This is a genomic window from Rhodoferax sp. BLA1 (assembly GCF_013416775.1).
GTDB lineage: Bacteria > Pseudomonadota > Gammaproteobacteria > Burkholderiales > Burkholderiaceae_C > Rhodoferax.
This window is the reverse complement of the sequence record NZ_SZVI01000013.1, coordinates 112988-228330: the sequence shown is the minus strand read 5'-3', so window position 1 is coordinate 228330 and position 115343 is coordinate 112988. Positions and strand designations below refer to the sequence as shown.

Below are 115343 nucleotides of genomic sequence, written 5' to 3'. Positions count from 1 at the left end.
GGTGGTGCCGGTGGGGGATGCGCAGCGCCTGCAGGCGGCTGGCAAGCCGGGCCAGGTGACATGGATTGAAATCCCCGGTGGGCACGACCCGAGCGAGGCTGCCCCAGCCTATGTGCCACAACTGATCCGCTTTTTGCAGCAGGCTTTCGCCACCGCTGACAAGCAGCCCAGCGCTGGGGCGGCCAATTAGCCGTGTTTTTGAACCAAAGTCCAGGCTGACAGCGCAATCAGCGCACTCCAGAACCACATGCCCAGGGTCAGCGGCAGCACTGTGCCGTCCATGTGGCCACCGAGCCAGGCGCCCATGGCAAAAGCACACACCATCATCAGGATGCCATTCATCGCCGAGGCCGCACCCGCCGCTTGCGGGAAGGGCCCGACCGAGCCACTCTGCCCACAGGGCTGGTGGATGCCATGGCCCACCATAAAAATCAGCTGCGGCAGCAAAATGCTCCAGAGGCTGACCCAGCCGCTCAGGCTCAACAGCGCCATCAGTGTGCCCCCGGTCAGCGACAAGCCCCCTGCCAGCGCCACCGCTCTGCGAACCCCAAAACGTGGCAGCCAGTGGCGGCATAAAAAGGTGCCGCCGATGTAGGCCAGCGAGTTGACAAACATCACCAGGCCGTACTGCATCTTGCTCAGACCCAGCACCCCGGTGAACACAAAAGACGAGGCTGCCAAAAAGGTAAACAGCCCGCTGTAAGAACAGGCCGTCAAGGCGGAGAACGCCAAAAACGTCGGGTGCCCCAGGATGTGGCGCCAGGTGGCCAGCAGGGTGCCGAACTGCAGCGCCTGCGGGTTCTTTTGCTGCACGGTTTCCTCAAACCGCAGTGCCACCACCACCAGCGTCACTGCCGCAAACACACCGAGGGCCAGCAGCGCAAAACGCCAGTTCAGCCACTGCGTCAGCAGGCCGCCCAGCGGCGCACTCAGGCAGGCAATCACACCCAGGCCACTCAGGCCCTTGCTCATCACCCGTGCGCCCTGTGTGGGGGCGTACAGGTCACGCACGATGGCGCGCGCACACATCACCCCTGCACCCATGGCCGCGCCCTGCAGCGTGCGCCAGACAATCAGCCAGCCCATGCTCGGCGCCAGGCTACTGGCAATGGAGGCCAGCACATAAGCCACCAGGCCAATCAGCAGAATCGGTCGGCGGCCAAAACGGTCGGACAGCGGCCCCCACACCAGCTGCGAGCCTCCAAAAGCCAGCAGCAGCGCAGTGAGTGTCAGCTGCGCCTGCGCCATCGGGGCCGACAACTGAGCGGTCAATTCGGGCAGAGCGGGCAGGTACAAGTCGGTGGTGATGGGCTGCAGGCCCAGCAACAGGGACAGCAGCAAGACGATCAGACCGGGCGGCATGTTGGACGAGTGGGTGGCGTTGGCAGGCATGTTCAAAGGGTATCAGATCAGTACCAACCCAATGTGTCTGGAAAACCGCGTGTGTGCGAAGATGGCCGCTGTTTGAATCTGACATTTTGGAAGGGGTGGTGGCATGGCAATTGGATGGCTCTCGGTGTTAAAAATGGTGCCCTGGGGGGATGTGATCGAGTCCGCACCCAAGGTCGCTCAAGGCGCCAAAAAGCTGTGGGACACGGTCGGCAAGAAGCCCGCCGCCAGCACCAGCGCAACGGTGGCCACCGCCACCCCGGGCCAGCCCGAGCCCACGCTGGCCGCCTTGCAAGCCCAGGTGACCCAGTTGCAAGTGTCGGTGGCTGAGCTGCACCAGCAAATGTTGGCCTCCAGCGCACTGATCGGCTCGCTGGCCGAACAAAACACGCAGCTGATTGCCCGTGTGGAGGTCAACCGCAAACGCGTGTTGGCCCTGGCGGTGGTGGTGGTTGTGCTGGCGGGGGTGGTGGTAAATAAACTATTTTGATAGCTTTCAGCCCTTTATTCATAAGGGCTAGAGGCCAATTTTGCTTGTACCTTAACAGGAGCCTGCTTTGGCGGGCGAACCGTTGACGCCAGTGCGACAGAGCCAACACGCCATGATCCACGCGCGCCAGGCAAGCCAGCGCCAGGCTTCCTTGGCCTGACTGCAGTGTTGCCTTTGAACCTGGTGACACTGGCGAAACGGGTTAGGGCACCGAAGCACCAGCGGCTGCATCACGCAGTTCCCGCCGCAAAAATTTCCCCAGGTTGGTCTTTGGCAGGGGTTCACTGCGGAATTCGATGATCCGGGGCATCTTGTAGCTGGTCAGGTGTTGTCGGCAATGCGCGAGCAAGAGCTGTTCGTTCAGCGCCGGGTCGCTCTTTACCACGACGATCTTGACGACCTCGCCGGATCGGTCGTCTTGCACACCGATGGCCACGACCTCGGCCACACCGGGGTGCAGCGCGACAACGTCTTCGATCTGGTTCGGAAAGACCTTGAAGCCCGACACAATGATCATGTCTTTTTTACGGTCCGTGATCCTGAAATAACCCCGGTGGTCCACAAAACCCATATCGCCGGTGCGCAGCCAGCCCTCAGCGGTGAACACTTTGCTGGTTTCGTCGGGGCAGTTCCAGTACCCCGGCATCACCTGGGGGCCGCGCACGCAGATCTCGCCGACCTCGCCTGTGGCGAGTTGCTTGCCAGCTTCGTCGAGGATCACCGCCTGGGTTGACGGAATCGGGATGCCGATGGTTCCGGTCCACGCCTCAGTGTCGAGCGGGTTGGCGATGACAATGGGCGACGTCTCGGTCATGCCGTAGCCTTCGATGATGTTTACACCGGTGCGTTTTTTCCAGCGCTCTGCCACCACGCTCTGCACCGCCATGCCCCCGGCACTGGTCACTTTCAGGGCGCTGGTGTCCACGCCCGCAAACCCAGGCGCGTCAAGCAGGGCCCGGTACAGGGTGTTCACACCGATGATGATCGTGAAAGGGTATCTCTTCAGGTCTTGGATGTAGGCGCGCATGTCTCTGGGGTTGGTCACCAGAACCGTGCGTGCACCGAGCTTCATGAACACCAGATTGGAGGTCAGCGCGTAGACGTGGTACAGCGGCAGTGGGCAGACGAACACCTCTTTGCCTTCCACCAGATCGCGCGCCATCCACGCCGTCATTTGTTGCACATTGGCCACCAGGTTGCCGTGGGTCAGCGCCGCACCCTTGGCCACGCCCGTTGTGCCGCCGGTGTACTGCAGGAAGGCCAAATCGGTTTGGCAAAGCGCCACCTCTTCCAAATTCTGCTGGCGCCCGGCGCGCAGGGCCGCGTTGAATGGGGTGCTACCGCCAATCGTCCATGGGGGCACCATGTGTTTGATGTGTTTCACCACGAGGTTGGTGAGTAGCTTCTTCACAGGCGCAAACATGTCGCCAACCTCGGTCGTGATGACGGTCGGGGTCAATGTCGGATTCTTGTCCAAGACTTGTTGCAAGGTGTGCGCAAAGTTTTCCAGCACCACGATGGCCACCGCGCCCGAGTCTTTCAGCTGGTGTTCCAGCTCGGCTGCGGTGTACTGCGGGTTGATGTTCACCACCACGAGCCCAGCCCGTAACACGCCGAACAAGGCCACCGGGTACTGGAGCAGATTCGGCATCATCAGGGCGACCCGCTCACCTTGGCGCAGCCCCAGTGATTTCTGCAGATAGCCTGCAAAATCGCGGCTCAAGCGGTCGAGTTGTGCATAGGTGATTGAGACCCCCATGTTGCTGTAGGCGGGCAAATCTCCAAAACGTTGGCAGCTGCGCTGCAACATGTCCCTGAGCGAGGTGAACTCAAACACATCCACCTCGGCCGGTATGCCTGGCGGGTAACTGTTCAACCAAATTGATTCCATCTAGATCTTTCCTTGCCGCATCACTTACATCACGTGGACAGCGGTGAAACACAACCCGCTGTGCAACGGCTGGGTCAAGCCACGGTTGCGCCAGTAGGCCTGCACCATCTCCACGAAGCCACTGGGGCCACACATCCATGTGGTGCGCTCGTTCACATCGGGCACTGCAAGCGTCAGGGCCTCGGCGCAGAACTGACCAACATGGTCGTCGAAATGGACCAGCAGCGAGAGCTCCGGGTAGCTGTCTGCAGCACCTTGCATTGCGCTGGCCTGATGCAATTCGGCCGGGTTGCGGCACACATGCAGCAACACCACGTCACCCTGGTAGTTGCGTGCCTGCAATTCACACAGCATGGACATCGTCGTTGTGATACCACTGTCGGCACTCAGCAGCAGCATCTTGGCGGGCAATGTCGCAGGCAGCACGAGCTGGCTGTCCATCTGGCTGACGCTGTGCACGCCGCCATGCGTGACAGTCTGCGGCGAAGTGGGAATGGCTTGCACCGATGGCACAGCGTCGTTTGCCGCGAGCGGGGGTGCGAGGGGATCATCCCGGGTAGGGTGCAATGCAGCCTTGAGGGGCATGACCAGTGTTTCAAACCAGCGAGTTGATCGGGTTGGGTGGTTGGCAGCAGTCATGATGTGTCCTTGCCGGGTTATTTGGGGTTTTTTCATATTGTGTACGTTCGTACACTGAGTGTCTACAGTGATTTTTGAGTTTGCTGAGGGAAGTCAACTTCTGATGGAATGAATCTTGATTTTTTCTGGATTCATGTGAATTTGATACGATACGCTTGTACACAAATACACATCACCATGGCCGCACCCCCGTCCGCCAGCAAACGCGCAGACTCCCTGACGCGCAGCGAGCGCAAAGACCTCACACGTGCCAGCCTGTTGCAGGCGGCGCTGGCCTTGATTGGGGAGGGGCGCAGTTTCACCAGCCTGGGCATTCGTGAGATTGCGCGTGAGGCGGGTATGGTCCCCAACGCCTTTTACCGGCATTTCCGCAACACCGATGACCTGGGGCTGGCCCTGGTGGAGGAGATGGGCATCACTCTGCGCCGCCTGTTGCGCGAAGCGCGCCAGGTGGGGGTGGCGCCAAACGCGATGGTGCGCCGATCCGTTCAGGTGTATTACGAATACGTCCAACAAAACCGCTTGCAGTTTTTGTTCATCTCCAGCGAACGCTCGGGCGGTAGCCGTATCCTGCGGCTGGCGATCCGCACCGAGGTCAGCCATTTCATCAACGAGATGGCGCAAGACTTTCGGCGCCTGGGCATTTACCCCGACATGTCGACCAGCAGCCTGCAAATGGTGTGTGGCCTGATCGTCACCACCATGCTGGCCGCAGCGCCCGAGATTCTGGACCTGCCCCCTGAGCAAGCCTTGCTGGAAGCCGAGATGAAGGACAATTTTGTCCAGCAATTACAAGTGGTGCTGCTAGGTGCCGGGTGCTGGAAAGAGAAGAGGGTTATCCAATCGACAGCCGCCACCGGTCTGTAGGCCGTACTTGGCTCACAACGGGTCCGAATGCGGGCTTGGGCCACTTTGACACTCCCGCATTGAGGCAGAAAGCTTGCATTCCAGACCTTACGCGTCCACCTCGACCGTACCCACAGACATAAGGGCTAGAGGCTAATTTTTCGCATTTCTCGGGGGTGTTTCACCGACAAGCGTCAATGACCTGGTGGGCCATCAACGAGCTGTCGGTCAGTTCGTCGAATTTCTGCAAGCCCTGGTCAAGTAAGCTGGCAAGAAGCTGTGTCTGATGGTCGACCACCTCAAGGTGGTGACGGGCAACCTCATAACTCACATGGTATTTTTTGACGTCGAATCTCAACAAAAATGGTAAAGGCCTAAGTTCCAACGCATTGCCGTTGTAGTGCACTCGTTTCTGCAGCGGGTTGTGGCCGTACTGGCATAACTTCACCAAGACATTTTCACAAGGCATATTGCAATGAACACATGGAAAATCAGCCAACGTTTGATGGCGGGCTTCGGCCTGGTCATCCTGGCGTTGTTAGGTATGTCGGTCTACAGCATGTTGATTGCGCGGGGTATTGACAACGCCCTGACGACCAATGCCACCCAGAATGCCGTCATCCAGCGTGCGGCTATCAACTTTCGGGGCTCTGCCCATGACCGCTCCATTGCCGTGCGCGATGTGGTGCTGGCACCCAACGACGACGCACGCAAGAAGGAAATCGACTCTATCGCACGTTTGGCAGATTTTTATGCCAAATCTGCCACGCAGCTGGATGCCGTGCTCAAAACCGCCACCGAGGTGCCCGCCGAGGTAGGCCCGATGGTGCAGACGCTCAAGGACATCGAGGCCCGTACCGTGGCCACCACAGGCAAGGTGGTCACACTGATGCAGGCGGGTGACCGCGCTGGTGCCGAAGCGCTGCTTTGGGCCGAGGCCAAACCGCAGTACGAACAATGGCTGGCCGCAGCCAACAAGCTCATCGACTATGAAGAAGCACGCATCAGCAAAAACAGCCAGACGGCCAACCAGGACGCCAGCCAGTTCACCGGCGTGATGTTGGCCATCACCTTGCTGGCGGTGCTGATCAGTGTTGCCGCCACGGTCACCGTGTCGCGCAGCATTGGCCGCGAACTGGGGGCCGAGCCCATCGAAGTGCGCGCCGTGGTGCAGGCCATGCAGCAGGGCGACCTCACGGTGCCCGTGTACGTCAAGGCGGGCGACACCAGCAGCGTGATGGTGGCCGTGCGTGACATGCAGCAGCGTTTTCATGAACTTGTGTCTGCCGTGCGCGACAACATCGGGCAACTGCGAACCACTAGCGATGAGATCAGCAGCGGTAACCGGAACCTGGGCGATCGCACCGAGCAGGCCGCCAGCAGTTTGGAGCAAACCGCCGCCAGCATGGAGGAGCTGACCGCCACCGTGCGCCAAAGCGCCGACTCTGCGCGTCAGGCCAACCAACTGGCGACCACTGCCGCTGGCACCGCCACCAAGGGTGGTGAAGTGATGCAGCAGGTGGTCAACACCATGCAGGACATCCACCAAAGCAGCCAGAAGATTGGCGACATCATTGGTGTGATCGATGGCATCGCCTTCCAGACCAACATCTTGGCGCTCAACGCGGCGGTGGAAGCGGCCCGCGCAGGTGAACAAGGGCGCGGCTTTGCGGTGGTAGCCACCGAAGTGCGCAGCCTGGCACAGCGCAGCGCCGAGGCCGCCAAAGAGATCAAGTCCTTGATCCAGACCAGCGTAGAAAAGGTGGGTTCAGGCACCCAACTGGTGGCCGATGCGGGCGTGACGATGAACGAGATTGTGCAAGGCGTCCAACGCGTCAACGGCATCATTGGTGAGATCAGCACCGCCGCCGCCGAGCAGAGTGATGGCATCTCCCAGGTGAACGTGGCGGTGACACAACTGGACCAGATGACGCAGCAAAACGGCGCACTCGTGGGTGAAAGTGCCTTGGCAGCCGACAACTTGCGGCAACAGGCCCAAGACCTGGCTGAATTGGTCGCCCTGTTCCGTGTCAACGGCAGTGCGGTGATGGGCATGGGCAGTGCATCTCCGCGCACCAAGCTTGAGCAGCGAAGCAACACCTTGCCCTCACCCGAGATGCGTCGCCTCACTCACTGAGCCATGGGATCACCCACAGGCCCTGGTGGGGTGCTCAGCAGCTATCTATTGTGATAGCTATTGGCCCTTTATCCATAAGGGCTAGAGGCATATTTGTTGCTGTTCCTGACTGCCAAGCTGCATGAGGGCTGACAGTCTTCGTTGGCGATCAGGGCAAGGAATTGTCGACGTGTTCCGGTACTCCAGCCAGGCGTGCCCAAGGGCCGCTTCAGGCCGCCAACAAGTGTGGCTTGCGTGGATTGTTTTTCGGGGATCAATCCTCTAACATGGGGCAACCTTGAAGGCGGGCTGTCATCACGCTGGATAGCTACAAAAAAAGTGTGAGTTTCCCCACACCATCTGAGGTTGACGCTGCGCTGTGGGTAGCCCTTCAGGCATGGACTGGGTGGAAATAGGCGGGTCATTGGCCAGGTGGGTTGTTCACCATGGCACCGTGTTATTTCCTTGATCTCTAGGGAGCAGGTGGATGCAGGCAATCAGCGAATCACGCTCGGTAACCCGGTTCTTCTCATCATGGAAGGGGCTGGCGCTGGTGCTCGCTTTGGCCGGACTGGTCACCGCTGCCGTCATTCGCCAGGATTTCGAAGAACTGCTGGCCACGGAGTATCAGGTGCTCGAACGCCAGGCACGTCTGGCCGAGTACCAGGTGGGTGGTGTTCTGCGCGGACTGAATGTGGGCCTGCGTAGTCTGGCAGCAGACAAGGAAGCCCAGCCGCCGCTGCCCGCACAAGCCATTTCGCAACATCAGCTCGCTTTCCTCAAAGAGTTTCCCGAAGTCCGCACGATCACCGCCACCGACAAGACAGGCCGCGTTCTGGCCGCAGAGAGCCTGCAAACGCCGCAAGATGTGGCGACCATACGCGCTTTCAACAATTCCCAGCGCGAGTACTTCCAGTTCCACCAGAATGCCCAGCCCAAAGACTTTGACCGGATGTACATCTCGCGGCCCTTCGTCGGGGTCTCCAAACGACAGATCATCGTGGCGTCGCGGGCCATTCGTGGCCCACAGGGTGAGTTTCAGGGTGCGGTGGTTGCAACCTTGATCCCCGACTTCTTCGCCCCGATATTTCAGGATGTGCTGAGCAACGATGTGGTCGACACGGTGGCCGTGCATACGCTGCAAGGCGACATCCTCTACCGCCTGCCTAACCCCGAAAAGCACATTGGCAAGAACATCGCCCATGGCGAGGCTTTTCAGCGCTATCTGCGATCCAACAGCCCGACCACGCGTTATGTCGGCGTCGCTGTCACAGACAACGTCAAACGCGTCGCGGTGTTTCGCAAGGTCGGTGGCAGCAGCCTGGACATTGTCATCACGGCCCGATACGACAGCCTGTTGGCGAAGTGGTACCCAGTCGTGGCCACCAAAGTGGTTCTCTATGTCCTTTTTGTGGTGCTGGCCCTGGCCTTTGGCAAAGAGTTCAGGCGGCGCTTGGCCGCCAGCATGGCTTTGTCACAGAGTGAGTTGCGCTTTCGTGCCCTGTTTGAGGACTCTCCAAACGCCATCCTGCTGGTCGACCCGCAAGCGCTGCGGCTCACCGATGTCAACCCGGTTGCGTCGACTTTGCTGGGTTACAGCCGCGGTGTGTTGCTTGAAAAAGGGGTGGCGGACCTTTTTCGCCCCGAAGACCAGGCGTATGCCATGGCGCAGTTTGCGCTGGCCGTTGAGCGTCAAAAAGACTTTGTGCGTGACTTGCCAGTGCTGCATCAAGATGGTCACCTGGTTCACGTCGACATGGCTTTGACCCACCTGCAAGTGGATGGGCACCACACTTTGGCCGTTACCTTCATCGACCTGACCGAGCGTCAGCTTGCTGAGAGTGCGCTGGCTGAACGCGAAGCTCTGCTCAATGCCACCAGTCGCATGTCGCACACCGGCGGCTGGGCTTTTGACCCGGCAACAGGGCAGGGCAACTGGACGCCAGAGACCGCCCGCATCCACGATCTGCCCGAAGATGACCCAGTGGATGTGGCCAAAGGCCTCAGCTACTACGGCGATCAGGACCGCGAACGGATCCAGGCGGCCATCCGCAAGCTCATCGACAAAGCCGAACCCTACGACCTGGAGCTGGAGCTTCTCACCGCCAAAGGCCGTCGCAAATGGGTCCGCACCATCGGTGAACCGGTGGTGGACAACGGCAAGGTGGTCTGGGTACACGGCGCCATTCAGGACATCACCGATCAAAAAGCTGCTGAAGCGGCTCTGCGGGCGAGTGAGTCGCGCTACCAGAGTGTGTTGGACCATGCCGCCGACGCCATCTTCATCTCCAACGCGCAGGGTCAGTTCCTCTACGTCAACGAACAAGCCCGCCAGCTGCTGGGGTATACCAACGACGAACTGCTCCACATGTCGGTGGCCGACATCACACCAGCGGAGGAGACCGAACACTCGGCGAACACCTTCGTGGCGCTCAAAAATACCGGGCGTGTGACCACCGAACTCCTGCTCAAACGACAGGATGGCAGCCTGGTGCCGGTTGAGATCAATGCCATTTTGTTGCCCGATGGCACAAGTTATGGCGCCTACCGCGACATCACCCAGCGCAAGCTCAACAACGCCGAACTGGAGCGCTACCGCCACCATCTGGAAGAGCTGGTGGCCACCCGCACCGCCGACCTGGACCAGGCCAACCAGTCGCTGGTGCTGGCCAGGGATGCCGCGCAAGCGGCCAACCTCGCCAAGAGCACCTTCCTGGCCAATATGAGCCACGAGATCCGCACCCCGATGAACGCCATTCTGGGCATGGCCAACCTGCTGCGCCGGGGCGGCCTGACAGCCGAACAGGCGGACCGGCTTGACAAGATCGACATCGCCAGCGAGCACCTGTTACATGTCATCAACGATATTCTCGACCTCTCCAAAATTGATGCGGGCAGTTTTGTCCTCGAAAACGTCCCGCTCACCATCCCCAGCCTGTTGTCGAATGTGGTGTCGATCACGCATACATCGGCACAGCTCAAGCGACTTAAGCTGGAGGTCAGCGCCGATGTGTTCCCGGCAGATTTACACGGCGACCCAACGCGCTTGCAGCAGGCAGTGCTCAACTACGTCAGCAATGCCATCAAGTTTTCAGACAACGGCACAGTCACCATCCGGGCCATCAAGCTCGAAGAAACCGCCCAATGGGTGTGTGTGCGTTTTGAGGTCACGGACACTGGGATTGGTATTGCACCCGAAGCACTGCCCCGGCTGTTCAACTCTTTTGAGCAGGCAGACAACTCGACCACCCGCAAATACGGTGGCACCGGGCTCGGGCTGGTCATCACCAGACGGCTGGCTGAACTGATGGGGGGGGAGGCGGGGGTGCAGAGTGTGCCCGGCGCTGGCAGCAGCTTCTGGTTCACCGCCCGCCTGCACCGCCAGGAGCGCCTCCAGACCCTGGCTGCACCGGCCGCTGTTGGTGACCCCGAATCTTTGATCCGCGAGCACTTCCAGGGCGCCCGTATCCTGATCGTTGACGACGAGCCGATCAACCTCGAGTTGGCGCGTTACCTGCTGGAGTCTGCGGGCCTGCTCGTGGACACCGCCGAAGACGGGATGCAGGCCATCGAGCGGGCCACGGTCTCGACCTACGCCCTGGTGCTGATGGACATGCAGATGCCCATCCTTGACGGCCTGGAGGCCACGCGCCAGATCCGTATGCTGCCCAACTACCAGCACACCCCCATCCTGGCGATGACCGCCAACGCCTTCACCGAGGACCGTGCGCGCTGCCTGGAGGCCGGCATGGACGACGTTCTGATCAAACCGGTGGCCCCGGGGCTGCTGTTTTCGTCATTGCTGACCTACCTGGAGAGGTGAGGCTGATGGGTGGTTTTTGACCTCCTCGCTGTTTGATTTCGTCAGGTACAAACATCCATGTTCAACTCACTTTTTGCGCAACTGTGGTGGATATTTCCTCTGCTGATTGCGAGCGCTGTTGTTAAAACGCCGTGGTTCAAGGGGATCTTTGGCGAATGGCTGGTCAGGGTGTCTGCAAAGCTCCTTCTTGACTCAAAGGAGTACAGACCAGTTCACAACGTCACGCTCAAAACACCTGATGGAACAACGCAAATTGATCACGTCTTCGTGTCACGATTTGGTTTGTTCGTTGTTGAAACAAAAAACTACAGCGGCTGGATTTTTGGTGATGAACATCAGCCCATGTGGACACAGAAAATTTTCAAGACGACCAACAGATTTCAAAACCCGCTTCGTCAAAACTACAAGCATGTCAAAGCACTGGCAGCCCTGCTAAATCTTTCGCCGGAGAAAATCCACTCAGTTGTTGTTTTTGTCGGCGGCAGCGATTTCAAGACGGAGATGCCGGCAAACGTCACTTACGCGGGTGGATATATTTCTTACATCAAGTCAAAGACCGAAGTTCTTCTATCGCGATCCGAAGTTGAGGCAGCGATCACTGCAATTGGTACCGGCAGAATGGCTCCGTCGTTCGCCACAAATCGTGAGCATGTGCAGAATGTTCAACGCCGCTTAGATGCCGATGCACCAAGGTTATGTCCAAAATGTGGGGAAAAAATGGTTGTGCGCACAACAAAAAGCGGCGACTTCGCTGGTAGCAAATTCTGGGGGTGCTCTGCTTTTCCAAAATGTCGAACGATCCAAAAAGTCACCTGATGTAGCGGTCCATATCGCTCACTTCGGTGCCACGCGAATCCACTGCCCCCCGCGTCCCAATCCACTCATTTACCTTGTATGACTACAGAAAAGCAACTTGACCAATTGCTGGAAGCGCATCTACGCGACGACGAGAGCTTCAGGTTTTGGTTTCTTTCCAAGACACAGAAGGGTAGCTCGTACACGCGCTTGGTCTTGCTGCGTTCAAACCACCCCTGGGGCAAAGTGCGAACCATCCTTCCGAACCAGAATACCGGCGCACTAGAAGCTGTTGTTCGTGAAGCCGAGACAGATGTGCTCGCCGTACTTGAGAACCCCGGCGGTAGGCGCTTGGCGCTGCATATCGAAAACAAACTGGCAGGCGGCAAGTTCACGCGGTACCAACCCGAGATGTACGCAGCCAGAGCGGAAGCTTGGAGAAAGAACGAGCAATATGAAAACTACGATGATTGGGAAACAGTGCTGATTGCGCCGCGCAGTTTCTTGGCGCGCAACGGAGACGACGCACGGAAGTTCATGTCCTTCATAGCACATGAAGACATTGCTGCTCATGTGCCTGAATTTGTTGCAGTAGGCGACACCTGTTAAATCTTCGTTTTCGATCAGTTGGATCGAAAACTGTATGCCCGTTTCTAATCTGACCTACCTCACACCACCTCCCAACCCACAGAAGGCGGGTGGTGGGCTTGCCGGGCGCAGAACCCATTCGCGTGATGAGACTGGCGGCGCACCAGCATCAGGCGCGTCACCTCAGCAATAAGCCCACCTAGACCGTCTCCCGCGAGGGGGCCGGAGAACGGCAAGCCCGCCGCCCGCCTGGCACCACGCGAATCACGGGCGCCATCAACCCACGCGAACCAACGGCCTAAACACAGAAACTCACGCCCCAAGGAGCGTGAACCAGCGGCCCACCTCACTACACTCGTTGTCGCCACCCGCCCGTATCGCCAACATGTTGAAACCTGATGTGAACCCTCCCGCCAACCCAGCCACTGACCCCAGCAGCCCACGTGGCTTCATGGTTTTGCACGGCAACCGGCTGGAAGACCTGCGCGATTTGCTTGTGAGTTATGTGGCAGCGCACCCGCTCAGTCCCCTGGAGCCCGAGGTCATCCTGCTGCAAAGCAACGGCATGAAACACTGGCTGGAGCTGGCGCTGGCCCAGGATGGCGCCCTGGGCATTTGTGCCGCCACCCGCATGGAGCTGCCCAGCAGCTACCTGTGGCAGATGTACCGCGCGGTGCTGGGGGCGGACGCGGTGCCCGAACACATGCCGTTTGACAAAAGCGCGTTGCTCTGGCGCCTGGTGCGCCTGCTGCCCGCGCTGTGCACGGCTAACCCGGTGTACGCCCCGTTGCAGCGTTATCTGTCGGGCGACAACCCGGCGCGCAAGCTGTATCAGTTGGCCGAGCAACTGGCCGACGTGCTGGACGCCTACCAAAGTTACCGCGCCGACTGGCTGGGTGACTGGGCCGATGGGCTGGACCAGTTGCGCGGGCCTTTGGGTTCGCCGCAACCGCTGCCGCCAGAACATACCTGGCAGGCGCAACTGTGGCGCGACATCCGTGCCGATGTGGGCCCTGAGTTGATGGAAGCCTCTCGCGCCAGTGTGCACGAACGTTTTCTGGCGAGACTGACGCAGTGGGTCAGCAGCGGGAACAGCGGCCAGCGCCCGCCCGGTGTGCCGCGCCGTTTGATGGTGTTTGGTATTTCCTCCCTGCCGATGCAGGCGGTGCAGGCCATGGCGGCGCTGGGGCAGGTGTGCCAGGTGATGCTGCTGGTGCAAAACCCGTGTCAGTATTTCTGGGGTGATGTGGTCGAGGGCCACGCGGCCCTGCGCGCCCAGGTGCGCCGCAGGCAGTTGGGCAAGCCGCAACAGGCTGCCAGCCTGGCATTGCCCGCCACCACCGTCCAGCCGCTGCTGGCGTCCTGGGGTAAACAGGGGCGTGACTATTTGCATTTGCTTGACGGCTTTGATGAGCCCGAGTCTTACCGCGCGCACTGGAACCGGGTCGATGTGTTTATGGACCCGGCAGCGGCAGATGCTTCGGCCACACAACTGGCGCAACTGCAGTCGGCCATCTTCAACCTGACACCACCACCCGCCGCGACGCAGGCCCAGCCGGACGACGGCTCGCTGCTGTTTGTCACCAGCCACAGCGCCCAGCGTGAGCTTGAAGTCTTGCACGACCAGCTGCTGGCCTGGCTGGAGGCTGACCCCGCCCTGCAGCCGCGTGAGGTGATGGTGATGGTGCCCGACATGGCGACTTTTGCGCCGCACATCCACGCGGTGTTTGGCCGCTTCACACCGGGCCAGCCGCGTTACATCCCGTATTCGGTGGCCGACACCACGCCGCGCCAAAGCCCGCTGGTGCAGGCGCTGGAGCAGTTGCTGAATTTGCCCACTAGCCGCCTCTCCTTGGCCGACTGGCTGGGCCTGTTTGAGGTGGCGGCGGTGCGCGAACGGTTTGGCCTGGACGAAGCCGCGGTGCGCCAGGTGCAGCAGTGGCTGGCCGCCGCCGGTGTGCGCTGGGGGTTGGATGCCAATCACCGCCTGGCCTGGGGCCTGCCTGCGGGCGCGCAGGGCCTGGCGCAAAACACCTGGGCCTTTGGCCTGCGTCGCCTGCTGCTGGGCTACGCGCTGGGCAGCAGTGGGGCACTGCCAGAGCAGGACAGCACCAGTGGCGCCATCTGGTGCGACACACTCGCGCAGCCTGCACTGAGCGGGCTGGATGCACCGCTGGCAGCCGGTCTGCTGGACTGGCTCGATGCCGTCGAACAAACCTTGCCCCTGCTGCAGCTGGAACACACGCCCACGCAGTGGGGTGAACTCTTGCAAGCCCTGGTCGAGCGCTTTTTTGCCCCGGCCGATGACGCGGATGAGCGCGCCATCGAGCGGCTGTTGACACCGTTGGCCGACTGGCAACAAGCCTGTGAGGACGCGGCGCTGGACACAGCCCTGCCGCTGGAGGTGGTGCGTGAACACTGGCTGGCCAACATCACCGAGGCCGGGTTGCAGCAGCGCTTTTTTGGTGGCGGTGTGCAGTTTGGCACCCTGATGCCGATGCGCGCCATCCCGTTCAAGGTGATTGGCCTGTTGGGCATGAACGACGGCTCCTACCCGCGTGTGCAGGCGGCGCGCGATTTCGATTTGATGGCCAGCAGCTGGCGCGCCGGTGACCGTTCGCGCCGCGAGGACGACCGCTACCTGTTTCTGGAGGCGCTGCTCTCAGCTCGCCACCGGCTCTACATCAGCTGGCAAGGCCACAGCGCGGCCGACAACAGCAGTCGCCCGCCCTCGGTGCTGGTGGCGCAGCTGCTCGATGTGGTCAATGCCAGCTGGGCACCCGAACGGGTGCCGCAGGCGCAACCGCTGCAACCGTTTTCTGAGGCCTATTTTGAGCAGGGGTCGGGCTTTGAGACCTTTGATGCCGATTGGGAGAAGATTCGGCCTCTAGCCCAGATAAATCGGCGGCTGGTAGCTATGAATAGTGAAGTAACTGAAGCAGCCGCGGTCAGTGCGGTACCCAGCGCATTGACGCTGGCCGACCTACAACGCCTGCTGCGCCAGCCGGTCGAGGTATTTTTCCGCCAGCGGCTGCAGGTGGAGTTTGATGAACTGGACGAGCTGGAGCAAGAAGACGAACCTTTTGCCCTGAACCACCTGCAGCAGTACCAGGCTGGTGCCGCGCTGTTACAAGCCGATGGCAGCGCTGTGGCCCTGCGCAGCCTGCACGCCGCTGGCCAGTTGCCGCTGGCAGGGTTTGGCGCCCGTGTGGCCAATGACTTGATGGACAAGGCACAGACGGTGTTGATGTCACGCGCGACCTGGTTGCAGGCCTACCCGGTGGTGCTGGACGCTGTGCCGATTGAGCTGAACTTGCCTTTGGGCCAGACCCTAACCGGCACGCTCAGTGGCCTGTGGACACAAGGGCAGGGCGATGGCTTGCCCTGCCTGCAACTGGCCGAGCGCACCGGCGCGGTGTTGCAAGGCCGGGGTGCCAATCTGGCCGCGCGCCACCATGTGCTGGTGGGCCTGTGGCTACGGCACTTGGTGGCTTGTGCCAGCGGGCTCCACATCACCAGTGTGCAGCTCGGGGTCGACGGCCAGGTGGTGTTTCGCCCGCTGGCAGCCGACGCCGCCTTGGCCACACTGAGCGACCTGGGGCAAGCCTATGCCCAGGCCTGGGTGCAGCCGCTGCCAGTCGCCTGCAAAACCGCCTGGGCCTACCTGCTGGCCGAGCGCCAAAACCAGGCGCTGGTAGCGGCAGGCAAAGCGGCCAAAGACCAGCACGAAGCCACCCGCGATGCCTTTGAAGGCGGCCAGCGCGGGGGTGAACGCGCTGAGTCGGCCTACCTGCAGCGCGCTTTTGCGAGTTACGACGAGCTCGCAGACGCCCTGCCACACTTGGCGCAGCAGCTGTATGGTGAATTGTTGGCCCAGGCCGAAGTGAGCACGGGGGTGGCAGCATGAGCAGCATCCCCAACACAAGGTCGCCGGTGACACACACACTCAACCCGCTGACCCTGCCGCTGCATGGCCTGCAGCTGATCGAGGCCTCAGCCGGCACCGGCAAAACCTGGACGCTGGCCGCGTTGTATGTGCGCCTGGTGCTGGGCCACACCGCCGAGTCCGACCAGCCCGATGTCGGCCTGTATCCGCCGCAAATTCTGGTGATGACCTTCACCGAAGCCGCCACCGCCGAGCTGCGTGAACGCATCCGCGAGCGCCTGGCGCTGTCAGCTCGGTTTTTCCAGACCGGTGATGAGACCAAGGTGGACGGCTTTTTGCAAGATCTGCGCAGCAGCATCGCGCCCGAACACTGGCCAGTCTGTGCCCAGCGGCTGGACATGGCGGCGCAGTGGATGGACGACGCGGCCATCTTCACCATCCACGGCTGGAGCAGCCGTATGCTCAAAACCCATGCGTTTGACAGCGCCAGCCTGTTCACCCAAAACCGCGTCGAAGACGGTGAACGCCTGCAACTCGTGGCCACCCAAGACTACTGGCGCCGCTGGTTTTACGCGTTGGACACCCAGACCCTGGCCGCGCTCAAAGCCGTGGGTGACACCCCGCAGGCGCTGCTCGACAAACTCAAGGCGCTGTGGCGCGAGTTCGACCGCGCCCCACAAACGTTGGCGACGGCACCCACCCCGCCCGATGTGCTGCTGGCCCGCTGGGCGGCCTGGCAACAACGCCGACAAGAACTCGAAAGCCCGGCGCAGCTTGGCTGGACAGCTGAGGTGATTCAGGCCGTGCAGGATGTGGCGGCAGCGAAGATCTTGAAGAACTATCGCCCGGACTGGCTAAGCGGCTGGCTGGCCCAAATGGCCGACTGGGTCCAGGGTGGCGAGATCGACCCAACCACGCTAGAGCGTTTCACCACCCGCACCCTGGTGGCCAAAGGCTGGGCAACCTCTGACCAATGGCCAGTGTTTGTCCAACTGGAAGCCCTGGCCGACCATCTGAGCGCCGAGCCTGATGTGGTGGCCGACTTGCTGGCCCATGCGGCACAAGAGGTGCAACGGAGTTACCAACGCGCCAAGGCGCAGGCCGCACAGTTTGACTTTTCTGATCTGCTGCAAAACCTGTACCGCGCCTTGCAGGCGCCCGACGGGCGGCTGGCGGCAGCGATTCGCGCCCAGTACCCGGTGGCGCTGGTCGACGAGTTTCAGGACACCGACCCCTGGCAGTTTGGCAGCTTGCGCAAAATTTATAGCGATGTGCCCAATGAAGACCAGGGCTACAGCCCGATTTCTTCAACAGGCACCGGCCTGATCATGATTGGTGACCCCAAACAGGCGATCTACAGCTTTCGCGGTGCCGACCTGGCCACCTACCTGCTCGCGCGTGAGCAGGCCCAGGGCATCTACAACCTGCCGGGCAATTTCCGCTCGACGTCTGGTGTGGTGGCGGCGGTGAACCGGGTGTTTGGCCAGGCGCACCAGCCCTTTGGCAGCGTGCCTTTTGTGCCGGTGGCCGCCCGCAACCCCAGCATTCAGCCGCTGCAGGTGGCCGGGCAGCCGCAGGTGGCGATGACGGTATGGCACCAGCCGTTTGCCAAGACCCCGACCAAGGACGATTTTCTGGATCAGATGGCTGCGGTGTTTGCCAGCCAGATGGTGGTGCTGTTGCAAGGTGGCGCGGCGCAAAGTGGTGACATGGCGGTGCTGGTGCGCAACTGGAACGAGGCGGCAGCGATCCGCCAGGCGCTGACGCAGCGTGGCGTACGCAGTGTTTACCTGTCCGAGCGCAACAGCGTGTTTGACAGCCAGCAGGCCAAGGACTTGTGGCGAATGCTGCGTGCGGTGGCCAGCCCGGGTTCCAACCGATTGGTACGCGCTGCCTTGGCCACCCCCACCTGGTCGCTGGGTTGGGGCGCACTCGACACGCTGCTGGCCGATGAGGCGGCCTGGGACACCCTGGTCGAGCAGTTTCTGCAGTGGCAACGTGTCTGGCGCGCCCAGGGTTTTCTGCCGATGTTGTACCGCCTGTTGCACGACCAGGGCCTGGCCCAACGCCTGTTACAAGACCCAAGTCAGGGTGAACGTGCCCTGACCAACCTGCTGCATCTGGGTGAGCTGTTGCAAGCGGCCAGCCTGCAGGTGCAAGGTGAGGGCGCTTTGATCCGTTACCTCGAAGAACAGTTGCACCGCCCGCAGGCCAGTGGTGAGGCCGCGCAGCTGCGGCTGGAGAGTGACGCCAACCTGGTGCAGGTGGTCACGCTGCACAAATCCAAGGGGCTGGAGTACCCGCTGGTGTTTTTGCCCTTCATCTCGCTCTATCGCGCCGAGGACAAGGACAGTGGCCGCGATGATGCCGAGCGCCTCAGTGAAGACATCCGCCTGCTCTATGTGGCGCTGACGCGCGCCAAACAGGCGCTGTGGCTCGGTGTGGCCCAGGTCAAAGGGGACGTGGATGGCAAAACTCCCCAGGTCAAAAGTGCTATCTCCAGCCTGCTGGGACGAAGTACGCCAGACGATCTGTGGGACAAATTGCAAGCCTGGGCGGGTGAACATATCGCGGTGTTGACTGCACCCGAACCTGAAAACAGCGTGTACCAGCCGGTGGTCGAGGTCAAAGCGCCGCAGAGTGCACGGGTGCCGCAGCGGCTGATCTACAACCGCTGGTGGACTGCCAGTTTCAGCGCACTCACGCGCGATTTGGCGCACGGCGCGTCTGCAGCGCTGCCCAGTGAGCGGGATGAACGCCTGCTGGACGCCCAGACCGACAGTCTGCTGCTTGACGAGGACCAGGGTATCGCCAACCCGGCAGGGCCCGACTTGCTGAGTGAGGTTCCCCGCTTCAACGACTTCCCGGCGGGCAGCCGTTACGGCACCTTGTTGCACGACCTGCTGGAGTGGCAGGCGGTGCACGGCTGGCCTGCTGGCACAGCCACAGACGCTGACCCGTCCCCGCTGGCCCAGCTCTGGCACACCCTGCTGGCGCGCTTAAGCCAGCGCCACCACCTGAGCCCCACACATAGCGCGTTGTTGGAGACTTGGGTCGATTTGATTGCGAAGTCAAATCTGCCTCTAGCCCTCATAAATCAAGGGCAGACAGCTATCAATTTAAGTGACATCAAGGTTCAGGACATGTGGCCCGAAATGGGCTTTAACCTGCCGGTACACCACTTAGCCAGCGAAGACCTGGATGCCTTGATCACCCGCCAGATCTGGCCCGATCAGTCCCGCGCGCCCTTGCAACGCCGCCAGTTACAAGGCATGTTGACCGGCTTCATGGATCTGGTGCTGTTGCACCAGGAGCGCTACTACGTGCTGGATTACAAGTCCAATCGGTTGGCGGCTTACCTGCCTGAGCAACTACAACAAGCCATGCTGCATCACCGCTACGACGTGCAGGCCGCGCTGTACCTGCTGGCGCTGCACCGGCTGCTCAAAAGCCGTTTGCCCGACTACGACCCTGCCCAACACCTGGGCGGCGCCCTGTACCTGTTCCTACGCGGCATCGACCAGCCAGGCTGCGGCCTGCTGCATGTGAGCCCGCCCGTGGCCTTGATCGAGGCGCTGGATGCCGTGTTTGCCCAGGTGGAGGTGGCGCTTTGAACGAGGCCATCGTGATGGACCTATTTGGCGTTGTCGAGCCGGAGCTGCCGCTTACCGCGCTCGACCTCGCTTTTGCGCGTTACCTGCATCAGGCCCAACCCAGTGAGGATGTGCGCCACGCCTGGCTGGCCGCGCTGACCAGCCACCAGTTTGGTCGTGGCCATGCTTGCCTGGACTTGGACCTGTTGCGCCAGAGCGGCGTCTTGGCCCTGGGCTTGGAAGCCCGCTGGCAAGCGACTCTGCCGAGTGATTTGGCCGATGCCGCCAGCAGCCTGCCCTGGTGCCAAGGTGAAGCCAGCCCTTTGGTGCTGGACGGCACACGCCTGTATTTGCGACGCAACTGGGTGGCCGAACAAGCCATTCGCAGCTCGATCCTGGCGCGGCTGGCCCAGCCTTGTGTGGTGCCCGAGGGGCTGGCGCAGGCGCTCGACAGCCTGTTTGAGCGTGGACCCGCAGCCAACGCCGATATCAGCGTGGCGCCGGATTGGCAAAAGGTGGCTTGCGCTCTCGCAGCACGTGGGCGTTTCACCCTGATCACTGGCGGCCCGGGCACCGGCAAAACCACCACCGTGGTGCGGCTGTTGGCGCTGCTGCAGTCGCAGGCCAGTCGGCCCTTACGTATTGCGCTGGCGGCGCCCACCGGCAAGGCGGCTGCGCGCCTGGGTGAGTCCATTTCACAAGCTATCCAGCGCCTGCCGCTGGCCATGCAGGCCCATATCCCGACCCAGGCGCAGACCCTGCACAAGCTGCTGCAGGTGCGCGCGGCGGTGCTGGCCAGCGCCGCACCGCAGCTGGCATTGGATGTGGTGGTGGTGGACGAGGCCTCGATGATTGACCTTGAACTCATGGCGCGGCTGATGGCCGCCGTGCCCTTGAGCGCCAGCCTGATCCTGCTCGGTGACAAGGACCAGCTGGCCTCGGTCGAGGCTGGTGCGGTGATGGGCCAGCTCTGTGCCGGTGCCCAGGCCGGTGGCTACAGCGCAGAGACGGTGCAATGGTTGCAGCGCCACACCGGCCAGGATGTGCGTCTCTGGGCTGGCGCGGGCTCGGTACTGGCGCAACAGACGGTGATGCTGCGCCACAGCCATCGTTTTGCGGCCAACAGCTTGATTGGCCAGTGGGCCAGTGCGGTGAATGCGGGTGACCGGCAGGTCGTGGCGGCGTTGTGGGAGGCCACGCCGCGCTGGTCCAACACACAAGAGACCAGTGTGACGCGGCTGCAACCCGACCTTGGCAGTGATGCGGGTCTGGCGGCGCTGGTCTTGGCCGCCTGGCAGCCCACGCTAGCCAGCCTGTTGGCGCTGCAAGCCGAATCAAAGGTGTGTGACGATGAACAAGCCTTGCTGCTGCTCAAGGCACTGGGGCGTTTTCAGGTCTTGTGTGCCCTGCGCGAGGGCCCGGCCGGTGTGCTGGCGCTCAACCGCAGCCTGGCGCGCGCGCTGGGCTTTCCGCTGGAGGGTTGGTACCCGGGCCGCCCGGTGATGGTGACGCGCAACGACTACAACCTGGGCCTCATGAACGGTGACGTGGGCCTGTGCCTGCCCAGCACCCGTGGCCTGCGCGTGGCTTTTGCGGCTGCTGGCCCGGATGGGGTGATGGGTGTGCGCTGGGTGCTGCCAAGCCGCCTGGACGCTATCGAAACCGTGTTGGCCATGACGGTGCACAAGTCGCAGGGCTCCGAGTTTGACCAGGTGGCACTCGTTTTGCCCGAGCGTATGACCCCGGTGTTGACCCGTGAGCTGCTCTACACCGGCATCACCCGCGCCAAAAGCCAGCTGACCCTGGTCGTGCCACAGGCCGGGGTGTTACGCCAGGCGGTGGCGGCCAAAATTCTGCGCAGTGGTGGTTTGAGCATGGAGGCCAAGACATGAAACGGAACCGATCCTGTGTACATCACGTTGCCGCAGCTGTGGGCATGTTGCTGCTGTTGTGTTGCGGTTTGACGCTTGCCCAGACCCCATCTCCGGCGCAGGCGCCTGTGGTGGCGCCCAGCGGCCCGATCCTAGACAGTGGCGACGGTTTTGCCTTTGACGTCAAGGCCAAAAAGCTGCAGAAAATCCGGCAGTCGGCCAGTGGCATCGCCTGCACCGTGAATGCCAGCCAGCAGCGGGTTTGCCTGGTGGCTTTTGACGAGGGCACGCAGGCGGGGTTTGCCACGGTGAAAGAGGGCAGTCTGGTGCCAGACCCACAAGCCTTCAATTTCAAGGGCTTGCAGGGTGAACTTGACGCCGAGGGCGCCGCCACCGATGGCCAGTATGTGTACATCACCGGCTCACACTCGGCCAAACGTGCTGACTGTGCCAGCAACCCCGACAGCCGCTTTGTGTTGCGCTTGCGACTGGACCCGGCCACGGGCCGTGCTGTGCCCGCCAGCCAGGTGCAGACCGGGCGGCTCTGGTCGCTGATGCAAGCCCAGCCCGAGTTGGCAGCCTATGTGGGTGAGCGCAAATGCCTGGGCACCGAGCCGTCACCGAAAGCGCCCGGTCTGAGTGGGCAGCAGGGCATCAACATCGAAGGCTTGGCGATGCGGGATGGGCGGCTGATGTTTGGTTTTCGTGGACCGGTGATCAATGGCGCCGCATTCATCTTTACGGTGGACGTAAAAGCGCTGTTTGAGGGAGGTGACGCCCGGCCGCAGGTGACCCGGCTGGCCCTGGGGCCACACCGCGGCATCCGTGACATGGTGGCGGTGTCCGACGGTGTTTTGATTCTTGCCGGGCCCGACGATGACGGTGACAGTGAGGCCGTTGGCTGGGCCATTTTTCACTGGGACGGCAAAACCAGACCGGGTCTGGTGCAGCCCCAGCTGCTGGCCAGGCTGGACCTGGGGGCGGTCAAACTGCGCCGCTGTGATGCCGAGATCAAACCCGAGGCGCTCACGGTGTTGCAGGAAACCTCAGGCCGCTACCAGCTGTTGATGCTGTCAGATGGCCTGTGTGATGGAGGTCCATTGGCTTTAACCCTACTGAAATGATGGAAAATATCTGTTGCACGTCGATGACATTTGAACATCAGGCTCGGCGTACCGTTGGATGAACCCAAGGGTTTTACAGTAGCACCACCATGAACACATCGCTAGAACAGGCCGAAGCGCTTTTTGCACAAAGCAGCTCCGCCCTCAAGTCAGACCAATACGACACTGCCGAGGCGCTTCTGATGAACGCGCTGGACCTGGCCCCTGGGCTGGCCGAGGCCCATGCCAATCTGGCCTGGCTGCTGGATCGGCGTGGCAGCATGAGTGAGGCTGTGCGCCACTACGAGCTGGCCATTGAGCTGCAGCCCGACAACGCCCGTATCCACCTGAACTTTGGCGCCTTGTTGGCCGAGCTTAAGCTCTTCCATGCCGCCGAGGCCGCTTACCGCCGGGCGCTGGAGGTGGACCCGTCTTTGCCGGGCACCTGGTGCAACCTGGGTGCTTTGTTGGCCCAGAGCCACCGCGACGACGAGGCCGAAAAATGCCTGCACACCGCGCTGCAGCTTGACCCGCAGCATGCCAGTGCCCATTTCAACCTGGCCTGCCTGCTGCTGCGCAAAGGCCGCTACACCGAGGGCTGGTTCCACCTGGAATTCCGCGACTGGTACCAGCCGATTGAGATGCGCCTGCGCTGCCGCCGCTGGAAAGGCCAGTCACTGGCCAACCGTGCGGTGCTGGTGGTGTACGAGGCTGGTTTTGGCGACATGATCCAGTTTTGCCGGTATGTTGCGGAGCTGCGGCGCCTGGGCGCCGACCATGTCGACATGTTGTGCCACCCCGAGCTCAAGGAGCTGCTGCAGACGCTGGACGGGGTGGGTGAGGTATTTGGTTTCAACGACGATGTGTCGGCCAGCGATTGGGACTATTGGGTACCGGTGATGAGCCTGCCGCACTACGTGGGCACCCAGCTCGACACCATTCCTGCCAAGCTGCCCTATCTGGCGGTGCCGCCCGCCAAAGCCGAGCGTTGGAGTCAGCAGGTCAAGCGCCTGAATCTGCCACCTGCCTTGCGGGTGGGGCTGGTCTGGCAGGGCAACCCGGCTTTTGGCAACGACAGCCAGCGCTCGTTGCCGGGTCTGCAGACACTGGCACCCCTGTGGGAGGTGCCCGGCGTGCAGTTTTTCAGCCTGCAAAAAGGCTTGGGTGAACAAGAGGTGCGTCGGCTGCAGTCGGCCCAGCCGCTGATCAACCTGGCCCCTGAGCTGGGCAACTTTGCCGACACCGCCGCCATCATCACGCAGCTGGATTTGGTGATCAGTGTGGACACCGCGGTGGCGCATCTGGCCGGTGCGCTGGGCAAACCCTGCTGGGTGCTGTTGCCTGCCTTCATGACCGACTGGCGTTGGCTTGAGCAACGCAGCGATTCACCCTGGTACCCCGGCGCCTTGCAGCTGTTTCGCCAGTCGCTGGAAGGCGGTTGGGCGCCGGTGATTCAGGCGGTGCGTGAGGCTTTGCAAAACACCGCGGGTCAGCGGGCTTGCTGAGGCTGTTGCGCCCCGCTTTTCACCGGTGTGTGCCATGAGCACCGGTGTGCAAGAGCCGGGCGTGGCGCAGGCCACCACCAAACGTTACCTGCCCTGGGTGGTGGCCACCGCGCTGTTCATGGAGCAGCTCGACGCCACCATCGTCAACACCGGTATTCCCGCGATGGCGGCCAGCCTGGGCGTGACCCCGCTGAGCCTCAAGGCGGTGGTGACCAGTTACATCCTGAGTCTGGCGGTGAGTATCCCGGTGAGTGGCTGGCTGGCCGAGCGTTATGGCAGCCGCCGGGTGTTCATGTCGGCTTTGATGCTGTTCATCCTGTCGTCGGTGGCCTGCGGTCTGGCGGTGAACGCGCCAATGCTGGTGGCCGCGCGCGTGCCGCAGGGCATTGCGGCGGCGATGATGATGCCGGTCGGGCGTTTGGCCGTTGTGCGCACCTTCTCCAAGGGGGAATTGTTGCGGGCAATGAACTTTGTCATCATTCCGGCCCTGCTCGGGCCTTTACTGGGCCCCACGGTGGGTGGGCTGATCGTGCACTGGCTGAGCTGGCGCGACATCTTTTTTGTCAATGTGCCGGTGGGGCTGGCCGCTCTGTGGTTTGGCCACCGCTACATGCCCGACTACCGCAGTGACACCCGCACCCCACTCGATGTGCGCGGGCTGCTGCTGTTTGGCAGTGGTGTGGCGCTGCTGTCGTGGCTGCTGGAGGTGTTTGGTGAACACACCCTGAGCACCACCGAGGCGCTGGGGGTGCTGCTGCTGTCCCTGAGCCTGCTGGGCGCCTACGTCTGGCACGCGCTGGGCTGGCCACACCCGCTGCTGCGCCTCTCCTTGCTGTTGGTACGCACCTTTCGGGTGTCGGTGCTGGGTGGTTTTGTGACCCGGCTCGGTGTGGGTGGCATGCCGTTTTTGCTGCCGCTGTTGTATCAGGTGGGTTTGGGCTTGCCGGCCTGGCAGTCGGGTCTGCTGATGATGCCCGCCGCCGCTGCGGCCATGGGCATGAAGATGGTTGCCGCCTGGATGCTGCGGCGTTTTGGTTACCGCCAGGTGCTGATCGTCAACACCGTGCTGGTGGGCTGCACCATTGCCTGCTACAGCCTGGTGGGGGTGGGCACACCGATCGCTTTGATTGTGTTGCTGGGCTTGCTGATGGGGCTGTTCAACTCCTTGCAGTTTTCCAGCATGAACACCATGGCCTATGCTGACATTGAGGACAAGGACACCGCCATGGCCAGCACGCTGGCCAGCACCTTGCAGCAGATGTCCTTGAGTTTTGGCCTGGCCTGTGGTTCGCTGGTGACCGGTTTTTACCTGGCGGGCCTGCCCCAGACCAATGCCCCGGCGGTGACCAGCGCCATCCACCACGCGTTTCTCACCCTGGGTGGCTTGACCTTGCTCTCGTCCCTGTTGTTCTGGACCCTGCGCCCCAACGACGGCGACAGCGTGAGCCGGGGTGAGTCTTAAAAAAAATAGCTGTATCGCCTTGTTTGGTAAGGGCTAAGACGGGTTTTGAGCCATCAACACCAGCCTGTTCTGTAGCCCGGCGGCCAGCGCCTGGGCGGTGTCGGGTGTGATGCGCGCTGCGTCATAGCCAATGTTCAGGATCAGCTGGCCCTGGTAACAACTGGCGGCGGTGAACAGCGTCTGGTACGGCATCGGGCACAGCGCAAACGAGATGGCTTGCACCGCCGGGTCATCTGCCACCGCTTCGACCACCCCGATGTTGCTGACCATGGTGTTGGGAAGTGAGGCCATGCTTTTTTTGCGAAAACTCTCCAATGCCTGCGGCGGCAGCGGCGAGCCGTCCAGCCCATACAGGTGGTAGAGCAGGTGGCCTTCACCCCGCGCGATTTGTTTGCGAGTCTGGGCCACGATCTCACGCGCCAGCGCCCAGGCCTGTGTGTCTGGCCCGGTCAAAAAGCTGCCCGAGATCAGCGATGTGAAAAAGCCCGTGGGTGAGGTGGCAGGTGTGCCCTCCAGGTGCGGGCGCAAGTCCACCGGGCAACATAAAAAAGACGCCACCGGCTCAGCGGTGGGCTGCAGCTGCCACTGCGCCAGCAACTGGGTGGCACACAAGGCGCCATGCACGGTGCAGCCTTGGGCGCGTGCCTGTTCGATCAGGTGGGAGGTGGTGGCGGTATCGAGCAACACACGCATCAGCCGGGGCTCGCGGTGCTTGGCCTCTGCAGCCAGCCAGGGAATGCTTGGCAGCAGGCCATGGCGGCGGTAGTCGGCCACCAGGGTGTTGCGCAATTGTTTGGCGGCGTCGGGCTGTTCGGCCCAGCGGTAGGGCGCGGGCATCAGCTCGGCCATGGGGGGCAGGTGTGTAGCACCGGTATCTGCCTCTGGGGTTGTGTCCTGGACCATCAGGCTGAGCATTCGGCGCAGGATGGCGGTGCCAGAGCGGCCATCGGCCACCGAGTGGTGAAAAGTCAGCGCCAGCACACAGGCGTTCGTGGCAGGCAGTGCGATGTAGTGGCAGCGCATCAGCGGTGCGCTGTCTGGTGCAAAGGTGTGTGAGAGTTCCTGCTCGATCAGGCGCTGCCAGTGTTGGCCCCTGGCCCTGTGGCACACCAAATCAATCTTTTGGCCGGGCTCCGGCTCAAAACGCAGGCCGTTGGCCTCTGTCCAGCTGATGCGGGTTTGCAGCAGCGCGTGTTCGTGTTGCACGGTGTCGAGTGCGCGGTGGATCGCCGCAGGTGCCAGGGTGCCGCTGCGCTCGGCCAACACGACAAAGTTCATACACGAGAGCTGGTCAGACAGGAAAAAGAACGCTTCACCGGGGTCGAGGGCGCGCGAGATCACGGTTCATGCTCCTGTCTGAGTGGGTTGGGCAACGGGGTGGCATAGGCTTGCAGGGCGCTGCTTAGCGGGGCATGTTAGCTGGTCAGTGGGTGGCTTGGCTGACGTTTTCCTGTTTTGCAAAAAAATAGCCTCTAGCCCTTATGAATCAAGGGCTGATAGCTATCGAAAAAGATATGTTTACCTGTGGAATCGCAGACTGTGGGTGGCAGTGGGCGGGGTATTGGGGCCCACCTCATACGCGCTGCGCTTTGCGAAATCGGTGGTCCCCAACACCCCACCCACTGCAAGATGCGTCACAAGTTCGCCCGCATCTAACCTCCGGGCTCCAGAAGGCCTCGATTGCTGACATCGTCTCAGGCGGTGTGGGCCAAAGCGGTGGGCCGATTTCGCAAAGCGCAGCGCGTATGAGGCCTGCCGCTTTGGCCCACATGGCCCCCCAACGCGCCAGGACATCCGTGGATGTGTCGGCTGTTTAGCCCCGACGCAAGTCCAGCGTGAACGGAAACTCACGGCTGCCGGGCTGGTTGATGGTGGCGGCGGGCACCTGCACAACCCCCGGCGTGTGGCCCATGGCGGTGAAGCGTGACAGGCGTCGGCTTTCTGCCTCGTTGGCGTTGACCGGCAGGCTCTGGTAACTCAGGCCACCCGGGTGCGCCACATGGTATTGGCAACCACCGAGTGAGCGTTTTATCCAGGTGTCGATAACGTCAAACACCAGCGGCGCGTGCACACCAATGCTCGGGTGCAGGCTGCTTGGCGGGTTCCAGGCCTTGTAACGCACACCGCCGACATATTCCCCTTGCACACCGGTCGGTTGTAAGGCCATCGCGCGGCCGTTGCAGGTGACCACATAACGGCTCTCGTTGAGGCCAGTAACCCGCACTTCAATACGTTCCAGCGACGAATCGACATAACGTGCGGTGCCGCCCGGTGCACCTTCTTCCCCCATCACATGCCAGGGCTCCAGCGCGTTGCGCAGCGTGAGCTGGATGCCTGCGGTGCAGATCGAGCCGATCAGCGGGAAGCGGAACTCCACATGCGGCGCAAACCAACTGTCGTCAAAGGCGTAACCGGCCTCGCGCATTTCGCTCATCACGTCCAGGAAATCCATCTCGATGAACTTGGGCAACATGAAGCGGTCGTGCAACTCGGTGCCCCAGCGGGTGGCCGGGGCTTTGTACGGTGTTTTCCAGAAACGAGCGATCAAGGCGCGCAACAGCAGCTGCTGCACACTGCTCATGTGTGGGTGCGGCGGCATCTCAAACGCGCGCAGCTCCAGCAGGCCCAGGCGGCCGGTGGCCGAGTCGGGCGAGTACATCTTGTCGATCGAGATCTCGCTGCGGTGGGTGTTGCCGGTGGCGTCGATCAGGATGTTGCGCAGCGTGCGGTCAATCAGCCAGGGCGGCATCGACTGGCCGTGGATCTCGCGGTTTTTGTAGATTTGTTCGATGGCAATCTCCAGCTCGTAGAGCTGGTCGTTGCGAGCCTCGTCCACACGCGGTGCCTGGCTGGTGGGCCCGACAAACATGCCGCTGAACAGGTAGCTCAGACTCGGGTGGTTGTGCCAGTACAGCAGCAGGCTGGCCAACAACTCGGGTTTGCGCAAAAACGGGCTGTCGGCCGGTGTGGCGCCACCCATCACAAAGTGGTTGCCACCACCGGTGCCGGTGTGGCGGCCATCGGTCATGAACTTCTCTGCGCTCAGGCGCGACTCAAACGCTGCGTTGTAGAGGAATTCGGTGTTGTAGACCAGCTCTTTCCAGCTGTTGGCTGGGTGGATGTTGACCTCGATCACACCGGGGTCGGGGGTGACGCTGAGCAGTTTGAGGCGTGGGTCGCGCGGTGGTGGGTAACCCTCGATGACGATCTGTACACCCAGCTCTAGCGCGGTGGCTTCCACAGCGGCCAACAGGTCCAGGTAGTGTTCCAGCCGCTCCAGCGGCGGCATGAAGATGTAGAGCACGCTAGAGGCCGTGCCCACCGCCTCGGCTTTGGGGCCATTGGCGCGGCGCGGATCGCGTACTTCCACACACAGCGCGGTGCGGGTGATCCAGTGGGCGGATTCCTGACGATCCGGCACACGGGCAAAGTTGGCGGGCTCGGGCTGGAAGTTGCTTTGCGCGTGGCTGGCAGTGCTGCTGGCCGGGCCGGTGGGGCTTTGCATCAGGCGGCTGGCCTCCGACTGCGGGCCGGTGCCGGCCAGATAAGCGGCAGCCGCGCTGGTGTTGCCGGTCATGGCCGAAGCCACCGCGGCAGCGGCACGGCGCGCCGCACCAAGTGCCAGACCGGCCTTGCCTGGGGCGTGGCTGCTGGCCCCATCGGGCGCGCCAGGGCTCACGCTGCTGCGTGCGGTGGCAGTGTCAGACGCCGCATTGGCGTAACGCGCAGCCACGCTGGCATGTAATGGCAGCTCACCACGCAAGGTGGACGGGTCCTGCTCGATCAGGTACGGGAAGTCGGCCTCGCTGACCCAGGGCAGGGAGTCCAGCGGCAGGCGCAGGCCCATGGGTGAGTCGCCCGGCATCAGGTACATGCGTTCATCACGCAAGAACCACGGGCCGGTGGTCCAGGCCGCGCCATAGGTGTCGTCATAACCCGCCACCTTGATCGGCAGCACATAACCGACAGGGGTGTCGAGTTTTTGGGTGAACACGCGGCGCAGGCGGGCACGTTCCATCTCGTCGTCCAACTTTGAATTGAACGGGTCCACATTGACCGGCAGGCGGCGTTCGCGCCACAGGTAGTACCAGCTGTCTTCATACGCGGTCTGGGCAAACTTGTCGGTGATGCCCAGTTTGGCCGCCAGCGTGTGGGTAAAGCGTTGCGCGTCCTGGCTGGTGTAGTGGGTGGGCACGCGTTCGTCGGCAAACAGGGCGGGGTTGGCCCAGACGGGCTGGCCGTCCGCGCGCCAGTAGATGCTCAAGGCCCAGCGCGGCAGTTGTTCACCGGGGTACCACTTGCCCTGGCCGTAGTGCAAAAAGCCGCCTTCGCCGTATTCCTTGCGCAACTTGTGCACCAATTCGGTGGCGAAGCCGCGCTTGGTCGGGCCCAGCGCGTCGGTATTCCATTCCGGTGCGTCACGGTCACTGACCGCCACAAAGGTCGGCTCACCGCCCATGGTCAGCCGCACGTCGCTGGTCTGCAGATCGGCGTCCACCGCGTGGCCCAAGGCCATGATGTTGTCCCATTGTTCCTCGGTGTAGGGTTTGGTGACACGCGGTGATTCGTAAATGCGCGTCACCTGCATGTGGTGGGCAAAGGTCACTTCGGACTCATCCACGCCACCTTCGATCGGTGCGGCACCGGACGGCTGCGGTGTGCAAGCCAGCGGAATGTGGCCTTCACCGGCCAGCAGGCCAGAGGTGGCATCGAGCCCGACCCAACCCGCGCCAGGTAAATACACCTCACACCAGGCGTGTAAGTCGGTGAAATCGACCTCGGTGCCGCTTGGGCCGTCGAGCGATTTGACGTCGGGTTTGAGCTGGATCAGGTAACCCGAGACAAAGCGTGCGGCCAAACCACAATTGCGCAGCAGCTGCACCATCAGCCAAGCCGAGTCACGGCACGAGCCGGAACCCAGCGTGAGGGTTTCTTCGGGCGTTTGCACCCCCGGCTCCATACGAATGGTGTAGTTGACGGCGTGTTGCACCGACTGGTTCAGGTCCACCAGAAACAACACGCTGCGGCGTTTGGTGCGGTCGATTTTGTCGAGGTAAGCCTGCACCAGCGGCGTCATCGGGTCAGGTGTCAGGTAGGGCGCCAGTTCCTCTTTGAGATCCGGTTTGTAGCTGAACGGGAACTCTTCGGCCTCGGGCTCCAGGAAGAAGTCAAACGGGTTGTAGACCGCCATGTCCATGACCACATCAACGGTGACCTTGAACTCTTTGGTCTTGTCCGGAAACACCAAGCGCGCCTGGTAGTTGGCGAACGGGTCTTGCTGCCAGTTGATGAAATGGCCTTCGGGCTCGATCTTGAGCGAGTACGAGATGATCTTGCTGCGGCAATGCGGTGCAGGGCGCAGGCGGACCACCTGGGGCCCCAGGGCGACCAGCCGGTCATACGAGTAGTGGGTAACGTGGTTCAGCGCGGCGTGGATGGACATGCGTGGGTCTCAAGTTGGCTGAGGAATCGGGCAGCGATCAGGCGCGGCAATGGGTGCGTTCATACCGCGTTGAACAAGCAATCTTGGTGCCAGACGCGGTGTGCGCTCGGGCCGATCTTCCCATGAATAACCTACGCAACCATGACAGGGGTGATGGTGGCCTGCATCTGTTCACCGGCAGGTTGAGCGGATCTTTGGCGCCACCTACAGAAATCTTCAGTACTTGGGTGTAGATCTAAGGTTGGCGCATGGTGCCGTTGTCTCCGCGCCACCGAAAAAAAACCGAACTCTACAAAGGTAAGACCTTTGGGTTTGGCGGCTATAGTGAACGCGCTCGCGGAGTTGGTCAAGCAACCGAACAGAGTGCAAAACGGGAGAGGCGACTTTGGCAAAATCAATTTGTTTGTACATAAATACAGTATTGTTTTGTAAGTCTATGAAAAAAATAGATGTTTTTCAGAAGTTGAAACATGCTATCTGACTGGCTACCTTGTTATCCCGCAAAACTCCGGGATACAACAAAGTTGGGCTTTAGATGAACTCCCCCCAAGTCCTGACAGCTCTTGAGATTGCAGAGCACCAACTTTTACGTGCACTTCAGATGTGGTCTGAAGAGGATTACATCAGTTGCATCACACTCGCGGGGGCTGCTGAAGAGATCCTCGGGAAAAGAATGCGCAAGCTAGGACTCGAGCCATCCTTTGACAATCTCAAAAGTACGATTGTTCTTCTTGCTCGACACTGTGGCGACACTTCGGAAAACATCGATAAGCTCGTCGCCGAAATGATGAACCAGACTCGAAACGAACTAAAGCACTATGCGGGCGATGAGGCTATTGAGTTTGACTTCAAGTCAGATGCGGAGGAGTTGCTTGAGCGCGCAGTCTCCAACTACACAAGCCTAACCGGCAATTTTCCAGATCAAGTGATGAACTTTTGGTCAACTACCTTCCATCAAAGACGGAAGTTCCAGGGCGGTGTTTAGCTTTTGTGGCCCCAATCGGCAGCGCTTGCGTGACATTCGCTGGCGCTCGAACCAATTCCAGTCATGTTCAACTCAAACAACTGTTCATCAACCACCCGCCTAACCAGCACGTTGAACGCGGACGCCAACCACGGGCATACCTACGGCCTTTTCATGCCCGCTGTTGGTACCCTTCGCCCCTTCGGGGCTCCGGCGCCGGTTAACTTGTGAAAGCTAGCCCTTTTGCACTCAAGGAGTGACATGTCTGCACAGGAATTTTGGGGACCCTTCGAAGAACAGATCACGTCCTTCGAAGGCCTTGTCGAGATCATTGAGCGCACGATGGAAAAAGCTGTCGCTCATGGAATTCAGTTTGCGTGGCGAGGACAGGTAGATGCATCCTGGGCGCTGCACAGTTCTCTATATCGGCGTATCTGCCTCACTAATGCTGCAACAGCAAAAGAGGGCGATTTGTTCAAGCAAGAGTCCCAAATTCTGACCGAACTCCACCGCTGGGGCCTTCACAACCCACCATTGCATGGGCGGCTATCAGTGCTGCACCAATTGGCTATGCTGCAGCACTACGGAGCACCTACCAGACTCATAGATATAACCTTCAATGCTTGGGTTGCTGTGTGGTTTGCCGTAGAAAAGAAGTGGAGCAATGGCCAGGTTGTTCATGAAGACAAAGATGCGCGCCTATTTGCCATCGATGTCACGGACAGACTCATAAATGAAAACCAAGCTTATCGAGGTTGGGAGGATGAACTTAGTCGTCCGTGGAAGCCTGATGTCTTCGATTTCCGAGAATGGACTACATCATTTTTTGCGTGGAAGCCGCCAGCAATAGATGCTCGGATCTTTGCGCAAAATGGGGGGTTCTTGCTTGGTGGAGTTCCTGCATCTCTCCGCCCCAATGGGAATAGATTTCAATTTCCGAAATCACCTCAAAATCAGGACGGATGGTGGGGAATTGAGGATGGGCGCAAAGCATGCTGCCTCGCAGTTCGACCGCATGCGTTCGATCCCTTGCACGGCGGAGTACAAACTGGCGCCCTGTACACATTCCGTATTGGCGCTGAAGCAAAGGCGCCGATTCGAGATAGGCTAGAAAAAATGTTTGGCTATAAGCATTCAACCATCTACCCGGACTACACAGGATTTTCCAGTTTCGGAACACCACACTTAAAAAGCTATTAACCTTCGCAGCAAAGCGTAAATGCTCCGTGCCTATGCGCGCCAGCCCAACTTCGTTTAAGTGGCAAATGATGCTCCGCATCAATTCCCCTTAACTCTGGCGTCAAGACTGCAATTCATGTGATTGCTTCGGAGCAAAGCGGCTGTCAGCTTCCAGCCTGTTACAGCCGGTTAGACACACTGTCCCATGGGTCAGATACTTAGTTGAGGTATCACTGCACATTCGGCATGGTTGACATGCTGCATATTGCATAGCTTTATGCCCAGATAGGACCTGAGCTAGAGACATGTTTTGTTCAGACCAGCCATGACACTCTGACTGGCCCGAGGGCTGCGCCACCCAGCGAGTTCACCAGGCGGCACGGCAAGTCGTGTTGCCCTTGCCGCGTGCTTGTCACCCATTCACCAGCACCGCCCCCGCAGTGCGGTGGGTGGCGGTGTCCACCAGCACCAGGGAACCCAGCACACGCGACTGGGCAAACGGCAGGGCGGCTAGTGGCTCTTGCAGCAGCAGCTCGATGTGGCCGATGCTGTTGGCGGGTAGGGTGTCGGCGTTTTCTTCGGCCAGGGTGTTGATGTCCAGGCGGTGCACCACGCGTTTGACACGCGCCTTGACCCAGCGGTGGCCGTGCAACGCCCAGTAGACGCGGCCCGCGACCAGCGGTTCGTCGTCCATCCAGGCCACGGTGGCGCTGATTTCGCGGCTGGGTGGCAGGCTGGTGGCAACGGGTGTGTCACCAAAGTCGTCATCAGAAACAATAGCGGCAGGTGCAGGTGGGACGAGGGCTAGCAGCCAATCGCCGCGTGACACGTCCACTTCGCGGTCAAGCACCACACCGGCGCTGTGGCCAGCCTGGACGGTGCCGGGCTTGCGTGTGGTGCCGAGCACCTGCGCTACCGTGGCGGTCTGGCCGCTGGGCAGCACTTTGACCTGCTGGCCAATTTGGGCCACACCGTTGGCAACCCGGCCCCAGAAAATGCGGCGGCCTTGGGAGGTGTCGGACGAGCTGCTGAACTTTTCGACCCACTGCACCGGGAAGGCAAAGGGCAGCGCGGTGTCGGCGGGTGTCACCGGCAGCAGTTCCAGAATGTCGAGCAGGCTGGGGCCGGTGTAGCCGCACCAGCCGTCTGCGGCGTCCACCACGTTGTGGCCTTTGAGGGCGGAAATCGGCACGATGGTGGTCACTTCAATGCCAGCAGCCTGCGCAAACTTTTCCAGTGCGCCGCGAATGTGGGTGAACGCCAGCGTGGCCTGGCCGGCGGTTTCGGGCTTGGCTGCGTCTTCGAGGGCGTCGAGTTTGTTGACGGCAAAAACGATACTGGGCACACGCAGCAGTTGGCACAGCAGGCTGTGGCGGCGGGTTTGTGGCAGCAGGTTCAGGGCTGGGTCTTGCCACTGGAGTTTGGTGGCGTCAACCAGCACCACGGCGGCGTCGGCGCTGCTGGCGGCGGTGACCATGTTGCGGGTGTATTGCTCGTGGCCGGGGGCGTCGCCGATGATGAATTTTCGGTTGGCGGTGTTGAAGTAGCGGTAGGCCACGTCGATGGTGATGCCTTGTTCACGCTCCGCACTCAGGCCATCGGTGAACTGCGCCAAGTCGGCCTCGCCGCTTTTGGAGACGTTGGCGAGTTGGTCTTGCAGCACACTTTTGCTGTCGAGCAGCAGGCGGCCAATCAAGGTGCTTTTGCCGTCATCGACGCTGCCGCAGGTGATGAATTTGAGGGCGGATTGTTGGTCAAATGGGCCTGTAGCCCTGGTATCTTCTGGGCTGGTAGCTACTGAGTTTGTAGTGTTCATGTTCGTTTCCGTGGTGTGGGTGACGGATGGTTTATCTACTTGAAATTTGGCTGAGGCTTTGACCCGCGGCGCGCATGGGGTATCCGACTCCGCGGATGTCCCCCGGCCCTTTGGGCCTCCTCCTTAATTCCGCTGCGTCAGATACCCCACGCACGCCGCTAGGCGTTGCTGGAGTTTGAATGGGCGTCGGATTCGTGGTCATTTCATCGTTGGCGCTAGGCGGGGTGATTGGGGTATGTGACCGGGCTTTGGGGTGAAAGGCGCGCGTCCGCGGTGGTGGTGTGCTGCATCGTCTGTTTCGCGTGTGTTTTCACCCCAAAACCGCATGCACATGCCCCAGTCGCCGCGCCGGGTAGAACCCCCAAAGCCATGGTCATCAGAAGTAACCGTCCTTCTTACGCTTTTCCATCGACGCCTCAGACGTTTTGTCGTCCATGCGTGTCGCGCCGCGTTCACTCACGTCGGCGGCCAGGGTTTCGAGCACGATCTGCTCGGGTGTGGCGGCCAGGCTCTCCACCGGGCAGGTGCAGGTGATGTCACCCACGGTGCGAAAGCGCACATCGCGCAGCTCGGCCACTTCGCCGGGTTTCAAGGGCGTGAGTTCGGTCACTGGCACCAACAGGCCTTTGCGTTCGACCACTTCACGCTTGTGGGTGTAGTAGAGCGAGGGCAGGGCGATCTGTTCGCGTTCGATGTACTGCCACACATCCAGCTCGGTCCAGTTGCTGATCGGGAACACGCGGAAGTGTTCGCCGGGTTGCAACTTGGTGTTGAACAGCGTCCACAACTCGGGGCGCTGGTCTTTGGGTTGCCATTGGCCAAAGCTGTCGCGGTGGCTGAAGATGCGTTCTTTGGCGCGGGCTTTTTCCTCGTCGCGACGGGCGCCGCCAATGAGTGCGTCAAAGCGGAACTCTTCAATGGCTTCGAGCAGCGTGACCGACTGGTGCACGTTGCGGCTCTCGCCTGGGTGCGCCAGGCGCACGGTGCCGCGTGCCATCGAGTCCTCGACACTGCGCACGATCAGGTCGGCGCCGAGTTCCTTGGCGCGAAAGTCGCGGAAATCGGTGACTTCATGGAAGTTGTGGCCGGTGTCGATCATCAGCAGCGGGTAGGGAATCTTGCCGCCGGTGGCCGGGGTGCCAAAGGCTTTTTCGGCGCACTTGAGCATCACCAGCGAGTCTTTACCGCCCGAGAACAGCAGCGTGGGGCGCTCGAAGGCGGCGGCCACTTCGCGCAGGACAAAAATGGTCTCTTCTTCCAGCGCGTCCAGGTGGGCGTTGCTCAGGTGGTCGGGGCGGTGGTGTGTCGTCATGGCTTGCAATTGTTCGGGTGGGGTGCGGTTGTTCATGCGGCGGCCTTGTCTTTGACGTGTAAGCCGCATTCCTTGGCAGTTTCATCCTCCCACCACCAGCGTCCGGCGCGGAAGTCTTCACCCAGGCTGATGGCACGGGTGCAGGGTGCGCAGCCGATGCTGGGGTAAAACTGGTCGTGCAAGGGGTTGTAGTCGACCTGGTTCTGGGCGATGTAGAACCAGACGTCGCCCCAGGTCCAGTTGGCCAGCGGGTTGAGTTTGGTGATCTTGGCATCGCTGTTGTCGACGAGCGGCACCTCGGCGCGGGCGCCGGACTGTTCGCGGCGCAGGCCTGTGATCCAGGCAGCTTTGCCGGCTAGCGCACGGCCCAGCGGCTCCATCTTGCGGATGTGGCAGCAGGCTTTGCGCAATTCGATGCTTTTGTACATCGCGTCTTTGCCTTCACGATCCACAAACTGCACCACCGACTCGTTCACAGGTGTCAACACTTCCACCGGTGCACGCGATGTGGCCTTGAGGCGGTCCAGCAAAGCCAGGGTTTCGGGGTGCAACTGGCCGGTTTCCAGCACAAAAATGCCGATGTTCAGCTGCAACTGGTTGATCAGATGCGCCAGCACCATGTCTTCAGCGCCCAGGCTGCAGGCCAGGGTGATGCGGGGTGCGCCACCGGGGGCGCTGGCCGCGTGGTCGCGTGCTGCCTGTTGCAGCAGGGCCGTGGTCTCGGCCAGTTTGTCGGCGTAGGTGCTGGAGGCGCGGGCGTTGAGGTCGATGGCGCTCATGCTGCGGCTCCGCTGGCGGTGAAATGCGGCTGCGGGTGGGCCGCGTCACCTTGGTAAAAGTCGGCAAACAGGGCCAGCGCGCGTTCGGCGGCGGCCATGCTTTGGTCGGCACGCAACACCGCAGCATCAAAGCCGCTGCGCTGCATCAGCTGCAATTGGTCCACCAACACATCGCCCGTGGCGCGCAACTCACCTTTGAAACCGAGCCGACGGCGCAACAAAAACGCCTGGCTGTAGGCCCGGCCATCGGTGAACTTGGGGAAGTGCAGGTCGATGCGCTCAACACCGTCCAAGCTGACCTCGGCCGGGTTGGCGTCGTTCGCCAGTTGTAAGACATTCTGGCCTGTAGCCCTTGCCTGGTCTGCGTCAGCAGCTATCAATTTAATGGATTTGTTCATGGCGTGTGGGAGCAGCTGCTCAGTCGGTCAAGGCGTCGGCGCTGTTGAGGTGCACGTTAAGCACCTGGCCGGCGTCGCGGGTTTCGTGGCGGGCGGCATTGGCGGCCAGCTTGAAGGGGTCGAGCCCGAGGCGGCGCACGCAGCTGATGAAGCTCTCACCAGGGGTGCGTGTCGTGCGGTAGGTGTCGAGCAGGGCCTCGACCACATCAGCCACCTCACTGGCGGCAAACGAGGGGCCAATCACCTTGCCCGGTGTGGCTGTGCCACTCAGCGTGCTGCCGTCCGCACCGCCCAGTGACACCTGGTACCACTCGCGGCCGTCTTTGTCGACACCCAGCACACCAATGTGGCCGCTGTGGTGGTGGCCACAGGAGTTGATGCAACCGCTGATGTGCAGGTCGATCTCGCCCAGGTCAAACAATTCGTCAAGGTCCTGGAAGCGTTCGGTGATGGCCTCGGCAATTGGGATGGAGCGGGCATTGGCCAGGGCGCAGAAGTCACCACCCGGGCAGGCAATGATGTCGGTCAGCAGGCCGATGTTGGGGCGTGCCAGACCCAGCGCACGTGCGGCTTGCCACAGCGCGGGCAGGTCGCTGGCACGCACCCAGGGCAAGAGCAGGTTTTGCTCGTGGCTGACACGCACCTCACCGGCGCTGAAACGGTCGGCCAGATCGGCGGCAGCATCCAATTGGTCGGCCGAGGCATCGCCCGGGGCCAGGCCCAGGCGTTTGAACGACAAGGTCACCGCGCGCAAGGCCGGGTTTTTGTGAGCCTTGACGTTTTGTTGTAACCAGCGCTGGTATTCGGCCTGTTCTTTGGGCGACAGCGTGGCAAGACTCGCGTCGGCGGCAGCGCTTGTGTCGTCGAGCGTGATGCTTGGCGCCTTGAAGCAAGCGGTGACGCGGTCGAGCTCGGCCTGCGGGATGGCGTGTTGGCCACCGTCGTGCGCCAGGATGGCCTGGTACTCGGCTTCGACCTCGTCAAAATAACGCTGGCCTTCGGCCTTGACCAGAATCTTGATGCGGGCCTTGTACAGGTTGTCGCGGCGGCCAAAACGGTTGTAGACGCGCACCACGGCTTCGAGGAAGTTGAGAATTTGGTTCCACGGCACAAACTCGCGGATGGTGCGGCCAATGATCGGTGTGCGGCCCATGCCACCACCCACCAGCACCTTGAAACCGACTTCGCCCTGCTCGTTGTGGATCAGGTGCAGGCCGACGTCATGCCAGGCGGTGGCGGCACGGTCTTCCGCCGCGCCCGAGACGGCGATCTTGAACTTGCGCGGCAGAAAGGCAAATTCGGGGTGCAGCGTGCTCCACTGGCGCATGATTTCGCAGTAGGGGCGCGGGTCGATGTGTTCGTCGGGCGCAATACCGGCCAGCGCGTCGCCGGTGATGTTGCGGATGCAATTGCCACTGGTCTGGATGCCGTGCATGTCCACACTGGCCAGCAGCTCCATCACGTCGGCACTCTTGTCCAATGGAATCCAGTTGAACTGCACGTTTTGCCGTGTGGTGAAGTGGCCATAACCCACCGCCAGGCTGTGGGTGCCGAGTTCGGCCTGTTTGCTCAGCGCGGTGCCCAGCACCTCGGCGCTGGGCTGGTCGTAGTCGCGGGCGATCTTGGCCAGCACACGCAACTGGCGGCTGGCGAGCTCGCCATAAGGCACGGCCACGCGCAGCATCGGTGCGTAGCGTTGCACATACCAGCCGTTTTGCAGGCGCAGCGGGCGAAAGTCCTCGTCTTTGAGTTCCCCTGCAAGGTGGCGTTGCAGCTGGTCGCGGTACTGCGCGGCGCGCTGCTGGACGAATTGGCGGTCAAAGTCGGTGTAGTGGTACATGGTAAGAGTGAAATCCGGCTTGAGCCCTTGTATGGATTGAGCAGTTAGCTATAAAGAAATGAGTAAAAGGGGGTCAGATGGTGATCAGTTTGGCACCGGCATAGGCCAGCAGCAGCGACAACAGGGAGCGGATCAAACGCTCCGGCACCCGCACCATGAAGTGGGAGCCCAGCCAGATACCCGGCAAGGAACCCGCCAGCAGCAGACCGAGCATGCGCCAGTCTACCGAACCCAGCGAGGCGTGCCCCAGCCCGGCCACCAGCGTGAGTGGCACCGCGTAGGCAATGTCAGCGGCCACAATGCGCGACAGTGGCAGCATCGGGTACAGCAGCATCAATACGGTGACCCCAATCGCACCGGCGCCCACCGAGGTGAGCGATACCAGCGTGCCAATCAGCGCACCAAACAGCAACGGCAGGCTCCAGTGGCGGGCGGTGGTGGCCTGGGTTTCCTGCCCGGCGCTGATCTTCTGCGGCGCGGTTTTGCCACGCAGCGCTTTGTAGAGTGTGGCAGCGGCCGTGAGCAGCAGGGCGACACCCAGGGTGGTGGTCATCCAATGCTGCACCTGCGGGTTGGCCGGGCCGATGTTTTTGAGCACCCAGAGGGTGGCCAGCGCCGCCGGGATGCTGCCCGCCGACAGGTGTACCACCACACGCCAGGGCACCAGGCCGGAACGCGCCGTCTTGACTGTGCCGCCCATCTTGGTGAACGCGGCAAACAGCAGGTCGGTGCCCACCGCCATGTAGGGCTTGACACCAAAGGCAAAAATCAGGATCGGCGTCATCAAAGAGCCACCGCCCACCCCGGTCAAACCGACCACGGTGCCTACCAAAAAACCCGCCAAAATAAACGCGATGTCGTGCATAGGCGCGTACTGTACGGGTGAACCGATATGTATCAAACGACATTGTGGTGATGTGCTTATATGGATATGTGTCTAAGCTGGTGTTGGCGAGGTGGTGGTTGGCTTCCCTGGCCATCACCGTACCACGCCAGGCGGCCCACCAACACCTTGCCACTTTGGCAGGACAATCGCGCCCCATTGCTTTGCTACGCGCCTGATTCCATGCCCCACCACCACCGAAATCCCCGCAGTTTGCTGACCCCCACCATGCATGGTGTGCTGGACCGCATGGCCCGCGCCAGCAAGTTGCCCTTGCATGCGCTGAGCCCGGCCCAGGCGCGTCTGGCTTATGAAGTGGGTGCCAACGTGTTGGAGATCAGCCCGGTCAAGCTGCCCCGTGTGGAGAGCTTCACGGTGCCCACGCGTGATGGGTATGAGCTGCCCGTGCGTTTGTACGCGCCCGCTCAGGCTGAAGGCGCGCCGCTGCCGGTGCTGGTGTTTTTTCATGGCGGTGGTTTTGTGGTGGGCAGCATCGCCACCCACGACAGCCTGTGCCGTAGCTTGAGCCATTTGGCGCAGTGTGCGGTGTTGTCGGTGGGGTATCGGCTGGCGCCCGAGTTTCTTTTTCCGGTCGCCTTTGATGACGCCTGGGACGCGGTGCAATGGGTGTTTCAGCAGGGCGCGGAGGTCGGCCTGGACACCTGGCGCATCGCCGTGGGCGGTGACAGTGCCGGTGGCACGCTGGCTGCGGTGTGTGCGCTGCAGGCGCGGGATGCGGGTTTGCCGCTGGCGCTGCAGTTGCTGATTTACCCGGGCTGTTCGGCGCGGCAGGAGATGCCCTCACACAAGACTTTTGGCCAGGGTTTCCTGCTGGAGAAGGCCCATATCGACTACTTTTTCAAACTGTTCCTGCGTAGCGCGGCCGACCGCGACGACTGGCGTTTTGCGCCGCTGCTGGCCGACGATGTGGCGGGTGTGGCGCCAGCCTGGGTGTGTCTGGCCGAATGTGATCCGCTGGTGGATGAGGGCCTGCTCTACGCCGACCGCCTGCGCGCTGCCGGTGTGGCGGTGGACCTGGAGCTGTACCGCGGTGTGGTGCACGAGTTCGTGAAAATGGGTCGCGCCATTCCCGAGGCACGCCAAGCCCATCAAGCGGCCGCACGTGCGCTCAAACAGGTCTTTGGGGCAAGCTAAATCCGGTCGCTGACCGCTTGTTTGGCGCAGGAGGAAGGCCGCAGCGGCACTGAGCAGGCTCAAGCCTCTGCGTCATTTGCGCAACAGTCGCAACCCGTTGCCCACCACCAGCAGGCTGGCACCCACATCGGCAAACACCGCCATCCACATGCTGCCGTTGCCACTCAGCGTCAGCACCAGAAACACCAGCTTGATGCCCAGCGCCAGCACGATGTTCTGCACCAGCAGGTTGTGGGTGTCGCGCGACAGGCGCACAAAACGCGGCAGTTTGCGCAGGTCGTCGTCCATCAGGGCCACGTCGGCGGTCTCGATCGCGGTGCCGGTGCCCGCCGCACCCATGGCAAAACCAATGTCGGCGCGTGCCAGCGCCGGTGCATCGTTGATGCCATCCCCCACCATACCGACCAGACCACCCTGGCCGATCAGTTGTTCAATGGCCTGGCGTTTGTCCTCGGGCAGCAGGTCACCGCGTGCCTCAGTGATGCCAGCTTGCGCCGCAATGGCCCGTGCGGTGTGGGCGTTGTCACCGGTCAGCATCAGGGTTTGGATGCCCAGCGCATGCAACTCGGCAATAGCCTCGCGGCTGCTGTCCTTGAGGCTGTCGGCCACCGCAAACAGGCCATGCACCTGCTGCTCATCGGTGAGCAGGATGACGGTTTTGCCCTGTTCTTCCAGAGCCGACAGCCGGGCCTCCAGCGCGTCAGAGCAGCGCCCCTGTTCGTGGATCAGTCGGTGGTTGCCCAGGTGGTAGAGCTTGCCGTTGATGACACCTTGGGTGCCGCGTCCCGGCAGGGCTTCGAAGTGGCTCACCTCGCGCAGGGCCACACCGTCACGCTGCGCCGCCTCCCACAAGGCGCGTGACACTGGGTGGTCAGAGCGTTGGGCCAGGCTGGCGGCCAGGCTGCGCACATGGGTCTCGTCATACCCGTTGAGCACCACAAAATCGGTCTGTATTGGCTTGCCATGGGTCAGGGTGCCGGTTTTGTCGAGGGCTAGCCAGGTCAGCTTGCGCCCCTGTTCCAGGTACACACCGCCTTTGACCAGGATGCCCTTGCGTGCCGCCGCTGCCAGACCACTGACGATGGTCACCGGGGTGGAGATCACCAGCGCACAGGGGCAGGCGATCACCAGCAAGACCAGCGCCTTGTAGACCCAGTCCAGCCAGTCTGCGCCGGTTAGCAAAGGTGGTAAGACGGCCACCAGCAGTGCCAAGGCAAACACCACCGGGGTGTAAATGCGGGCGAACTGGTCCACAAAACGCTGGGTCGGCGCCCGGGCGCCTTGGGCGGCTTCCACCGCATGGATGATGCGGGCCAAGGTGCTGTCATTGGCGGCGGCGGTCACGCTGTAGTCAAACGAACCCGAGGTGTTGAGCGTGCCGGCAAACACCTCGTCCCCCACCGTTTTGTCTACCGGCAGGCTCTCGCCGGTGATCGGTGCCTGGTTGATGCTGGAGCGCCCGCTGAGGATGCGCCCGTCCAGTGCAATGTGTTCACCGGGTTTGATGCGCACCTGGGCGCCCACGGGCACCGACTTGGCCTCGACCTCCAGCCAGTTGCCGTCAGCTTGCAACACCGTGGCGCGCTCAGGCGTGAGCTGCATTAGGCCACGGATGGCGTGGCGTGCCCGGTCCAGCGACTTGGCTTCGATCAGCTCGGCGAAGGTGAAGAGCACCATCACCATCGCGGCCTCGGGCCACTGGCCAATCAGCAGCGCGCCGGTGACAGCGATGCTCATCAGGGCGTTGATGTTGAGGTTGCCATTGCGCACCGCAATCCAGCCCTTCTTGTACGTGCTGAGACCACTGGCCAACACTGCCACCAGGGCCAGCGTCGCCACCAGCCAGGGGGGTGCGCCTGACCAATGCAGGGCTTCGGAGCCCAAAGCGGCCAAGCCACCCAGGGCCAGCGGCCACCAGGGTTTACTCGGCTCTGGTGCGGGTTCCTCCTGCGCTGTTGCGCTACTGGCCAGATCGGGTGTGAAGCCCAGGGAGCGCACCGCGTCCAGAATGGGTTCGATGGCGGAAGGTGCGTGGGTGACGGTCAAGACACGCTGCATCAGGTTGAAGTCCAGGTGGCTGACCCCGGCGAGTCCACCGAGTTTTTTCTGCAGCAGGGCTTCTTCGGTGGGGCAGTCCATTTGCAGGATACGGATGGGCGTCTGCACCAGTTGGCCATCTGCCAATGTTTGGCTGGCGGCAATCGGTATCAAAGGTGTTTGGCTGGCGTGCGCACCACCACAACAGGCCCCGCCGCTGCCGCATCCATGGTCATTGGATTCGCCATGGTGATGATGTCCTTGATCATGGGTGTGATCGTGACCATGTTTGTGGTTGTGTGAATGGGGTGTGTCCAGCGGCGGCATACAGGCTTTCAAGAGTGTTGTCCTGTATTAGGCAAGCTGAAGTTACTATAGAGTCAAGTGATTCTTTGGAGTGCCCATCATGAAAATAGGTGAATTGGCGCAGGTGGCGCAATGCACGGTCGAGACCGTGCGTTATTACGAGAAAGAAGGGCTGTTGCCCGAGCCAGGCCGCACCTCGGGCAATTTCCGGGTCTACGGGCCACAGCATCTGGAGCGCCTGCGTTTTATCCGCAACTGCCGTGCCCTGAGCATGAGCCACGAGGAAATCCATGCCTTGCTGAGCCTGGTGGACCACCCGGCGCAAGACTGTGGTGCGGTCAACGCGGTGTTTGACGAGCACATGGCCCATGTGGAAGAGCGCATCCGTGAACTCTGCCAGCTCAAACAACAACTCACCGATTTGCGCCAGCGCTGCCAGTCGGAGCAGGCGGTGGCGAGTTGCGGCATCCTGCACGGCTTGGCAGCGATGGAAACCGAGCCAAAATCAGAGCGGCATACCCATTTGGGATAGGGCCGGCAGCCGGTTTTAACAAACCGATGAACCATCCGCTGGCCAAGTCCGTTCAACCCGTCCGTCCCCCATCAACAGGAGTATTTGTGGCAATTGTTTGGTCTGAGTCCCTCGCCGCCCTGGACTGGCAGGAACTGGAAAACCTGTACCGCGTGGCCCCGCTGGGCAATAAAAACGCCAGGGATCTGGAAATCGTTTTTACCAACAGCCGTTACCACTGTTTCGCTTATGAGGATGGCAAGCTGGTGGCGGCCGGGCGGGCCTTGGCCGACGGTGTGGACACCAGCTACATCTGTGATGTGGCACTGTTACCCTCGCACCAGGGTTTGGGCCTGGGCAAAGAGGTGGTCCAGCGCCTGATGGGCCTCTCAGCTGGCCACAAGAAGATCCTGCTGTACGCGGTGCCCGGCAAAGAGGGGTTTTATCAAAAATTCGGATTTCTTCGTATGCGCACCGCCATGGCGGTGTTTGAGAACCCGGCGCAGGCCATTGAGCGCGGGCATGTTTTTCCTGACTGACGGTTTGTTATGCCTTTGCCCACCAGCCAACAAGAACTTCTGAGCCGTTTTGACACGGCGTACAACAAGCTGCGCGAAGAGATCACCCGCGTGCCCGATGAACTGAGCCGTGCGCCGCAACTCGAAGGCGGGATGAGCCTGTGTGAGCTCATCGCCTACCAGATTGGTTGGGGTCGGCTTGTGTTGCAGTGGGAGGCGCTTGAGCAGGCGGGCCAACCGGTCGAGATGCCCGCGCCAGGTTTTAAGTGGAACCAGTTGGGGGCTCTGGCCCAGTCCTTTTACCTGCGGTCGCGGGATGTTTCTGCGGCGCAGTTGTTGGCGCAATTCGATGCCCTGGCATCGGACTTGCGTGCCTTCATCGCTGCCAGCAGTGACACTTTTTTGTTCAGTGTCGGGCAACGCCAGTGGGCGGGTGCCAAGTGGCCGGTGGTGAAATGGCTTCAGGTCAACACCATCGCCCCCTATGACAGCGCCCGCGCCAAGCTCAGAAAGTGGCAAAAAACACGGCTGGCAACACCCACCCTGTGACCAGACACCGGTGCTTTGGGCACTGGGCCAAGGGCTTTTTTCTCAATCCTCTTTTTGTTTTGCCATGTATTCGATCCGCAAGCTGCAAACCAGCGATTCGCTGCTGGAACTCACCGAGCTGTTACACGCCGCCTACGCCCGTTTGGGTGCGATGGGCCTGAACTACACATCGGTGGACCAGAGCCCTGAAGTGACCGCCGAGCGCATCGCAGGCGGCCAGTGTTATGTGGCCGAGCTGGATGGCCAACTGGTGGGCACGGTGGTGGTCAAGCCAACCTATGCCACCAACGAGTGTGACTATTTCACCCGGCCGGGCGTAGCGGCCGTGCACCAGTTTGCGGTGGCCCCCGGCCTGCAGGGGCAGGGCATTGGGCGGGCCTTGTTGCAAGTCTGTGAACAGTGGGCCACCGAGCAGGGTTTTTGCGAACTGGCGATGGACACCGCTGAGCAGGCCACCCACCTGATCAAGCTTTACACCAGCCTGGGTTATCTGCCGGTGAGTTCGGTCCAGTGGACGGGCAAGGTGTACCGCAGCGTGGTGCTCAGCAAAGTGTTGTCTGAACAAGCGGCTTCGCTTGTGTTGTCTTAGGGCTGAATCGGGCTACAGCATGGCCCAGTGGATTGCCACTGGCGTGCCAAATTGGCACCTTCGGCTGCTTCTGAATTGCCGACACTACGGTGCCACGCACAAGGCGCTTGTTTCTGCCTGAGATCCGCCAGAAATTTTTTGTTGCAAGGACCCACCCATGACTGCTATCCGTTTTGCCTACGCGGCCCAGACCAGCCGTTTTCTCGCGGCCCCCGAACTGGCGGCGCAGCCTTTTGCGCTGGTGGGTGTGCCTTTTGACGGCGCGGTGACCAACCGGCCCGGTGCTCGTTTTGGCCCGCAAGCGATTCGCAGCGCCAGCCTGATGTTGTGTGACGGCATCCACCCGTACTTCAATGTGACACCGCTGGGGTTCCTGGGGGACGGCTACGACATGGCCCTGCCCAACGCCTCACCGCTGGTGGAGGTGCGCCAGCAGATCCAGGCGCAGGCGGCCGCGCTGATGGCGCAGCACCACTGCGTGTTTCTGGGCGGTGACCATTCGGTGACTTTGCCGCTGTTGCGCGCCGCGCACGCCCAGTTTGGTGCGCTGGCGCTGGTGCATTTTGATGCCCACTGCGACACCTGGGTTGACCACTTTGGTGAACCCTCGGGCCACGGCACTTGGACCTATGAGGCGATCCAGGAAGGCCTGGTCAGCCCGCAACACACGGTCCAGATTGGCCTGCGCTCCAGTGGTGAACGTGCAGCGCGTGAGTATGTGCAAGACCAGGGCGGGCTGATTTTTGACGCACGCAGCCTGCGCGGGTTGGACGGTGCGGGGCTTGCGCCAGTGGTGGCGCAGATCCGCGAGCGCATCGGGAATCGCCCGTGTTACCTGACACTCGACATCGACTGCCTGGACCCGGCGTTTGCGCCCGGCACTGGCACGCCGGAGCCCGGTGGAATGACCAGCTCGCAGGTGCTGACGCTGCTCGAAGAACTCAGCACGCTCAGCATGGTGGGCATGGACTGTGTGGAGGTGGCTCCGGCCTACGACCACGCCGAACTCACCAGCACCGCAGCGGCCAGCTTCGTCTGGACCTATCTGTGTGGCCAGGTGGCCAAACGTGTTGTATAGGAGGACGACATGGCGTTGCTCAATTCGGATACCCAGCTGAACCAGAACAGTTATTACGAAGCCAGCGTCACGCGGCCCGCAGTCCAGCCTGCGCTCAATGAGAGTCTGTCGGTGGATGTGCTGGTGGTGGGGGCAGGGTTTGCCGGTCTGTCGGCCGCCATCGAGTTCGCGCGCCGGGGGTATTCGGTGGTGGTACTGGAGGCTGACCGGATCTGCAGCGGTGCCTCCGGGCGCAACGGCGGGCAGGTGATTGTGGGTTACGCCAGTGGGCAGGAGGTGTTCGAACAACAGCTCGGCCCCGATCTGGCGCGCCGGGCCTGGGACATGTCGCTGGACGCGGTGCGCCTGGTGGACGAGCGGGTGCGCGACTTTGGCATCGACTGTGATTTGGTCAAAGGCTATTTGCATGTGGCGGACTGCCCGCGCAAGGCCCGCGCGCTTGAAGCGGACGCCGCTGCCATGGCCACAGACTATGGTTTTGCCAGCGAGGTGGCCACTGGCGCCGATGTGCAGCGTTTTATCCAGAGCCCACGTTATGCGGCCTGCGCGTTCGAGTCGGTGTCGGGCCATGTACACCCGCTCAAATACGGCCTGGGTCTGGCACAAGCCGCCCAAAGCCTGGGGGTGCGGATCTGTGAACACAGCGCGGTGCTGCGCTTGCAGCGTGGCAAGACACTCACGGCACACACAGCCCAGGGCAGCGTCACGGCACGTTTTGGTGTGCTGGCGGGCAACTATGCCTTGCCCGAATTTGGCCCGGAGGTGGCGCCGGAGTTGAACGCACGCATCATGCCGGTGGGCACCTACATCATTGGCACAGCCCCATTGGGCGCGGATCTGTGCCGCCAGCTGATTCCGAGCGACGCCGCGGTGTGTGACAACAATTTCATTTTGGACTACTACCGCTTCAGCGCCGACCACCGCATGTTGTTTGGTGGGCGCGTGAGCTACACCACGCGCACGCCTGCCAACCTGAATGAGACCATGACGCAGCGCCTGGGGCAGATTTTTCCGCAGCTCAAAACCGCGCCCATTGAGTATGTCTGGGGCGGGTTTGTGGACATCAGCATGAACCGCGCGCCTGACTTTGGCCGCCTCGGTGACAACCTGTATTACCTGCAGGGTTTCAGCGGCCACGGTGTGGCGCTGACCGGTCTGGCCGGACAACTGGTGGCGCAGACCGTGGCCGGACAGGCCGAGTCCTTTGATGTGTTTGCCAAGCTGCGTCACCTGCCGTTCCCGGGTGGCCCGCTGTTGCGCACCCCCAGCCTGGTGCTGGGCACGCTGTACCACCGCTTGCGCGACGCTTTCTGATGTTTTTGTGCTCTGGCCTTTGTTTGATAAGGGCTGATAGCTATCAAAAATAAAGTGATCTTACAGGCAGCGCAGGCACTCAAGCTGTGAGCCGGTGGGCCAGAGCATGCTGTACGACCTGCGCCAGCACCGGCCCAAACCGTTGGATCTGCGCCAGCGGTGCGTAGCCATAACCAATCACCAGTCCCCGCAGGTCGCGGCGTTTGAGGCAGTAGGCCGACAGGGGTCGCACCACCAGACCGAGCTTGCCAAGTTGCCGGGCCAGCGCCTGGTCATCCAGGTGGTCGGGCAGGCGCACACACAGGTGCAAGCCCTGTTCGGCTCCGGTGATGCGCGCGTTGGGGCCCAGGCAGGGCTGCAAGGCTTCGAGCAGGCAGTGGCGGCGCTGGGCGTAACTCTGGCGTGCTTTGCGCAGGCAAGCTGCAAAGTGGCCCATGTCGATGAACTCGGCCAATGCCGCCTGCACCGGCATCTGGCCCGGGCGGTTCAGGTCGTAGTGGGCAGCCTTGAACGCCGCCGCCAGCCCCTTGGGCACCACCACATACGCCAGCTTGAGGCCCGGGTACAGCACCTTGGAAAACGAGCCCAGGTACAGCACCCGGCCCTGGGTGTCGAGCCCGGCCAGCGAGGCAATAGGTGGCCCGCTGAAACGGAACTCGCTGTCGTAGTCGTCCTCCAGCACCCAGGCCTGGTGTTCATTGGCCAGCGACAGGATCTGGTGGCGCCGCTCCAGCGACATCACCGCACCGGTCGGGTACTGGTGTGAGGGGGTCACGTACATCAGTCTGGGGGGGGCGTGGCGGTCGCTTGCCTGGGGCGCAATGCCTTGTTCGTCGACCGGCACCGGGTGAATTTTGAGCCCGGTGGCCATGAAGGCTTTGCCCGCGCCCCAGTAGGCCGGGTCTTCCAGCCAGACGGTGTCACCCTGGTCAGCCAGCAGTTGCGCGCACAGCTCCAGCGACTCCTGGGTGCCGCTGGTGATGATGACCTGGTCCAGATCGAGCGCCACACTGCGAAACATGTGCAGATAGTCGGCCACCGCACGGCGCAGCGGGGCGTAACCACCGCTGCTGCTGTAGTCCAGCATGTCGGGGTAGGTCATGCGCCAGTGTTTGTTCTGCAGGCGCTGCCACAGCGCCACCGGGAACGCGCTGAAGTCGGCAATGCCCGGGGTGAAGGGCTGGATCTCCAGCTCGCTGGCGCAAAAGTGTTTGCCCAGCGCCTGGCCGCGGTGTGACAGCTGTTGTGCCGGGTGGCTGCTCTGGCGCAGGGGCCGACGCTGGCGCTGCGGCACCTTGGCGCTGACAAAGGTGCCACTGCCCACGCGGCTGACCAGATACCCCTCGACCGTGAGCTGGTTCAGGGCCGCGACCACGGTGTTGCGCGACAGGCCCAGGTCCTGCACCAGGTTGCGGCTGGAGGGTAGGCGCTCCTCCGGGCTGAGCTTGTTCTCCAGAATGGCGCGGCGCAGCGCCTCGTACAACTGCCGGTGTAATGGCAGCCGGTCTTGCGGGTTCAGGCGGCTGAGTTCGCTCAGCAGGAATTCGGACAACATGGGGCGTTGGCGGGTCAAAGCCGGGTTACAGTGGGTTAGGGGTCGTGGGTACCACTTTAGCAAGTGGTACCTTTGATTTGAATCAAATGGCCCTGATTTTGAGCCAATTCAGCCCCCACAATGTGCCAGAAGACTGTGTTCAACCGAGTACAGACTGATTCAGGAGAGTTCCATGACTGACAAAAAATCGATGAATTTCAATGATTTGGAGCAATGGCTGAACGAACGTCGGGTGACCGAGGTGGAATGCCTGGTGCCTGACTTGACCGGTGTCGCGCGTGGCAAGATCCTGCCGCGTGGCAAGTTCACCGAAGACCGTGGCATGCGCCTGCCGCAGTCGGTGGTGGCGATGGGGGTGACCGGCGAGTTCCCTGAGAGCGGCCCGTATTACGACGTGATCGACCCCACCGACAAAGACATGCAGCTGCGCCCCGACCCGAGCACCGTGCGCATCGTGCCCTGGGCGACCGACCCGACCGCGCAGGTCATCCACGACTGTTTTGACAACCATGGCAACCTGGTGCCGTTTGCGCCACGCAGCGTGTTGCGCCGGGTGTGTGATCTGTTTGCGGCAGAAGGCCTGCAGCCGATCGTGGCGCCCGAACTCGAGTTCTACCTGACCGCCCGCAACACCGACCCCAACACCTTGCTGCGCCCGCCGATTGGCCGCAGTGGCCGCGCCGAGACCTCGCGCCAGGCCTACAGCATCGACGCAGTCAACGAGTTCGACCCTCTGTTCGAAGAAATCTACGACTACTCCGACAAGATGGAGCTCAATGTGGACACCTTGATCCACGAAATTGGCGCGGGCCAGATGGAGATCAACTTCTTCCATGCCGAGCCGCTGGGCCTGGCCGACGAGGTGTTTTTGTTCAAACGCACGGTGCGTGAGTCGGCCCTGCGCCATGACATGTACGCCACCTTCATGGCCAAGCCGATTGCCGGTGAGCCCGGCAGCGCGATGCATGTGCACCAGAGCATTCTGAACAAGGACACTGGTAAAAACATCTTCAGCAATCCCGACGGCACACCGTCGGAGGCCTTCATGCATTACATCGGCGGGCTGCAGCGCTACATCCCGGCGGCGATGGTGTTGGTGGCACCGTATGTCAACAGCTACCGCCGCCTGTCGCGCAACACTGCGGCTCCGATCAACATCGAGTGGGGGTATGACAACCGCACCGTGGGTATCCGCTCCCCGATCTCGTCGCCCGCCGCGCGTCGCGTTGAAAACCGGGTGATTGGTGCCGACGCCAATCCCTATGTGGCGCTGGCGATGACCCTGGCCTGCGGTTACCTGGGCCTCAAGAACAAGATCAAACCCAAGGCTGAGATGAGAGGTGACGCCTATTTGTCACCCTATGCCTTGCCGCGCAGTTTGGGCGAAGCGTTGGACTGGTTGCGCCGCGAGTCCGACCTGCACGAGGTGCTGGGCAAGGAGTTCATCACCGTCTACTCCGAGATCAAAGAGTTGGAGTTTGAGGAGTTCATGAAAGTGATCTCACCCTGGGAGCGTGAACATTTGCTATTGCATGTATAGCTGTATGCCCTTGATATAAAAGGGCTAGAACCCATTTTTTCATAAGGATGTGAACCATGAACACAAGCCACACCGCTGAGCAGTTGGGCACCCGCGAGATCCAGGCGCTCGACAGCGCCCACTTCATCCACCCGTTCACCGACCATGGTGATCTGGCCACCCGTGGTGCGCGTGTGATCACCCGCAGCGACGGCATTTACATCTGGGATTCCGAAGGTGAGAAACTGCTGGATGCCATGAGTGGTCTGTGGTGTGTCAACGTCGGTTATGGCCGCAAGGCACTGGCCGAGGCCGCTTATGAGCAGATGATGACCCTGCCGTTTTACAACAGCTTTTTCCAAACCACCAATGTGCCGGCGGTCAAGCTCGCCACCCGGCTCGCCGCGCTGGCGCCCAAGGTGGGCGACCGCAGTTTTGAACATGTGTTTTTCTCAAGCAGCGGCTCTGAGAGCAATGACTCCAATGTGCGCATGGTGCGCCGTTATTGGGATTTGTTGGATCAGCCGCAGCGCAAGGTCATCATCAGCCGCCACAACGCCTACCACGGCAGCACCATGGCCGGGGCTTCACTCGGTGGCATGAGTGGCATGCACGCGCAGGGTGACTTGCCGATCCCGAACATCACCCACATTGGTCAGCCTTACTTTTTTGAAGACGGCCAGCCTGGTGAAAGTGCTGACGCGTTTGGTGTGCGGGCTGCGGGTTGGCTTGAAGACAAGATTCTGGAAGTGGGCCCCGACAAGGTGGCGGCTTTTATTGCCGAGCCGATCCAGGGCGCCGGTGGGGTGATCATCCCGCCTGCCACCTATTGGCCCGAAATCCAGCGCATCGTCGACAAATACGGCATCTTGCTGATCAGCGACGAGGTGATCTGCGCCTTTGGCCGTTTGGGTCACTGGTTTGCCTACGAGCGTTTTGGCTACAAGCCTGATCTGGTGACCTTTGCCAAGGCGGTGACCAGCGGTTACATCCCGCTGGGTGGGGTGATGGTGGGGAACCGTGTGGCCAAGGTGCTGATTGAGCAGGGCGGTGAGTTCAACCACGGCTACACCTACAGCGGCCACCCGGTGGCTTGTGCGGTGGCTCTGGCCAACCTGGACATCATGGAGGCAGAGCAGCTGCCGCAACGGGTGCGTGGTGAGATGGGGGACTACTTTGCCAAGCGATTCCTGGCGCTCAAGGATCACCTGCTGGTGGGAGATGCCGAAACCTGCGGTTTTGTGGCCGGCCTGGTGCTGGTCAAGAACAAACAGACCAAGGCGCGTTTTAACCCCGATGACGCGGTCGGCATGATTTGCCGTGGCCATTGTTTCCGCAACGGGCTGATCATGCGTGCCGTGGGTGACCGCATGATCATTGCACCGCCTTTGACCATGACCCACGCCGACATCGACGAACTGCTGCGCCTGATCCAGCAGGCGCTGGACCTGACCCAGCAGGACTTGCACCAAAAAGGATTAATTTGAGTGTTTTTGGTGCATTGGGTGTTGGTGTGCTTTTTGCTAGCTATAAACTCACGCTTCCCTTAACTTCCTTCTTCTCTTTGGAGTGTTGTTCATGATGAAAAAGTACCTGGTGACCTTCGCGCTGTCGGCGCTGGTGTTGGCCGCTTGTGGCAAAAAAGAGGAGCCGCCGGCACCCGTGACGACGCCTGCGCCTGTGGCCAGTGCACCCGCCCCGGAGCCCGCTGAGGAAAAGGTGCTCAACATCTACAACTGGCCAGACTACATCCCTGAAGGTATGTTGGCAGCTTTTGAGAAAGAAACCGGCATCAAGGTCAACTACGACACCTTTGAGACCAATGAAGCCTTGCACGCCAAGCTGGTGGCTGGCAACACCGGTTACGACATCGTGGTGCCTGGCTCGGTGTTTGCCAAACCCCAAATTGAAGGTGGTTTGTTACAGCCGCTGGACAAGGCCAAGATCCCGAATCTGGCCAACCTGGACCCGGCTGTGATGTCGGTGTTGACCAAGGCTGACCCCGACAACAAACACCTGGTGCCCTGGGCCTGGAGCTTCACCACCGTGGGTATCAACAAAACCAAGGTGGAAAAAGCCCTGGGCAAGACCCCGATGCCTGAAAACACCTGGGACCTGGTGTTTAAACCCGAGTACAGCAGCAAGCTCAAGTCTTGCGGCATTGCATACTTGGATTCACCCACCGAGATCATTCCGGTGGCTCTGCACTACATTGGCAAAGACCCGTATTCCAACGACCCGTCTGACTACAAGCTGGCCGCCGAGATGCTGGCCAAGGTGCGCAAGGATGTGCGCCTGTTCAGCTCGACCATGATCGACGACATCTCCGGTGGCAAGGCTTGCGTCGTGATTGGCTGGGGTGGTGACATCAACATCGCTGCGGCACGTGCCAAGGAAAACGGCTCCAAGGATGAAATTGTTGCTTTGTTGCCCAGCATGGGTGCGTTGATGTTTGCTGACACCATGGCCATCACCAAAGATGCCAAACATCCCCAGAACGCGATGGCCTTCATTGACTTCTTCCTGCGCCCTGAAAACGGCGCGGCCATGGCCAATGAGATGACCTACAACAGTGGCAATTTGGCGGCCAAAGACAAAATCAAGCCTGAAATTGCAGGCAACCCGTCGATATTTGTGGCGGCTGACTATATGCCCAAGATGATTCCGCCCAGCAGCTTCACCAACGAAGCCCGCGAAGCCATGTCCACGGTGTACAACAGCTTCAAAAAAGGCAAATAAACACCTGTTTCTTGCGAGTCTCTCGGGGCTGTTTGTACTGTTGGGTATAGGCAGCCCTTTTTAATGGCCGCAAGGCAGGCATCACAAAGGTTTAAACATGGCAACTGGCGGGTCCAAAGACAATTACCTGGTGACCGAGCAACTGGTCAAGCGTTTTGATGAGGCGCTGGCGGTGGACGAGGTCAACCTCTCCATCAAACAGGGCGAGATTTTTGCGCTGTTGGGCAGCTCGGGCTGCGGCAAGTCCACCTTGCTGCGTATGCTGGCGGGTTTTGAGAAACCCACCTCCGGCCGGATTCTGCTCGGTGGCAAAGATGTGGCGTCGCTGGCGCCGTATGAACGACCGTTCAACATGATGTTCCAGTCGTATGCGCTGTTTCCGCATCTGGACATCTGGGAAAACATCGCGTTTGGCCTCAAACGCGAGGGCCTGGCCAAAGAGGACATCAAACAACGTGTGGGTGAAATGCTGGACCTGGTGCAGCTCGCGCCCTATGCCAAGCGCAAGCCACACCAGCTCTCGGGCGGGCAGCAGCAGCGGGTGGCGCTGGCACGCAGCCTGGCCAAAAAGCCCAAGGTCTTGCTGCTCGACGAACCACTGGGTGCCTTAGACAAGAAACTGCGCGAACAGACCCAGTTTGAATTGGTCAACATCATCGAGAAGGTCGGTGTGACCTGTGTCATGGTGACCCACGACCAGGAAGAGGCGATGACCATGGCCGGCCGAATTGCTGTCATGAGCAAAGGCCGGGTGCTGCAGGTCGGCTCACCGCAGGAGATTTACGAGTACCCGCGCAACCGTTTTGTGGCGGACTTCATCGGCAGCGTGAACCTGCTGGACGGCAAGCTCAGTGTGGATGAGACCGACCACTGCGCGGCCGAAACCCCCATTGGTGAAATCCACGTGGGTCACAGCATCAGCGGCACCGTGGGCATGCCGGTGGCGGTGGCGGTGCGGCCCGAGAAGGTCAGCATTGGCAAACAAGCGCCTGCGGGGCTGAGCCGTAACCTGTTTCGGGGGCGGGTCAAGGAAATTGCCTATTTTGGTGCCTACAACACCTACATCGTGGTCACGCCCCAGGGGCACAAGATCAAGATCACCGAGCCCAATGGCTCCCACCTGGAGCTGCTGGACATCACCTGGGAAGACGATGTGTTTTTCTGGTGGGATGACACCGACGCCCTGATCTTGCGCAACTGAAGGGAGGTTGTCATGGCTCTCACGATTCCGATGCCCGGCCGCCGTTTTGTCATCAGCGTGCCCTATGTCTGGCTGCTGGTGTTTTTTATGCTGCCGTTCCTGATCCTGCTCTACATCAGTTTTGTGGACATGGGCAACGACATCTCGCCGTTCAAACCGATCTGGGACCAGGAATCTGGTCTGCTGCATCTCAAATATGAGAACTATTGGTCGATTTTTCGCTCGGCTGACGGTGGGCAGGTGTTCCAGACGATTTATATCGAGGCCTATCTGCGCTCGATCTGGTATGCCTTGTGTACGGCCGTGTTGTGCCTGGTGATTGGTTACCCGTTTTCCTATTTCATCGCCAGATCAGACGCCAAGCTGCGCCCGGCCTTGCTGATGATGGTGATGCTGCCGTTCTGGACCTCGTTTTTGTTGCGGGTTTACGCCTGGAAAGGGATTTTGGCGGACCAGGGTGTGCTCAACCAACTGCTGATGGCGTTGGGGATCATCTCCGAGCCGATCCAGATGCTCTACACCAATGTCTCGATGCTGGTCGGCATGACCTATGTCTACCTGCCATTCATGGTGCTGCCGCTGTATGCCAACCTGGTGAAGATGGACTTCCGGCTGCTGGAGGCTGCCCACGATCTGGGGGCGTCGCCTTTCAAGGCCTTCTGGCTGGTGACCGTGCCGCTCTCCAAGGCGGGCATCATTGCCGGGTTCATGCTGGTGTTTATTCCTTGTGTGGGTGAGTTTGTGATCCCGTCGCTGCTGGGTGGGCCGGAGAACATCATGATTGGCCGGGTGGTGTGGGACGAGATGTTCACCAGCAACAACTGGCCCCGCGCCTCGGCGCTGGCGGTGGTGATGATTGGCCTGATCGTGATTCCCTTGGCCATCTATTACCACTACACCGGGGACGAGAAGTGACACCCTTCCTGAGCCGTTTTGTCTCTTCAGTTTTAACCCGCTACGTGCGCTGTGTGCCTAACTCCGCGAATGTCCCCCGGCTTGGGGTTCCCCCAAGCCTCCTCCTTTATTTCGCTACGTCAGGCACCCAACACACGCCGCTAGTCGCTGCTGATGCCTGTTTCTCGAATGGGATGGCAGGGGGCTATGGTCGTCAGTGCATGGATGCAGTTGCCATTTTGAGGGCTTCCAAATGAATCAGTTTCTTGCAAAGTACATCGGCAAGTTTTGGATGGCGCTGGTCTTCCTGTTTTTGTACCTGCCCTTGATGTTCATGGTGGTGTTTTCCTTCAACAGCACCCGCCAGGACGCCAATTTCACAGGTTTCTCGCTGCGCTGGTACCAGGCGCTGACCGAAGACACCAAGATTGTGGAAGGCTTCTGGTTGTCGGTTCAGGTGGCGACCGCCTCCGGGCTGGCATCTGCGGTGATGGCCACTTTTGCCGCTTTTGTGCTGGTGCGTTACCGCCGTTTCCGGGGTCGCACCCTGTTTTCCGGCATGGTGAATGCGCCGTTGGTGATGCCCGAGGTGGTGATTGGCCTGTCCTTGTTGCTGCTGATGGTAGGCATCCAGAACGCCTTTGGCTGGCCACAGCGTGGCATGTTGACGATTGTGCTGGGCCACACGCTGCTGGGCATGGCCTATGGCATGGTGGTGATCCAGTCGCGCCTGCTCGAGATGAACCGCTCGATTGAAGAGGCCGCCATGGACCTGGGTGCCAAGCCGTTCCAGGTGTTTTTTCTGGTCACCATGCCCAACATCCTGCAGGCCATTTTGGCTGCGTTCCTGCTGGCCTTTACCTTGTCGTTTGACGATGTGGTGATTTCAGAGTTCTTGTCCGGCCCGGGGGTCAACACCTTGCCGCAGGTGATTTTTGGCTACGCCCGGCGCGGCATCAACCCGACCATTTACGCAGCAGCCACCTTGCTGATTGTGTCGGTGACGGTGGTGGTGATCGCCTACAGTGTCTGGGTGGCGCGCCAGACGCGCAAACGTGAACGCGAAATTGCCGCCGCCACGCGGGCTGAGCTGGTGGCCCTGCAGGGTCAGTAGTTTTTGGCCTCTAGCCCTTTTCCAAATTGGGCTGAATGCTATTTATTTTGAGGTATCAAAATGTCAATCAGCTCTTATGACGGCCGCGCTTTGATCAACGGCAAACGGGTCGAGGCACTGGATGGCCAGACCTTTGACTGCCTGTCACCCGTGGACGGCCGTCGCCTCACGACAGTGGCACGTTGTGGCCAGGCTGATGTGGATGCGGCGGTCGCCGCAGCACGCGCCGCGTTTGAGGACAAACGCTGGTGTGGCTTGGCACCCGCAGCGCGCAAACGCGTGATGATCAAGTTTGCCGACCAGTTGCTGGCCCATGCCGAAGAACTGGCCTTGATGGAAACCCTGGACATGGGCAAACCCATCAAATACGCCCGTGCGGTCGACGTCAACAGCGCGGCCAACTGCCTTCGCTGGTATGGCGAGGCGGTCGACAAGATCTATGACGAGATTGCGCCCACCGCCAGTTGCGCGCTGGCGCTGATCCAGCGCGAACCGATGGGGGTGGTGGGGGTGATCGTGCCCTGGAACTACCCGATGATCATGGCCGCCTGGAAGATCGCTCCGGCGTTGGCGGCAGGCAACTCGGTGGTGCTCAAACCCAGTGAAAAATCACCGCTGACCGCGTTGCGCTTGGCCGAACTCGCGCTCGAAGCCGGCATTCCGCCCGGTGTGTTCAACGTGGTCCCCGGTTATGGCCCAGAGGCCGGGTCGCCATTGGCTTTGCACATGGAAGTGGACTGCATCGGTTTCACCGGTTCGACCCGCGTGGGTAAACAGATCCATGTGATGGCCGGGCAAAGCAACCTCAAACGCGCTTGGACCGAGCTCGGCGGCAAGTCGCCCAACATCGTGTTTGCCGACTGCCCGGATTTGGACAAAGCGGTGGAAGCGGCAGTGGGCAGCATCTTCTTCAACCAGGGTGAAAGCTGCAACGCACCCTCGCGCCTGTTTGTGGAAGCCAGCATCCAGGACAAGTTCCTTGAAAAAGCGTTGGCGCTGGCACCCAAGTATTTGCCGGCGAACCCTCTGAACCCCGACACCATCATGGGCGCCATCGTTGACAAAACCCAGATGGAGACCGTGCTGCGTTATGTGGACAGTGGCAAAAAGGAAGGTGCTAGCTTGTTGTTCGGCGGTGAACAGGCGCTGAGCGAGACCGGCGGCTGTTATGTGCAGCCCACGATCTTTGCCGGGGTCAATCCGGGTATGACCATTTGCCGCGAAGAGATTTTTGGCCCGGTGCTCTCGGTGTTGTCCTTCACCGACGCGGCCGAGGTGGTGCGCCAAGCCAACGCCAGCGTGTATGGTTTGCAGGCGGCTGTCTGGACGCGCGACATCAACAAGGCGCATGGTGTGGCGCGCGCGCTCAAGGCGGGCACCGTACACGTCAACCAGTATGACGAGGACGACATCACCGTGCCATTTGGTGGTTTCAAACAAAGTGGTGTCGGGCGCGACAAATCACTGCACGCGTTTGATAAATACACCGAACTCAAGACCACCTGGATTCGCATCGACAGCCCGGTGTGACTGGCAGCCTGCCAGTGTATTGCTACATTTAGCGTAGCTCTTAGCCCTTTTTAAATAAGGGCTTGAAGGCGAAAAGACCATGAACAACTACGAGACACTCATCGCCGATCTGCAAGCACGCGGCATCCACTCCATCCTGACCCAGTTCTGTGACATCCACGGTGTGGCCAAGGGCAAACTGGTGCCACTGCACAACCTGCGCGAGTGGGTCGAGACGGGCGCTGGTTTTGCCGGGCCCAGCATCTGGGGCACCGGTCTCGGGCGCTATGGCGCGCGCAGCGAGTATTACGGCCGCGTTCAGCCCGAGAGCCTGCGCCCCTTGTCGTTCATGCCGGGGGTAGCTCATGCGGTGTGTGACGGTTATGCGGGCGGTTTACCCTTGGACACCGATTCTCGCCAGCTGCTCAAAAGCCAATTGGCACGATTGAAAGAACGTGGCTGGACCTTGTGGGTGGGGATCGAACCCGAATTTTTCCTGCTGAAAAAGGGCGCTGACGGGCGCTGGTTGCCAGCGGACGGAAACGACAGGCTCGACAAACCCTCGTATGACTTGAAGTCGATCCACCGCAACCAGGGTTTTCTGGACGACATGCGTGTGGCGCTGATCCAGCTCGGGTTCGAGCTGCAGCAGATCGACCATGAAGACGCTTGCGGCCAGTATGAGATCAATTACAGCTTTGATGACGCGCTGGCCGCGGCGGATCGTTTTATGCTGTTCAAGCTGACGGCCCATGCCATCGCCGAGCAACATGGCTGCATCTTCAGCTGTATGCCCAAGCCCTTTGCTGGTGCGCCGGGCAGTGGGCTGCACTTTCACCTGAGCATCACCGACGAACAGGGCAGGGCGGTGTTCACGGACAGCACCGACGCGTTGCAGCTCAGCGCCCAGGGTTATGGTTTTGTGGCGGGCTTGCTGCAACATGCGGATGCCTTGACGGCCCTCTGTGCACCCACGGTCAACAGCTACAAACGTCTGGCCTTGAGCCACAGCGTCTCGGGCACGACCTGGTCACCGGTCTGGAAAGCGTTTGGGGACAACAACCGCACTTGCCTGGTCCGTACCGTGGCCGGTCGACTGGAGTGGCGTCTGCCCGACCCCTCGTGCAACGTTTACGCCGCCATTGCGGCCACACTGGCGGCCGGGTTGGATGGCATCGACAGTGCCCTGCCGGTGCCGACCGCCTGCAATGAAGATCTTTACGAGCGTTTTGCCTCGGGCGCTGTGATGCCCGAGCGCTTGCCTGTGGATCTGGGAGCGGCCTTGCAGGCACTGGCACGGGACACCACGCTGACCCAGGCGCTGGGAGAGGCCTTTTGCCAGCAGTTCCTCACCCTCAAGACCGAGGAATGGTTAGCCTATGCGGCCAGCGTGAGCGACTGGGAGCTGCAACAGTACGTCGATCAGTTCTAATTTCATAATACAGAAAATTGCTTTTGCATTGTGAGATATCACGGGGTCGGTTGATCCAAAAAAATCACTCCGGTTGAAAAATTTCATTTTGCATTGAGAAATATCTCTGCAACTCATTGATTTGTATTGTAAAAATAAATGTCTTATATAAGACATAAGATTAAACACAAGTCTTATACAAGACCTAAAATTCACTCCATGCCAGGCACCTGATCCACATGTGTGATGGCCCCAGTTTTCACAACTCAGGAGTGTTTTTATGTCTCAATCCACCTCGGCCCCCAGCCGTGCAGAGCAAATCGCCGCCCTCGAAAAAGACTGGGCAACCAACCCCCGCTGGAAAGGTGTCAAACGTGGCTACAGCGCTGCAGACGTGGTCCGCCTGCGCGGCAGCCTGCAACCCGAGTACACATTGGCCAAACATGGCGCCGAGAAATTGTGGGCCAAGGTCAATGGTGGCGCCAAAAAGGGTTATGTGAACGCCTTTGGCGCGATCACCGCCGGCCAGGCCATGCAACAGGCCAAGGCGGGTCTGGAAGCGGTGTATCTGTCGGGCTGGCAGGTGGCCGCCGACGGCAATACCTCCGAGACCATGTACCCCGACCAGTCGCTCTACGCCTACGACTCGGTGCCAACCATGGTGCGCCGGATCAACAACACCTTCAAACGTGCCGACGAAATCCAGTGGAGCCGTGGCATCGAGCCGGGCTCTCCCGAGTTCATCGACTACTTCCTGCCGATCGTGGCCGATGCCGAGGCCGGTTTTGGTGGTGTGCTCAATGCGTTTGAGCTGATGAAGAACATGATTGCCTCCGGCGCCGCCGGTGTTCACTTTGAAGACCAGTTGGCCGCCGTCAAGAAGTGTGGCCACATGGGTGGCAAGGTGCTGGTGCCCACGCAGGAAGCCTGCGAAAAACTGATTGCAGCCCGTTTTGCCGCTGACGTGATGGGGGTCTCGACCATCGTGCTGGCCCGCACCGATGCCGAAGCCGCCAACTTGATCACCAGCGACCACGATGCCAATGACAAACCCTTCCTGACCGGTGAACGCACGCCAGAAGGTTTCTACCGCGTCAAAAACGGTCTGGAGCAGGCCATCAGCCGTGGTATCGCTTATGCACCCTATGCCGATTTGGTGTGGTGCGAAACCGGTGTGCCAGACATTGGTTTTGCCCGCGAATTTGCCCAGGCGGTGCAGGGCGCCTGCCCCGGCAAACTGCTGTCGTACAACTGCTCACCGTCTTTCAACTGGAAGAAAAACCTGGACGACAAACAGATTGCCTCGTTCCAGGAAGACCTGGCGGCGCTGGGTTACAAGTACCAGTTCATCACGCTGGCCGGTATCCACATCAACTGGTTCAACACTTTCCAGTTTGCCCACGCTTACGCCCGTGGCGAAGGCATGAAGCATTACACCGAGATGGTGCAGGAGCAGGAATTTGCCGCACGCGACAAGGGTTACACCTTTGTTTCGCACCAGCAGGAAGTCGGCGCTGGTTACTTCGATGACGTGACCACCGTGATCCAGGGCGGCTCCAGCAGCGTCAAGGCCTTGTCCGGTTCCACCGAAGAAGCACAGTTTCACTGAACAACCTAGAAGAACCCGAGGAGGGGTGAAAAGGCTGGTGGCCCGCAAGAGCCACCAGCCCTTTTTTATGAGGTGTTCGACTGCGGCTAAAATGTGCGCATCACACATTGACAAGAGCGAGAAAGGCATCTGGTTATGACACCGCGAACGACAACGGCAAAGGTATTCAAAGAATAAGGCCGTAGCCCGCGTGCCTTATGCACGGTGTGCTCTCAAGATAATAGTAAAACGCGGACTGATCCGCGTTTTTTTTTGTTCATTTCAAACCCCTCAATCATCATGGTTCAAATTACGCTTCCTGACGGTTCACAACGTGACTACCCCGCCGCAGTGACCGTGGCCGATGTCGCTGCCTCCATCGGCGCTGGCTTGGCCAAAGCGGCACTGGCTGGCAAGGTCAACGGCAAGGTCGTTGACACCAGCTACCTGATCGACGCCGATGCCAAGCTGGCAATCATCACCGCCAAAGACGCCGATGGCCTGGAGGTGATCCGCCACTCCACCGCGCACTTGCTGGCCTATGCCGTCAAACAGTTGTTCCCGCAAGCCCAGGTCACGATTGGCCCGGTGATTGAAAACGGCTTTTTCTACGATTTCTCGTTTGAGCGGCCCTTCACGCCTGACGACCTGGCCTTGATCGAGAAACGCATGACCGAGCTCGCCAGCAAGGACGAACCGGTGACCCGCCGTGTGTTGCCACGTGATGAGGCGGTGGCCTACTTCAAGGGCCTGGGTGAGCATTACAAGGCCGAAATCATCGCCAGCATTCCGTCCAACGAAGACGTGAGCCTGTACCGCGAAGGTACGTTTGAAGACCTGTGCCGCGGCCCGCACGTGCCCAGCACCGGCAAGCTCAAACACTTCAAACTCATGAAAGTGGCCGGTGCCTACTGGCGTGGTGACCACAAGAACGAGATGCTGCAGCGCATCTACGGCACCGCCTGGGCCAGCAAGGAAGACCTGGCCGCACACCTGACCATGCTCGAAGAAGCCGAAAAGCGCGACCACCGCAAACTCGGTCAGCAGCTTGATCTGTTCCATATCGACGACCACGCACCCGGCGTGGTGTTCTGGCACCCCAATGGCTGGGCGGTGTGGCAGGTGGTGGAGCAGTACATGCGCCAGGTCTATCGCGACAACGGCTACAAGGAAGTCAAAGGTCCGCAGCTGCTGGACAAGTCGTTGTGGGAAAAAACCGGGCACTGGGACAAGTACCGTGACAACATGTTCACCACCGAGAGTGAAAAGCGCGAGTACGCCCTCAAGCCGATGAACTGCCCGGGCCACATCCTGATTTTCAAACAAGGCATCAAGAGTTACCGCGACCTGCCGCTGCGCTACGGCGAATTCGGTCAGTGCCACCGCAACGAACCCACTGGTGGTCTGCACGGCATCATGCGTGTGCGCGGCTTCACCCAGGACGATGGCCACATCTTCTGCACCGAAGACCAGATCCTCAAAGAATGCTCGGACTACACCGCGCTGTTGCAGAAGGTGTATGCGGACTTTGGCTTCAAGAACATCATCTACAAGATCGCCACCCGGCCTGAGAAACGCATTGGCTCGGATGAGAGCTGGGACAAGGCAGAACACGCCTTGATGGAGAGTCTGCGTGCCTCGGGCTGTGAATTTGAAATCACACCCGGAGAAGGGGCGTTTTACGGTCCCAAGATCGAGTACACCCTCAAGGACGCCATTGGTCGCCAATGGCAATGTGGCACGATCCAGGTTGACTTCTTCATGACCGAGCGTCTGGATGCGGAGTATGTTGGTGAAGACGGTGCCCGCCATCGCCCGGTGATGCTGCATCGCGCCATCGTCGGCAGTCTGGAGCGTTTCATTGGCATCATGATCGAAGAAACCGCCGGCGCCTTGCCAACCTGGCTGGCGCCGACCCAGGTGATGGTGCTCAACATCACCGATGCGCAGGCAGAATACGCCCAAAACGTGGTCAAAACGCTGCAAAATCAAGGGTTTAGGGTCCAGTCAGACCTCCGCAACGAGAAAATCACGTATAAAATACGGGAGCATTCGATGCAAAAAGTGCCGTATCTGGTCGTTATTGGCGACAAAGAGATGGCGTCTGGTGCCGTCGCGGTGCGCGCCCGAGGTGGTCAAGACCTTGGAGTGATGTCTCTGGAAGATTTCTCTCAGAAATTGTCAGCTGACATCGCTCATAAATCGAACGCTTAAGCGAACACTTAAGTTGCAGGCCATAAAAGCCAGTTCATCGGCGTGTGTTGTGCGGTTATCGCTACTGATGTAGTAGCAGTTATTGTGAAGGATTAAGCCATCGCTACCGAATTTCGTGATCGCCGTCAACGCGAAGAACGCAAACACCGATTGAATCGGGAAATCATGGTGCCAGAAGTTCGCCTTTCTGGTGTGGACAACGAGCCGCTTGGTGTCGTCAGCCTGATGGAGGCGTTGCGCATGGCCGGCGATCTGGACGTGGATTTGGTGGAGATTGCGGCCACGGCCACACCGCCGGTCTGCCGTCTGATGGATTACGGCAAGTTCAAGTACCAGGAGCAGAAGAAGGCTGCTGAGGCCAAGGCCAAGCAGACAGTGATCGAAATCAAAGAGATCAAGTTTCGCCCCGGTACCGATGATGGTGACTACAACATCAAGATGCGCAACATCAAGCGTTTCTTGGCCGAAGGTGACAAATGCAAGATCACGTTGCGTTTTCGTGGTCGTGAAATCACCCACCAAGAGTTGGGCATGGCTTTGTTGAATCGGATTCGCGACGAGTTGGGTGACTTGATTTTGGTGGAGCAGTTCCCCAAACTTGAAGGCCGCCAGATGATCATGATGATTGCGCCGGGTCGCAAAAAGCAGGTTGCTAAGCCGGTGGCTGCTGACAGTGCTGCAGTTGCAGTTTGAAGAGGTTCGGTGTCTCTAGTGGGTGCCAAGCAGGATTTAAAACAGGGTCAAGTCGTCATGCAAGTGATGTTTTGAGTTTGTTTTGAAGGCAGTGAGCTCAGGTTCATTGTCAAAACAGTGGTTGATGCAAGTCGACTGCTGAACCAAGTGGCTCGGGGCCAACAAGGCTGCACAGAGTGTGCAGACGCCTCACGAGCACAATGTAAAAAGGAGCATGAAAATGCCCAAGATGAAGACCAAGAGCGCGGCGAAGAAACGCTTCCGCGTCCGTCCAGGTGGCACCGTCAAGCGCGGTCAAGCCTTCAAACGTCACATTCTGACCAAGAAGACCACCAAAAATAAACGCCATTTGCGTGGTGCAACTGCTGTTCATGAGACCGATATGGGTCGCATGGCACAGATGCTGCCCTGCCGTGGTCTTTGATTAACGACGAACAAGGAGTAATTCAATGCCTCGCGTCAAACGTGGTGTAACGGCTCACGCCCGCCACAAAAAAGTTCTGGCCCTTGCAAAAGGCTTCCGCGGTCGTCGTGGTAATGTGTTCCGGGTCGCCAAAGAAGCGGTCATGAAAGCTGGGCAATATGCCTACCGTGACCGTCGTACCAAAAAACGTGTCTTCCGTCAGTTGTGGATTGCCCGTATCAATGCCGCTGCTCGTCAGTGTGGCATGACCTACAGCCAGTTCGCCAACGGTCTGAAGAAGGCTTCTATCGAGATCGACCGCAAGGTGCTGAGCGATATCGCCGTCCATGACATGGCAGCGTTTGCTGGTATCGTGGCCCAAGTCAAGGCCAAGCTGGCAGCCTGAGTGCCGACTGTTTGCTATTTAAAGAATAGCTAACTAAGTAACAGAGATAAGGGCTAGAGCTTGAAAAAGCACTAGCCCTTTTTCCTTGATCACAGAATTTGACCTCTTATGAACGACTTGACTACCGTTGTCGAAGCGGCCCGCGCTGCTTTCGAACTGGCCCACACCCCGGCCGATCTGGAAAACACCAAGGCCCAGTACCTGGGCAAATCCGGGCGCATCACCGAGATGATGAAGGGCATGGCAACGTTGTCCGTTGATGAGAAAAAGACCCAGGGTGCGGCCATCAATCTGGCCAAACAGGCCATCGAAGCGGCTTTGAACGCCCGCCGTCAGGCGTTGGCCGATGCCGAGTTGCAGGCCCAGTTGCAAGCCGAGGCGCTGGATGTGAGCCTGCCCGGCCGCCAACGCGGGCAGGGTGGTTTGCACCCCGTGTCGCTCACGCTGGAGCGCATCGAAGCGATCTTTGGTTCCATGGGTTTTGAAGTGGCGCAAGGTCCCGAGATTGAATCCGACTGGTTCAATTTCACCGCGCTCAACACGCCCGAAGACCACCCCGCACGTTCGATGCACGACACCTTTTATGTCGAAGGTGGTTCGGAGACGGCCCCCAATCTGCTGCGCACCCATACCAGTCCGATGCAGATCCGTCACGCGGTACAACACGTCAAAAAACACCGTCTGGCTGCTGAGGGGGGTAACCCGACACCCGGGCTTTTTTCAGGCGCGATGCCTGAGATTCGTGTCATCGCCCCGGGCCGCACCTACCGTGTCGACAGTGATGCCACCCATTCACCGATGTTCCACCAGTGTGAAGGCCTGTGGGTGGGTGAGGCGGTGAGCTTCAAGGATTTGAAGTACGTGTTCACCGACTTCTGCCGCACCTTTTTCGAGAACAAGGACCTGGTGCTGCGCTTCCGTCCGAGTTTTTTCCCGTTCACCGAACCCAGCGCCGAGATCGACATCCAGTTCCCCAGCGGCCCGTTGGCCGGGCGCTGGCTCGAAGTGGCTGGCAGTGGCCAAGTGCACCCCAATGTGATCCGCAACATGGGGCTAGACCCCGAGCGTTACATCGGATTTGCCTTTGGCATGGGGCCGGACCGGCTGACCATGCTGCGTTACGGTGTGAACGATTTGCGCCTGTTTTTTGACGGTGACATCCGCTTTTTGTCGCAATTCCGATAAGCCCTGATCTGTTCGATCTGTCTCCGTCCCATGTGTCTGACCCGATAAAACGACTATGCAATTTCCTGAATCCTGGCTGCGCGAATTCTGCAACCCACCTCTGACCACCGAGCAACTGGCCAACACGCTGACGATGGCGGGGCTGGAAGTGGAAGAGCTCAGCCCTGTGGCACCCCCGTTTCAACACATTGTGGTCGGTGAGATCAAGGCTGCGGCACAGCACCCCAATGCGGACCGTCTGCGCGTCTGCCAGGTGGATGTGGGCCAGCCGGAGCTGCTGACCATTGTCTGTGGTGCGCCCAATGCCCGAGTGGGCATCAAGGTGCCCTGTGCTCTGGTCGGTGCCGAGTTGCCGCCCGGCGAGGATGGCAAGCCGTTCCTGATCAAGGTGGGCAAGCTGCGCGGGGTTGAGAGTTTTGGCATGTTGTGCTCGGCGCGTGAACTGAAGCTGTCCGAAGACCACGGTGGCCTGCTGGAGCTGTCCGCTGATGCACCCGTGGGGCAGAACATCCGTGAACACCTGAATCTGGACGACACGCTGTTCACCCTCAAGCTCACACCGAACCTAGCACATTGCCTCAGCGTCTACGGTGTGGCACGTGAACTGTCGGCCTTGACCGGCACGCCCTTGAAGACGCCCGTGTTTCCGGTCGCCCCAGTGACGGCCAGCGATTTGTTGCCGGTCAAGGTCAGTGCGCCGGATTTGTGTGGCCGTTTTTCGGGTCGCATCATCCGCGGTGTCAACCCCAAGGCGAGCACCCCAGCCTGGATGGTGGACCGTCTGGCACGCTGCGGTCAGCGCAGTGTGACGGCCTTGGTCGACATCTCCAACTATGTGATGTTTGAGTTGGGTCGGCCCTCGCATATTTTTGACCTGGACAAGATCCACGGTGGGTTGGAGGTGCGCTGGGGTCAGCCCGGTGAACAGCTCAAGCTGCTCAATGGCAACACCGTGACCGTCGACGCCCATGTGGGTGTCATTGCCGATGCCCAGCAGGTGGAGTCGCTGGCTGGCATCATGGGTGGTGACGCCACCGCCGTCTCAGACGACACCCAAAACGTCTACGTGGAAGCCGCTTTCTGGTGGCCTCGGGCGATTGCCGGGCGTTCGCGCCACTTCAACTTTTCCACCGATGCTGGTCACCGTTTTGAGCGGGGAGTGGACCCCGAGCTGACGGTAGAGCATATCGAACGCATCACACAGTTGATCGTCGAGATCTGCGGCACACCCGATACCCGTTGCGGTCCGATGGATGACCAACGTGTGGCCATGCCGCAGCCCTCTGTGGTGACGCTGCGTGTGGCGCGTGCGATCAAGGTGCTGGGTATGCCTTTGAGTCAGGCGCAATGCGCCAAGGCGCTCGCAGGACTGGGTTTGCCGGTGGTGGAGGGCGACGGCGTGTTGTCGGTGACCGCACCGTCCTACCGGTTCGACATCCAGATCGAGGAAGACCTGATCGAGGAAGTCGCGCGTGTGGTGGGTTATGACAACCTGCCGGCCACACCACCACAGGCACCGATCACCGCCAAAGTCCGCACCGAGGCCCGGCGTGGTGACTTTGCAGTGCGCCGAGCGGTGGCGGCACTGGGTTACCAGGAAACCATCAACTTCAGCTTTGTCGAAGAGCGCTGGGAACACGAGCTGGCGGGCAACCCGAATCCGATCAAGTTGCTCAACCCGATTGCAAGCCAAATGAGTGTCATGCGCTCGTCCTTGCTGGGTTCTTTGCTACAGGTTTTGAAGTTCAACCAGGACCGCAAGGCGCAGCGTGTGCGTGTTTTTGAGATCGGTCGCGTGTTTTTGCGTGATGCCTCGGTGACCAGCTCTGACACCACAGTGCAGGGTTTTGACCAGCCGATGCGGCTGGCCGGTCTGGCCGTGGGCGCTTGTGACGCACCCGAGTGGGGTGTCAAAGAGCGTGCCGTGGACTTCTTTGACGTTAAGGGTGATCTGGAGGCTTTGCTGGCTCCGGCGTGTGCCACGTTTGTGGCGGCCGAGCATCCGGCACTGCACCCGGGGCGTTGCGCCAAGGTGGTGCTCAACGGCATGGATGTGGGTTTTGTGGGTGAACTGCATCCCAAATGGCGCCAGGCGTATGACCTGAACCAGGCCCCCATATTGTTCGAGGTGGACCTGGCGGCGGTGTTGTCCCGCGAGGTGCCTCGCTTCAAGGCAGTGCCGAAGTTCCAGGCGGTCGAGCGTGATATTGCGGTGCTGGTTAGCGAATGTGTCACTCACGACGCGCTGATGGCAGCCATCTGGGCCGCGCCTGTGGGTGGGGTGTTGCGTGATGCCTTACTGTTTGACATCTACCGTCCCAAGACCTCGGGTGCCAATGACATGTCCAGTGCCGAGAAAAGCATGGCGGTGCGCCTGACCCTCAACACCACGGACGAAGTTGCGTTGACCGAGGCGCAGATCGAGACCGCCGTGGCGGCGGTGGTTGCGACCCTGGCGGAGCGCCTGGGTGCCCGTCAACGCACCTGAGTGGATGCAAAATAGCGCCTTACAAAAGAAAAGAACCTCATGGACATCACCGTTGAATCTCTGGAAACGCCTGCTTTGACCAAAGCCCAGTTGGCGGAGTTGCTGTTTGAGCAAATCGGCCTGAACAAGCGCGAATCCAAGGACATGATCGACGCGTTTTTTGACCTGGTGGCACAAAGCCTGGTGGACGGTGATGACGTCAAGATCACCGGTTTTGGCAATTTCCAGATCCGCACCAAGGCGCCTCGGCCCGGGCGCAACCCGCGCACGGGTGAGGCGATTCCGATTGAGGCGCGGCGTGTGGTCACCTTCCATGCCAGCCACAAGCTCAAGGAACAGATCCAGGAGCAAGGTTTTTCGTCGTCACGTTTTGTGCCCTGAGCCAACAGTCTCACAAATTGATACACAGCCTGCTTTACAGGCACCATTGACTTAGAGTAACCTGCAAGCTTTTGCAGCTATTTCATTGATTTCAATGGAGAATTCTCTCCCAGCCATCCCCGCCAAGCGCTACTTCACCATCGGTGAAGTAGGCGATTTGTGCGGCGTCAAACCGCATGTGCTTCGCTATTGGGAGCAGGAGTTCACGCAGTTGCGCCCGATGAAGCGCCGTGGCAATCGGCGCTACTACCAGCACCACGAGGTGCTGATGATCCGTCGCATCCGTGACTTGCTCTATGACCAGGGTTTCACCATCAGTGGTGCACGCAACAAAATGCAGGAGCTGCTCCAGCATGAGCGCGATAAGTCGCGCCATGGCGAGGTCTTGCTGGACGGTGTGGAAGTCATTGAGGTCAGCAACTCACAATTTGGGGACTTTGAAGATACGGCGCTTCTTCAAGAAGATGAGCCTGTCTCGGGAGCTTGGCAACACTTGCGCAGGGAACTTGGTGAAATTCGAGAGCTTCTGTCTCTCGATTTCCAAGAATAGGCCAGACAAGCGTTATAATTATTGGCTTCGGTGTGTGGCGCAGCCTGGTAGCGCACTTGCATGGGGTGCAAGGGGTCGAAGGTTCGAATCCTTTCACACCGACCAATAAAATCAAGGACTTAGCTTAGAAATGAGCTAAGTCCTTTTTCTTTGTGGGTCGCATCACTTCAATCCTGCAGGTCGGCAGTTTCCTGTCAAAGAACCGCTTACACCCAGCTTCTTATACCTATCCTTAGTGGCCATGGTTCACCCGCTGTCCGTGGGGGGGGAGAGATAGATATCAAAAAAATAGCGCCTTACGCCCGTCATATGAGGGTCTGAGGCGCTTTTCTTATGTAACTGCTGGCAATTCATAGGTCTGTCTCGCAAGGTATGGTGCATGCGGCTATCCTTAAGATCACGGCGGCGCGTGTGGATGAGTGGCGGCATGTCCTGCTGGGCTGAGTTGCCCGACTTTCTTGTGTACCAGAAGGAGTCTTGCCGATGAGTACGACCTTGCCCGCAGACGATGGTCAAGCGCGCTGCCGCTGGTGTTTGGCAACGCCAGAGTACCAGCACTACCACGACACCGAGTGGGGCTTCCCGGTGGCCGATGACCGGCATCTGTTCGAGAAACTGAGCCTGGAAGCCTTCCAGTCGGGTCTGAGTTGGCGCACTATCCTTGCCAAGCGCGAAAATTTTCGTGCTGCGTTTAAGCGTTTTGACATTGATGCGGTGGCGCGCTTTGATGAGAAAGATGTCGAGCGCCTGCTGGCTGATGCAGGCATCGTGCGCCATCGTGGCAAGATCGAGGCGGTGATCTACAACGCGCGCTGCGCCCAGGCGCTGATCGCGCAGGAAGGTTCGCTGGCCACCTATGTGTGGTCTTATGAGGCACCGCACGCCGCACCGTTCCAATCGGCATCCTCCTCAGTGGCTTCGGTCGCCCTGTCCAAAGATCTGAAAAAACGCGGCTGGAAATTCGTCGGGCCAACGACCGTGTATGCCTTCATGCAGGCCGTGGGCTTGATCAACGACCATGCACAGGCGTGTGTCATTCGCGCTCAGGTCGATCTGGCCCGGACGAAGTTCCAGCGTCCCTCGGTTTGTTAGGTATCAAAAAAATAGCGCCTCACGCCGGTTTTATAAGGGCTTGAGGCGCTTTTTGCATGTAAACGCTGGGTCGGTGTTTACAGGTTGTCAGTGAAGCTGCGCAGCTTGTCGGAGCGGCTCGGGTGTTTGAGTTTGCGCAAGGCCTTGGCTTCGATCTGGCGGATGCGTTCACGGGTCACGTCAAACTGCTTGCCCACTTCTTCGAGGGTGTGGTCGTTGGTCATTTCGATACCAAAACGCATGCGCAGCACCTTGGCTTCGCGCGGGGTCAGGCTGTCGAGGATGTCCTTGACCACGTCGCGCAGGCCGGCCTGCATGGCGGCTTCCATCGGGGCGGTGTTAGCGCCGTCCTCGATGAAGTCACCCAGGTGGCTGTCGTCATCGTCACCGATGGGCGTTTCCATGGAAATCGGCTCTTTAGCGATTTTCATGATCTTGCGGATCTTGTCTTCCGGGATCTCCATGCGCTCGGCCAACACGGATGCGTCGGGCTCGTAACCAAACTCCTGCAGATGCTGGCGGCTGATACGGTTCATCTTGTTGATGGTTTCGATCATGTGCACCGGAATCCGGATGGTGCGCGCCTGGTCCGCAATGCTGCGGGTGATGGCCTGGCGAATCCACCAGGTGGCGTAGGTCGAGAACTTGTAGCCGCGACGGTATTCGAACTTGTCGACCGCCTTCATCAGACCGATGTTGCCTTCCTGGATCAGGTCGAGGAACTGCAGGCCGCGATTGGTGTACTTCTTGGCAATCGAGATCACCAGGCGCAAGTTGGCCTCGATCATCTCTTTCTTGGCCGCACGGGAGGCGTATTCGCCTTCGTTCATGCGTTTGTTGATGTCTTTGAGCTGGTCCAGTGGCACCACCACTTTGGATTGCAGGTCGATCAGGCGTTGTTGCAACTCCTGCACCGGCGGGATGTTGCGGCCCATGGTGGCGCTCCAGGGCTTGCCCGCAGCCGCTTGTTTTTCGATCCATTTCAGGTCAAGCAAATGGCTGGCCACCTTGTTGTGGTGTTTGTCACGGCCACTGAATTCGGCAATGAACTGGGGCTGCGGGTAACCACATTTGTCGACGATGATGCGGCGCAGTTCGCGCTCTTTCTTGCGCACGTCGTCGACCTGGCCGCGCACCATGTCGCAGAGTTTTTCGATGGTCTTGGCGGTGAAGCGGATCGACATCAACTCGTCGGACAGGGCGCGCTGGGTTTTTTGGTAGTTGGCGCTGCCGTAACCTTCTTTGTCGTAGATCACGTGGATCTGCTCGAAGTGGGCACGCATCCGGTCGAAGCGGCTCATGGCTTCTTTTTTCAGCTCTTCGAGTTTTTTGGTCAACGCCTTGGAGCCACCTTTGCCGTCGTCATCATCGTCGGCGTCGAACTCGTCAAAGTCTTCTTCGGCCACATAGTCGTCGGCCTCGTTCGGGTTGGTGAAACCATCGACGATGGTGGTGATGACCACCTTGTCGCTGCGAATGTCTTCACCCAGTTGCAAGATCACGTCGATGGTGGCGGGGGAGGCGGAAATCGCCTCCATCATTGCCATCAAGCCACCTTCGATGCGTTTGGCGATTTCGATTTCGCCTTCGCGGGTCAGCAACTCGACCGTGCCCATTTCGCGCATGTACATGCGCACCGGGTCGGTGGTGCGGCCAAATTCGCTGTCCACCGTGCTCAAAGCGGCTTCGGCTTCTTCCTCTGCTTCTTCTTCGGTGGCGGCGGTTGGGCCGTTCTGGTTCAAGAGCAGGGTTTCTGCATCAGGTGTGTGTTCGTACACCGCGACACCCATGTCGTTGAGCATCGAGATCACAACTTCAAGCGTTTCGGCATCGACCAGCTTGTCGGGCAAGTGGTCGGAAATTTCGCCGTGGGTCAAATAACCACGGGTCTTGCCGAGTTTGATCAGGGCTTTCAAACGCAAGCGGCGTTTGGCCAGGTCTTCCTCGGACAACACGGTTTCGTCCAGACCGAACTCTTTCATCAAGGCACGTTCTTTGGCCTTGCTGATTTTCATGCGCAGTGGTTTGACCTTTTCGGTGGTCTCGGTGGCCTCGGTGGTTTCGGCCACGGGCTCACCGGCCAGATCGTCCTCGATGTCGGACATGTCCAGGTCATCAACATCGCCCGCTTCTTTGCCGGCCTTGGGCTTGCGCCCGCGTTTGGCGCCGGTACCGGCGTCTGCGGACTTCTTGACCGTTTTTGCGGCCTTTTTCTTCACAACAGGCTCAGCAACGGCTTCGACCTGGACTTCTTCAACAGCGGCTTTGACTTTGGATTTGGATGCGGGCACGAGGGGCACTTTCGGTTCAGTAGGTTTGCTGGCTGTTTTTTTGACAGCGCTGGTCTTGGCTGCGGGGGCGGCGGAAGTCTTTGACTTGGAAGCAGGCATGTATGAACCTCAAAACGACGACAAACGAAGCATGTGGAGCGCTGCGGGCAGACCAGCGTTTTGGAAAAACATCGCAAAAACGGGCAGGGTCCGGCAAGACGGGTGGGCGAACATTTGGTGTGCAGTCCTTGCGGCAAGGTGGCCGGATGCGCTCAAATGCATCGTGTTGGCCGGGTCCGGAGGTGCTGCTGTCGCGCTTGCCTGGGCGAAAAACAGCGGATTATACCTTTTTTGCGAGCTTGAGCGTCCCAGATGGTGCCTAGGTGGCGGGTTTCAAGGCCTTGCGACGGTCCTGCAGTTCACGGTAGCGTTGCAGCGCTGAAGGGTCTGTTTTGGCCTCTTCCAGCGCCTGGGTTTCTGCCGCCATGAGCTGGTCGATCAGCATAAGGTTGAGCAGGCGGCGCAACTCGCTGGCGGCTTCGGCGGCATCCTCATCCACACCCAGTTCGTGGCTGCTCATCAGTTTGATGGCAAAGGCTTCACTCTCGTGACCTTGTAGGCCCTCGCGCAACGCCACCCAGGGTTGGGGGCCGTGTTCATGGAACTGCGCTTCCAGCCAGGCAAACAGTGGTCCGTAGGGGGGTTCCAGGCCGCACAGCAGGCCATGGTCTTCGACCGACAGGGCCTCCAGTGCGGCCATGTTGTCGAGCAGGATACGTGCGGCATGGTCGGCCCGGCTGGCCGGCAAGCGGCTGTTGCTGGGGGTGGGGCGAGGACTGTTTTTGGATTTATAAGATTTTGGGCTGTAGCCCTCGTCCTTGCTGCGGTAATCACTATCACTTTGATAGTTTTCCTTGCGCACCCGTTTGGGCTTGGCTTGTGCTGGATACCAGACCTCGGTCAGTTCTCGGCTGGAGAGTTGCACCAGATCGGCGATTTCAGACAACAGCTGCTGCTTCAGGGCGCCAGCGGGCAACAGTTCCCACAGCGGTTTGGCGTTGCTCGATAAATGCGAGCGGCCTTCGGCGGTGTGCAGGTCGCAGCCATCACGCGCGGCGTCGAGCAAAAAGCGGCTCAGTGGCACCGCTTCGCTGACATAACGCGCAAAGGCTTCCTTGCCGTGGGCGCGGATGAAGCTGTCGGGGTCGTGCTCCGGCGGCAAAAACAGGAACTTGACACTGCGCACATCGGTTGCCAGCGGCAGGGCCGCGTCTAGCGCCTTGCGTGCGGCGCGGCGGCCCGCGCTGTCGCCGTCAAAACTGAAGACTACCGACTCGGTGAAACGAAACAGTTTGTGCACATGCTCGGGGGTGCAGGCGGTGCCCAGTGTCGCCACCGCGTTGGGAAAGCCGAGCTGCGCCAGCGCCACCACGTCCATGTAACCCTCGGTGACCAAGGCGTAGCCGTGTTCCCGCAGCGCAGCGCGGGCTTCAAACAGGCCGTAGAGTTCGCGGCCTTTGCTGAACACCGGGGTTTCCGGTGAGTTGAGGTACTTGGGTTTGTCGTCACCCAGCACCCGTCCGCCAAAACCGATGCATTCACCTTTGATGTTGCGAATCGGGAACATGACCCGGTCGCGAAAACGGTCGTAACGTTTGGCCTCGGCGCCGTCTTCTTCGTTGAGGATCACCAAGCCACTTTCCACCAGCAGCGGGTCGTCGTAGCTCGGGAACACACTGGCCAGGCTGCGCCAGCCCTCGGGGGCATACCCCAGGCCAAATTGTTTGGCCACGGTGCCCGATAGACCACGGCCTTTGAAATAACTCACCGCACGGGGTGAGGCCTTGAGGTGTTTTTGATAGGCCTTGCAGGCTTTTTCGAGCACATCGTTTAAAGTGTGCTGTTTTTGGCGCTGCTCGGCGGCGCGGGCGCGGTCCTGTGGGCTGGTGTCGTCTTCGGGCACCTGCATGCCAAATTGTTGGGCCAGGTCTTGTACGGCTTCCACAAAACTCATGCCCGCGTGCTCCATCAGGAAGCCGATGGCGTTGCCGGTTTTGCCGCAACCAAAGCAGTGGTAGAACTGCTTGGTTGGGCTGACTGAGAAAGAAGGCGACTTTTCGCTATGAAAGGGGCACAAGCCCATGAAATTGGCGCCACCCTTCTTGAGTGGCACATAACGGCCGACGATTTCCACTACGTCGGCGCGGGCCAGCAGTTCCTGAACAAAGCTTTGGGGGATGGACATGGGGCGATTGTAGAAACCGCCCCGCAGGCTCAGCGCGGTGCCAGGCGGATCGCGCCATCCAGACGGATCACCTCGCCGTTGAGCATCTCGTTCTCAAAAATATGCCGCACCAGCTTGGCGTAGTCCTGGGGGGTGCCCAGACGCGACGGGAAGGGCACGCTCGCTGCCAAAGCATCCTGTACTTCCTGCGGGAAGCTGAACATCATCGGTGTGCCAAAGATACCGGGGGCAATGGTCATGTTGCGGATGCCGTTACGCGCCAGGTCGCGTGCAATCGGCAGGGTCATGCCCACAATGCCGCCTTTGGAGGCGCTATAGGCGGCTTGCCCGATCTGGCCGTCATAGGCGGCGACTGAGGCGGTGGAGATCAGCACACCACGCTCGCCAGTGGTTTCGGGTTCATTCTTGCTCATCGCCTCGGCGCACAGCCGGATCATGTTGAAGCTGCCAACCAGGTTGACGGTGATGCATTTGGTAAAAAGCGCGAGCGCGTGGGGGCCGTTTTTGCCCACGGTTTTTTCGGCAGGTGCGATGCCGGCGCAGTTGACCAGCCCCATTAGTTTGCCCAGGGTTGTGGCTTGTGCGACAACTGCTTGTCCGTCCGCTTCACTGCTGACGTCGCAGGCCACAAAAGCGCCACCAATCTCTTTGGCAACCGTTTGACCTTTGTCGACCTGTTGGTCGGCAATGACCACGGTGCCGCCAGCGGCACTGAGCATGCGTGCTGTGCCTTCCCCTAGGCCCGATGCGCCGCCAGTCACGATAAACACCTTGCCTTTGATTTCCATGTGTACCTCCAGATAATAGTATTGACGTTGACGTAAACGTCAATTATCAAACAAGTTTTTGCGCAAAAAGATCGGGTGTGTGTCTGAGTGGCTGAATATTCACGCTATACTTGGGTTTTTCCTGAATACCCAGGCGCGTAGCTCAGCTGGTTAGAGCACCACCTTGACATGGTGGGGGTCGTTGGTTCGAGTCCAATCGCGCCTACCAAGGTTTTCTGAATATTGCCAGATTCAGATCGCAAAAACCTTGTAGACAAAGTCCTGTTTTATTCCTTGTTTCTTTTTATGCTTGACCCACCCTTGCTATGGCAAGATGGGTCTTGGCACGCCCACAAGGGCAATTCTTGGCAAGTCCAGTTTGAACCGGTTTCTACAATCGGACTCAATTGGAAATGATTACAACGCGCTCATGATGGACCTCTGGATGACATATGAATAACGCCACCCAATCACCGGCGCAGGGCCAGCAGCGCATCATCAAGAAATACCCCAACCGGCGGCTCTACGACACCATCACCTCCAGCTATATCACCTTGGCGGAGGTTAAAGCGCTTGTGATGAAACGTGAGCCTTTTGAAGTGATCGATGTCAAGACCGGTGACAACATCACCCGCAGCATTCTTTTACAGATCATTCTGGAAGAGGAAGCCAGTGGTTCGCCGATGTTCACCGCACCGGTGCTTGAGAGTCTGATCCGGTTTTATGGCCATGCGATGCAAGGCATGCTGGGTGGTTATCTGGAAAAAAATATCCAGTCGCTCATGGACGTGCAAACGCGCTTTGCCGAGCAGTCCAAAGGTTTCACGCCTGAGATGTGGTCACAGTTTGTGACGTTGCAGCCTCCGGCGTTACAAGCCATGATGGGTGGTAGTCTGGAGCAATCCAAGAACATCCTGGCCCAGATGCAGGAGCAGATGCAAAAGCAGACAGAGCAGATGCTCGGTGTTTTTGGTCTAAAAAGTTAATCCCGAATTTCAACAAAGTTGTGCATGAATAGTGTTATTTCACAAGCCGCCCAAGCGCCCAAAGTAGGGTTTGTCAGCCTGGGCTGCGCCAAGGCCCTGACCGACTCCGAACTGATCCTGACGCAACTCAATGCCGAGGGTTACCAGACCGTCAAAACCTTTCAGGGTGCTGATCTGGTGATCGTCAACACCTGTGGCTTCATCGATGACGCAGTCAAGGAAAGCCTGAACACCATTGGTGAGGCGCTGGCCGAAAATGGTAAGGTGATCGTGACCGGTTGCCTGGGTGCCAAGGCAGGTGAGGGTGGTGACAATCTGGTGCGCCAGATGCACCCCAGTGTGTTGGCGGTGACCGGCCCGCAGGCGACCCAGCAGGTGATGGATGCGGTGCATGAACATCTGCCTAAACCCCATGACCCATTTTTGGATCTGGTGCCCAATGGCTTTGGGGTCGCGGGCATCAAACTGACGCCGCGCCACTATGCCTATATCAAGATCAGTGAAGGCTGCAACCACCGTTGCAGCTTCTGCATCATTCCGTCCATGCGAGGTGACCTGGTGTCGCGTCCGATTGGTGATGTGCTCAAAGAAGCGCAAGCCTTGTTTGAAGGTGGTGTGAAAGAGCTTCTGGTGATCAGTCAGGACACCTCGGCTTATGGTGTCGATGTGAGTTACCGGACCGGGTTCTGGAACGGCACACCGATCAAGACGCGTTTGCTGGAACTGGTGCAGGCGCTCGGTGAAATGGCGCAGCGTTACGGTGCCTGGTTGCGTTTGCATTATGTGTACCCGTACCCGAGTGTGGATGCGATCCTGCCGCTGATGGCCTCTGGGCTGGTGTTGCCGTATCTGGATGTGCCGTTCCAACACAGCCACCCCGATGTACTCAAACGCATGAAACGCCCGGCCAGTGGTGAGAGAAATCTGGAGCGTATCCAGCGTTGGCGCGAGGTGTGCCCTGACATCGTGATCCGCAGCACCTTCATCGCTGGGTTCCCTGGTGAGACTGAAGAAGAGTTTGCCCATCTGCTGGACTTCATGCGTGAAGCCAATATCGATCGGGCCGGTTGTTTTGCCTACAGCCCGGTTGCAGGAGCAACGGCCAATGATTTGCCGGGTATGTTGCCCGAGTCTGTGCGTGAGGAACGTCGCGCCGCGTTCATGGCTGTGGCCGAAGAGGTGTCCGCCGCCAAATTGCAGCGCCGAATCGGTGCCACCATGCAGGTGCTGGTTGACCACGCGCCGGGTCTGGGTAAAAAGGGTGGTCTGGGTCGCTCTTACGCCGACGCCCCTGAGATTGACGGTCTGGTGAAATTGTTGCCGCCCGAAAAAATCAGCAAGATGCTCAAGGTCGGTGAATTCACGCGTGCACGTATTGTGGGTGCACAAGGCCACGATCTGCTGGCGCAGCCCATTTGATGCCAATTGCTGGCATTTATTCCAACAACAAAAAAGCCGCTGGTTTAACAGCGGCTTTCAGTTCAAAACATCTGGTTGGTGTCATCGAAATCAACCAGATTTCATTTACATTTGGTGCCCAGGAAGGGACTCGAACCCCCACGAAGTTACTCGCTAGTACCTGAAACTAGTGCGTCTACCAATTCCGCCACCTGGGCATTTCAGGAAAGAGAGAAGTATATCAAAAATATTAAGCAAACCAGCGCATTGCTGGAAGAAGTTGAAGGAATTGTTCAAGGTCATCGTGATGGCCATGGTTTTGTGACCCGTGACGATGGAGAGGCTGACATCTATCTGCCGCCCAACGAGATGCGTGCGGTGCTGCACAAGGACCGTGTCAAGGTTCGCATCGTGCGCAGTGACCGCAAAGGTCGCCCTGAGGGTCGGGTGGTCGAGATTGTTGAACGCAGCAACCAGGTCATCATTGGCCGCTTGTTGCATGAGAGCGGCATCTGGATCGTCGCCCCCGAGGACAAACGTTACGGCCAGGACATCATGATCCCCAAGGCCGCCACCGGTGCCGCACGCGCTGGTCAGGTGGTGGTGGTGGAACTCACCGAGCCGCCCGCACTGTTCGGCCAGCCAGTTGGACGCGTGAAAGAAGTGTTGGGGGAAATTGACGACCCCGGCATGGAGATCGAGATCGCTGTGCGCAAGTACAGCGTGCCACATGAGTTTTCCGAGGCTTGTATGGCGCTGGCCCGTGCCTTGCCCGACAAGGTGCGACCGCAGGACAAGCTCAAGCGGGTTGATCTGACCGATGTGCCGCTGGTCACCATCGACGGCGAAGACGCCCGTGACTTTGACGATGCCGTCTACTGCGAACCCACCAAGATCGGCAAGGGCAGGGCGGCCACCCCCGGTTGGCGCTTGCTGGTGGCGATTGCCGACGTGAGCCATTATGTGGAAAACGGGTCGGCCATCGACATAGATGCCTACGACCGTGCCACCAGCGTGTATTTCCCGCGCCGAGTCATTCCGATGCTGCCCGAGAAACTCTCCAATGGCCTGTGTTCCCTCAACCCTGAGGTGGAACGCCTGTGTATGGTTTGCGACATGGTGGTCTCCGAAGATGGCGAGGTCACTGCCTACCAGTTTTACCCGGCCGTGATGTGGAGCCACGCGCGTTTCACCTACAACGAGGTGGCAGCGATTCTGGCCAACACCCGTGGCCCGGAAGCGCTCAAACGCAAGGACCGGATTGATGACCTGATCCATCTGCATGATGTGTACCGTGCCTTGCTCAAGTCGCGCGTGCGCCGTGGTGCGGTGGACTTCGAGACGGTGGAAACTCAGATCGTCTGTGACGAAGTGGGCCGCATCGAAAAAATTGTGCCGCGCACCCGCAATGACGCCCACAAGCTGATCGAAGAGGCGATGTTGGCCGCCAACGTCTGCAGCGCTGACTTCATTGCGCAGGGCAAACAAGCCGGCCTGTTCCGTGTGCACGAAGGCCCGACACCCGAGAAAAAAGAGGTGTTGCGCAACTACCTGAAGGTGACCGGTGTCGGCCTGACCATCAGCGACGATCCGTCGCCTGGTGAGTTCCAGGCGATTGCCAACGCCACCAAAGACCGGCCCGATGCTGCGCAGATCCATTCGATGTTGTTGCGCTCGATGCAGCAGGCGATTTACACACCCGTCAACAGCGGCCACTTTGGTCTGGCGTTTGAGGCCTATACCCACTTCACCAGCCCGATCCGGCGTTACCCCGATCTGTTGGTGCACCGCGTCATCAAGGCGATTCTGGCCAAGACCAAATACGTCTTGCCCGTGTTGCCAACACCGGGTGAAGCCCACGCCAAGCTGTCCAAACGGCTGGAGAAAAACCTGGCTTCCAAGGTGGCTGAACCTGGTCAGAAACCGCGCAAACTCAGCGCCGACATGCTCGCCTGGCAGTCTGCGGGCCTGCATTGCAGCGCCAACGAGCGCCGTGCCGACGAAGCCAGCCGCGATGTGGAGGCCTGGCTCAAGTGCAAGTACATGCGTGAGCACCTGGGTGAGGAGTTCTCGGGTGTGGTCAGCTCGGTGACGAGTTTTGGCCTGTTCATCACGCTGGATGCGATGTATGTCGAAGGCCTGGTGCACATCACCGAACTCGGTGGTGAGTACTACCGCTTTGACGAGGCACGCCAGGAGTTGCGCGGTGAACGCACCGGTTTGCGTTATGCACTCGGAACCCGTGTTCGTGTGCAGGTCAGCCGGGTGGATCTGGACGGACGGCGGATTGATTTCCGTCTGGTGCAGGAAGGTGAGGCGCTGGTGGCGCGCGCACTCAAGGACAAGGGTGAGAGCAACGAGCGCGCTGTATTTGAGTCGGACCTGGATGGCGCGCCCACAGGCCGACGCAGCCGCAAAATTTCGGAACCCTTGGCGCGTTCACCCAAGCCTTCTGCGGCGGCCAAAACGACGCGGCGTGCGCCGGTGGCTGGCAAGTCTAGGGATAAAAGTCGCAAAAATAGGCGCTAGCCCTTATCCATCAAGCATTGTTCGCTATATAAATGTTATGACTGAGAATTTTAGAGTGGCTGTGGTCACGGGTGCCGGCTCCGGCATTGGCCGGGCGGCAGCATTGGCTTTGTTGCAAGACGGTTACCGCGTGGTGCTGGCGGGGCGGCGTGAGCCGCTGCTGGCTGAGGTGGCACAGCAGGGTGGCGCGCCAGAGCGTTGTCTGGTGGTACCGACGGATGTGACGGATGAAGCCTCGGTGCTGGCCCTGTTTGACACCACGGTGCGCCAGTTTGGCCGGGTGGATGTGTTGTTCAACAACGCCGGGATCAGCGCCCCGGCGGTGTTGCTGGAAGACCTGACGCTGGACCAGTGGCAGGGCGTGGTGGATGTAAATCTGACCGGCATGTTTTTGTGCCTTCGCCAGGCCTTTCGGGTGATGAAGGCGCAAACCCCTCAGGGTGGGCGCATCATCAACAACGGCTCGATCGCCGCGACCACACCGCGGCCCAACTCGGTGGCCTACAGCGCCACCAAACATGCGGTGAGTGGGCTGACCAAGTCCGCTGCGCTCGATGGGCGCAAGTACAACATTGCCGTGGGTCAGATCGACATCGGCAACGCCGCCACCGAGATGGCCCAGCGCATGCAGGCGGGCATTTTGCAGGCCAATGGCCAGACTGCGGTGGAGCCGGTGATGGATGTGGCCATCGCTGGCCAATCGGTGTTGTACATGGCCAATTTACCTGTGGGCGCCAATGTGTTGTTCCACACCGTGATGGCCACCAACATGCCCTTTGTGGGCCGTGGCTGAGCCAGAGTAAGTCGCTTGCTGGAGGCCTGGTCTTTCCGGGCCAGTTAGATGATCCAGCGTTCCAAACAGGCGACCAGCGTTGCGCTGTTGAAGGGTTTGGTCAGGAAATCGTTCATGCCCGCTTCGCGGCAGGCGTTCTGGTCGGCCAGCATGGCGTTGGCGGTCAGGGCAACGATGGGGCTTTGGCTGTTGACACCGTTGCCACGGCGGATGTGACGGGTCGCTTCCAGGCCATCCATTTCCGGCATCTGCATGTCCATCAGGATCAGGGCGTAGGGCTGTTTGTCAGCGGCTGTCACACCCTGAAGGCCGTTTTCAGCCAGGTCAACCGTGTAACCCATGCGTTGAAGCAGCGTCAACACCAGCTTCTGGTTGATTTTGTTGTCTTCGACCAACAAGATGCGCCCGCTGCGGGCGGGGGCAGTTGCAGGGCTTGTAGCGCCAGTGTGTTTGGTGGCTGGTGGTGTTGACGCTTGAAAGGGTGCTGCTTTGTCTTGCGTCAAGCTGACCTCTGTGGGTGTGGTTGACTGGGGCAGAAGCGGTAGTTCAAACCAGAACAAACTGCCTGCGGGTCGGTCCTCTGCCAAGCCAATACGGCCCTGCATGCCCTCGACCAGGCGTTTGCAGATCACCAGGCCCAGACCAGTGCCGCCATATTTGCGAGAGGTAGACGCGTCAATCTGGCTGAAGTTCGAGAACAACCGACCACGCTCAGAGGGCGCAATGCCAATGCCGGTGTCACTGATTTCAAAACGCAGGCCATGGTCCAGTCGCGAGACACTCAGACGGACTTCCCCCTCTTCTGTGAACTTGACCGCGTTGCCGGCCAGATTGAGCAGCACCTGGTGGATACGCAGGCTGTCACCCACAAAGGTCACATGGGCCGCTGGTGTGATGTCAACCGCCAGATCGATGCCTTTTTCGCGCGCCCGTTCTTTGAGGACCGAGAGCACCGCATCCACCATCTCAGTCACCTTGAACGGATGTTGTTCAAAGGTCATGTGTCCGGCCTCGATCTTCGACAAGTCCAGGATATCGTTGATGATGGCCAACAGCGATTCACCCGACTGGGCAATGTCACGTGCATAGTCCTGCTGCTCGGCGCTGAGTGGGGTCTCCATCAGCAGCCGTGTCATGCCCATGACGCCGTTCATGGGGGTGCGTATCTCATGCGACATGTTGGCCAGGAACTGGGACTTGGCCACGTTGGCCGCCAGGGCCGCCTGCGTGGCACGTTGCAGCTCAACCTGCATCGTTTTGAGTTCATTGATGTCGCGGGCATTGATCAGGATCAGGGGCGCGCCGGTCACCGGGTCGGGCACCAAACGCGCATCCATGCCATACCAGCGGATGCCGTTCAAGGTCGCCAGCTGGATTTCGCAGCTGTAGCTCTTGCCCTGGTTCAGCTGCTTGTGAATGGTTTGCGCGGTCTCCGGTTCGGCGAACATGGCCTGAAAATCGTCCTGCTCGGCGCCGGGGTCCACCGCGCCGAAGGCCCGCACAGCCGCCGGATTACGCATCACTGCGCTTCCGCTGCGGCTGAACAGCGCAATCAGCACCGAGGTGTGTTGCATGGCCTCCACACCACGCAGCACCGCCGGGTCCAGACTCAGGGAGGGCGAATGGGCTTCGTACAGGATGGCGACGCTGCCGTCGGCAAGTTCAACGCCGATGCTGTGTGCGTTAAAGGTCACCGGATGACCCTTGGGGTAAACCGTCCACTGCGCCCGCGCGGTACGGCCCGCGGCATGTTCGGCCATCACCACCTGGTTGCGCGTGACGGTCGCCTCTGACAGGTCAGCAAAATCCCGGGCCAGAAACTCTTCGAGTGAATCGGCTTTCCAGAACGCCACTCCGGCCGGGTTGGCCCACAACATGCGCTGGTGCAGCATGTCAAACACCCACATGGGGGTGTCTGACCAGTGAAAGCTGTCAAGTGCACTGTAGGGCAGGAGGGCGGCCATCGTCTGGAGTCAGAGTCTGCGACTGTGCCAGTGTGGCCTCACTGGGCCAAAGCGGCCTCGGTGGCCGCCAGCACCGGGGCGACAGAGGGGCGCGACTTGACCGCATCAAACCACGCGGCCAGGCGCGGCATGGCCGAGGTCGCCACCGGCTTGCCGTGGGCGCTGGAGAGTTTGCCAATGTAGAGGTAAGACACCGCGTAAGACGCATCGGCCAGCGTGAACTGTTGACCCAGAAAAAACGGCGCGGGCGCAATTTGCCCCTCCAAAATGGCGATCAGCTGGTGCAAACGATCCACCTCGACCTGAAACCCGGGCTGGGCGGCGCGACCATCAGACAGTGCAAAGTACAAGGTGCTCAGCTGGGGGCCCAGGTACATATCGTGAAAACGCGACAACCAGCGGCAACGTGCGCGGGCCTCCATGCCGGCTGGCAACATGGCGGGTTGTGGGTAACGCTCTTCGAGGTACTCAACAATCACCTCTGACTCGCCAATGCCAAAATCCCCATCCTGCAAAAAAGGCACCTTGCCCATCGGGTTGATGGCCAGAAATTCCGGTGATTTCAGGTAGGCCCAGCTCAGTTCGGGGGCCTCGAACTTCAGCCCTTTTTCAAGCAGTGTGATGTGGACCTTGGCGCTGTAGTGACTGACTGGAAACTGGTAAAGCTTCATGAAACCCCTTGATTGGTAGATGTGAAACAGCCTCGTGGTGGGTCCGCCCAAGGAATTATGTCACCCGGTATCGACCCTCAAACCCATGGGTCCAAGCCCGCATCCCCCACAAGACGGGGCGATGTTCAGCATTTGCGCGGCACTCGGGTGCAAGCAGTGGTGCTCACAGAAACTGGGTGCGCAGCAGGTCTGTGACCAGTTTGGCCAGCAAACCAATCACCAGCACCAGGAAAATCCGGCGCAGCCAAAGGTTGCCGCCTTTCATGGCCAAGTGGCTGCCAGCAAACGAGCCCGCAATCATGGCCACCGCCATCGGGATGGCCAGCTTGAAGCTGACAAACCCGTTCGGAATGAAAAACGCCAGTGCGCCCAGATTGGTTGCCATGTTGACCACCTTGGCACAGGCCGTGGCGCGCATGAAGTCAAAGTGGAAAACCCGCACAAACAAGAAGATCAGGAAACTGCCCGCGCCGGGGCCAAAAAAGCCTTCATAAAAACCGATGGCGGTGCCAATCAACACACCACGCACCTTGTCGTTGCGCGTGACCGGGATGTCTGCGTCCTGTTTGCCAAAGTCCGGCCGGAACCAGGTGTAGAGCAGCATCACCACCAGCAGCACCACTACAAACGGTTTGATCCAGGTGCTGGGCAGGGTGGCAATGGCGCGGGCGCCAAAGTGGGCGCCACAAAAGGCGGTGGACGCCGTTAACAGCAGCAGGCCCCAGGGCAGCTTGATGCGCCGGGCGTACTGGGTGGCGGCAGTAGCCATACCAGCCACCGAGGCACATTTTTCGGTGGCAAACAAGGTGGCGGGCGCGGCTGCGGGGAACAGCGTGAGCATGCCCGGAATCAGCACCAGACCACCGCCGCCAATTGCCGCGTTGAGCATGGCGGCCACAAAGGTCAGTGGCAGCAGGAAATAGAGTTCGGTGATCATCTTGTGCGTTGCTTCAGGCCCGGAACAATGACCGGGCCGATCCCACAGGACAACAACACGAACACCATCACCAGCCGAGTTAAAAAATAATTACAAAGTCGTATTGTCCCTGATGACTTGTTGGGGCTTCACTCGGCTGTGGCCAAGTTTTGATCTTGAGTTGGTGGTGGGATGGTTTGTAATTTCAATAGTTCAACAATTGTTGTATTATTGAAGTCATGGATACATCACTGGCCATCACCGTTTTTGAGTCGCTGTCATCTGGCGTGCGTCTGGATGCCTACCGTTTGCTGGTCAAGGCCGGGCCAATCGGCCTGGTCGCTGGCGAGATTGGTGCGGCGCTGAACACCCCGCCCACCAACCTGTCGTTTCACCTCAAGGCGCTGACCCATGCGCAACTGGTGAACGTGGTGCAAGAAGGGCGCTTTCAGCGCTACCGCGCCAACATGGGCCTGATGCACGACCTGATTGCTTACCTGACCGCCGAGTGCTGCGCGGGCCACCCGGAGTTGTGCGAGGAACTCTGCACCCCCATCACCGCCCCCCATGTTTTGCCCCAACCCTGAAGGACACACCAACATGACCCAAGTACAAGTTTTTGACCCCGCCCTGTGTTGCAGCAGCGGCGTATGTGGCACCGATGTGGACCAGGCTCTGGTCAACTTTTCTGCCGATGTGGACTGGGCCAAACAACAAGGCTTGTTCATCGAGCGCTTTAACCTGGCCCAGCAGCCCATGGCGTTTGCCGACAACGCCGCAGTCAAGGGTTTGCTGGAGCGCTCGGGTGAGGCTGCTTTGCCCATCACCCTGGTCGACGGTGAGGTGGCGTTTGCTGGGCGTTACCCCGATCGTGCTGATTTGGTCCGTTGGCTCGGCAACCCGGCCCCGACTGCGGTGGCTGCCGTTGCTGAGCCAGCTGCGGTCAAGACGGGTGGCTGTTGCTCGGGCGGCGCCTGCTGCTGAACAGTTATGCAATTCCTCGACCACCCCCCGCGCTTCTTGTTCTTCACCGGCAAGGGCGGTGTGGGCAAAACCTCTATCGCCTGCGCCACCGCCATTGAACTGGCCGCAGCAGGCCAGCGGGTGCTGCTGGTCAGCACCGACCCGGCGTCCAACGTGGGCCAGGTGTTTGGCATCACCATCGGCAACCAGATCACGACCGTGGCTGAGGTGCCCAACTTGAGCGCCCTGGAAATCGACCCGCAAGCTGCTGCCCAAGCTTACCGCGACCGCATTGTGGGACCGGTGCGTGGTGTGTTGCCTGAGGCTATCGTCAAAGGTATTGAAGAACAGCTCTCAGGCGCCTGCACCACCGAGATTGCCGCGTTTGACGAGTTCACCGGCTTGCTGGTCAGCAGCGTGCTCACCCAGGTTTTTGACCACATCGTGTTTGACACCGCGCCCACCGGTCACACCATCCGGATGTTGCAGCTGCCCGGCGCCTGGAGCGGTTTTCTGGAAGCGGGCAAAGGTGACGCCTCATGCCTGGGACCCTTGGCCGGGCTGGAAAAACAGCGCACCCAGTACAAGGCCGCTGTCGATGCCCTGGCTGATGCATCAAAAACCCGTTTTGTCCTTGTGGCACGGGCGCAGTTAGCTACATTAAAAGAAGCGGCGCGCACCCACGACGAGCTGGCGGGTATTGGCCTCACCAAACAGTACCTGGTGATCAACGGTGTGTTTCCGGCAGCACAAGCCAGCCACGACCCGCTGGCCCAAGCCATTGTGAACCGCGAGCAGGCGGCGCTGGCCAAGCTGCCTGAGGCCTTGCGCCACTTGCCAGTCGACCAGATTGGCCTCAAAGCCTTCAACCTGGTTGGCCTGCCTGCCTTGCGCCAACTGCTGGGAACTCCCGACGCCGCAGGGCCCGTTCCACAGGCTGTGTTACCCCAGGCGCCCGCTTTCAACGCGCCCAATCTGTCGTCTTTGGTGGATGACATCGCGGTTGAAGGCCATGGCCTGGTGATGCTGATGGGCAAGGGCGGTGTTGGCAAAACCACGCTCGCCGCTGCGGTGGCGGTGGCGCTGGCCCAACGCGGTTACCCAGTGCACCTGACCACCTCGGACCCCGCTGCCCACCTGATGGACACCTTGCACGGCACGCTGGAACATCTGACCGTGAGTCGCATCGACCCACATGAGGTCACCGAGGCCTACCGCGTCCAGGTGCTCGCCAGCAAAGGCGCCAAGCTTGATGCCGCTGGCCGCGCGGTGCTCGAAGAAGACCTGCGCTCTCCGTGCACCGAAGAAATTGCGGTGTTCCAGGCCTTCTCGCGCGTGATCCGTGAGGCGGGCAAAAAGTTTGTGGTGATGGATACCGCGCCCACCGGCCACACTCTGCTGCTGCTGGACGCCACTGGCGCCTACCACCGCGATGTGGTGCGCCAAATGGGCAGCCAAGGCCACTTCACCACCCCGATGATGCAGCTGCAAGACCCAACACAAACCAAGGTGCTGATCGTGACCCTGGCCGAGACCACACCGGTGCTGGAAGCCGCCAACTTGCAGGCCGACCTGCGCCGAGCCGGGATTGAGCCCTGGGCCTGGGTCATCAACAACAGCGTGGCCGCAGCCCAGGTCAGCTCACCCTTGTTGCGCCAGCGGGCCCACAACGAACTGCGTGAGATTGAAGCCGTGGCCATGCACCATGCCAGCCGCTATGCGCTGGTGCCGCTCCTCACAGAAGAGCCGGTGGGTGTAGAACGACTGTCACACATGGCTGCTAACTTCACCGAATTTGTTTAACCCACCTCTGGAATTTGATATGTCCGACAAAGCCCTGAACGTCCTGTTTTTGTGCACCCACAACTCTGCCCGCAGCATCCTGGCCGAAGCCATCCTGAACCACATTGGCCGCGGCCGTTTCAAGGGTTTCTCAGCTGGCAGCAGCCCGCGTGAGAACCAGCAGCCCAACCCCTTGGGCCTGCAGGTGTTGCGCCAGGCAGGTATCAACACCGACGGCCTGTCCAGCAAAAGCTGGGACGAATTTGGTAAGCCCGATGCGCCGCACATGGATTTGGTGATCACCGTCTGTGACAACGCCGCTGGCGAGGTCTGCCCCTACTGGCCCGGCCAGCCTGCCACTGCTCACTGGGGTTACCCCGACCCGTCCGCCGGTGACGGCAGCGACGCGCAAAAGCTCGAAGCCTTCCGCCAGACCCTGCACCTGCTCAAGCGTCGGCTGGAGTTGCTCATCAGCCTGCCGATCGCCAAGCTGGAGAAAACCATGCTGCAAAGCTCCGCGCGTGAGCTGAGCAAGGAATAAGCTCGTGAGTGCGCAATGTGAAGTGACTGGCAAACGCGCCGCCGGTGCGTCCATGAGTGTGTTCGAGCGTTTTCTCTCGGTCTGGGTGGCCTTGTGTATCGTGGTCGGCATTGGACTGGGCCAGCTCTTTCCGGGGCTGTTCCAGGCCATTGGCCGAATGGAAGTGGCGCAGGTCAACCTGCCGGTGGGCGCTCTGATCTGGGTGATGATCATCCCGATGCTGCTCAAGGTGGACTTCTCAGCCCTGCACGAGGTGCGCCAGCACCTCAAAGGCATTGGTGTCACGCTCTTTGTCAACTGGCTGGTCAAACCGTTCAGCATGGCGTTTCTGGCCTGGTTGTTCATCCGCACGCTGTTTGCGCCGTGGCTGCCGCCCGACCAGATCGACAGTTATGTGGCCGGGCTGATTCTGCTGGCCGCTGCGCCCTGTACTGCCATGGTGTTTGTCTGGAGCCGCCTCACCGGGGGTGACCCGTTGTTTACCCTGAGCCAGGTGGCGCTTAACGACAGCATCATGGTGGTGGCTTTTGCCCCGTTGGTGGCTTTTTTGCTGGGCCTGTCCAGCATTACCGTGCCCTGGGACACGCTGCTGATCTCGGTGGCGCTGTACATCGTGATCCCGGTGCTGCTGGCGCAGGGGCTGCGCAAGGTTTTGCTCAAAAAAGGCCAGGCCGCTTTTGACGCCACCATGGAAAAGATAGGCCCGTGGTCTATTGCCGCACTGCTGGCCACATTGGTGCTGCTGTTTGCGTTCCAGGGCGAGGCGATTCTGAAGCAGCCACTCATCATTGCCCTGCTGGCCGTGCCGATCCTGATCCAGGTGGTGTTCAACTCCGGCCTGGCCTATTGGTTGAACCGTGCGGTGGGTGAAAAACACGCCATTGCTTGCCCGTCAGCCTTGATTGGCGCCAGCAACTTCTTCGAGCTGGCCGTGGCCGCAGCCATCAGCCTGTTTGGCTTCAACTCCGGCGCCGCGCTGGCCACCGTGGTGGGCGTGTTGATTGAGGTGCCGGTGATGCTGCTGGTGGTGAATATTGTGAACCGCTCTAAGGGGTGGTACGAACGTGGCTCCGCCTTGCAAAGGAATTGACGATGACTATCACCATCTACCACAATCCTGCCTGCGGTACCTCCCGCAACACCCTGTCCTTGATCCGCAATTCTGGCGTGGAGCCCGAAGTTATCGAGTACCTGAAAACCCCGCCTGACAAGGCCACGCTGCAGGCCTTGATTTTTGCCATGGGGATCACCACCCGTGCACTGCTGCGAGAAAAAGGCACGCCCTACGACGAGTTAGGCCTGGCCGACCCCCAGTGGACCGATGCGCAACTGGTGGACTTCATGGTGGCGCATCCAATCTTGATCAATCGCCCGGTGGTTGTGACACCTTTGGGAATCCGGCTGTGCCGCCCCAGCGAAGTGGTGCTGGACATCCTGCCCAACCCGCAGCAAGGCGCGTTTACCAAGGAAGACGGTGAGAAAGTGATTGATGACAAGGGCAACCGTGTCTGACATCCTTTGGCCCTCCAACAACCTGGAAGCATCGTCTTTCCAGATTCCAGGTCAAGCGTCATTGCAGCCAGCCAAGGTATCCACGCATCCGCCACGGATTTTGATGCTCTATGGGTCGTTGCGGGAGCGTTCCTACAGCAAGCTCCTGACCTTGGAAGCAGCCCGGTTGCTGCAGACCATGGGCGCCGAGGTCAGGGTCTTTGAACCCGCAGGCCTTCCACAACCTGATGGTGCCCCTGAAAGCCACCCCAAGGTGCCGTGCGGCCAACCCAAGGCAAGACGCTAGCAGTGATGGAAGTGAGCGGCGGTTCGCAGTCATTTAATGCGGTCAACCAGATGCGCATGGTCACCATCCTCAACCAAAGCTCTGTGGCCAAAGCCTGTGCTGAATTTGACGAAGCGGGCCGCATGAAGCCGTCCGCCTTCTTTGATCGCGTGGTGGACGTGATAGAAGAGCTGGTCAAGTTCACACTGCTGACACACGATGTGTCGCCGTACCTGGTGGATCGCTACAGCGAGCGCAAGGAAATGGCAGAGGAATTGTCCAAGCGGGTCACTCAGAGGGTCATGTAGACACGGGTGGCTCAAGCTGACCGGCCCTCCCACAAGGCTATCCATTCGCTACGACATCATTGTGGACACCCAATACTCTGACCTGACCTTGCTTCATGACAACGTCAGAAAGTAGAGCACTTAAAAGCGGCGTAGGGTTCGTTGTGTTTTTTTATCCGCTCACCCAAATCTATCAAAAATAATAGCGTGCATAGACCTCCAGACGTGCGCTAGAGGTTTTTTCTTTGAACTCTGTCTGTGCCTGGCCACTCAGCTGCATCAGCCGTGCGCGGAGTTCCCAGTTGGCAAAGCCGGTGTAGCTGAGTTCTGGCGTGATTTGGTAGCTGTGGTCATTCAAATTGATCATGGTGGTGATGGACGCGGCACCATAGACCCAACCAAAAGGCTCGCTGACACTGGCTTTCACATACAGATAGTCGCGCGCCGGGTTGGGGCGGCCATAACCGGATTGGGCCACGCTGCGCGCCTTGCTGAGCATCGCTGCGGGTGCATTGGCAGCCAGAGCGGCATCCAGAAACTGGAAATACGTTTGCATCTCTGGGTGCTCGTAACCGGCACCGTTTCGGTAGTACTCGGCAATCCAGGTCACCTCACCGGCTGTCAGGTAGCGCAGCCCCACCAAAAAAGAGTCCACATCGACCTGCTGGCTGCTGGTTGCACCCCTGGCACTCACCGTGGTGCGTGTGGCTCCCAGCGTGCGCGCCCATTCGCCATGGATTTCCAGCGCTGGGCTGAGGTTGCGCGAAAAATCTACGCCAAAGCTCTCGGGGCGGGCACCCTTGGCACGCCACATCAGGTCCACATCCGTGTCCCAGGCCAGCAGGTAGAGCTTGGCCGCAGGGTTCAGGTCATTGGACTTGCCAAAGTCGCTGTTTAAGTTGCCGTCGGTGGGCAACAGCAGGCCGGTGAAGCTGATGGTCGAGATGGGGCCGCTCAGGGTTTTGGTCCATTCGCCGCTGGCCATGACAAAACCCTCGCGCGAGGTGGCCGGGTCATTGGCGTCCTTGGGCCGTTCGACCATCGCAACCGGGCTCCAGGCATAACCTTTGCCCCAGCGCTGCACGCGTTTGCCGATATCGAACGTCAAACCGGGGCTGGCGCTCCAGCGCAGGCCCCCTTCCATCACAGCCAGGTCTTTGGGGGTGCTGACCAGGGCATCGTTGGCCCAACTGCCCTGGGTGCGTGCATCCAGCACAAAGTCGCCCAGGTTGAGCTTGCCACTGAGCTCCAACGTGCTGGTGCTGCGCAGCAGCTCAGCGCGCGCTGGCTCGCCAGGGTAGGCCAGCTTAAACGCCGCGCTGTCACCGCGCAGCTGGAGCAGTTCCTCCTTTTGTTCCAGGTAGCCAGAAAACTCAAAGGTTTTTTTCTCAAACTCTGAGGCGTCAAAACTGAACTCTTGGGCGCTGGCTGACTGGCTCCAGGCCGGGCTGGACAACAATCCGGTCAAAGCCAGCAACACACCCGCCAGCTTGCACCGGTTGCCACGCGACGCATTCACTTGCGTAACTCTTCTAACCGGGACATGAAGCCCTGGGTGAATACCTCGTCGGCAAAGTCACGCTTCTTTAAACCCGAGTACAGCATCACCGATTTGTAGTCTTTGTAAAGCGGGCTGTCGGTCTCGATCGTGGCTGGGCGCTTGATGCCGCCGCCAAAGTCCTTGATGTCTTTGAAATGCAGGGTTTTCAGCAGCATGCCACTGCTGGCATAGGCTTCAATGTCGATGGGCAGGATGAGCTTTTTGTCCACCGTCATCTTCAGTTTGTCATAGGCCACTTCGCCGGTTTTGGCTTTGAGGTTCAGAGTGTAGAGCTGGTCGGTTTCATCCACCGAACTCACGTCGTACTCCTGCGCATAGTCCAGCCGCATGATGTCGGCGTTGTTGAACACACCACCGGTCACCGACTGCAGGCTGGTGATGCGCATGGGTTTGCCCACATTGGGCAGGTACATCCACATGTTGTCACCCTGGCGCAAGGTGCTGCGCCCCTTGTCGCTGCTGGGTTGCAGGAACAGGCTGGCCGTCTGGTCTTTGCCTTTTTTGACTGAATACAGCACAAATTCTTTTTTGTTGCCGTTGGGCTCGATGTTGATCAGCTTGCGGTAACTCTCGTACGACTCGGGCTCCAGGTTGCGGTCAAGTTTTTTGAGGATGGCTACGCCGTCCACGGCAAAAGCCAGCAAGGGGGCGCACAGCGCGGTCAGGATAAAAGTTTTGAGCAGTTTCATGATGTTGGGGTTTCGCAAATGGTGTCATTTATCCAAAGTGTCAGACATGACGCAGTGCCTGAATCGGGTCCATGCGGGCAGCCCGCCAAGCTGGCTGCAGACTTGCCAAACCCGACACCAGCACCGCCAATCCGAGCACGCTCAAGACCTCCACGCCAACCAGCGTGGGATGCAGGGTGATCTGCTCACGGCCAAAGCTGAACACCACCGGCCAGAGATTGAGGGCGACCACCACCGCGTAACTCAGGGCCACACCCGCCAGTGCACCGGCCAGACCCAGCAGCAGACCTTCGCTCAAAAAGATGGCCATCAGTTTGCGCGGCTGGGTGCCAATGGCGGCCAGTGTGCCGATTTCACGAATGCGCTCATACACCGCCATCAGCATCACGTTCATCACACTCACCAGCACAATCGCTACCAGCATGATGCGGATAAAGAAGGTCATCAAGTCGATCATCTTGACGATATTGGCAAACGGTGACAGCTCCGCCCAGGTGTGTAATTCGGTGGCGGGTTTGTCTTCCTTGTTGCGAATGGTGTCCAGGGCCGTATTCAGGCGTTTCTGCGCGACGGACAGGGTGCTGATGTCTTTGAGTCGCACCGCCACTTCCATCACTTCTTCTTTGTCCATACGCAGCAGTTCACGGGCATCCTTGATGTCGATATAACCATCGCGTCCACCCGGGCCGGTAATGCCCTCCAGAATGCCGCCCACGACAAAGGTCTTGCCATTCACTGAACCCGAGGCGTTGGTGGCCACCAGCACCACCGAGTCACCCACCTTGACCTTCATGCCACGGGCCAGCAACTCAGGGACCAGCACTTTGCCTGGTTCCACCAGTAGCCCGGTCTTGTTGCCATCGCTGATGCGCTGGCGCAAGGCGGGCACAGCGGCGTCTTCGGCAGCGGCATCAATACCGTTGAGACGGATATTGCTGTTTTCGGCAAAGTTGCTGAACATGGCACCCAGCTTGACGCGCTTGGAGTAGGCCAGCACGGCTGGATCAGCTTTGAGAATCTCTTCTATCGAACCCACCGCCTTGGGCTGCAGGCTCATGGTCAGCGGCAGGTTGTCCATGGAGGCGGTGTAGCCTTTGCGGTGCACTTGCAGATGGCCCAGCATGCTGTCGGTGATCGACCCGACCATGGTCTGTTTGAACGATCCAGCAGCCGCCACAAACAGCAGCAGCGCCACCACGCCGAGCATGATCAGCAGGGCGGTCAGCAAGGTGCGGCGCTGGTAGCGCAGCAAGTTGCGCAGCGCCAGTTTCAGGGTTGAGGTCATGCTGCGGCTCCTTGGGTCAGGCGACCATCTTCCAGCGTGAAGGTCTGCTCGGCTTCATGCATGATTTTGGGGTCGTGGGTGGAAAAGATGAAACTGGTGCCAAAGTTGTCGCGCATGGTCTTCATCAGGTTGAGCACCTTGTAGGCGGTGTCATGGTCGAGGTTGGCCGTGGGTTCGTCGGCCAACACGAGTTTGGGCTCGCCCACCAGGGCGCGGGCCACTGCCACCCGCTGCTTTTGCCCGCCTGAGAGCTGGTCAGGCCGCTTGTGGGCTTGTTCGGTCATGCCCACTGCAGCGATCATGGTGTTGACCCGCTCGCGGCGCTTGGCCTCACTCCAGCCGCGCACCATTAGCAACGGGTATTCGATGTTTTCATAAGCACTGAGCACCGGCACCAGGTTGAAGTCCTGAAACACAAAACCCAGGTGTTCACCCCGGAAGGTGGCCGCGGCGCTACGCGACAAAGTGCTGATGTCGGTGCCATGCACCCGCAACGTGCCGCTGCTGGGATGGTCCAGGCAGCCGAGCAGGTTCAGCAAAGTGGATTTGCCACTGCCCGACGGGCCGACAAATGCGGCAAAGGCACCCTCGCCAATCTCAAAACTGATGCCCCTCAGGGCTGCCACGTCTTGGTCGCCCATGCGGTAGCTCTTGGTGATGTTGATGGCTTGTATTAATGACATGTTGTGCTTTCTTGCATGAGCTTCACGGCGGTGTGCTTTCATGTGGGGGGCTGGGCTTCAGACCCATCCCGGCTTATTTGATGAACCCACGCGTTTTCATGACATCACAAGCGTTTTTCCGTGAGGTTTTGAGTGTGATCCCTTTATCTTTGGCGCGGGCTTCCATGGCGGCGTGTTGTTCAGTCTGCAAGGCCTTGCATTCGTCATAGGTCTTGACCGCACGCATCATGGTTTGATGGGTCGTGCGTTCCTCTGCGGTCATCAGCGTCCAGCCAGGGGTATTGGTCCTGTCAAAGCGCATGCCACGCATACCCCGTGTGCCGGTACCCATTTGGCCTGTACCAGGCCCCATGCTCATGCCTGTTCCTGGCGCGGCGGCGGGTCCATTTTGGGCCAGTACCGATGCAGATAATGCCGCGGCCAATGTGGTGGCGATCGCGATGGTTTTGAAAGCGATTGAGGTTGTCATGATGGACTCCTTCAGGTGAACAAGTTGGGGTGCATGTCTTGTCTGCATCTCTGAGTCCAATTTGAGCGCGCTTGTGTCAACGCGGTGTTGCGCCAAAAGGGCAGATTTGCATCACCGTGTTGCACGTCTGACTGGCGTTACAGTGGGTTACAAAACGAGCTGCATGCGTGGATCTGAAGATGCCGCGCTGACCGTCTCCAAAAAGCGGGTGCCCTGCCTCAAGGTGCTGGGGCAGGTGAACATGCTGGTGGTCGACACCTGCTACTGCGGTCAGGCCAATGTGCAGCACGGCTAGGGCCAGCAAGAGTTTGCGTACCTCCAGCGTGTCCACGCTGTCAGGCACACCGTCAAACAGCAAGTGCAGACTCTGTTTGAACAAGTCCCAGGTGCCCCAAAGAATGATCGCGGCGATGAGCAGACTCACCACTGGGTCAAGCCAGACCCAGTCCATCCATATGGTCAACGCCCCGGCCCCCCGGCGGCCACCAACGCGTCGGCAACCATTTGCAAAATTTCTGCCATGGGGATCACCACCCGTGCACTGCTGCGAGAAAAAGGCACGCCCTACGACGAGTTAGGCCTGGCCGACCCCCAGTGGGCCGATGCGCAACTGATGGACTTCATGCTGGCGCATCCGATCTTGATCAACCGCCCGGTGGTTGTGACACCTTTGGGAACCCGGCTGTGCCGCCCCAGCGAAGTGGTGCTGGACATCCTGCCCAACCCGCAGCAAGGCGCGTTTACCAAGGAAGACGGTGAGAAAGTGATTGATGACAAGGGCAACCGTGTCTGACATCCTTTGGCCCTCCACGAACAGTCTAAACAACGCACTGTTGTGATGTTGCAGCGATATGGTCCCACTTGGCCTTGATGTCCAGAATTCGAGGCTGGATATCCAGGAAGACCTGGACGATCTTGGGATCAAAGTGTTGGCCCGAACTGTCACGAATCAGAGCCAGACACTTTTCATAAGGCCAAGCCTCCTTGTAGGGGCGCTTGGTGCTTAAAGCATCAAACACGTCGGCAACAGCCACAATGCGGGCCACCAGAGGGATGGATTCACCCTTGATGTGGCGAGGATAGCCGCTGCCATCCCATTTTTCGTGGTGCCCCAAGGCGATCTCTGCAGATACCTGAAACACGTGGGCATCACTGCGGCTCAGAATCTTCCACCCGATGTAGGGATGGGTCTTCATCACAGCCCACTCGGCCTCATCAAGCGGGCCGGGCTTGCGCAGAATGGCGCTAGGGACACCAATTTTCCCGGTGTCGTGCAGAGGTGCAGCATCTTCAATGAGTCTGCATTCGTCGTCTGGCAGCCCCACGCCTTGTGCAATGGCCCCGGCATAGGCCGACATACGCCACACGTGCTCCGCTGTGTCTGCATCGCTGTAGTGTCCCGCCTCGCCCAGCATGGCAATGGCATCGCGGTAGCTTTTTTCAAGCTTAGCCGTGCGAACCAGTGACAGCTGTGTTTTCACACGGGCTCGCACAATGTCAGGGTTGACCGGTTTAACAATATAGTCAACTGCCCCCACCGCAAACCCTTTGGACTCTTGCCCCACTTCGGACAAGGCTGTCACAAAAATCACCGGCATGTGTGTATTCGTCGAATCTTTTTGCAAGGTTTCACATACCTCGTAACCTGACATACCGGGCAGGTTGACATCCAACAAAATCAGGCAGGGTTTGAACTTGGCCACCGCTGCCAAGGCATCCATCCCATTGGTCGCAAAGATCAGCTTGTATTGCGGCGACAGAATTTGCCGCAATACGGCCAAATTTTGTGGTTCATCATCAACGATCAGGATTGGGCCACTAGTCATCTTTCTGCTCCCATTCGATCTGCAGTGTTTTTGCCAAAACACGAAGTTCATTTTCAGCGGTGTGGAAATCAAAACACTCGACAGCCTCACTGACTTTGCGTAACTGGGCTTTCCATCAACACCACGTCCACCTCCATGGCGTGTTGCATCAGCCAGTTAAAGGCCTGCTGGCCATCTTCTGCCAGAGCAACATGGGCGCCTTCACCTTCAAAAATCTGCGAGGCTACTTCACGGTTGACTTCACTATCGTCCACCACCAGCATGCGCAGACCGTTCAGGCGCCGGGCAGTTGCGGGTGATAGGACCGTTGTCATGCCTATTTTCTTCTTGTAGGCGGTCGCGACAGCGTCAAACAACACAGACGCTGTCACGGGCTTTGTCAGCACCGCATCGGTAAAACGGATATCCGGGTGCGCGATCAGCTCCTCACGAGAGAAGGCCGTTGCAACCACAATGATGGGGCCCTGTGTACCGGACATGTGTTCGTGAATCACACGTGCGGCTGCCAGACCATCCATTTCAGGCATTTGCCAGTCCAGAACAATGACCAGTTCTGTCGTCGGGCGCTGTGCCTGCTGCGTCACAAGTTTCACTGCTGCCGCACCGTCCGCCACCACATAGGGTTTCCAGCCCAGGCTCTAGGCTGTGGCCCGCAGCGCATCGCGGGAGACCTCGCTGTCATCGGCAATCACGACACTCAGGCCTCTGAGTTCAATGGTCAACGCATCTCTTGTTGTCCCCCGTTTGAATGTCACATCAAAGTAAAACCGGCTCCCTTGCCCAAGTTCACTTTGCACCTGCAAGGTACTGCCCATCATCTCCAGCAGGCGTTTGCTGATCGACAAACCCAGCCCGGTGCCGCCAAATTGGCGCGTGGTGGATACGTCGGCCTGCTGAAACGGGACAAAAAGCTTGTCTATTTGCTCTTGGCTCACACCAATACCCGAATCCTCCACTTCAAAATGGAGAGTGATTTCAGCATCATCCTTTTTGAGGCATGAAATGCGGAACGCAACAAATCCGCTTTTTGTGAACTTGATGGCATTCACCACCAGATTCATGACGACCTGACTCAAGCGGACTTGGTCCCCGATCAAATGGTTCATGCCAAACAGCGGGGGCGAAATGGCCAGCTCCAGGTTCTTGGCTGCAGCCGATGCCTCCATCATGACCGAGACGTTGTTGATCATGTCCAGAAGGTCAAATTCGGCCATCTCCAGTGTCATACCCGAGGCTTCGATTTTGGCGTAATCCAGTATGTCATCCAGGATACGCTGCAGCGTTAGCCCCGAGCTCTGGAGCTTGCGCACCAGTTGGGTCGCCTCGTTCGGCAGTTCTGCCTTGGACAGAAGGTAAGCCAGACCGAGCACACCATTCATGGGCGTGCGAATCTCATGACTCATGTTGGAGAGAAACTCACTTTTGGCCTGTGTAGCACGTTCTGCTTCCTGGCGCTTTATTTCGAGTTCCCGATTCAAACTCGCCATCCTCAACTCTGCCTGTTTGATATCTGAAACATCGGTCACAAGCACGTGAAAACCGCGCACTTTCCCTTCAAAAACATCCGGTATGTAACTTGCCAGTGCATACCCAATTGATCCATCGGCTTTGGTCAAGGTGCGCTCGAAGTGCTGCAACTCGCCGCGCAGCGCAGCTCGGATATAGGGTTCGTTCAAAGCGAACACTTGTTCACCCAACAAATCCTGCATGCTCACGCCGAGCATGGCAGCAGGTTCGCGCCCGAACCATTCCAGGTACGCATGGTTATGCCCAAGCCTGGCCGCAGCCGAGCAGTTCAGTGTGACCTTGTTTTTTTAACCTGAGGCACTCAAGCATGATCTCCCTTGAATTCCTGATCACCTCGCTGATCGTTGTGCTGATCCCCGGCACCGGTGTGGTTTACACGGTATCCACCGGCCTAGTCCAAGGGCGCAAGGCCAGCGTGTATGCGGCTTTGGGGTGCACCGCCGGGATCGTGCCGCACCTGTTGGCCACCATTCTTGGCCTGGCGGCGGTGATGCACACCAGTGCGCTAGCGTTCCAGGTGTTGAAGTACGCCGGTGTCGTTTACCTGCTGTATGTGGCCTACGCCACCTGGCGGGACAAATCGGCTTTTGCGGTGGATGGAAGCATGTCAAAAACATCGGCCAGTGGCTTGGTGACCAAGGCCTTTTTGCTGAACATTTTGAATCCGAAGTTGACAATTTTCTTCCTGGCTTTTTTACCGCAATTTGTGCAAGCCACAGGGCCAGCGCCCCTGGTGCAGATGCTGGTGCTCAGCGCCGTGTTCATGGCCATGACGTTTGGCGTTTTTGTAGCCTATGGCGTTGTTGCACATGCATTCCGAAAGATCGTCATTGAATCGCAGCGTGTGCAGCGCTGGCTGCGTTACAGCTTTGCGGCGGTGTTTGCCGCCTTGGGCGCCAGGCTGGCGACCAGCGAGCAGTGATGGGCAGTTCTGCCGGGCACCCTGGTCCATGTAAAGTCGGGGCAAGATCAATAGATCGTATTTTTGCCTGTAGCCCTTATCCAATCAGCACCATGAGCTATGTTTTAGATAGTATTTTTGCAGGCGCCACCGCTTGCCTGTGTCGCCGTTTAAACCAAAACCCGCCATGCTGAGCGGGGAGGCTGTCGATTTCGAAGTGCCGTTCCAAGGCTCGCTGCTGCGTGGCAGCCGGTACACGCCATCCGGCGCCACGCAGACGGCGCTGGTGCTGCATGGTGGTGGAACTTCCGCCGCTGAGGGTTTTGGCGAACTGCGTCGCTTTTTACATGCCCGCCACATCGAGACCATCGCTTTTGACGCGGTGGGTCATGGCCGCACCGGGGGCGCCCAGCTGGGCACCACGCTGGAGGAGCGGGTGTTGCAGGTGATCACCATTGTTCAATCGCAAGGGCTGGCGCCCGAGTCGCTGGCGCTGGTGGGTTTCAGTATGGGTGCTTATGTGGCGGTCAAGGCCGCTGCCCAGTTGGGTGTGCCGCGCCTGTGTCTGGCCATTCCGGCGGCTTATGCCACCCAGGCCTACCAGGTGCCGTTTGGGCCGCAGTTCAGCCAGATCCTGCGCACACCCGACAGTTGGGTGGATTCAGATGCGTTTGATCTGGTGGCCGATTACACCGGCCACCTACTGGTGATATCGGCAGAAGAAGACTGCGTGGTGCCGCCCGAGATCCCGCACACCTACTTGACCTGCGCCAGCAAGAGCGCCAGCAGCCAGCACCACATCATCCACCGGGCTAGCCACCAACTCAGTGAGCACTATGCACGCGAGCCACAGGCCCGTGAAGACGCTTACACCGCCATCGCCGCGCTGTGCCAGCAGGGTAGTCACAGATCCCCAACCTGAGCCATACACCATGGGTGTTTCTTTAAGCTGGGTTGCGGTGCAAGGACTTTCTGCCGAAGACGCTTTGTCACGTCTGGGCCTCAAACACACCGGCAACACTTGCAGTTACCCGTTCAAGGGCATCGCCAGCCATGGCTTGTTGGCAGACTGGTTCTTGGTGATGGCTGGTCGGTGTGACCACCGTATTGGTTTGTCGCCAAGCTTGTCGACGCTGTCAGCGGGTTGCCGCTTGGTGGCCTGCGCGTTGGAAGAACATGTCAACTACGCGTCGACCGCGCTGTGGCAAGACGGCCAGTTGATCTGGCGTGTTGAACACCAGGGAGACCTTGACCCCGAGAACATGTCTTGCCAGGGTAGGGTGCCGCAGCGGTTCCATGACTTGCTGGTCACCGTGGAGCCCGAGGACAGTGAGAACCTGGAAGGCCACTTCCACATGGATGTGCCGCTGATGCTGGCCCAAGAGCTCACCGGCTTTCGCCACGACGAGTCCAACCCGGTGCTGGACAACACGCCGTTTGACGAATTGCTTGACCTGCAGCCCAAAGCCCGCTGGTGGAAGCTGTGGGCCTGAGCTCCGGATCGGTGACAGGATTTATGGGTTATTTTGGCCTGTAGCCCTTGTTCTAACTGGTCCAGAAGCTATCTGAGTTGTAGCAACCGGGTTCACAAGTGCAGGCTGCCAAGGGGCTCTGCCGCCAGCTTGTGCGCAAGCAGCGACAATCCAGCTCCTTTTTGAAACTTTGCCGGGTAAATGCCCGGCCTTTTTTTGCATGTCTGAACCTATTGAAGTTGAAGTCCGTCCCGCCAAAGAGCGCGACGCCAAAGTGATTGCCGAAATCCAGGCCGCTGCCGCCCAGGCCGCGTTCAAGGCGCAGTTTCCCGGTGAAGCCATGCCGGAGTTTGATTCCCTGAAAAAGAGCCAGGCCTACTGGCGCGAAGCCATCGAGTTTGCCGACCCGCAGGTGTTGGTGGCGGTAGCCGAAGGTGAGGTGGTGGGTTTTGTCGGGTTTGACCGCTCACGCGACCCTAAAACCCCGGCCACCATGGGAGAGATCTGGTCCATGTACGCCCGCCCGAGCCACTGGGGGCAGGGCGTGGGCCTGGCGTTGTGGGACGCCGCACGTGACGCGTTGATTGACGAAGGCTGCACCAAGGTCACCGCCTGGGTGCCGTTGGGTTATGAGCGCGCGCTACGCTTCTTTGACATGGCCGGCTACAAGCGCGAGATGACCAGCATCAAAACCGTGCTGGTGGGCCTGACGCGGATTGAAGAGATCCGCTTCAAGCGCGACCTGAAGTAAAACTCAGAGGCGGCGCAGCACCACGCTGCCAATCGAGTAACCGGCGCCAAACGAGCAGATCACGCCCACCTCACCGACAGCGATGTCATCGTGGTGGCGGTGGAAAGCGATGATGGAACCGGCTGAGGCGGTGTTGGCAAACTCGTTCAAGATCACCGGTGCATCATCTGCGGTGGCATCACGGCCAAGCAGTCGGCGGCCGATCAGCTGGTTCATCGCCAGATTGGCCTGGTGTAACCAGAAGCGACGCACACCGCTGGGGGCCAAGTCCAGCGTGGCCAGGTGGCTGCTGATGTGCTCCGCGGCCATCGGGCAGACTTCCTTGAACACCTTGCGGCCTTCCTGGTAGAACAGCTGGTCGCGGTCTTCGGGGTTGCGGTCCTCACAGCGCGACATGAACCCGGCGTTGTTGCGGATGTTGTTCGAGAACGAGGTGACCAGCTTGGTGCCCAGCACCTCAAACGCTCCTGCCGGGGCGGTATCTTGCCGCTCGATCAGGATCGCGGTGCAGACGTCGCCAAAGATGAAATGGCAATCGCGGTCTTTCCAGGCCAGGTGGGGTGAGGTGATTTCGGGGTTAACCACCAGCACCGCACGTGCCGAGCCGCTGCGCACCGCGTTGACCGCCATCTCGATGCCAAAGGTGGCCGAGGAGCAAGCCACGTTCATATCGAACCCAAAACCGGTGATGCCCAGCGCGTGCTGGATTTCCACCGCCATCGCCGGGTAGGCACGCTGCATGTTGGCGGCGGCGCAGATCACCCCATCGACATCGGCGGCGGTTTTGCCAGCGCGTTGCAAGGCGTCTTGTGCGGCAGCCACACTGATCTCGGCCATCAGGGAGATTTCGTTGTCTGGCCGAGGGGTGAGGCGAGGGCGCATGCGCGTGGGGTCCAGCACACCCGACTTCTCCACCACATAACGCTGCTGGATGCCAGACGCCTTTTCAATGAACTCCACGCTGGAGTACGGCACCGCTGCTAGCTTGCCTGCTGCTATGTCAGCAGCGTGTTCAATGTTATGCAGATCGGCATATCGGTTGAAGGTGTCCACCAGTTCGGCGTTGCTGATGATGTGGGGGGGCACATAAAGCCCGGTGCTGCTGATACAAACGCGGTGCATGAAGTGTCTTTCTGAAAGGGAGCGCAAGTCTGGGTGGCGCGGGTGCCACTCGCCATTATCGAACCTGCGGCGCACCGTGCTGTTGTATACCATCAACGACAATCCGTGACTTTGGAGGGTTCCGAATGGCCAGCAGCCTGCTTGTATTGTTGGATGACATCGCCACCGTGCTGGACGACGTGGCTTTGTTGACCAAGGTGGCAGCAAAAAAGACCGCCGGTGTGCTAGGGGACGATCTGGCGCTCAACGCCCAGCAGGTCACCGGTGTCAAGGCTGAGCGCGAGTTGCCGGTGGTGTGGGCGGTGGCCAAGGGTTCGTTCATCAACAAGGCGATTCTGGTGCCTGGTGCGCTGCTGCTCAGTGTAGTAGCGCCTTGGGCCATCACCCCGCTGCTGATGGCGGGTGGCCTGTTCCTGTGTTTTGAGGGCTTTGAGAAAGTGGCGCACAAGCTGTTGCACAGCCCGGCCCAGGACAAAACCGAACACGCGCAACTGTTGCAAGCTTTGAGCGACACGTCGGTGGACGTGGTGGCGCTGGAGAAAGACAAGATCAAGGGTGCGGTGCGCACCGACTTCATTTTGTCCACCGAGATCATCGTCATCACCCTGGGCACGGTGGCGGCCAGCCCGTTTGTGACCCAGGTCAGTGTGCTGGCTGGTGTGGCGCTGTTGATGACGGTTGGGGTCTATGGCCTGGTGGCAGCTATTGTGAAGATCGACGACTTGGGGCTGTGGCTCACCCTGCGCCCCGGCCAATCCGGTTGGCAACAGGTGCTGGGGCGGGGCCTGCTGCGCGCTGCACCGCTGCTGATGAAAAGCCTGACGGTGCTGGGCACGCTGGCGATGTTTCTGGTGGGTGGCGGCATTCTGGTGCACGGCTGGCACAGCCTGGGTGTGTGGCTGGACGGGATCAGCCAGCTGGCAGGGCCAGCGGCGCCGCTGGCCTCAGCCGTGCTCAGCGCGCTATTTGGGCTTATCGCGGGTGGGGTGGCCCTGGCTGGGGTGCATGCGCTCAGCTGGGCTCGCTCTGCTTTATACAATAAATAGGCCTCTAGCCCTTATGCAATAAGGGTTGGATGCTCTTGATATGGGAGCGACCCCGTAAGGGTTCAGACCTCGCCGCCCAGGGCTTGGGTGAGGTGGTCGATGTACTGCTCCACCAGCTTTTCAAACTCGGCCTGCACCGCGGGCACCACCACCATCTTGACCAGGCTGGGCAGCGGCATCATGACCTCACCTTGGATCTTCAGCGTCAGATGGGTGGCGGTTTTTTTGTCAACAATCTTCCAGCTGCCCGACACCAGGGCGTTGCCTTCACCGGCCACCGGGGTCCAGATGACCGAGCCCTTGGCCGGGTTGGACACGTATTTGGAGGCATAAATGGTCTGCAGCACAAACTTGGCGACGCCAATTTTGGCCATCTCCCAGCGGTACACGTTGTCACCCAGGTCCACCAACTTGTCCAGTTTGGGAAAGTGGCTGGCGGACTGGGGCACATCGGACAGCAGCTCAAACACGGTGTGATAGGTCGCCTTGACGGCAAATTCGTAACCCAGATCCAGCTTGACAGTGATGGCCATTCTTGTCTCCCAAAAAGGTGATCTGCCAGTGGCTGCGAAGTTGACCTCGACAAGCGCACCAGAGCTGTACAAATGATAGCCCGCCGTGTGTGCTGGTGGCGGGTGCAATTGCCGCCACAATCTGCCCCGTGCCAAATTTGCCTAACGATTCCCCGATCTTGCTGCTGGCCCCGATGGAAGGGCTGCTGGACTTTGTGCTGCGTGACATCCTGACCCGTGTGGGTGGGGTGCAGCGCTGTGTCTCCGAGTTCATCCGTATCACCGACACCTTGTTGCCCGAGCGCGTGTTTGAGCGCCTGGTGCCCGAGTTGCGCCAAGGTTGCCAGACCCTCTCAGGTGTACCGGTACGCCCGCAGTTGCTGGGCTCTGACCCGATCTGCCTGGCCGACAACGCGGCTCGCCTGGCGTCCATGGGGCCGAATGGTGTGGATCTGAACTTTGGCTGCCCCTCACCGGTGGTGAACCGGCATCGTGGTGGGGCGGCCTTGCTGGACGAGCCCGAGTTGCTGTTCAAAATCGTCTCAGAGGTGCGCCGGGCCGTGCCTGCGCAGCAGCCAGTGTCGGCCAAGATGCGCCTTGGCCTCAATGACGACAGCCGGGCCGAGGCCTGTGCGCTGGCCATTGAGGCGGCAGGCGCCAGCGAGCTGGTGGTGCATGCCCGCACCAAAGTGGATGGTTACCGCCCACCGGCCTATTGGGAGCGAGTGGGAGACATCCGCCAGGTGGTGAAGTTGCCGCTGGTGGCCAATGGCGAGATCTGGACCGCTGCCGACGCCCAGGCCTGCCGTCTGGCCAGCGGCTGCCACAGCTTGATGCTTGGGCGTGGCATCGTGGCCAACCCGGGCTTGGCGCTGGAGATTCTGGCGGCCCAGTCGCCACACGGCGCACTTGAGCCAGGGGCGGGTTCAAACGCGGTCATGGTGTTGCCCTGGGAGCAGTTGTTGCCCCTGATCGCCGATTTCTGGCGGCTGGTGGGGCAACACCTGCGGCGTGATCAGCAAACCGGTCGCCTCAAGCAATGGCTCAACCTGTTGCGCCGGGTCTATCCTCAGGCACAGCTGGCGTTTGAGGCGGTCAAGACCTTTCACCACCCGGCGGATGTGGACGCTTGGCTGGCAAAGCAGATGGGTGGGCTTGAATTTTGCATTGCTGGCGCCATGTCACAGTAGTCTGCAGCATCAGAGGCGGCTCGATAGAATGAATTCATGAGCACCAAAATACCGAAAATTATTCCGCAACGCCCTGTCAAACCTGAAGTGGACGACTCAGACGGCACGGTGGTGCTGGAGCGTCGGACCCAAAAAACCAAGCCGCCCAAGCTCTACCAGGTGGTCATGCTCAATGACGACTACACACCGATGGAGTTTGTGGTGATTGTGATTCAAGAGTATTTCGGCAAGGATCTGGAGACAGCGACCCAGATCATGCTGAAGATTCACCTCGATGGCCGAGGCGTCTGTGGCGTTTACTCGCGCGACGTGGCGGCCACCAAGGTGAGTCAGGTACTGGATGCTGCCAACAAAGCGGGGCATCCCTTGCAGTGTGTCGCAGAACCGTTGGATTCCTGAGCATCTGAATCCTTGTAGAGCCGCCCTGATTTCAAATCAGATTACAGTTGACCATCGAACCGAAGCTACTAAAGGAACACCATGATTGCCCAAGAATTGGAAGTCAGTCTTCACATGGCGTTTGTGGAAGCGCGCCAACAGCGCCATGAATTCATCACCGTCGAACATTTGCTGCTGGCTTTGCTGGACAACCCCAGCGCCGCCGAGGTGCTGCGCGCCTGTTCAGCCAATGCCGATGACCTGCGCAAGTCGCTGGTCACCTTCATCAAGGACAACACGCCGCAGGTGGCGGGCTCTGACGATGTGGACACCCAGCCCACGTTGGGTTTCCAGCGTGTGATCCAGCGCGCCATCATGCACGTGCAGTCCACCGGCAGCGGCAAAAAGGAAGTCACCGGCGCCAATGTGCTGGTCGCCATTTTTGGCGAAAAAGATTCCCACGCCGTGTATTACCTGCACCAGCAGGGCGTGACCCGTCTCGATGTGGTGAACTTCATTGCCCACGGCATCAAGAAGAGTGACCCGCCGGAACCTATCAAGTCCGGCGAAAGCCCGGCTGAATCCGAAGAGGGTGGGGCGGAGAAAAATGAAAAATCCTCACCACTGGACCTGTACACCCAGAACCTGAATCAGCTGGCAAAAGACGGCAAGATCGACCCGCTGATTGGTCGTGACTATGAGGTCGAGCGGGTCATCCAGATCCTGTGCCGTCGCCGCAAAAACAACCCGCTGCTGGTGGGTGAGGCCGGTGTGGGCAAAACCGCCATCGCCGAGGGGCTGGCTTGGCGCATCACACAAAAAGACGTGCCCGATATTTTGGGTGAGGCAATTGTTTATTCACTTGACATGGGTGCACTGCTGGCGGGCACCAAGTACCGAGGTGACTTTGAGCAACGTCTCAAAGGTGTGCTCAAGGCCATGAAAGACAAGCCCAACACGATTTTGTTCATCGATGAAATCCACACGCTCATTGGTGCGGGTGCGGCCTCTGGCGGCACGCTGGATGCGTCCAACCTGCTCAAACCGGCGCTGAGTTCGGGTGCCCTCAAATGTATCGGTGCCACCACGTTCAGTGAGTACCGTGGTATTTTCGAGAAAGACGCAGCCTTGTCTCGTCGCTTCCAGAAGGTGGATGTGGTTGAGCCGACCGTCGAGCAGACGGTGGACATCCTCAAGGGGCTGAAATCGCGCTTTGAAGAGCACCACAGCGTGAAGTACGCACTGGCGGCTTTGCAGGCAGCAGCGGAACTGAGTGCGAAATACATCAATGACCGCCATTTGCCCGACAAGGCGATTGACGTGATTGATGAGGCGGGTGCCGCGCAGCGGATCTTGCCAGCCTCCAAGCGCAAAAAGATCATCAGCAAGGCTGAGGTCGAAGAAATCGTGGCCAAGATCGCCCGCATTCCCCCTGCCAATGTCTCCAACGATGACCGCGGCAAGCTTAAGACCCTGGAGCGTGACTTGCGCAACGTGGTGTTTGGCCAGGACAAGGCGCTTGACATGCTGGCCTCCAGCGTCAAGATGGCGCGCTCTGGTCTGGGCAAGGGTGACAAGCCGATTGGCGCCTTCCTGTTCAGCGGCCCCACCGGGGTTGGCAAGACCGAAGCAGCCAAGCAGTTGGCCTACATCATGGGCATTGAGCTGATCCGCTTTGACATGAGTGAGTACATGGAGCAGCACGCGGTGAGCCGCCTGATTGGTGCGCCTCCCGGTTATGTCGGGTTTGACCAAGGCGGGCTGCTGACCGAAGCCATCACCAAAAAGCCGCATTGTGTGTTGCTGCTTGACGAGATTGAAAAAGCCCACCCGGCGATCTTCAATGTGTTGCTGCAGGTGATGGACCACGGCACCTTGACCGACAACAATGGGCGCAAGGCGGACTTCCGCAACGTCATCATCATCATGACAACCAATGCCGGTGCCGAGACCATGAACAAAGCCACCATCGGTTTCACCAACCCGCGTGAGTCGGGTGATGAAATGGCCGACATCAAGCGTTTGTTCACGCCGGAATTCCGTAATCGGTTGGATGCCATCGTCAGCTTCAAGGCGCTGGATGAAAACGTGATCCTACGTGTGGTGGACAAGTTCCTGCTGCAGCTGGAAGCGCAACTGGCCGACAAGAAGGTGGAAGTCACCTTCACCGACAAGCTGCGTAAACACCTGGCCAAGAAAGGTTTTGACCCGTTGATGGGCGCCCGGCCAATGCAGCGCCTGATTCAGGACACCATCCGGCGTGCACTGGCCGATGAGTTGTTGTTTGGGCGCTTGATGGACGGTGGCCGCTTGACGGTGGACTTGGACGACAAGGACGAGAGCAAAACCGAGGTGTTGCTGGACATCACCCCGTTGCCCAAAAAAGAGGGCAAGCCCAAGCCAGAATCACAAGAGGCGACACTCAGCTAAGTCTTCAGAGTTTCCCTGTCAACCGGTATGGGCCACGCGTGTGGTCCGTACCGGTTTTCTTTTTGCCGCAGAGGGTGCTGGGAAAAAAGGGTAAAAAAAAGGGTCGGTCTTGCGACCAACCCTTAAGGGATCCCTGAACCTGAAGGTTACGAAAGGACCCGAGGAGACAACTAGCTGAAACGCGGGGTTTCCAAATTCAGAACTGTACCAAGTATCTCAGGGTTTTCCCTTAGTTGGTTAGAGGCGCACACTTATTTTTGAGTCTGTCTGCTATATGCAACAAAGATGCCAATCAGCGTTTTTTCGCTGCAGGTTTGGCCGCATTGGCTGCGGTGCTGGTCACGGCGTTGAAATTGGCTTCAGCGACATCGGTGGCTTGTTTGACCGCTTTTTGGACCGATTCCAGAGCGTTGTTCGCCGCAGCGACAGCGCTTTTCAGCACGGCCACAGCCGCTTCTGAGCCAGCCGGGGCGCTTTTGACAGCGGTGTCCAACATGCCGGTGAATTGTTGCTGGACTTGTGCTGCCTGACCTTCCAGGGTTTTGGTGAATTCGCTGGTGGTGCCTGAAGCGATTTCATACAGATGGCGGCTGTAGGCAGCGGTTTTTTCAGCCAGCGGCTGGAAGATGCTCGATTGCAGAGCCAACAGTTCTTGGGCGTCTTTGACACTGAGCAGGGCTTTGGCGTTGTCGCCGGTGTCAGCCAGAGCCGCTTTGGACGCACTCATGTTGAGCTCAACAATTTTCTCGACGCCTTCAAAGGCCTTGGCTGTCAGGCCCAGCAAGGTTTCAATATTGGCTTTTTGGGCTGCCACAATTTGTTCAACAGTCAAAATTGTCGTCATCGTCATCTCTCCATCGGTTGTGTAAAAAAGTTAACTGCGCCGAAACCTTGCTCAAACCAAAATATGTTGCAGTGCAGCATGACTCAAATTATAGAGACAAGTTGGGTCTTGGCAAGTGTTTTTTGCTGCGTTGCAGCAATTTAGGCCGCCGTGTCTAAACAACCAGTTTGTTAACGCAGCGACACAATCACGTGATGGATGCTTTCTACGCCGATCACTTTGTGTTGCCTCTGCCACCGGGGCATCGCTTTCCCATGCAAAAGTACGCGATGCTTCGCCATGCGCTGAGCACAGAGCTCCCGGACATTTGTCTCAAAGAGGCGCCAGAGGTGAGCAACGCGCAGTTGGCACTGGTGCACAGCCCTGCTTACATCCAGGCTATCCAGACCGGTGAGATGGATCCTGCTGTGATGCGTGAGATTGGTTTTCCGTGGAGTCTCGAGATGGCAGAACGTGTGCGTCGCTCGGTGGGAGGCACTGTTGCCGCTGTGGCGTCTGCTCTGCAGCAGTCTGTGGCAGGCAACCTGGCGGGCGGAACGCACCATGCCTATGCGGATAGAGGCGGTGGTTTTTGTGTATTCAACGATGTTGCTGTTGCCATTCGATGCGCCCAAAGGGAGGCGCTCAGCTGCGGGTCTGAGCCATTGCGGGTGGCGGTGATCGACCTGGACGTTCACCAAGGCAATGGCACGGCACATATCTTCCGGGATGATCCCAGTGTCCTGACCTTGTCCTTGCACGGTGAGAAAAACTTTCCTTTTCGCAAGGAGAACAGCGATCTGGACATCGGTCTGCCGGATGACTGTGGGGACGACGACTATTTGTGCGCGCTGGAGAATGCCTTGGACACGCTCGGTCAGCGTTTGTCGCCGGGCTTGGTGGTGTATCTGGCAGGTGTTGACCCTTTTGAGCGGGATCGATTGGGCCGCCTCAAGCTGACCGCTAGCGGGCTTCAGATGCGTGATGAGCGTGTGTTTGCGTGGTGCCACCAACGACGCGTGCCCTTGGCTTTTGTGATGGCGGGTGGATATGGCTTGGACATCGGTGAAACCGTGCAGCTGCAGGTCACCACCTACCGGACGGCGTTGTCGTATTGGCGCTTGACGCAGTCTGTGGACGTCGCCAAGACTCTGGCAAGTTCGCCATGAACCGATTTCTGCTTCAATCTATTCGTTCTTAATCAGTTCATCAACACCACCTATGACTCAAACGATGGATTTCTTGGCTGGTCAAGCCGCCGTGGACCACGCTATTACCTCTCGCATGTCAGTACGCGCCTTCAGCCCTCAGGTGGTGCCGAGACCGGTGTTGACGCAGCTGTTGGCGCTGGCCAGTCGGGCGCCTTCGGGCACCAACACCCAGCCCTGGAAGGTGTACGTGTTGCAGGGAGCAAGTCGTGACAGTCTGGTGGCCAAAGTGTGTGCTGCCCATGATGCTTTACGCGCCAATCCAGAGCTGGCCGCCGAATATCGGGAAGAGTACGACTATTACCCTGAAACATGGCTCAGCCCCTACCTTGAGCGCCGCCGTGAGAATGGTTGGGGACTCTACGGTTTGCTTGGCATCGGCAAGGGTGACAAGGACAAGATGCATGTCCAGCATCAGCGGAATTTCCACTTTTTTGACGCCCCAGTGGGCTTGATGTTCACCATGGATCGTGCCATGGGTCGGGGCTCACTACTGGACTACGGCATGTTTTTGCAAAGCCTGATGATCGCTGCTCGCGCACACGGTCTGCATACCTGTCCACAGGCGGCCTGGAACAGCTTTGCCAACATCATCAAGCCGCACATCGGTGCCGGTGCCAACGAGTTCCTGGTGTGTGGCATGGCCTTTGGTTACGCCGAGCTGTCTGATCCCGTGAACACGTTTCATACACCGCGGGTTGTTGTGAACGAATTCACGACCTGGCTGGATTGAACCGTTTGAAATGGTGTAGGGATGCTGCAGCATTTCCAATGCTTGCCAAGTCCACCTGCAACAGTTGATAAAAGTTTGCGCTGCTGTTTCGTCGGCCCATTTAAATCCGCTTAGAATTCCCGTCAGTTGGGCGGTGTAAGTTGAATGTAACTGATGCCTGAAAGTCAAAAAACCATTTGTGCGAAGCAGCGAATAGCTTGCAGCTATAAATTTCGTGAACGCCAATTTTCCTAAGAGGTAGGTTGTGAATAAAACAGAACTGATTGATTACGTAGCATCCAATGCTGACATTCCCAAGGCGGTTGCCGCACGGGCGCTCGAGGCCACGATCTCGGCGGTCAAGCTGACTTTGAAGCAGGGTGACTCCGTGTCTTTGGTTGGTTTTGGCACATTCGCCGTTGGCAAGCGGGCTGCACGAGTTGGCCGTAATCCCCGTACTGGTGCCTCGATTAAAATCAAGGCAGCCAAGGTGCCCAAGTTTCGACCTGGTAAGGCACTCAAAGACGCCATCAACTGAATTTCGTTTTCGGTGGGGTGATTAGCTCAGTTGGTAGAGCGGCGCCCTTACAAGGCGTAGGTCGGCGGTTCGAGCCCGTCATCACCCACCACCCATGCAAAGGCGAACTCTTGGTTCGCCTTTTTTGTTTGTCCGCAGGAGAGTTTTCACATGTTCGATATTTTTCGGAAACACACCAAGATCATGATGATTTTGTTGTTTCTGCTGATCATTCCATCCTTTGTGTTGTTCGGCATTGATCGATACAACCAGGCGGGACAGTCGGACGAGGTCGTCGCCAAAGTCGGATCTGTGGAAATCACCAAAGGACAGTGGGAACTTGCACACAAGAACGAGGTGGACCGACTGCGTGCAGCCCGGCCGGAGTTGGATGCCAAGTTGCTGGATTCACCGCAGGCACGTTTTGCTGTCCTGGAGCGGCTGGTGCGTGAACGTGTGATGCTAGTGGCTGCTGAAAAGGCCAATTTGCTGACCAGTGATGCCCGTTTGGCCAGATTCTTGCAGGAGGACCCCACCATCGCGTCTCTGCGCCTGCCGGATGGCAAGTTGGATATCGAACGTTATCGGCAGCTGGCAGCCAACCAGGGCCTCACCCCTGCAGGTTTTGAGAACTCCGTTCGCCAGACCATTTCCCAGCAACAGGTTGAAGCCGGCATTGGTCGATCTGGTTTTGTGGCTGTAGCGCCTGCCGATGTGGCCTTGAATGCTTTTTTTGAGAAGCGTGAAGTTCAGGTGGCCAGCTTCCTGACCAAGGACTATGCCGCCCGTGTGAATCCGTCTGATGCTGACCTAGAGAGCTTTTATCAAGCCAATCAGGCGCTGTTCAAGTCGCCTGAACATGCCAAAGTTGAATATGTTGTGCTGGACATGGAGTCCGTCAAACACGGCATCAAGCTCGCTGAGGCCGATCTGCGCGCCTACTATGAGCAAAATGTGGCGCGCCTGAGTGGTGTCGAGGAACGCCGGGCCAGCCACATCCTGATCAGTGCGCCCAAAGATGCCCCAGCGGCTGACCGGCAAAAGGCCCAGACCCAGGCGCAAGCTTTGCTGAAGGCCGTTCGCGCTGCACCTGACAGCTTTGCAGATGTCGCCAAAAAGAACTCTCAGGACACCGGCTCGGCTAGCAAGGGCGGAGATCTTGATTTCTTCGCACGGGGTGCCATGGTCAAGCCCTTTGAGGATGCTGCTTTTGCGATGAAGAAGGGCGAGATCAGTGACCTGGTTGAGTCTGATTTTGGTTACCACATCATCAAGCTCACCGATGTCAAGTCGCCCAAGCCGCGCAGTTTTGAAGAGTTGCGCCCCAGCTTGGAAAACGATCTCAAGACCCAGCAGGCCCAACGCAAATTTGCAGAATTTGCCGAACTTTTCACCAACACGGTGTATGAGCAATCAGACAGCCTCAAGCCTGTGGCCGAGAAGCTGGGTCTGGAAGTCAAGACGGTTGACCATCTGCTGCGCCAGCCTGCCACCGGTGCCACGGGTGTCTTGGCCAGCGAGAAATTTCTCTCGGCTTTGTTTGCCCCGGACAGCGTGGAGAACAAACGTAATACCGAAGCGGTCGAAACGGCGGTCAACCAGATGGCGGCTGGGCGTGTGGTGGCCTACAGCCCGGTGAGCACACTTGCTTTTTCAGAAGTGAAGCCGATGGTGCGAACACGTGTGGTGGAGTCGCGCGCCGTGGAGCTTGCGCGTCAGGATGGCATGGAGAAGTTGGCAGTTTGGAAAAAAGAGCCTGACAAGGCGTCATTGCCAGGGGCTGTTGTGGTGTCACGCGATCAGACACAGAATTTGCCCACCCAGCTTTTGACGGCCAGCCTGGCCGCAGATACCAGCAAGCTGCCAGCCTGGGTAGGTGTTGATTTGGGGGCAAATGGTTATGCCGTGGCCCGCATCAACAAAGTGCTGCCCCACGATGTGGCCAGCCAACCCAATGCAGCACAAGACCGTGAACAGTACGCGCGGTGGTGGAATGCTGCTGAAACCAGAGCTTACTACGCGGCCTTAAAAGACCGCCTGAAAGTTGAAGTGTTGGTGCCCGTGCCAACAGCCAGTGTTACACAATAATTGATGCTCTAGCCCTTATGTATAAAGGGCTGGTTGCTATATAAAAAGCAGCATATTGGCTGCGGTGCATTGGCTGACACCACCACCGTGGTGAACCGGAGACGGGGTTTATCCGCAGCTTGGGCCACGGTTGGCAAGCTGTTTGGCTGTCAGAGCCAGCTCTGGCGGCCAGCTGTCTGCCAAGTGGCCATGCTGGTAGACCGCGCGGCAGGCCGCATCGAAGGCTGTGTGACCTGCTGTCAGTTGCGCCCCCACCATGCCTGCCAAGACATCGCCCGTGCCCGCGCTGGCCAGGCGGGCGTTGCCGGTGATGTTGATCACTGGCGTTTGCTCGGGGCAAGCGATCACCGTGCCGGAGCCTTTGAGCACCACCGTGCAGTCAAAACGCTGAGCCAAGGCCTGGACGGCACCCAGCCGGTCCCCTTGGATCTGATGCGTGCTTACCCCCAGCAATCGGGCTGCTTCCAGCGGGTGCGGTGTCAGGATGGTGACCACATTCTGCCCCCTGCGTGCCGATAAAGTGGCTTGCAGTGTGCTGTCTTCTGCTATTTCATTAAGAGCATCTGCATCAAGCACCATCGGGGATGGAGACGATAAAACCTCATACAACACGGTCTGGATGGCCGAGCCACCTCCGCAACCACACACCAGGGT

Annotated in this window: 95 protein-coding genes, 4 tRNA genes and 2 pseudogenes (2 of these 101 running past the window's edge); 68 read left to right on the top strand and 33 right to left on the bottom strand. The window is 59.6% G+C overall.

The features are described 5' to 3' along the window. Positions 1-190 carry the end of an alpha/beta hydrolase gene (locus FDG13_RS16495; protein ID WP_370528241.1) on the top strand. 716 nt of this gene lie to the left of the window's left edge, so only the last 190 of its 906 coding nucleotides appear in the window; its start codon lies off the left edge, out of view; it ends in the stop codon at positions 188-190. Here the strand turns inward: FDG13_RS16495 and FDG13_RS16490 are convergent. Then, positions 187-1392 (bottom strand): multidrug effflux MFS transporter, encoded by a 1206-nt coding sequence (locus tag FDG13_RS16490; RefSeq protein ID WP_180130609.1) that lies wholly within the window; start codon positions 1390-1392, stop codon positions 187-189. The genes FDG13_RS16495 and FDG13_RS16490 overlap by 4 nt on opposite strands. 103 nt (positions 1393-1495) lie before the next feature. On the opposite strand from FDG13_RS16490, the gene FDG13_RS16485 reads away from it, so the two are divergent. Further along, a complete protein-coding gene (locus tag FDG13_RS16485; protein WP_180130604.1) occupies positions 1496-1879 on the top strand; it encodes a hypothetical protein in 384 nt (127 codons plus the stop codon). 202 nt (positions 1880-2081) lie between these two features. Here FDG13_RS16485 and FDG13_RS16480 read toward each other — a convergent pair whose 3' ends face one another. Both FDG13_RS16480 and FDG13_RS16475 read right to left on the bottom strand, forming a co-directional pair. Then, complete coding sequence (locus tag FDG13_RS16480; RefSeq protein ID WP_180130601.1) at positions 2082-3770, bottom strand: AMP-binding protein; 1689 nt, start codon at positions 3768-3770, stop codon at positions 2082-2084. 24 nt (positions 3771-3794) lie between these two features. Beyond that, on the bottom strand, positions 3795-4409 hold the full coding sequence (locus tag FDG13_RS16475; protein WP_180130597.1) for a hypothetical protein: 615 nt from the start codon (positions 4407-4409) through the stop codon (positions 3795-3797). A 177-nt stretch (positions 4410-4586) separates the two neighbouring features. On the opposite strand from FDG13_RS16475, the gene fabR reads away from it, so the two are divergent. Beyond that, a complete protein-coding gene (fabR, locus tag FDG13_RS16470; protein ID WP_180130594.1) occupies positions 4587-5276 on the top strand; it encodes an HTH-type transcriptional repressor FabR in 690 nt (229 codons plus the stop codon). A gap of 160 nt (positions 5277-5436) precedes the next feature. On the opposite strand, the gene FDG13_RS16465 is transcribed toward fabR, so the two are convergent. Then, positions 5437-5706, bottom strand: a complete 270-nt coding sequence (locus tag FDG13_RS16465) for a hypothetical protein (protein ID WP_180130591.1) — start codon at positions 5704-5706, stop codon at positions 5437-5439. Positions 5707-5730: 24 nt separating this feature from the next. Between FDG13_RS16465 and FDG13_RS16460 the strand changes: the two genes are divergently transcribed. The 10 genes from FDG13_RS16460 (at position 5731) to FDG13_RS16415 (ending at position 25997) form a co-directional block, all read left to right on the top strand. Beyond that, positions 5731-7392, top strand: coding sequence for a methyl-accepting chemotaxis protein (locus FDG13_RS16460; RefSeq protein WP_180130588.1), 1662 nt, complete (start codon positions 5731-5733; stop codon positions 7390-7392). A gap of 466 nt (positions 7393-7858) precedes the next feature. Next, positions 7859-11194, top strand: coding sequence for a PAS domain S-box protein (locus tag FDG13_RS16455; RefSeq protein WP_180130584.1), 3336 nt, complete (start codon positions 7859-7861; stop codon positions 11192-11194). Between the two features lie 57 nt (positions 11195-11251). Continuing rightward, on the top strand, positions 11252-12010 hold the full coding sequence (locus FDG13_RS16450) for a nuclease-related domain-containing protein (protein ID WP_180130579.1): 759 nt from the start codon (positions 11252-11254) through the stop codon (positions 12008-12010). A gap of 78 nt (positions 12011-12088) precedes the next feature. Continuing rightward, positions 12089-12598, top strand: a complete 510-nt coding sequence (locus FDG13_RS16445) for a hypothetical protein (protein WP_180130576.1) — start codon at positions 12089-12091, stop codon at positions 12596-12598. A gap of 364 nt (positions 12599-12962) precedes the next feature. After that, positions 12963-16484 (top strand): exodeoxyribonuclease V subunit gamma, encoded by a 3522-nt coding sequence (recC, locus tag FDG13_RS16440; protein ID WP_180130573.1) that lies wholly within the window; start codon positions 12963-12965, stop codon positions 16482-16484. Next, positions 16481-20077 (top strand): exodeoxyribonuclease V subunit beta, encoded by a 3597-nt coding sequence (recB, locus tag FDG13_RS16435; RefSeq protein WP_180130568.1) that lies wholly within the window; start codon positions 16481-16483, stop codon positions 20075-20077. The genes recC and recB overlap by 4 nt, the downstream gene beginning before the upstream one ends. Then, positions 20074-21948 carry an exodeoxyribonuclease V subunit alpha gene (recD, locus tag FDG13_RS16430; protein WP_218942772.1) on the top strand — a complete coding sequence of 625 codons (1875 nt, stop codon included), beginning with the start codon at positions 20074-20076 and terminating at the stop codon, positions 21946-21948. The genes recB and recD overlap by 4 nt, the downstream gene beginning before the upstream one ends. Next, positions 21945-23051, top strand: a complete 1107-nt coding sequence (locus FDG13_RS16425) for a DUF3616 domain-containing protein (protein ID WP_180130565.1) — start codon at positions 21945-21947, stop codon at positions 23049-23051. The genes recD and FDG13_RS16425 overlap by 4 nt, the downstream gene beginning before the upstream one ends. 89 nt (positions 23052-23140) lie before the next feature. Further along, positions 23141-24535: a tetratricopeptide repeat protein gene (locus FDG13_RS16420; RefSeq protein ID WP_180130562.1), complete on the top strand. Its 1395-nt coding sequence runs from the start codon at positions 23141-23143 to the stop codon at positions 24533-24535. Between the two features lie 34 nt (positions 24536-24569). Next, positions 24570-25997 carry an MFS transporter gene (locus tag FDG13_RS16415; protein WP_180130559.1) on the top strand — a complete coding sequence of 476 codons (1428 nt, stop codon included), beginning with the start codon at positions 24570-24572 and terminating at the stop codon, positions 25995-25997. A 33-nt stretch (positions 25998-26030) separates the two neighbouring features. Here the strand turns inward: FDG13_RS16415 and FDG13_RS16410 are convergent, their stop codons facing one another. After that, positions 26031-27338, bottom strand: a complete 1308-nt coding sequence (locus tag FDG13_RS16410; protein WP_180130556.1) for a condensation domain-containing protein — start codon at positions 27336-27338, stop codon at positions 26031-26033. Positions 27339-27810: 472 nt separating this feature from the next. Continuing rightward, on the bottom strand, positions 27811-31440 hold the full coding sequence (locus tag FDG13_RS16405; protein WP_180130552.1) for a DUF2126 domain-containing protein: 3630 nt from the start codon (positions 31438-31440) through the stop codon (positions 27811-27813). A gap of 535 nt (positions 31441-31975) precedes the next feature. Here FDG13_RS16405 and FDG13_RS16400 point away from each other — a divergent pair. After that, positions 31976-32425 (top strand): hypothetical protein, encoded by a 450-nt coding sequence (locus tag FDG13_RS16400; protein ID WP_180130395.1) that lies wholly within the window; start codon positions 31976-31978, stop codon positions 32423-32425. A gap of 240 nt (positions 32426-32665) precedes the next feature. Further along, the gene (locus FDG13_RS16395; protein WP_180130305.1) at positions 32666-33604 is read left to right on the top strand and encodes an FRG domain-containing protein; all 939 of its coding nucleotides are present in this window, start codon (positions 32666-32668) and stop codon (positions 33602-33604) included. Positions 33605-33995: 391 nt separating this feature from the next. On the opposite strand, the gene FDG13_RS16390 is transcribed toward FDG13_RS16395, so the two are convergent. From FDG13_RS16390 to FDG13_RS16365, 6 genes are all read right to left on the bottom strand, one after another. Next, positions 33996-35399, bottom strand: coding sequence for a sulfate adenylyltransferase subunit 1 (locus FDG13_RS16390; protein WP_180130302.1), 1404 nt, complete (start codon positions 35397-35399; stop codon positions 33996-33998). A gap of 376 nt (positions 35400-35775) precedes the next feature. After that, positions 35776-36747, bottom strand: coding sequence for a sulfate adenylyltransferase subunit CysD (cysD, locus tag FDG13_RS16385; protein WP_370528240.1), 972 nt, complete (start codon positions 36745-36747; stop codon positions 35776-35778). Then, entirely contained in the window at positions 36744-37490 is a 747-nt protein-coding gene (locus FDG13_RS16380) for a phosphoadenylyl-sulfate reductase (RefSeq protein ID WP_180130296.1), read from the bottom strand. Before FDG13_RS16380 ends, cysD begins: the two co-directional genes overlap by 4 nt. Further along, a complete protein-coding gene (locus FDG13_RS16375) occupies positions 37487-37876 on the bottom strand; it encodes a DUF934 domain-containing protein (protein WP_180132536.1) in 390 nt (129 codons plus the stop codon). Before FDG13_RS16375 ends, FDG13_RS16380 begins: the two co-directional genes overlap by 4 nt. A 31-nt stretch (positions 37877-37907) precedes the next feature. Next, positions 37908-39728 (bottom strand): nitrite/sulfite reductase, encoded by a 1821-nt coding sequence (locus tag FDG13_RS16370; protein ID WP_180130189.1) that lies wholly within the window; start codon positions 39726-39728, stop codon positions 37908-37910. A gap of 73 nt (positions 39729-39801) precedes the next feature. After that, the gene (locus FDG13_RS16365) at positions 39802-40593 is read right to left on the bottom strand and encodes a sulfite exporter TauE/SafE family protein (protein ID WP_180130186.1); all 792 of its coding nucleotides are present in this window, start codon (positions 40591-40593) and stop codon (positions 39802-39804) included. A gap of 201 nt (positions 40594-40794) precedes the next feature. Between FDG13_RS16365 and FDG13_RS16360 the strand changes: the two genes are divergently transcribed. Continuing rightward, a complete protein-coding gene (locus tag FDG13_RS16360; RefSeq protein ID WP_180130183.1) occupies positions 40795-41766 on the top strand; it encodes an alpha/beta hydrolase in 972 nt (323 codons plus the stop codon). A 72-nt stretch (positions 41767-41838) separates the two neighbouring features. Here FDG13_RS16360 and FDG13_RS16355 read toward each other — a convergent pair whose 3' ends face one another. Continuing rightward, positions 41839-43905 carry a heavy metal translocating P-type ATPase gene (locus tag FDG13_RS16355; protein ID WP_255435353.1) on the bottom strand — a complete coding sequence of 689 codons (2067 nt, stop codon included), beginning with the start codon at positions 43903-43905 and terminating at the stop codon, positions 41839-41841. Between the two features lie 304 nt (positions 43906-44209). Here FDG13_RS16355 and cadR point away from each other — a divergent pair, with 304 nt between their 5' ends. The 6 genes from cadR (at position 44210) to FDG13_RS16325 (ending at position 48668) form a co-directional block, all read left to right on the top strand. After that, positions 44210-44641 carry a Cd(II)/Pb(II)-responsive transcriptional regulator gene (gene cadR, locus FDG13_RS16350; RefSeq protein WP_180130179.1) on the top strand — a complete coding sequence of 144 codons (432 nt, stop codon included), beginning with the start codon at positions 44210-44212 and terminating at the stop codon, positions 44639-44641. An 86-nt stretch (positions 44642-44727) separates the two neighbouring features. Further along, entirely contained in the window at positions 44728-45159 is a 432-nt protein-coding gene (locus FDG13_RS16345) for a GNAT family N-acetyltransferase (protein ID WP_180130173.1), read from the top strand. 9 nt (positions 45160-45168) lie between these two features. Further along, positions 45169-45687 carry a ClbS/DfsB family four-helix bundle protein gene (locus FDG13_RS16340; protein ID WP_180130170.1) on the top strand — a complete coding sequence of 173 codons (519 nt, stop codon included), beginning with the start codon at positions 45169-45171 and terminating at the stop codon, positions 45685-45687. A 64-nt stretch (positions 45688-45751) separates the two neighbouring features. Beyond that, on the top strand, positions 45752-46276 hold the full coding sequence (locus FDG13_RS16335; protein WP_180130165.1) for a GNAT family N-acetyltransferase: 525 nt from the start codon (positions 45752-45754) through the stop codon (positions 46274-46276). Positions 46277-46433: 157 nt separating this feature from the next. Then, positions 46434-47354 (top strand): agmatinase, encoded by a 921-nt coding sequence (gene speB, locus FDG13_RS16330; protein WP_180130161.1) that lies wholly within the window; start codon positions 46434-46436, stop codon positions 47352-47354. Positions 47355-47363: 9 nt separating this feature from the next. Next, positions 47364-48668, top strand: a complete 1305-nt coding sequence (locus FDG13_RS16325) for an FAD-binding oxidoreductase (protein WP_180130158.1) — start codon at positions 47364-47366, stop codon at positions 48666-48668. Positions 48669-48747: 79 nt separating this feature from the next. Here FDG13_RS16325 and FDG13_RS16320 read toward each other — a convergent pair whose 3' ends face one another. Further along, positions 48748-50223, bottom strand: a complete 1476-nt coding sequence (locus tag FDG13_RS16320; RefSeq protein WP_180130155.1) for a PLP-dependent aminotransferase family protein — start codon at positions 50221-50223, stop codon at positions 48748-48750. A 172-nt stretch (positions 50224-50395) separates the two neighbouring features. Between FDG13_RS16320 and FDG13_RS16315 the strand changes: the two genes are divergently transcribed. The 19 genes from FDG13_RS16315 (at position 50396) to FDG13_RS16225 (ending at position 71610) form a co-directional block, all read left to right on the top strand. After that, entirely contained in the window at positions 50396-51763 is a 1368-nt protein-coding gene (locus tag FDG13_RS16315; protein WP_180130152.1) for a glutamine synthetase family protein, read from the top strand. 56 nt (positions 51764-51819) lie between these two features. Continuing rightward, positions 51820-53229: an aspartate aminotransferase family protein gene (locus tag FDG13_RS16310; protein ID WP_180130148.1), complete on the top strand. Its 1410-nt coding sequence runs from the start codon at positions 51820-51822 to the stop codon at positions 53227-53229. Between the two features lie 91 nt (positions 53230-53320). Continuing rightward, positions 53321-54481: an extracellular solute-binding protein gene (locus FDG13_RS16305; RefSeq protein WP_370528239.1), complete on the top strand. Its 1161-nt coding sequence runs from the start codon at positions 53321-53323 to the stop codon at positions 54479-54481. Positions 54482-54578: 97 nt separating this feature from the next. Further along, positions 54579-55682, top strand: coding sequence for an ABC transporter ATP-binding protein (locus FDG13_RS16300; RefSeq protein WP_180130144.1), 1104 nt, complete (start codon positions 54579-54581; stop codon positions 55680-55682). Between the two features lie 12 nt (positions 55683-55694). Then, a complete protein-coding gene (locus FDG13_RS16295; protein WP_180130140.1) occupies positions 55695-56597 on the top strand; it encodes an ABC transporter permease in 903 nt (300 codons plus the stop codon). A 232-nt stretch (positions 56598-56829) separates the two neighbouring features. Then, positions 56830-57690: an ABC transporter permease gene (locus tag FDG13_RS16290; protein WP_180130137.1), complete on the top strand. Its 861-nt coding sequence runs from the start codon at positions 56830-56832 to the stop codon at positions 57688-57690. Positions 57691-57750: 60 nt separating this feature from the next. After that, positions 57751-59220: an aldehyde dehydrogenase gene (locus FDG13_RS16285; RefSeq protein WP_180130134.1), complete on the top strand. Its 1470-nt coding sequence runs from the start codon at positions 57751-57753 to the stop codon at positions 59218-59220. 79 nt (positions 59221-59299) lie between these two features. Further along, on the top strand, positions 59300-60631 hold the full coding sequence (gene glnT, locus FDG13_RS16280) for a type III glutamate--ammonia ligase (protein ID WP_180130130.1): 1332 nt from the start codon (positions 59300-59302) through the stop codon (positions 60629-60631). 259 nt (positions 60632-60890) lie between these two features. Then, the gene (aceA, locus tag FDG13_RS16275; RefSeq protein WP_180130126.1) at positions 60891-62219 is read left to right on the top strand and encodes an isocitrate lyase; all 1329 of its coding nucleotides are present in this window, start codon (positions 60891-60893) and stop codon (positions 62217-62219) included. A gap of 279 nt (positions 62220-62498) precedes the next feature. Then, complete coding sequence (gene thrS, locus FDG13_RS16270; RefSeq protein WP_078363175.1) at positions 62499-64412, top strand: threonine--tRNA ligase; 1914 nt, start codon at positions 62499-62501, stop codon at positions 64410-64412. Positions 64413-64511: 99 nt separating this feature from the next. Further along, complete coding sequence (gene infC, locus FDG13_RS16265; RefSeq protein ID WP_180132533.1) at positions 64512-65105, top strand: translation initiation factor IF-3; 594 nt, start codon at positions 64512-64514, stop codon at positions 65103-65105. A 220-nt stretch (positions 65106-65325) separates the two neighbouring features. Continuing rightward, positions 65326-65529 (top strand): 50S ribosomal protein L35, encoded by a 204-nt coding sequence (rpmI, locus tag FDG13_RS16260; RefSeq protein ID WP_078366696.1) that lies wholly within the window; start codon positions 65326-65328, stop codon positions 65527-65529. A gap of 25 nt (positions 65530-65554) precedes the next feature. Continuing rightward, positions 65555-65914: a 50S ribosomal protein L20 gene (gene rplT / locus FDG13_RS16255; protein ID WP_075587399.1), complete on the top strand. Its 360-nt coding sequence runs from the start codon at positions 65555-65557 to the stop codon at positions 65912-65914. A 108-nt stretch (positions 65915-66022) separates the two neighbouring features. Further along, positions 66023-67099 carry a phenylalanine--tRNA ligase subunit alpha gene (gene pheS / locus FDG13_RS16250; protein ID WP_180130123.1) on the top strand — a complete coding sequence of 359 codons (1077 nt, stop codon included), beginning with the start codon at positions 66023-66025 and terminating at the stop codon, positions 67097-67099. A 55-nt stretch (positions 67100-67154) separates the two neighbouring features. Continuing rightward, on the top strand, positions 67155-69587 hold the full coding sequence (gene pheT, locus FDG13_RS16245) for a phenylalanine--tRNA ligase subunit beta (protein WP_180130120.1): 2433 nt from the start codon (positions 67155-67157) through the stop codon (positions 69585-69587). A 39-nt stretch (positions 69588-69626) separates the two neighbouring features. Continuing rightward, entirely contained in the window at positions 69627-69968 is a 342-nt protein-coding gene (locus FDG13_RS16240) for an integration host factor subunit alpha (protein ID WP_078363171.1), read from the top strand. Between the two features lie 94 nt (positions 69969-70062). Continuing rightward, positions 70063-70518, top strand: a complete 456-nt coding sequence (locus FDG13_RS16235; RefSeq protein ID WP_180130116.1) for a MerR family transcriptional regulator — start codon at positions 70063-70065, stop codon at positions 70516-70518. A gap of 28 nt (positions 70519-70546) precedes the next feature. Next, a tRNA-Pro gene (locus FDG13_RS16230) sits at positions 70547-70623 on the top strand. A gap of 378 nt (positions 70624-71001) precedes the next feature. Then, positions 71002-71610, top strand: coding sequence for a DNA-3-methyladenine glycosylase I (locus FDG13_RS16225; protein ID WP_180130111.1), 609 nt, complete (start codon positions 71002-71004; stop codon positions 71608-71610). A 77-nt stretch (positions 71611-71687) separates the two neighbouring features. Here FDG13_RS16225 and rpoD read toward each other — a convergent pair whose 3' ends face one another. From rpoD to FDG13_RS16210, 3 genes are all read right to left on the bottom strand, one after another. Next, complete coding sequence (rpoD, locus tag FDG13_RS16220; RefSeq protein ID WP_180130107.1) at positions 71688-74000, bottom strand: RNA polymerase sigma factor RpoD; 2313 nt, start codon at positions 73998-74000, stop codon at positions 71688-71690. A gap of 259 nt (positions 74001-74259) precedes the next feature. Then, positions 74260-76125: a DNA primase gene (gene dnaG, locus FDG13_RS16215; protein WP_180130104.1), complete on the bottom strand. Its 1866-nt coding sequence runs from the start codon at positions 76123-76125 to the stop codon at positions 74260-74262. Positions 76126-76154: 29 nt separating this feature from the next. Then, a complete protein-coding gene (locus FDG13_RS16210) occupies positions 76155-76913 on the bottom strand; it encodes a 3-hydroxyacyl-CoA dehydrogenase (RefSeq protein WP_180130100.1) in 759 nt (252 codons plus the stop codon). Between the two features lie 131 nt (positions 76914-77044). On the opposite strand from FDG13_RS16210, the gene FDG13_RS16205 reads away from it, so the two are divergent. The 3 genes from FDG13_RS16205 (at position 77045) to rimO (ending at position 79297) form a co-directional block, all read left to right on the top strand. Continuing rightward, positions 77045-77121 (top strand) — tRNA-Val (locus tag FDG13_RS16205). A gap of 223 nt (positions 77122-77344) precedes the next feature. Further along, complete coding sequence (gene phaR / locus FDG13_RS16200; protein WP_180130096.1) at positions 77345-77878, top strand: polyhydroxyalkanoate synthesis repressor PhaR; 534 nt, start codon at positions 77345-77347, stop codon at positions 77876-77878. 24 nt (positions 77879-77902) lie between these two features. Next, positions 77903-79297: a 30S ribosomal protein S12 methylthiotransferase RimO gene (rimO, locus tag FDG13_RS16195; protein ID WP_180130093.1), complete on the top strand. Its 1395-nt coding sequence runs from the start codon at positions 77903-77905 to the stop codon at positions 79295-79297. Between the two features lie 112 nt (positions 79298-79409). Here rimO and FDG13_RS16190 read toward each other — a convergent pair. Next, positions 79410-79494, bottom strand: a tRNA-Leu gene (locus tag FDG13_RS16190). A gap of 49 nt (positions 79495-79543) precedes the next feature. Between FDG13_RS16190 and rnr the strand changes: the two genes are divergently transcribed. Then, the gene (gene rnr / locus FDG13_RS16185; RefSeq protein ID WP_218942768.1) at positions 79544-81805 is read left to right on the top strand and encodes a ribonuclease R; all 2262 of its coding nucleotides are present in this window, start codon (positions 79544-79546) and stop codon (positions 81803-81805) included. A 37-nt stretch (positions 81806-81842) separates the two neighbouring features. After that, a complete protein-coding gene (locus tag FDG13_RS16180) occupies positions 81843-82598 on the top strand; it encodes an SDR family oxidoreductase (protein ID WP_180130090.1) in 756 nt (251 codons plus the stop codon). Between the two features lie 44 nt (positions 82599-82642). Here FDG13_RS16180 and FDG13_RS16175 read toward each other — a convergent pair whose 3' ends face one another. From FDG13_RS16175 to FDG13_RS16165, 3 genes are all read right to left on the bottom strand, one after another. After that, a complete protein-coding gene (locus tag FDG13_RS16175; protein ID WP_180130084.1) occupies positions 82643-84562 on the bottom strand; it encodes a PAS domain-containing hybrid sensor histidine kinase/response regulator in 1920 nt (639 codons plus the stop codon). 38 nt (positions 84563-84600) lie between these two features. Beyond that, positions 84601-85233, bottom strand: coding sequence for a glutathione S-transferase family protein (locus tag FDG13_RS16170; protein WP_180130076.1), 633 nt, complete (start codon positions 85231-85233; stop codon positions 84601-84603). 163 nt (positions 85234-85396) lie between these two features. Next, positions 85397-86170, bottom strand: coding sequence for a sulfite exporter TauE/SafE family protein (locus FDG13_RS16165; RefSeq protein ID WP_180130072.1), 774 nt, complete (start codon positions 86168-86170; stop codon positions 85397-85399). Positions 86171-86388: 218 nt separating this feature from the next. On the opposite strand from FDG13_RS16165, the gene FDG13_RS16160 reads away from it, so the two are divergent. The 7 genes and pseudogenes from FDG13_RS16160 to FDG13_RS16130 all read left to right on the top strand — a co-directional run bounded on the left by FDG13_RS16160 (position 86389) and on the right by FDG13_RS16130 (position 91520). Then, on the top strand, positions 86389-86736 hold the full coding sequence (locus FDG13_RS16160; protein WP_180130069.1) for a helix-turn-helix transcriptional regulator: 348 nt from the start codon (positions 86389-86391) through the stop codon (positions 86734-86736). Positions 86737-86749: 13 nt separating this feature from the next. Then, entirely contained in the window at positions 86750-87133 is a 384-nt protein-coding gene (gene arsD, locus FDG13_RS16155; protein ID WP_180130063.1) for an arsenite efflux transporter metallochaperone ArsD, read from the top strand. Between the two features lie 6 nt (positions 87134-87139). Continuing rightward, the gene (gene arsA / locus FDG13_RS16150) at positions 87140-88915 is read left to right on the top strand and encodes an arsenical pump-driving ATPase (protein WP_180130057.1); all 1776 of its coding nucleotides are present in this window, start codon (positions 87140-87142) and stop codon (positions 88913-88915) included. Between the two features lie 19 nt (positions 88916-88934). Beyond that, positions 88935-89435 (top strand): arsenate reductase ArsC, encoded by a 501-nt coding sequence (locus FDG13_RS16145; RefSeq protein WP_180130054.1) that lies wholly within the window; start codon positions 88935-88937, stop codon positions 89433-89435. Between the two features lie 52 nt (positions 89436-89487). Beyond that, complete coding sequence (gene arsB, locus FDG13_RS16140) at positions 89488-90525, top strand: ACR3 family arsenite efflux transporter (RefSeq protein WP_218942804.1); 1038 nt, start codon at positions 89488-89490, stop codon at positions 90523-90525. A 2-nt stretch (positions 90526-90527) separates the two neighbouring features. After that, the gene (gene arsC / locus FDG13_RS16135; protein ID WP_180130047.1) at positions 90528-90947 is read left to right on the top strand and encodes an arsenate reductase (glutaredoxin); all 420 of its coding nucleotides are present in this window, start codon (positions 90528-90530) and stop codon (positions 90945-90947) included. Beyond that, positions 90925-91520: pseudogene (locus FDG13_RS16130) on the top strand (NADPH-dependent FMN reductase). The gene arsC and the pseudogene FDG13_RS16130 overlap by 23 nt, the downstream one beginning before the upstream one ends. 172 nt (positions 91521-91692) lie before the next feature. On the opposite strand, the gene FDG13_RS16125 reads toward FDG13_RS16130, so the two are convergent. The 5 genes from FDG13_RS16125 to FDG13_RS16105 form a co-directional block, all read right to left on the bottom strand. Then, positions 91693-93018 carry a hypothetical protein gene (locus FDG13_RS16125; RefSeq protein WP_180130044.1) on the bottom strand — a complete coding sequence of 442 codons (1326 nt, stop codon included), beginning with the start codon at positions 93016-93018 and terminating at the stop codon, positions 91693-91695. Next, positions 93015-93749, bottom strand: a complete 735-nt coding sequence (locus FDG13_RS16120; protein WP_180130040.1) for an outer membrane lipoprotein-sorting protein — start codon at positions 93747-93749, stop codon at positions 93015-93017. The genes FDG13_RS16125 and FDG13_RS16120 overlap by 4 nt, the downstream gene beginning before the upstream one ends. 40 nt (positions 93750-93789) lie before the next feature. Next, a complete protein-coding gene (locus tag FDG13_RS16115; protein ID WP_180130037.1) occupies positions 93790-95034 on the bottom strand; it encodes an FtsX-like permease family protein in 1245 nt (414 codons plus the stop codon). Continuing rightward, positions 95031-95717 carry an ABC transporter ATP-binding protein gene (locus tag FDG13_RS16110; protein ID WP_180130034.1) on the bottom strand — a complete coding sequence of 229 codons (687 nt, stop codon included), beginning with the start codon at positions 95715-95717 and terminating at the stop codon, positions 95031-95033. The genes FDG13_RS16115 and FDG13_RS16110 overlap by 4 nt, the downstream gene beginning before the upstream one ends. 73 nt (positions 95718-95790) lie before the next feature. After that, entirely contained in the window at positions 95791-96186 is a 396-nt protein-coding gene (locus FDG13_RS16105) for a hypothetical protein (RefSeq protein WP_180130031.1), read from the bottom strand. Positions 96187-96349: 163 nt separating this feature from the next. On the opposite strand from FDG13_RS16105, the gene FDG13_RS21205 reads away from it, so the two are divergent. Together FDG13_RS21205 and FDG13_RS16100 are read left to right on the top strand one after the other, a co-directional pair. Further along, the gene (locus tag FDG13_RS21205) at positions 96350-96481 is read left to right on the top strand and encodes a hypothetical protein (protein WP_255435385.1); all 132 of its coding nucleotides are present in this window, start codon (positions 96350-96352) and stop codon (positions 96479-96481) included. A 216-nt stretch (positions 96482-96697) separates the two neighbouring features. Further along, positions 96698-96979, top strand: a pseudogene (locus FDG13_RS16100) (ArsC/Spx/MgsR family protein); the annotation flags it as partial. Positions 96980-97004: 25 nt separating this feature from the next. Here FDG13_RS16100 and FDG13_RS16095 read toward each other — a convergent pair. From FDG13_RS16095 to FDG13_RS16085, 3 genes are read right to left on the bottom strand one after another with little or no spacing between them, the layout of a single operon-like run. Then, complete coding sequence (locus tag FDG13_RS16095) at positions 97005-98063, bottom strand: HD domain-containing phosphohydrolase (RefSeq protein ID WP_370528238.1); 1059 nt, start codon at positions 98061-98063, stop codon at positions 97005-97007. A 35-nt stretch (positions 98064-98098) separates the two neighbouring features. Next, entirely contained in the window at positions 98099-98629 is a 531-nt protein-coding gene (locus tag FDG13_RS16090) for a response regulator (protein ID WP_180130023.1), read from the bottom strand. A gap of 21 nt (positions 98630-98650) precedes the next feature. Then, complete coding sequence (locus FDG13_RS16085) at positions 98651-99811, bottom strand: HAMP domain-containing sensor histidine kinase (protein WP_255435349.1); 1161 nt, start codon at positions 99809-99811, stop codon at positions 98651-98653. A 35-nt stretch (positions 99812-99846) separates the two neighbouring features. Here FDG13_RS16085 and FDG13_RS16080 point away from each other — a divergent pair, with 35 nt between their 5' ends. From FDG13_RS16080 to FDG13_RS16065, 4 genes are all read left to right on the top strand, one after another. Beyond that, positions 99847-100461, top strand: coding sequence for a LysE family translocator (locus FDG13_RS16080; RefSeq protein ID WP_180130014.1), 615 nt, complete (start codon positions 99847-99849; stop codon positions 100459-100461). Between the two features lie 166 nt (positions 100462-100627). Beyond that, positions 100628-101362 carry an alpha/beta hydrolase gene (locus FDG13_RS16075; RefSeq protein WP_180130010.1) on the top strand — a complete coding sequence of 245 codons (735 nt, stop codon included), beginning with the start codon at positions 100628-100630 and terminating at the stop codon, positions 101360-101362. Positions 101363-101372: 10 nt separating this feature from the next. Next, positions 101373-101933, top strand: coding sequence for a hypothetical protein (locus tag FDG13_RS16070; protein WP_180130007.1), 561 nt, complete (start codon positions 101373-101375; stop codon positions 101931-101933). A gap of 199 nt (positions 101934-102132) precedes the next feature. Then, positions 102133-102663: a GNAT family N-acetyltransferase gene (locus FDG13_RS16065; RefSeq protein ID WP_180130004.1), complete on the top strand. Its 531-nt coding sequence runs from the start codon at positions 102133-102135 to the stop codon at positions 102661-102663. Between the two features lie 3 nt (positions 102664-102666). Here FDG13_RS16065 and FDG13_RS16060 read toward each other — a convergent pair whose 3' ends face one another. Further along, entirely contained in the window at positions 102667-103785 is a 1119-nt protein-coding gene (locus FDG13_RS16060) for a beta-ketoacyl-ACP synthase III (RefSeq protein WP_180130001.1), read from the bottom strand. A gap of 125 nt (positions 103786-103910) precedes the next feature. Here FDG13_RS16060 and FDG13_RS16055 point away from each other — a divergent pair, with 125 nt between their 5' ends. Then, positions 103911-104831 (top strand): DUF808 domain-containing protein, encoded by a 921-nt coding sequence (locus tag FDG13_RS16055; RefSeq protein ID WP_180129996.1) that lies wholly within the window; start codon positions 103911-103913, stop codon positions 104829-104831. Positions 104832-104893: 62 nt separating this feature from the next. Here the strand turns inward: FDG13_RS16055 and FDG13_RS16050 are convergent, their stop codons facing one another. Then, positions 104894-105364 carry an SRPBCC family protein gene (locus tag FDG13_RS16050; RefSeq protein ID WP_180129991.1) on the bottom strand — a complete coding sequence of 157 codons (471 nt, stop codon included), beginning with the start codon at positions 105362-105364 and terminating at the stop codon, positions 104894-104896. Between the two features lie 173 nt (positions 105365-105537). Here FDG13_RS16050 and FDG13_RS16045 point away from each other — a divergent pair, with 173 nt between their 5' ends. The 3 genes from FDG13_RS16045 to clpA all read left to right on the top strand — a co-directional run bounded on the left by FDG13_RS16045 (position 105538) and on the right by clpA (position 109341). Next, the gene (locus FDG13_RS16045; protein ID WP_180132530.1) at positions 105538-106533 is read left to right on the top strand and encodes a tRNA-dihydrouridine synthase; all 996 of its coding nucleotides are present in this window, start codon (positions 105538-105540) and stop codon (positions 106531-106533) included. 36 nt (positions 106534-106569) lie between these two features. Further along, positions 106570-106932 (top strand): ATP-dependent Clp protease adapter ClpS, encoded by a 363-nt coding sequence (gene clpS, locus FDG13_RS16040; RefSeq protein ID WP_078363265.1) that lies wholly within the window; start codon positions 106570-106572, stop codon positions 106930-106932. 81 nt (positions 106933-107013) lie between these two features. Continuing rightward, positions 107014-109341, top strand: a complete 2328-nt coding sequence (gene clpA / locus FDG13_RS16035) for an ATP-dependent Clp protease ATP-binding subunit ClpA (RefSeq protein ID WP_180129988.1) — start codon at positions 107014-107016, stop codon at positions 109339-109341. 292 nt (positions 109342-109633) lie between these two features. On the opposite strand, the gene FDG13_RS16030 is transcribed toward clpA, so the two are convergent. Beyond that, positions 109634-110185, bottom strand: coding sequence for a phasin family protein (locus FDG13_RS16030; protein WP_180129985.1), 552 nt, complete (start codon positions 110183-110185; stop codon positions 109634-109636). A 194-nt stretch (positions 110186-110379) separates the two neighbouring features. On the opposite strand from FDG13_RS16030, the gene FDG13_RS16025 reads away from it, so the two are divergent. The 5 genes from FDG13_RS16025 (at position 110380) to FDG13_RS16005 (ending at position 114689) form a co-directional block, all read left to right on the top strand. Continuing rightward, a complete protein-coding gene (locus tag FDG13_RS16025; protein ID WP_180129981.1) occupies positions 110380-111333 on the top strand; it encodes a histone deacetylase in 954 nt (317 codons plus the stop codon). 64 nt (positions 111334-111397) lie between these two features. Further along, the gene (locus FDG13_RS16020) at positions 111398-112105 is read left to right on the top strand and encodes a nitroreductase (protein WP_255435296.1); all 708 of its coding nucleotides are present in this window, start codon (positions 111398-111400) and stop codon (positions 112103-112105) included. A gap of 244 nt (positions 112106-112349) precedes the next feature. After that, entirely contained in the window at positions 112350-112622 is a 273-nt protein-coding gene (locus tag FDG13_RS16015) for an HU family DNA-binding protein (RefSeq protein WP_180129975.1), read from the top strand. A gap of 15 nt (positions 112623-112637) precedes the next feature. Then, positions 112638-112713, top strand: a tRNA-Val gene (locus FDG13_RS16010). 59 nt (positions 112714-112772) lie between these two features. Next, positions 112773-114689, top strand: coding sequence for a SurA N-terminal domain-containing protein (locus tag FDG13_RS16005; RefSeq protein WP_180129971.1), 1917 nt, complete (start codon positions 112773-112775; stop codon positions 114687-114689). 108 nt (positions 114690-114797) lie between these two features. On the opposite strand, the gene FDG13_RS16000 is transcribed toward FDG13_RS16005, so the two are convergent. Then, on the bottom strand, positions 114798-115343 hold the final stretch of the coding sequence (locus tag FDG13_RS16000; protein WP_180129966.1) for an NAD(P)H-hydrate dehydratase. 918 nt of this gene lie beyond the right edge of the window; only the last 546 of its 1464 coding nucleotides appear in the window; the start codon falls outside the window, past its right edge — the gene reads right to left on this strand; it ends in the stop codon at positions 114798-114800.

Excerpts from the sequence above, each read along its gene's own strand:
- FDG13_RS16490 (WP_180130609.1), bottom strand. The coding sequence starts at position 1,392 with ATGCCTGCCAACGCCACCCACTCGTCCAACATGCCGCCCGGTCTGATC.
- FDG13_RS16485 (WP_180130604.1), top strand. The coding sequence starts at position 1,496 with ATGGCAATTGGATGGCTCTCGGTGTTAAAAATGGTGCCCTGGGGGGAT.
- FDG13_RS16480 (WP_180130601.1), bottom strand. The coding sequence starts at position 3,770 with ATGGAATCAATTTGGTTGAACAGTTACCCGCCAGGCATACCGGCCGAG.
- FDG13_RS16475 (WP_180130597.1), bottom strand. The coding sequence starts at position 4,409 with ATGACTGCTGCCAACCACCCAACCCGATCAACTCGCTGGTTTGAAACA.
- fabR (WP_180130594.1), top strand. The coding sequence starts at position 4,587 with ATGGCCGCACCCCCGTCCGCCAGCAAACGCGCAGACTCCCTGACGCGC.
- FDG13_RS16460 (WP_180130588.1), top strand. The coding sequence starts at position 5,731 with ATGAACACATGGAAAATCAGCCAACGTTTGATGGCGGGCTTCGGCCTG.
- FDG13_RS16455 (WP_180130584.1), top strand. The coding sequence starts at position 7,859 with ATGCAGGCAATCAGCGAATCACGCTCGGTAACCCGGTTCTTCTCATCA.
- FDG13_RS16450 (WP_180130579.1), top strand. The coding sequence starts at position 11,252 with ATGTTCAACTCACTTTTTGCGCAACTGTGGTGGATATTTCCTCTGCTG.
- FDG13_RS16445 (WP_180130576.1), top strand. The coding sequence starts at position 12,089 with ATGACTACAGAAAAGCAACTTGACCAATTGCTGGAAGCGCATCTACGC.
- recC (WP_180130573.1), top strand. The coding sequence starts at position 12,963 with ATGTTGAAACCTGATGTGAACCCTCCCGCCAACCCAGCCACTGACCCC.
- recB (WP_180130568.1), top strand. The coding sequence starts at position 16,481 with ATGAGCAGCATCCCCAACACAAGGTCGCCGGTGACACACACACTCAAC.
- FDG13_RS16425 (WP_180130565.1), top strand. The coding sequence starts at position 21,945 with ATGAAACGGAACCGATCCTGTGTACATCACGTTGCCGCAGCTGTGGGC.
- FDG13_RS16420 (WP_180130562.1), top strand. The coding sequence starts at position 23,141 with ATGAACACATCGCTAGAACAGGCCGAAGCGCTTTTTGCACAAAGCAGC.
- FDG13_RS16415 (WP_180130559.1), top strand. The coding sequence starts at position 24,570 with ATGAGCACCGGTGTGCAAGAGCCGGGCGTGGCGCAGGCCACCACCAAA.
- FDG13_RS16405 (WP_180130552.1), bottom strand. The coding sequence starts at position 31,440 with ATGTCCATCCACGCCGCGCTGAACCACGTTACCCACTACTCGTATGAC.
- FDG13_RS16400 (WP_180130395.1), top strand. The coding sequence starts at position 31,976 with ATGAACTCCCCCCAAGTCCTGACAGCTCTTGAGATTGCAGAGCACCAA.
- FDG13_RS16395 (WP_180130305.1), top strand. The coding sequence starts at position 32,666 with ATGTCTGCACAGGAATTTTGGGGACCCTTCGAAGAACAGATCACGTCC.
- FDG13_RS16390 (WP_180130302.1), bottom strand. The coding sequence starts at position 35,399 with ATGAACACTACAAACTCAGTAGCTACCAGCCCAGAAGATACCAGGGCT.
- cysD (WP_370528240.1), bottom strand. The coding sequence starts at position 36,747 with ATGAACAACCGCACCCCACCCGAACAATTGCAAGCCATGACGACACAC.
- FDG13_RS16380 (WP_180130296.1), bottom strand. The coding sequence starts at position 37,490 with ATGAGCGCCATCGACCTCAACGCCCGCGCCTCCAGCACCTACGCCGAC.
- FDG13_RS16370 (WP_180130189.1), bottom strand. The coding sequence starts at position 39,728 with ATGTACCACTACACCGACTTTGACCGCCAATTCGTCCAGCAGCGCGCC.
- FDG13_RS16365 (WP_180130186.1), bottom strand. The coding sequence starts at position 40,593 with ATGCACGACATCGCGTTTATTTTGGCGGGTTTTTTGGTAGGCACCGTG.
- FDG13_RS16360 (WP_180130183.1), top strand. The coding sequence starts at position 40,795 with ATGCCCCACCACCACCGAAATCCCCGCAGTTTGCTGACCCCCACCATG.
- FDG13_RS16355 (WP_255435353.1), bottom strand. The coding sequence starts at position 43,905 with ATGGACTGCCCCACCGAAGAAGCCCTGCTGCAGAAAAAACTCGGTGGA.
- cadR (WP_180130179.1), top strand. The coding sequence starts at position 44,210 with ATGAAAATAGGTGAATTGGCGCAGGTGGCGCAATGCACGGTCGAGACC.
- FDG13_RS16340 (WP_180130170.1), top strand. The coding sequence starts at position 45,169 with ATGCCTTTGCCCACCAGCCAACAAGAACTTCTGAGCCGTTTTGACACG.
- FDG13_RS16335 (WP_180130165.1), top strand. The coding sequence starts at position 45,752 with ATGTATTCGATCCGCAAGCTGCAAACCAGCGATTCGCTGCTGGAACTC.
- speB (WP_180130161.1), top strand. The coding sequence starts at position 46,434 with ATGACTGCTATCCGTTTTGCCTACGCGGCCCAGACCAGCCGTTTTCTC.
- FDG13_RS16325 (WP_180130158.1), top strand. The coding sequence starts at position 47,364 with ATGGCGTTGCTCAATTCGGATACCCAGCTGAACCAGAACAGTTATTAC.
- FDG13_RS16320 (WP_180130155.1), bottom strand. The coding sequence starts at position 50,223 with ATGTTGTCCGAATTCCTGCTGAGCGAACTCAGCCGCCTGAACCCGCAA.
- FDG13_RS16315 (WP_180130152.1), top strand. The coding sequence starts at position 50,396 with ATGACTGACAAAAAATCGATGAATTTCAATGATTTGGAGCAATGGCTG.
- FDG13_RS16310 (WP_180130148.1), top strand. The coding sequence starts at position 51,820 with ATGAACACAAGCCACACCGCTGAGCAGTTGGGCACCCGCGAGATCCAG.
- FDG13_RS16305 (WP_370528239.1), top strand. The coding sequence starts at position 53,321 with ATGATGAAAAAGTACCTGGTGACCTTCGCGCTGTCGGCGCTGGTGTTG.
- FDG13_RS16300 (WP_180130144.1), top strand. The coding sequence starts at position 54,579 with ATGGCAACTGGCGGGTCCAAAGACAATTACCTGGTGACCGAGCAACTG.
- FDG13_RS16295 (WP_180130140.1), top strand. The coding sequence starts at position 55,695 with ATGGCTCTCACGATTCCGATGCCCGGCCGCCGTTTTGTCATCAGCGTG.
- FDG13_RS16290 (WP_180130137.1), top strand. The coding sequence starts at position 56,830 with ATGAATCAGTTTCTTGCAAAGTACATCGGCAAGTTTTGGATGGCGCTG.
- FDG13_RS16285 (WP_180130134.1), top strand. The coding sequence starts at position 57,751 with ATGTCAATCAGCTCTTATGACGGCCGCGCTTTGATCAACGGCAAACGG.
- glnT (WP_180130130.1), top strand. The coding sequence starts at position 59,300 with ATGAACAACTACGAGACACTCATCGCCGATCTGCAAGCACGCGGCATC.
- aceA (WP_180130126.1), top strand. The coding sequence starts at position 60,891 with ATGTCTCAATCCACCTCGGCCCCCAGCCGTGCAGAGCAAATCGCCGCC.
- thrS (WP_078363175.1), top strand. The coding sequence starts at position 62,499 with ATGGTTCAAATTACGCTTCCTGACGGTTCACAACGTGACTACCCCGCC.
- rpmI (WP_078366696.1), top strand. The coding sequence starts at position 65,326 with ATGCCCAAGATGAAGACCAAGAGCGCGGCGAAGAAACGCTTCCGCGTC.
- rplT (WP_075587399.1), top strand. The coding sequence starts at position 65,555 with ATGCCTCGCGTCAAACGTGGTGTAACGGCTCACGCCCGCCACAAAAAA.
- pheS (WP_180130123.1), top strand. The coding sequence starts at position 66,023 with ATGAACGACTTGACTACCGTTGTCGAAGCGGCCCGCGCTGCTTTCGAA.
- pheT (WP_180130120.1), top strand. The coding sequence starts at position 67,155 with ATGCAATTTCCTGAATCCTGGCTGCGCGAATTCTGCAACCCACCTCTG.
- FDG13_RS16240 (WP_078363171.1), top strand. The coding sequence starts at position 69,627 with ATGGACATCACCGTTGAATCTCTGGAAACGCCTGCTTTGACCAAAGCC.
- FDG13_RS16235 (WP_180130116.1), top strand. The coding sequence starts at position 70,063 with ATGGAGAATTCTCTCCCAGCCATCCCCGCCAAGCGCTACTTCACCATC.
- FDG13_RS16225 (WP_180130111.1), top strand. The coding sequence starts at position 71,002 with ATGAGTACGACCTTGCCCGCAGACGATGGTCAAGCGCGCTGCCGCTGG.
- rpoD (WP_180130107.1), bottom strand. The coding sequence starts at position 74,000 with ATGCCTGCTTCCAAGTCAAAGACTTCCGCCGCCCCCGCAGCCAAGACC.
- dnaG (WP_180130104.1), bottom strand. The coding sequence starts at position 76,125 with ATGTCCATCCCCCAAAGCTTTGTTCAGGAACTGCTGGCCCGCGCCGAC.
- FDG13_RS16210 (WP_180130100.1), bottom strand. The coding sequence starts at position 76,913 with ATGGAAATCAAAGGCAAGGTGTTTATCGTGACTGGCGGCGCATCGGGC.
- phaR (WP_180130096.1), top strand. The coding sequence starts at position 77,345 with ATGAATAACGCCACCCAATCACCGGCGCAGGGCCAGCAGCGCATCATC.
- rimO (WP_180130093.1), top strand. The coding sequence starts at position 77,903 with ATGAATAGTGTTATTTCACAAGCCGCCCAAGCGCCCAAAGTAGGGTTT.
- FDG13_RS16180 (WP_180130090.1), top strand. The coding sequence starts at position 81,843 with ATGACTGAGAATTTTAGAGTGGCTGTGGTCACGGGTGCCGGCTCCGGC.
- FDG13_RS16175 (WP_180130084.1), bottom strand. The coding sequence starts at position 84,562 with ATGGCCGCCCTCCTGCCCTACAGTGCACTTGACAGCTTTCACTGGTCA.
- FDG13_RS16170 (WP_180130076.1), bottom strand. The coding sequence starts at position 85,233 with ATGAAGCTTTACCAGTTTCCAGTCAGTCACTACAGCGCCAAGGTCCAC.
- FDG13_RS16165 (WP_180130072.1), bottom strand. The coding sequence starts at position 86,170 with ATGATCACCGAACTCTATTTCCTGCTGCCACTGACCTTTGTGGCCGCC.
- FDG13_RS16160 (WP_180130069.1), top strand. The coding sequence starts at position 86,389 with ATGGATACATCACTGGCCATCACCGTTTTTGAGTCGCTGTCATCTGGC.
- arsD (WP_180130063.1), top strand. The coding sequence starts at position 86,750 with ATGACCCAAGTACAAGTTTTTGACCCCGCCCTGTGTTGCAGCAGCGGC.
- arsA (WP_180130057.1), top strand. The coding sequence starts at position 87,140 with ATGCAATTCCTCGACCACCCCCCGCGCTTCTTGTTCTTCACCGGCAAG.
- FDG13_RS16145 (WP_180130054.1), top strand. The coding sequence starts at position 88,935 with ATGTCCGACAAAGCCCTGAACGTCCTGTTTTTGTGCACCCACAACTCT.
- arsB (WP_218942804.1), top strand. The coding sequence starts at position 89,488 with ATGAGTGTGTTCGAGCGTTTTCTCTCGGTCTGGGTGGCCTTGTGTATC.
- arsC (WP_180130047.1), top strand. The coding sequence starts at position 90,528 with ATGACTATCACCATCTACCACAATCCTGCCTGCGGTACCTCCCGCAAC.
- FDG13_RS16120 (WP_180130040.1), bottom strand. The coding sequence starts at position 93,749 with ATGAAACTGCTCAAAACTTTTATCCTGACCGCGCTGTGCGCCCCCTTG.
- FDG13_RS16115 (WP_180130037.1), bottom strand. The coding sequence starts at position 95,034 with ATGACCTCAACCCTGAAACTGGCGCTGCGCAACTTGCTGCGCTACCAG.
- FDG13_RS16110 (WP_180130034.1), bottom strand. The coding sequence starts at position 95,717 with ATGTCATTAATACAAGCCATCAACATCACCAAGAGCTACCGCATGGGC.
- FDG13_RS16105 (WP_180130031.1), bottom strand. The coding sequence starts at position 96,186 with ATGACAACCTCAATCGCTTTCAAAACCATCGCGATCGCCACCACATTG.
- FDG13_RS21205 (WP_255435385.1), top strand. The coding sequence starts at position 96,350 with ATGCGTGGATCTGAAGATGCCGCGCTGACCGTCTCCAAAAAGCGGGTG.
- FDG13_RS16095 (WP_370528238.1), bottom strand. The coding sequence starts at position 98,063 with ATGAACTTCGTGTTTTGGCAAAAACACTGCAGATCGAATGGGAGCAGA.
- FDG13_RS16080 (WP_180130014.1), top strand. The coding sequence starts at position 99,847 with ATGATCTCCCTTGAATTCCTGATCACCTCGCTGATCGTTGTGCTGATC.
- FDG13_RS16075 (WP_180130010.1), top strand. The coding sequence starts at position 100,628 with ATGCTGAGCGGGGAGGCTGTCGATTTCGAAGTGCCGTTCCAAGGCTCG.
- FDG13_RS16070 (WP_180130007.1), top strand. The coding sequence starts at position 101,373 with ATGGGTGTTTCTTTAAGCTGGGTTGCGGTGCAAGGACTTTCTGCCGAA.
- FDG13_RS16065 (WP_180130004.1), top strand. The coding sequence starts at position 102,133 with ATGTCTGAACCTATTGAAGTTGAAGTCCGTCCCGCCAAAGAGCGCGAC.
- FDG13_RS16060 (WP_180130001.1), bottom strand. The coding sequence starts at position 103,785 with ATGCACCGCGTTTGTATCAGCAGCACCGGGCTTTATGTGCCCCCCCAC.
- FDG13_RS16055 (WP_180129996.1), top strand. The coding sequence starts at position 103,911 with ATGGCCAGCAGCCTGCTTGTATTGTTGGATGACATCGCCACCGTGCTG.
- FDG13_RS16050 (WP_180129991.1), bottom strand. The coding sequence starts at position 105,364 with ATGGCCATCACTGTCAAGCTGGATCTGGGTTACGAATTTGCCGTCAAG.
- FDG13_RS16045 (WP_180132530.1), top strand. The coding sequence starts at position 105,538 with ATGGAAGGGCTGCTGGACTTTGTGCTGCGTGACATCCTGACCCGTGTG.
- clpS (WP_078363265.1), top strand. The coding sequence starts at position 106,570 with ATGAGCACCAAAATACCGAAAATTATTCCGCAACGCCCTGTCAAACCT.
- clpA (WP_180129988.1), top strand. The coding sequence starts at position 107,014 with ATGATTGCCCAAGAATTGGAAGTCAGTCTTCACATGGCGTTTGTGGAA.
- FDG13_RS16030 (WP_180129985.1), bottom strand. The coding sequence starts at position 110,185 with ATGACGACAATTTTGACTGTTGAACAAATTGTGGCAGCCCAAAAAGCC.
- FDG13_RS16025 (WP_180129981.1), top strand. The coding sequence starts at position 110,380 with ATGGATGCTTTCTACGCCGATCACTTTGTGTTGCCTCTGCCACCGGGG.
- FDG13_RS16020 (WP_255435296.1), top strand. The coding sequence starts at position 111,398 with ATGGATTTCTTGGCTGGTCAAGCCGCCGTGGACCACGCTATTACCTCT.
- FDG13_RS16005 (WP_180129971.1), top strand. The coding sequence starts at position 112,773 with ATGTTCGATATTTTTCGGAAACACACCAAGATCATGATGATTTTGTTG.